110 protein-coding genes and 4 pseudogenes (2 of these 114 only partly in view) are annotated in these 115343 nt (G+C 40.9%); 83 read left to right on the top strand and 31 right to left on the bottom strand.

The window, feature by feature from the left end:
- The 3 genes from NDQ71_RS19750 to NDQ71_RS19760 all read right to left on the bottom strand — a co-directional run.
- Positions 1 to 662: the 5' portion of a PepSY domain-containing protein gene (locus NDQ71_RS19750; RefSeq protein WP_301562996.1), read on the bottom strand. Its footprint begins 418 nt before the window's first position; only the first 662 of its 1080 coding nucleotides appear in the window; the start codon lies at positions 660 to 662; its stop codon lies beyond the left edge, outside the window.
- Between the two features lie 97 nt (positions 663 to 759).
- Positions 760 to 1617 (bottom strand): cation diffusion facilitator family transporter, encoded by an 858-nt coding sequence (locus NDQ71_RS19755; RefSeq protein WP_192542559.1) that lies wholly within the window; start codon positions 1615 to 1617, stop codon positions 760 to 762.
- 81 nt (positions 1618 to 1698) lie between these two features.
- A complete protein-coding gene (locus NDQ71_RS19760; RefSeq protein WP_086959932.1) occupies positions 1699 to 2667 on the bottom strand; it encodes an IS30 family transposase in 969 nt (322 codons plus the stop codon).
- Between the two features lie 200 nt (positions 2668 to 2867).
- Here NDQ71_RS19760 and NDQ71_RS19765 point away from each other — a divergent pair, with 200 nt between their 5' ends.
- From NDQ71_RS19765 to NDQ71_RS19835, 15 genes are all read left to right on the top strand, one after another.
- Positions 2868 to 3248: a hypothetical protein gene (locus NDQ71_RS19765; RefSeq protein ID WP_301562997.1), complete on the top strand. Its 381-nt coding sequence runs from the start codon at positions 2868 to 2870 to the stop codon at positions 3246 to 3248.
- A 52-nt stretch (positions 3249 to 3300) separates the two neighbouring features.
- On the top strand, positions 3301 to 4560 hold the full coding sequence (locus tag NDQ71_RS19770) for a TolC family protein (protein WP_192541207.1): 1260 nt from the start codon (positions 3301 to 3303) through the stop codon (positions 4558 to 4560).
- On the top strand, positions 4557 to 5783 hold the full coding sequence (locus NDQ71_RS19775) for an efflux RND transporter periplasmic adaptor subunit (protein WP_192541208.1): 1227 nt from the start codon (positions 4557 to 4559) through the stop codon (positions 5781 to 5783). The genes NDQ71_RS19770 and NDQ71_RS19775 overlap by 4 nt, the downstream gene beginning before the upstream one ends.
- 11 nt (positions 5784 to 5794) lie before the next feature.
- Positions 5795 to 8935 (top strand): efflux RND transporter permease subunit, encoded by a 3141-nt coding sequence (locus NDQ71_RS19780; protein WP_301562998.1) that lies wholly within the window; start codon positions 5795 to 5797, stop codon positions 8933 to 8935.
- A gap of 119 nt (positions 8936 to 9054) precedes the next feature.
- Positions 9055 to 9399, top strand: a complete 345-nt coding sequence (locus NDQ71_RS19785; RefSeq protein WP_301562999.1) for a hypothetical protein — start codon at positions 9055 to 9057, stop codon at positions 9397 to 9399.
- On the top strand, positions 9393 to 10091 hold the full coding sequence (locus tag NDQ71_RS19790; RefSeq protein ID WP_301563000.1) for a hypothetical protein: 699 nt from the start codon (positions 9393 to 9395) through the stop codon (positions 10089 to 10091). The genes NDQ71_RS19785 and NDQ71_RS19790 overlap by 7 nt, the downstream gene beginning before the upstream one ends.
- Positions 10091 to 10408 (top strand): response regulator, encoded by a 318-nt coding sequence (locus NDQ71_RS19795; protein WP_263973419.1) that lies wholly within the window; start codon positions 10091 to 10093, stop codon positions 10406 to 10408. Before NDQ71_RS19790 ends, NDQ71_RS19795 begins: the two co-directional genes overlap by 1 nt.
- A gap of 22 nt (positions 10409 to 10430) precedes the next feature.
- Positions 10431 to 10913, top strand: coding sequence for a GNAT family N-acetyltransferase (locus tag NDQ71_RS19800; RefSeq protein ID WP_064665129.1), 483 nt, complete (start codon positions 10431 to 10433; stop codon positions 10911 to 10913).
- A 91-nt stretch (positions 10914 to 11004) separates the two neighbouring features.
- Entirely contained in the window at positions 11005 to 11223 is a 219-nt protein-coding gene (locus NDQ71_RS19805; RefSeq protein ID WP_301563001.1) for a hypothetical protein, read from the top strand.
- Positions 11207 to 11512 (top strand): hypothetical protein, encoded by a 306-nt coding sequence (locus tag NDQ71_RS19810; protein WP_301563002.1) that lies wholly within the window; start codon positions 11207 to 11209, stop codon positions 11510 to 11512. The genes NDQ71_RS19805 and NDQ71_RS19810 overlap by 17 nt, the downstream gene beginning before the upstream one ends.
- A 31-nt stretch (positions 11513 to 11543) precedes the next feature.
- A complete protein-coding gene (locus NDQ71_RS19815; protein ID WP_064665127.1) occupies positions 11544 to 12158 on the top strand; it encodes a superoxide dismutase in 615 nt (204 codons plus the stop codon).
- A 78-nt stretch (positions 12159 to 12236) separates the two neighbouring features.
- The gene (locus NDQ71_RS19820; protein ID WP_301563003.1) at positions 12237 to 13598 is read left to right on the top strand and encodes a DNA-3-methyladenine glycosylase 2 family protein; all 1362 of its coding nucleotides are present in this window, start codon (positions 12237 to 12239) and stop codon (positions 13596 to 13598) included.
- On the top strand, positions 13595 to 14068 hold the full coding sequence (locus NDQ71_RS19825; RefSeq protein WP_192541214.1) for a methylated-DNA--[protein]-cysteine S-methyltransferase: 474 nt from the start codon (positions 13595 to 13597) through the stop codon (positions 14066 to 14068). The genes NDQ71_RS19820 and NDQ71_RS19825 overlap by 4 nt, the downstream gene beginning before the upstream one ends.
- A 78-nt stretch (positions 14069 to 14146) precedes the next feature.
- Positions 14147 to 14986 carry a hypothetical protein gene (locus tag NDQ71_RS19830; protein ID WP_064665124.1) on the top strand — a complete coding sequence of 280 codons (840 nt, stop codon included), beginning with the start codon at positions 14147 to 14149 and terminating at the stop codon, positions 14984 to 14986.
- 134 nt (positions 14987 to 15120) lie between these two features.
- A complete protein-coding gene (locus NDQ71_RS19835) occupies positions 15121 to 15711 on the top strand; it encodes a thymidine kinase (protein WP_064665123.1) in 591 nt (196 codons plus the stop codon).
- Here NDQ71_RS19835 and ltaE read toward each other — a convergent pair.
- Positions 15688 to 16701, bottom strand: coding sequence for a low-specificity L-threonine aldolase (gene ltaE, locus NDQ71_RS19840; RefSeq protein ID WP_301563004.1), 1014 nt, complete (start codon positions 16699 to 16701; stop codon positions 15688 to 15690). The genes NDQ71_RS19835 and ltaE overlap by 24 nt on opposite strands.
- A gap of 8 nt (positions 16702 to 16709) precedes the next feature.
- A complete protein-coding gene (rlmF, locus tag NDQ71_RS19845) occupies positions 16710 to 17645 on the bottom strand; it encodes a 23S rRNA (adenine(1618)-N(6))-methyltransferase RlmF (RefSeq protein WP_192541217.1) in 936 nt (311 codons plus the stop codon).
- 123 nt (positions 17646 to 17768) lie between these two features.
- On the opposite strand from rlmF, the gene NDQ71_RS19850 reads away from it, so the two are divergent.
- A complete protein-coding gene (locus tag NDQ71_RS19850; RefSeq protein WP_283709146.1) occupies positions 17769 to 18683 on the top strand; it encodes an alpha/beta hydrolase in 915 nt (304 codons plus the stop codon).
- Here the strand turns inward: NDQ71_RS19850 and NDQ71_RS19855 are convergent.
- The 3 genes from NDQ71_RS19855 to NDQ71_RS19865 form a co-directional block, all read right to left on the bottom strand.
- Positions 18637 to 20091 (bottom strand): tetratricopeptide repeat-containing sulfotransferase family protein, encoded by a 1455-nt coding sequence (locus NDQ71_RS19855; protein WP_301563005.1) that lies wholly within the window; start codon positions 20089 to 20091, stop codon positions 18637 to 18639. The genes NDQ71_RS19850 and NDQ71_RS19855 overlap by 47 nt on opposite strands.
- Before the next feature lie 91 nt (positions 20092 to 20182).
- The gene (locus NDQ71_RS19860; RefSeq protein ID WP_301563006.1) at positions 20183 to 22759 is read right to left on the bottom strand and encodes a TonB-dependent siderophore receptor; all 2577 of its coding nucleotides are present in this window, start codon (positions 22757 to 22759) and stop codon (positions 20183 to 20185) included.
- Positions 22760 to 23074: 315 nt separating this feature from the next.
- On the bottom strand, positions 23075 to 23257 hold the full coding sequence (locus NDQ71_RS19865; protein WP_084447991.1) for an oxidoreductase-like domain-containing protein: 183 nt from the start codon (positions 23255 to 23257) through the stop codon (positions 23075 to 23077).
- A 152-nt stretch (positions 23258 to 23409) separates the two neighbouring features.
- On the opposite strand from NDQ71_RS19865, the gene NDQ71_RS19870 reads away from it, so the two are divergent.
- Both NDQ71_RS19870 and NDQ71_RS19875 read left to right on the top strand, forming a co-directional pair.
- On the top strand, positions 23410 to 23856 hold the full coding sequence (locus NDQ71_RS19870; protein WP_283709149.1) for a hypothetical protein: 447 nt from the start codon (positions 23410 to 23412) through the stop codon (positions 23854 to 23856).
- A 94-nt stretch (positions 23857 to 23950) separates the two neighbouring features.
- The gene (locus NDQ71_RS19875; RefSeq protein ID WP_301563007.1) at positions 23951 to 25312 is read left to right on the top strand and encodes a M17 family metallopeptidase; all 1362 of its coding nucleotides are present in this window, start codon (positions 23951 to 23953) and stop codon (positions 25310 to 25312) included.
- Here the strand turns inward: NDQ71_RS19875 and NDQ71_RS19880 are convergent.
- Positions 25309 to 25695, bottom strand: a complete 387-nt coding sequence (locus NDQ71_RS19880) for a VOC family protein (protein ID WP_301563008.1) — start codon at positions 25693 to 25695, stop codon at positions 25309 to 25311. The two genes, NDQ71_RS19875 and NDQ71_RS19880, sit on opposite strands and share 4 nt — an antisense overlap.
- Before the next feature lie 94 nt (positions 25696 to 25789).
- On the bottom strand, positions 25790 to 26863 hold the full coding sequence (locus NDQ71_RS19885) for a ketoacyl-ACP synthase III (RefSeq protein WP_192541223.1): 1074 nt from the start codon (positions 26861 to 26863) through the stop codon (positions 25790 to 25792).
- A gap of 152 nt (positions 26864 to 27015) precedes the next feature.
- Between NDQ71_RS19885 and NDQ71_RS19890 the strand changes: the two genes are divergently transcribed.
- The 13 genes from NDQ71_RS19890 to NDQ71_RS19950 all read left to right on the top strand — a co-directional run bounded on the left by NDQ71_RS19890 (position 27016) and on the right by NDQ71_RS19950 (position 41334).
- Complete coding sequence (locus tag NDQ71_RS19890; protein ID WP_301563009.1) at positions 27016 to 28326, top strand: amidohydrolase family protein; 1311 nt, start codon at positions 27016 to 27018, stop codon at positions 28324 to 28326.
- A gap of 8 nt (positions 28327 to 28334) precedes the next feature.
- Positions 28335 to 28739 carry a DUF4440 domain-containing protein gene (locus NDQ71_RS19895; RefSeq protein WP_064665112.1) on the top strand — a complete coding sequence of 135 codons (405 nt, stop codon included), beginning with the start codon at positions 28335 to 28337 and terminating at the stop codon, positions 28737 to 28739.
- A gap of 54 nt (positions 28740 to 28793) precedes the next feature.
- The gene (locus NDQ71_RS19900) at positions 28794 to 30035 is read left to right on the top strand and encodes a sensor histidine kinase (protein WP_192541252.1); all 1242 of its coding nucleotides are present in this window, start codon (positions 28794 to 28796) and stop codon (positions 30033 to 30035) included.
- Positions 30032 to 30562: a response regulator transcription factor gene (locus NDQ71_RS19905; RefSeq protein WP_301563010.1), complete on the top strand. Its 531-nt coding sequence runs from the start codon at positions 30032 to 30034 to the stop codon at positions 30560 to 30562. The genes NDQ71_RS19900 and NDQ71_RS19905 overlap by 4 nt, the downstream gene beginning before the upstream one ends.
- A 189-nt stretch (positions 30563 to 30751) precedes the next feature.
- Positions 30752 to 31156: a DUF1761 domain-containing protein gene (locus tag NDQ71_RS19910; RefSeq protein WP_283709154.1), complete on the top strand. Its 405-nt coding sequence runs from the start codon at positions 30752 to 30754 to the stop codon at positions 31154 to 31156.
- Between the two features lie 60 nt (positions 31157 to 31216).
- Complete coding sequence (locus tag NDQ71_RS19915) at positions 31217 to 31468, top strand: hypothetical protein (RefSeq protein WP_192541227.1); 252 nt, start codon at positions 31217 to 31219, stop codon at positions 31466 to 31468.
- Between the two features lie 143 nt (positions 31469 to 31611).
- Positions 31612 to 31875, top strand: a complete 264-nt coding sequence (locus tag NDQ71_RS19920) for a hypothetical protein (protein WP_064665100.1) — start codon at positions 31612 to 31614, stop codon at positions 31873 to 31875.
- Positions 31876 to 31994: 119 nt separating this feature from the next.
- Positions 31995 to 33977 carry a TonB-dependent siderophore receptor gene (locus tag NDQ71_RS19925; protein ID WP_192541228.1) on the top strand — a complete coding sequence of 661 codons (1983 nt, stop codon included), beginning with the start codon at positions 31995 to 31997 and terminating at the stop codon, positions 33975 to 33977.
- Positions 33978 to 34013: 36 nt separating this feature from the next.
- The gene (locus NDQ71_RS19930; protein WP_192541229.1) at positions 34014 to 35750 is read left to right on the top strand and encodes a cache domain-containing protein; all 1737 of its coding nucleotides are present in this window, start codon (positions 34014 to 34016) and stop codon (positions 35748 to 35750) included.
- Positions 35747 to 37114 carry a sigma-54 dependent transcriptional regulator gene (locus NDQ71_RS19935; RefSeq protein ID WP_192541230.1) on the top strand — a complete coding sequence of 456 codons (1368 nt, stop codon included), beginning with the start codon at positions 35747 to 35749 and terminating at the stop codon, positions 37112 to 37114. Before NDQ71_RS19930 ends, NDQ71_RS19935 begins: the two co-directional genes overlap by 4 nt.
- A gap of 189 nt (positions 37115 to 37303) precedes the next feature.
- Positions 37304 to 38275 carry a porin gene (locus NDQ71_RS19940; protein WP_192541231.1) on the top strand — a complete coding sequence of 324 codons (972 nt, stop codon included), beginning with the start codon at positions 37304 to 37306 and terminating at the stop codon, positions 38273 to 38275.
- A 10-nt stretch (positions 38276 to 38285) separates the two neighbouring features.
- Positions 38286 to 39761, top strand: coding sequence for a DASS family sodium-coupled anion symporter (locus NDQ71_RS19945; protein ID WP_192541232.1), 1476 nt, complete (start codon positions 38286 to 38288; stop codon positions 39759 to 39761).
- Positions 39762 to 39948: 187 nt separating this feature from the next.
- Entirely contained in the window at positions 39949 to 41334 is a 1386-nt protein-coding gene (locus NDQ71_RS19950; RefSeq protein WP_301563095.1) for a coniferyl aldehyde dehydrogenase, read from the top strand.
- A gap of 31 nt (positions 41335 to 41365) precedes the next feature.
- On the opposite strand, the gene NDQ71_RS19955 is transcribed toward NDQ71_RS19950, so the two are convergent.
- The gene (locus NDQ71_RS19955) at positions 41366 to 42091 is read right to left on the bottom strand and encodes a tetratricopeptide repeat protein (protein WP_064665094.1); all 726 of its coding nucleotides are present in this window, start codon (positions 42089 to 42091) and stop codon (positions 41366 to 41368) included.
- A 527-nt stretch (positions 42092 to 42618) separates the two neighbouring features.
- Between NDQ71_RS19955 and NDQ71_RS19960 the strand changes: the two genes are divergently transcribed.
- Together NDQ71_RS19960 and NDQ71_RS19965 are read left to right on the top strand one after the other, a co-directional pair.
- Positions 42619 to 43485 (top strand): DUF6279 family lipoprotein, encoded by an 867-nt coding sequence (locus tag NDQ71_RS19960; protein ID WP_064665093.1) that lies wholly within the window; start codon positions 42619 to 42621, stop codon positions 43483 to 43485.
- Positions 43486 to 43787: 302 nt separating this feature from the next.
- The gene (locus tag NDQ71_RS19965; RefSeq protein ID WP_367318023.1) at positions 43788 to 44627 is read left to right on the top strand and encodes a GGDEF domain-containing protein; all 840 of its coding nucleotides are present in this window, start codon (positions 43788 to 43790) and stop codon (positions 44625 to 44627) included.
- On the opposite strand, the gene NDQ71_RS19970 is transcribed toward NDQ71_RS19965, so the two are convergent.
- On the bottom strand, positions 44624 to 45571 hold the full coding sequence (locus NDQ71_RS19970) for a LysR family transcriptional regulator (RefSeq protein ID WP_192541234.1): 948 nt from the start codon (positions 45569 to 45571) through the stop codon (positions 44624 to 44626). The two genes, NDQ71_RS19965 and NDQ71_RS19970, sit on opposite strands and share 4 nt — an antisense overlap.
- 118 nt (positions 45572 to 45689) lie before the next feature.
- On the opposite strand from NDQ71_RS19970, the pseudogene NDQ71_RS19975 reads away from it, so the two are divergent.
- The 6 genes and pseudogenes from NDQ71_RS19975 to NDQ71_RS20000 form a co-directional block, all read left to right on the top strand.
- Positions 45690 to 45950 (top strand): annotated as a pseudogene (locus NDQ71_RS19975) (efflux transporter periplasmic adaptor subunit); the annotation flags it as partial.
- A gap of 4 nt (positions 45951 to 45954) precedes the next feature.
- A pseudogene (locus tag NDQ71_RS19980) lies at positions 45955 to 46203 on the top strand (efflux RND transporter permease subunit); the annotation flags it as partial.
- On the top strand, positions 46196 to 47572 hold the full coding sequence (locus NDQ71_RS19985) for a TolC family protein (RefSeq protein WP_192541235.1): 1377 nt from the start codon (positions 46196 to 46198) through the stop codon (positions 47570 to 47572). The pseudogene NDQ71_RS19980 and the gene NDQ71_RS19985, both read left to right, overlap by 8 nt.
- 17 nt (positions 47573 to 47589) lie before the next feature.
- Complete coding sequence (locus tag NDQ71_RS19990) at positions 47590 to 48615, top strand: zinc-binding dehydrogenase (RefSeq protein ID WP_192541236.1); 1026 nt, start codon at positions 47590 to 47592, stop codon at positions 48613 to 48615.
- An 81-nt stretch (positions 48616 to 48696) separates the two neighbouring features.
- Positions 48697 to 48945, top strand: a pseudogene (locus NDQ71_RS19995) (NUDIX hydrolase); the annotation flags it as partial.
- 60 nt (positions 48946 to 49005) lie between these two features.
- Positions 49006 to 49386 (top strand): annotated as a pseudogene (locus NDQ71_RS20000) (GNAT family N-acetyltransferase); the annotation flags it as partial.
- On the opposite strand, the gene NDQ71_RS20005 reads toward NDQ71_RS20000, so the two are convergent.
- From NDQ71_RS20005 to NDQ71_RS20015, 3 genes are read right to left on the bottom strand one after another with little or no spacing between them, the layout of a single operon-like run.
- Positions 49364 to 49987 (bottom strand): membrane integrity-associated transporter subunit PqiC, encoded by a 624-nt coding sequence (locus NDQ71_RS20005; RefSeq protein ID WP_192541238.1) that lies wholly within the window; start codon positions 49985 to 49987, stop codon positions 49364 to 49366. The pseudogene NDQ71_RS20000 and the gene NDQ71_RS20005 overlap by 23 nt on opposite strands.
- On the bottom strand, positions 49987 to 51642 hold the full coding sequence (gene pqiB / locus NDQ71_RS20010) for an intermembrane transport protein PqiB (RefSeq protein WP_192541239.1): 1656 nt from the start codon (positions 51640 to 51642) through the stop codon (positions 49987 to 49989). The genes NDQ71_RS20005 and pqiB overlap by 1 nt, the downstream gene beginning before the upstream one ends.
- Complete coding sequence (locus NDQ71_RS20015) at positions 51635 to 52876, bottom strand: paraquat-inducible protein A (RefSeq protein ID WP_192541253.1); 1242 nt, start codon at positions 52874 to 52876, stop codon at positions 51635 to 51637. Before NDQ71_RS20015 ends, pqiB begins: the two co-directional genes overlap by 8 nt.
- Before the next feature lie 149 nt (positions 52877 to 53025).
- On the opposite strand from NDQ71_RS20015, the gene NDQ71_RS20020 reads away from it, so the two are divergent.
- Complete coding sequence (locus NDQ71_RS20020) at positions 53026 to 53802, top strand: ABC transporter substrate-binding protein (protein WP_192541240.1); 777 nt, start codon at positions 53026 to 53028, stop codon at positions 53800 to 53802.
- Here NDQ71_RS20020 and NDQ71_RS20025 read toward each other — a convergent pair.
- On the bottom strand, positions 53791 to 54606 hold the full coding sequence (locus tag NDQ71_RS20025; RefSeq protein WP_301563011.1) for a thioesterase family protein: 816 nt from the start codon (positions 54604 to 54606) through the stop codon (positions 53791 to 53793). The genes NDQ71_RS20020 and NDQ71_RS20025 overlap by 12 nt on opposite strands.
- A gap of 246 nt (positions 54607 to 54852) precedes the next feature.
- Here NDQ71_RS20025 and dnaK point away from each other — a divergent pair, with 246 nt between their 5' ends.
- From dnaK to NDQ71_RS20085, 12 genes are all read left to right on the top strand, one after another.
- On the top strand, positions 54853 to 56769 hold the full coding sequence (gene dnaK, locus NDQ71_RS20030) for a molecular chaperone DnaK (protein WP_301563012.1): 1917 nt from the start codon (positions 54853 to 54855) through the stop codon (positions 56767 to 56769).
- A gap of 187 nt (positions 56770 to 56956) precedes the next feature.
- Positions 56957 to 58102, top strand: coding sequence for a molecular chaperone DnaJ (dnaJ, locus tag NDQ71_RS20035; RefSeq protein WP_192541243.1), 1146 nt, complete (start codon positions 56957 to 56959; stop codon positions 58100 to 58102).
- A gap of 385 nt (positions 58103 to 58487) precedes the next feature.
- Positions 58488 to 58721 carry a FeoA family protein gene (locus NDQ71_RS20040; protein ID WP_192541244.1) on the top strand — a complete coding sequence of 78 codons (234 nt, stop codon included), beginning with the start codon at positions 58488 to 58490 and terminating at the stop codon, positions 58719 to 58721.
- Positions 58718 to 61039: a Fe(2+) transporter permease subunit FeoB gene (gene feoB / locus NDQ71_RS20045; RefSeq protein ID WP_192541245.1), complete on the top strand. Its 2322-nt coding sequence runs from the start codon at positions 58718 to 58720 to the stop codon at positions 61037 to 61039. Before NDQ71_RS20040 ends, feoB begins: the two co-directional genes overlap by 4 nt.
- An 89-nt stretch (positions 61040 to 61128) precedes the next feature.
- Entirely contained in the window at positions 61129 to 61590 is a 462-nt protein-coding gene (ybaK, locus tag NDQ71_RS20050) for a Cys-tRNA(Pro) deacylase (RefSeq protein WP_192541246.1), read from the top strand.
- 201 nt (positions 61591 to 61791) lie between these two features.
- Positions 61792 to 64047, top strand: coding sequence for an acyl-CoA dehydrogenase (locus NDQ71_RS20055; protein ID WP_301563013.1), 2256 nt, complete (start codon positions 61792 to 61794; stop codon positions 64045 to 64047).
- A 395-nt stretch (positions 64048 to 64442) separates the two neighbouring features.
- Positions 64443 to 66572, top strand: coding sequence for a TonB-dependent siderophore receptor (locus NDQ71_RS20060; RefSeq protein ID WP_301563014.1), 2130 nt, complete (start codon positions 64443 to 64445; stop codon positions 66570 to 66572).
- Positions 66573 to 66721: 149 nt separating this feature from the next.
- On the top strand, positions 66722 to 67012 hold the full coding sequence (locus tag NDQ71_RS20065; protein ID WP_301563015.1) for a hypothetical protein: 291 nt from the start codon (positions 66722 to 66724) through the stop codon (positions 67010 to 67012).
- The gene (locus tag NDQ71_RS20070) at positions 67009 to 67305 is read left to right on the top strand and encodes a hypothetical protein (RefSeq protein ID WP_301563016.1); all 297 of its coding nucleotides are present in this window, start codon (positions 67009 to 67011) and stop codon (positions 67303 to 67305) included. Before NDQ71_RS20065 ends, NDQ71_RS20070 begins: the two co-directional genes overlap by 4 nt.
- A complete protein-coding gene (locus NDQ71_RS20075; protein WP_301563017.1) occupies positions 67305 to 68873 on the top strand; it encodes a PepSY domain-containing protein in 1569 nt (522 codons plus the stop codon). The genes NDQ71_RS20070 and NDQ71_RS20075 overlap by 1 nt, the downstream gene beginning before the upstream one ends.
- Positions 68874 to 69090: 217 nt before the next feature.
- Positions 69091 to 71193 carry a TonB-dependent siderophore receptor gene (locus NDQ71_RS20080; protein ID WP_192541251.1) on the top strand — a complete coding sequence of 701 codons (2103 nt, stop codon included), beginning with the start codon at positions 69091 to 69093 and terminating at the stop codon, positions 71191 to 71193.
- A gap of 569 nt (positions 71194 to 71762) precedes the next feature.
- Positions 71763 to 72659, top strand: coding sequence for an FMN-binding glutamate synthase family protein (locus NDQ71_RS20085; RefSeq protein WP_301563018.1), 897 nt, complete (start codon positions 71763 to 71765; stop codon positions 72657 to 72659).
- Here the strand turns inward: NDQ71_RS20085 and NDQ71_RS20090 are convergent.
- Complete coding sequence (locus NDQ71_RS20090; protein ID WP_301562640.1) at positions 72553 to 73770, bottom strand: IS4 family transposase; 1218 nt, start codon at positions 73768 to 73770, stop codon at positions 72553 to 72555. The two genes, NDQ71_RS20085 and NDQ71_RS20090, sit on opposite strands and share 107 nt — an antisense overlap.
- A 116-nt stretch (positions 73771 to 73886) precedes the next feature.
- On the opposite strand from NDQ71_RS20090, the gene NDQ71_RS20095 reads away from it, so the two are divergent.
- The 8 genes from NDQ71_RS20095 (at position 73887) to NDQ71_RS20130 (ending at position 84721) form a co-directional block, all read left to right on the top strand.
- A complete protein-coding gene (locus NDQ71_RS20095) occupies positions 73887 to 74597 on the top strand; it encodes a glutamate synthase-related protein (protein ID WP_301563019.1) in 711 nt (236 codons plus the stop codon).
- Positions 74597 to 76309 (top strand): thiamine pyrophosphate-dependent enzyme, encoded by a 1713-nt coding sequence (locus tag NDQ71_RS20100; RefSeq protein WP_192541502.1) that lies wholly within the window; start codon positions 74597 to 74599, stop codon positions 76307 to 76309. Before NDQ71_RS20095 ends, NDQ71_RS20100 begins: the two co-directional genes overlap by 1 nt.
- Positions 76310 to 76368: 59 nt before the next feature.
- Entirely contained in the window at positions 76369 to 77340 is a 972-nt protein-coding gene (locus tag NDQ71_RS20105; protein ID WP_301563020.1) for a Gfo/Idh/MocA family protein, read from the top strand.
- Positions 77341 to 77656: 316 nt separating this feature from the next.
- Complete coding sequence (upp, locus tag NDQ71_RS20110) at positions 77657 to 78286, top strand: uracil phosphoribosyltransferase (protein WP_064665066.1); 630 nt, start codon at positions 77657 to 77659, stop codon at positions 78284 to 78286.
- Positions 78287 to 78336: 50 nt separating this feature from the next.
- Positions 78337 to 79521, top strand: a complete 1185-nt coding sequence (locus tag NDQ71_RS20115; protein WP_225736567.1) for a uracil-xanthine permease family protein — start codon at positions 78337 to 78339, stop codon at positions 79519 to 79521.
- A gap of 409 nt (positions 79522 to 79930) precedes the next feature.
- Positions 79931 to 81673: an HAD-IIB family hydrolase gene (locus NDQ71_RS20120; protein WP_192541505.1), complete on the top strand. Its 1743-nt coding sequence runs from the start codon at positions 79931 to 79933 to the stop codon at positions 81671 to 81673.
- A complete protein-coding gene (locus NDQ71_RS20125; RefSeq protein WP_064665063.1) occupies positions 81666 to 82886 on the top strand; it encodes a hypothetical protein in 1221 nt (406 codons plus the stop codon). The genes NDQ71_RS20120 and NDQ71_RS20125 overlap by 8 nt, the downstream gene beginning before the upstream one ends.
- A 62-nt stretch (positions 82887 to 82948) precedes the next feature.
- Positions 82949 to 84721: a sugar phosphorylase gene (locus NDQ71_RS20130; protein WP_301563021.1), complete on the top strand. Its 1773-nt coding sequence runs from the start codon at positions 82949 to 82951 to the stop codon at positions 84719 to 84721.
- 61 nt (positions 84722 to 84782) lie between these two features.
- Here the strand turns inward: NDQ71_RS20130 and NDQ71_RS20135 are convergent, their stop codons facing one another.
- Both NDQ71_RS20135 and NDQ71_RS20140 read right to left on the bottom strand, forming a co-directional pair.
- Positions 84783 to 85580 carry a substrate-binding domain-containing protein gene (locus NDQ71_RS20135; RefSeq protein ID WP_301563022.1) on the bottom strand — a complete coding sequence of 266 codons (798 nt, stop codon included), beginning with the start codon at positions 85578 to 85580 and terminating at the stop codon, positions 84783 to 84785.
- A gap of 2 nt (positions 85581 to 85582) precedes the next feature.
- The gene (locus NDQ71_RS20140; RefSeq protein WP_301563023.1) at positions 85583 to 85861 is read right to left on the bottom strand and encodes a hypothetical protein; all 279 of its coding nucleotides are present in this window, start codon (positions 85859 to 85861) and stop codon (positions 85583 to 85585) included.
- 148 nt (positions 85862 to 86009) lie between these two features.
- Here NDQ71_RS20140 and NDQ71_RS20145 point away from each other — a divergent pair, with 148 nt between their 5' ends.
- Positions 86010 to 86399: a cytochrome b562 gene (locus NDQ71_RS20145; RefSeq protein WP_192541496.1), complete on the top strand. Its 390-nt coding sequence runs from the start codon at positions 86010 to 86012 to the stop codon at positions 86397 to 86399.
- A 50-nt stretch (positions 86400 to 86449) separates the two neighbouring features.
- Here the strand turns inward: NDQ71_RS20145 and ykgO are convergent, their stop codons facing one another.
- A complete protein-coding gene (gene ykgO, locus NDQ71_RS20150; RefSeq protein WP_016706761.1) occupies positions 86450 to 86590 on the bottom strand; it encodes a type B 50S ribosomal protein L36 in 141 nt (46 codons plus the stop codon).
- A 2-nt stretch (positions 86591 to 86592) separates the two neighbouring features.
- Positions 86593 to 86844 carry a type B 50S ribosomal protein L31 gene (locus NDQ71_RS20155; RefSeq protein ID WP_192541495.1) on the bottom strand — a complete coding sequence of 84 codons (252 nt, stop codon included), beginning with the start codon at positions 86842 to 86844 and terminating at the stop codon, positions 86593 to 86595.
- Positions 86845 to 87067: 223 nt separating this feature from the next.
- On the opposite strand from NDQ71_RS20155, the gene NDQ71_RS20160 reads away from it, so the two are divergent.
- Entirely contained in the window at positions 87068 to 87352 is a 285-nt protein-coding gene (locus NDQ71_RS20160; RefSeq protein WP_192541494.1) for a hypothetical protein, read from the top strand.
- Between the two features lie 192 nt (positions 87353 to 87544).
- On the opposite strand, the gene NDQ71_RS20165 is transcribed toward NDQ71_RS20160, so the two are convergent.
- Entirely contained in the window at positions 87545 to 87757 is a 213-nt protein-coding gene (locus NDQ71_RS20165) for a helix-turn-helix domain-containing protein (RefSeq protein ID WP_192541493.1), read from the bottom strand.
- A gap of 51 nt (positions 87758 to 87808) precedes the next feature.
- On the bottom strand, positions 87809 to 88330 hold the full coding sequence (locus tag NDQ71_RS20170) for an AraC family transcriptional regulator ligand-binding domain-containing protein (RefSeq protein ID WP_192541492.1): 522 nt from the start codon (positions 88328 to 88330) through the stop codon (positions 87809 to 87811).
- A gap of 118 nt (positions 88331 to 88448) precedes the next feature.
- On the opposite strand from NDQ71_RS20170, the gene NDQ71_RS20175 reads away from it, so the two are divergent.
- Positions 88449 to 88871 (top strand): sterol desaturase family protein, encoded by a 423-nt coding sequence (locus NDQ71_RS20175; protein ID WP_192541491.1) that lies wholly within the window; start codon positions 88449 to 88451, stop codon positions 88869 to 88871.
- Positions 88872 to 88937: 66 nt separating this feature from the next.
- Here NDQ71_RS20175 and NDQ71_RS20180 read toward each other — a convergent pair whose 3' ends face one another.
- The 3 genes from NDQ71_RS20180 to NDQ71_RS20190 all read right to left on the bottom strand — a co-directional run bounded on the left by NDQ71_RS20180 (position 88938) and on the right by NDQ71_RS20190 (position 94365).
- Entirely contained in the window at positions 88938 to 90305 is a 1368-nt protein-coding gene (locus NDQ71_RS20180; RefSeq protein WP_192541490.1) for a serine hydrolase, read from the bottom strand.
- Between the two features lie 735 nt (positions 90306 to 91040).
- Positions 91041 to 93200: a TonB-dependent siderophore receptor gene (locus NDQ71_RS20185; protein ID WP_225736565.1), complete on the bottom strand. Its 2160-nt coding sequence runs from the start codon at positions 93198 to 93200 to the stop codon at positions 91041 to 91043.
- Positions 93201 to 93711: 511 nt separating this feature from the next.
- Positions 93712 to 94365: a DUF6058 family natural product biosynthesis protein gene (locus NDQ71_RS20190; RefSeq protein ID WP_064665051.1), complete on the bottom strand. Its 654-nt coding sequence runs from the start codon at positions 94363 to 94365 to the stop codon at positions 93712 to 93714.
- A 170-nt stretch (positions 94366 to 94535) separates the two neighbouring features.
- Here NDQ71_RS20190 and dapA point away from each other — a divergent pair, with 170 nt between their 5' ends.
- Entirely contained in the window at positions 94536 to 95450 is a 915-nt protein-coding gene (gene dapA, locus NDQ71_RS20195; protein ID WP_301563024.1) for a 4-hydroxy-tetrahydrodipicolinate synthase, read from the top strand.
- 83 nt (positions 95451 to 95533) lie between these two features.
- Here dapA and NDQ71_RS20200 read toward each other — a convergent pair whose 3' ends face one another.
- From NDQ71_RS20200 to NDQ71_RS20215, 4 genes are read right to left on the bottom strand one after another with little or no spacing between them, the layout of a single operon-like run.
- On the bottom strand, positions 95534 to 96538 hold the full coding sequence (locus tag NDQ71_RS20200; protein ID WP_301563025.1) for a BtrH N-terminal domain-containing protein: 1005 nt from the start codon (positions 96536 to 96538) through the stop codon (positions 95534 to 95536).
- A 10-nt stretch (positions 96539 to 96548) separates the two neighbouring features.
- Entirely contained in the window at positions 96549 to 96950 is a 402-nt protein-coding gene (locus NDQ71_RS20205) for a hypothetical protein (protein WP_192541487.1), read from the bottom strand.
- Between the two features lie 12 nt (positions 96951 to 96962).
- Positions 96963 to 98117, bottom strand: a complete 1155-nt coding sequence (locus NDQ71_RS20210; RefSeq protein ID WP_192541486.1) for a beta-ketoacyl-ACP synthase III — start codon at positions 98115 to 98117, stop codon at positions 96963 to 96965.
- Between the two features lie 9 nt (positions 98118 to 98126).
- A complete protein-coding gene (locus tag NDQ71_RS20215; protein WP_301563026.1) occupies positions 98127 to 99047 on the bottom strand; it encodes a dialkylrecorsinol condensing enzyme in 921 nt (306 codons plus the stop codon).
- A gap of 83 nt (positions 99048 to 99130) precedes the next feature.
- Between NDQ71_RS20215 and NDQ71_RS20220 the strand changes: the two genes are divergently transcribed.
- On the top strand, positions 99131 to 99574 hold the full coding sequence (locus NDQ71_RS20220) for a DUF2141 domain-containing protein (RefSeq protein WP_192541484.1): 444 nt from the start codon (positions 99131 to 99133) through the stop codon (positions 99572 to 99574).
- A gap of 39 nt (positions 99575 to 99613) precedes the next feature.
- On the opposite strand, the gene NDQ71_RS20225 is transcribed toward NDQ71_RS20220, so the two are convergent.
- The gene (locus tag NDQ71_RS20225) at positions 99614 to 100432 is read right to left on the bottom strand and encodes a HEAT repeat domain-containing protein (RefSeq protein ID WP_192541483.1); all 819 of its coding nucleotides are present in this window, start codon (positions 100430 to 100432) and stop codon (positions 99614 to 99616) included.
- A 277-nt stretch (positions 100433 to 100709) separates the two neighbouring features.
- Between NDQ71_RS20225 and NDQ71_RS20230 the strand changes: the two genes are divergently transcribed.
- From NDQ71_RS20230 to NDQ71_RS20315, 18 genes are all read left to right on the top strand, one after another.
- A complete protein-coding gene (locus tag NDQ71_RS20230) occupies positions 100710 to 102668 on the top strand; it encodes an FAD-dependent oxidoreductase (RefSeq protein ID WP_301563027.1) in 1959 nt (652 codons plus the stop codon).
- A 46-nt stretch (positions 102669 to 102714) separates the two neighbouring features.
- The gene (locus tag NDQ71_RS20235; protein WP_192541481.1) at positions 102715 to 103638 is read left to right on the top strand and encodes an ABC transporter ATP-binding protein; all 924 of its coding nucleotides are present in this window, start codon (positions 102715 to 102717) and stop codon (positions 103636 to 103638) included.
- The gene (locus NDQ71_RS20240; RefSeq protein ID WP_301563028.1) at positions 103632 to 104795 is read left to right on the top strand and encodes an ABC transporter permease; all 1164 of its coding nucleotides are present in this window, start codon (positions 103632 to 103634) and stop codon (positions 104793 to 104795) included. Before NDQ71_RS20235 ends, NDQ71_RS20240 begins: the two co-directional genes overlap by 7 nt.
- Positions 104786 to 105061 carry an acyl carrier protein gene (locus tag NDQ71_RS20245; RefSeq protein WP_192541479.1) on the top strand — a complete coding sequence of 92 codons (276 nt, stop codon included), beginning with the start codon at positions 104786 to 104788 and terminating at the stop codon, positions 105059 to 105061. The genes NDQ71_RS20240 and NDQ71_RS20245 overlap by 10 nt, the downstream gene beginning before the upstream one ends.
- Positions 105058 to 106143: a beta-ketoacyl synthase N-terminal-like domain-containing protein gene (locus tag NDQ71_RS20250; protein ID WP_301563029.1), complete on the top strand. Its 1086-nt coding sequence runs from the start codon at positions 105058 to 105060 to the stop codon at positions 106141 to 106143. The genes NDQ71_RS20245 and NDQ71_RS20250 overlap by 4 nt, the downstream gene beginning before the upstream one ends.
- A 3-nt stretch (positions 106144 to 106146) precedes the next feature.
- Positions 106147 to 106668: a hypothetical protein gene (locus NDQ71_RS20255; protein ID WP_192541477.1), complete on the top strand. Its 522-nt coding sequence runs from the start codon at positions 106147 to 106149 to the stop codon at positions 106666 to 106668.
- A gap of 81 nt (positions 106669 to 106749) precedes the next feature.
- Complete coding sequence (locus NDQ71_RS20260; protein WP_192541476.1) at positions 106750 to 107484, top strand: beta-ketoacyl synthase chain length factor; 735 nt, start codon at positions 106750 to 106752, stop codon at positions 107482 to 107484.
- On the top strand, positions 107481 to 108257 hold the full coding sequence (locus NDQ71_RS20265) for a 1-acyl-sn-glycerol-3-phosphate acyltransferase (protein WP_225736564.1): 777 nt from the start codon (positions 107481 to 107483) through the stop codon (positions 108255 to 108257). Before NDQ71_RS20260 ends, NDQ71_RS20265 begins: the two co-directional genes overlap by 4 nt.
- On the top strand, positions 108250 to 108507 hold the full coding sequence (locus tag NDQ71_RS20270; RefSeq protein ID WP_192541474.1) for a phosphopantetheine-binding protein: 258 nt from the start codon (positions 108250 to 108252) through the stop codon (positions 108505 to 108507). The genes NDQ71_RS20265 and NDQ71_RS20270 overlap by 8 nt, the downstream gene beginning before the upstream one ends.
- 51 nt (positions 108508 to 108558) lie before the next feature.
- A complete protein-coding gene (locus tag NDQ71_RS20275) occupies positions 108559 to 108813 on the top strand; it encodes an acyl carrier protein (RefSeq protein WP_192541503.1) in 255 nt (84 codons plus the stop codon).
- On the top strand, positions 108813 to 109382 hold the full coding sequence (locus tag NDQ71_RS20280) for a hypothetical protein (RefSeq protein WP_192541473.1): 570 nt from the start codon (positions 108813 to 108815) through the stop codon (positions 109380 to 109382). Before NDQ71_RS20275 ends, NDQ71_RS20280 begins: the two co-directional genes overlap by 1 nt.
- A complete protein-coding gene (locus NDQ71_RS20285) occupies positions 109363 to 110703 on the top strand; it encodes an AMP-binding protein (RefSeq protein WP_301563030.1) in 1341 nt (446 codons plus the stop codon). Before NDQ71_RS20280 ends, NDQ71_RS20285 begins: the two co-directional genes overlap by 20 nt.
- Positions 110696 to 111052 carry an acyl-CoA synthetase gene (locus NDQ71_RS20290; RefSeq protein ID WP_192541471.1) on the top strand — a complete coding sequence of 119 codons (357 nt, stop codon included), beginning with the start codon at positions 110696 to 110698 and terminating at the stop codon, positions 111050 to 111052. The genes NDQ71_RS20285 and NDQ71_RS20290 overlap by 8 nt, the downstream gene beginning before the upstream one ends.
- 12 nt (positions 111053 to 111064) lie before the next feature.
- Positions 111065 to 111802 (top strand): glycosyltransferase family 2 protein, encoded by a 738-nt coding sequence (locus tag NDQ71_RS20295; protein ID WP_192541470.1) that lies wholly within the window; start codon positions 111065 to 111067, stop codon positions 111800 to 111802.
- 9 nt (positions 111803 to 111811) lie between these two features.
- Positions 111812 to 112798 (top strand): family 2 glycosyl transferase, encoded by a 987-nt coding sequence (locus NDQ71_RS20300; protein WP_192541469.1) that lies wholly within the window; start codon positions 111812 to 111814, stop codon positions 112796 to 112798.
- Between the two features lie 20 nt (positions 112799 to 112818).
- Positions 112819 to 114372, top strand: a complete 1554-nt coding sequence (gene hutH / locus NDQ71_RS20305; RefSeq protein WP_301563031.1) for a histidine ammonia-lyase — start codon at positions 112819 to 112821, stop codon at positions 114370 to 114372.
- 9 nt (positions 114373 to 114381) lie between these two features.
- Positions 114382 to 114810 carry a thioesterase family protein gene (locus NDQ71_RS20310; protein ID WP_192541467.1) on the top strand — a complete coding sequence of 143 codons (429 nt, stop codon included), beginning with the start codon at positions 114382 to 114384 and terminating at the stop codon, positions 114808 to 114810.
- Positions 114800 to 115343: the 5' portion of an outer membrane lipoprotein carrier protein LolA gene (locus tag NDQ71_RS20315; protein ID WP_192541466.1), read on the top strand. The gene runs 26 nt beyond the window's last position; the window shows 544 of its 570 coding nt (coding positions 1–544); it begins with the start codon at positions 114800 to 114802; its stop codon lies beyond the right edge, outside the window. Before NDQ71_RS20310 ends, NDQ71_RS20315 begins: the two co-directional genes overlap by 11 nt.

Consider the following 115343-nt stretch of genomic DNA (forward strand, 5'->3'; position numbering starts at 1 on the left):
GTAACAAACTCCAGTACTGCTTGGGTTTGTGTTTTCCAATTGAATGCCATGCCTGTGAAAGCAATTAATATCAATGGGATAAATAAGTACATGCCAATTACAGTATGTAGTTGGTAAAGCAAAATACGTAGTTTGGCTTTTGGTTTGATCACTAAACGTTTTAAGCGGTTTTTGGGTTTAAGCCAAATGTAGACGCCAACGAGCATATTAATAATAAAAATAAGTGCACAAACAGACACCCAATTACGCAAGGGCCGCTTACCGTCACCATCTTCGTATAGCAACCAGCGATGCAATGCCATGGTAAAACCATAAATCGTACGGTAATAATCATACTGATGAATAATTGTACCAGTATAGGGATCCACACTTACGTACTGTTTGTTGGCCAGCTGCGCCTGCCATGCGTAATCTGGATTTTGTTCTGGCATTAATAATGTGACGGGTTGCTGAGTGTGTAATGTAATGGTGCTCAATAAAATAGGGTAGGCAATCACATTGTTATTATTGGGATTTTCTACTGTCCAGAGCTGTGGCTGGACAAGCCGCTGGATATCTTTGGCATACACAAGGATTGCGCCAGTAATACTTAAGCAAATCAAAAACAGCCCACTCACTAATGTTAGTATTAAATGAGTACGACGTAGCCACAATTTTAACAACTCACACACCCTGTACTTAAATTATAAAATGCGATGATAAATGAGAACTGTTTTCAATAAAATTCGATTAAGCGCAATGATTATAGTCAAGTTTTTGTTATTCACGGCGCTCAATAATACAGTGTTCAATGGCAAATTCATCATGCAAATAGTTTTTAACGTCAGCAAGCACTAGTTCAGTGGATGGGGTTAGCGCCAGTTCACAGCACGTTTGATTATCATCGAGTTGCCAGACTTTAAGGCTGTGTATTTGCTTAATCGCAAACTGTTTGCACAGCGCAGCGCTTACCTTGTTGCGGTCAAAGTCGTCTGGGGCGGCTTGCATTAAAATTTTACAGCTTGCAATGAGTAACAACACACCGTGATAAATTACATAAGCCGAAATTAAAATTGTCGCTATTAAATCAACAATGTACCACTGATAAAGAATGATCAATGAGCCTGCTACAATTACCACAATAGACGCCATCGCATCTGATATATTATGAACGAATGCGGCGCGAATGTTCATGCTATTTTTAGCACCCGCATTAAAGGTGAGTATCGCCGTAGCAATATCAATGATCAATGCTATTGCAGCCACCCAAACTACAATCCAGCCATCGATTGGGGCGGGATTAAAGTAACTTTCAATTGCTTCGACAATTAAAAAACCACCAATAATGATTAGCGTAGTGCTGTTCAATAGGGTGGCTAAAATTTCAGCTCGTTTATAACCAAAGTGGTAACGTTCATCAGCGGCTTTACTGCCAATTTTACGGGCGATGAGGGCGATAAAAATGGCTGCTGCATCACTTAAGTTATGCAGTGCATCAGCAATTAGCGACAAGCTACCTGAGACTACACCGCCAATAACTTGAGCTATTGTTAGCAGCACATTGATAAACACCGCAAAGCCTAACTGGCGGTTGCTTTGGTTGTCAGTGTCATGACTGTGAGAATGTTGATTTGCCATATTTAGCGCTTCTATGTATTTTTATTATGTTGATTTATATTAAGTGAGCGTTATCTTGAATTCAAGTATTAAGTGCAATCATTATGCAGCCACCAGAACTTCTGATTGCCCCGTAAATAATTCATGAGGGGTTTTATACCCTCTTGTTTTTCTTGGCCGATGGTTGAGCTTATCAACTGCCGCCTGTATCTCTGCTTCACTTAGCGCCATAAAGTCAGTTCCCTTGGGGAAGAAGCGTCTAAGTAAGCCGTTGGTATTCTCATTTATGCCCCGCTCCCATGATGAATAGGGATGAGCGAAATACACATCAGCTTCTAATTTTTGTGCAACATGCTCATGGTGAGCAAACTCTTTTCCATTATCTAACGTCACGGTAATAACCTTACCTTTATATGGTGTCATACACGTGATCAGCGCATCGGCTGTTATTTTCGCATGCTTGCTTTCAATTCTGTGAACGACTGTATATAACGTTTTACGTTCAACCATTGTGACAAGCGCATTTTTACGCCCTTTACCTATCACTGTATCGCCCTCCCAATCACCAATCCTAGACTTTGAATCCACAATACTTGGGCGTTCATCAATGCTGACTCGATTAACTATCTGTCCACGTTTATCATAGCTTCCATAGCGTTTTTTATACTTTTTACATGCACGAGTGAGTGTCTTATGTAGCTTGCCACCACGAGCCTTGTCTCTGTAAATATATTGATAAATTGTTTCATGATGTAAAACGACCTGTTTCTCTAAAGCTAAGCGGCCTGCCACTTGCTCAGGGGAAAGTCCGTCATGCAACAATTTATTAATCCAGTGAGTGACGTCCTCTGTTAACTTACTTGCTTTGAAAGATGACTTACGTCTTTGTTCAGCAAAGTTATTGGCTTGGTTAGGCCGATAGCCTTTAAGTCCTTTATTGCGTTTTAGCTCTCTAGAAATAGATGACGGTGAACGAGTTAGTTCTTCAGCTATCTGCTTTTGGTTATTTCCTGCTTTTATTAACGCGTAAATCTGGTATCTTTCTTCTTGTGTCAGCTGTTTATATTTCATTAAAGCAATTTCCTTTGGCGAGAAAATGGCCGAATTATAACAGCTGGCCATCTAATCTGAGAAATTGCACTTATTATCCGAATTTAGGTATTAAATTAGCCAGTGCTGGCATAATAATTAATAAAACTGTCTTAAATTCTTTGCAGGGCGATTAATATCTGTTAAGGTTATCGGCAATATCGTTTTTATGGAATTATTGCTTGAAGCAATCAGTGTTGTTAGTTTTAGCCATCTTACTACTTCAGCCCGTGCTGGACAGTTTTGACGTGGCTGATCATAACACTGCTATTAACACCACTTCGCAATTATTACACCAGCAAAGCGAACTTGATAAACATTGTATGATTAACAATGATCATGATTCTCACCAATTACAGCATCAACAACTAAGCAAAGCACTTGCGGATAACGCTGATGATGCTCATTGCCACGTCTGTCATATTTCTATTTTATTTACTGAGCCATGGCAGCAGCACGCTAATCTACCAAGTTACGATATTATTAGTTTAAACGATCCTGCGTTTAACTCTCGCTTACTCATTCCTGATCTACGCCCTCCGATCACAACCTTACTAAGTTAATTTTTTAGCTGGCCACTTTTGGCCACCGATTTATTTAGTAAGAGAATACGTTATGAATTTAAACAAACCGTTTCGGTTTGCTTGCCTATGTATGGTTGTATTAACTGCCACAAATACATTGGCTGCGCCAACGCCTAATACTGGCGATTTAAATTGGTTGTTGACGCAATTAAAACAACACCCAAATTTACAAGCTGATTATCAGCAATTACAAAGTGCGGAGGCTTCTGTTCGAGCCGCTGGGCAATCGTTATACAACCCAAACTTTGAATCGAGCCTTGAAAAAGAGGGTGATGCGAATAACTTTAGCCTCGGCTTGAGTCAAACATTTGATATTAATGATCAACAAGGTGCGCAATTAACTGCGGCGCAGCTAATGCTAAATGCACAGCAGCAAGAACTGCAACTGAGCTATCTACAACTTGTTGAACAAACCTTGATTGCGCTGATCAATTGGCGCAGCAGCAAAGCGGCTTTTCAACTTGCACAAGATCAAGAGCAGCAGCTTGAGCGATTAGTAAACGAAATTAAGCGCCGTCGGGTTGCTGGTGAAGTCGGCCTGCTTGATGAACAACTGGCTTTATATTCACTGTCTGAAATTTTGAATCAAACAGCACAACAAGCCAGTGCTTATGCCGATGCTAAATTGGCAGTTCAAGCCTTACTACCGGCATGGCGTGAAGACACTGCGCTCACTCCAGAGCGCTTACTTACTGGTATTAACACCAATACCAACACTGACAATGTGTTGCAGCATCCGCAGCTATTATTGGTTAAGTCACAATGGCAATATCAACGCCAACAAGCACGAGTGATCAAAGCTGAACGCGCTGTTAAACCCACTGTGGGGATTGCGGCGGGGAAAAATGGCGATGATAGTATTGTCTCGTTAAACTTCTCTATGCCTCTGAATATATTGAATGACTTTAGTGATGAATATCAGGCGTCTGAATTGCAGGCAATGTCGAAGGAAGCCGAATATCAAGCTTTACAGCGCACCATGACATTTCAAGCACAAGCGAGTAAAGAAGTGATGCAAGCTTATGCTCAGCGGGTAAAACGTTGGCAATCAATTAACCAAGCCAATGCAGACAGTAGTCTCGAATTGATTGAGCAACAATGGCAAAGCGGCGATATCAGCACAGCTGAATACCTTACGATGCGTCAACAACGTATATCAGGTTTACTTGCTGGCGTTGAGATTGTTCAGCAAAGTCAATTGGCAAGCGTTAATTGGTTAACTAAAAGTGGCCAACTTAGCAATTATATTATCACCTTTACACGTCCTCTCATTGATGGAGCTGCCTTATGAAGCGCTTAAATATTACTTTTTCTGCCCTTGTATTAATGTTTGCCAACTTTGTACCGGCAGCCACATCTACACCGCAAGATGTTGAACATGCCAAATCAGGCCACGAACACAGTGAAGCACAATTACAAGCTATGCATGTGCACGAAGCTGATGAAGCTCCTCACGAGGATGAACAAGCTGTTTCACAGCCGCAGCCAGAGCACGATGAGCAAGCTGGTGGGGTACGCTTAACAGACACCCAAATGCGCTTAGCAAATGTGCAGATCAGCAGGTTAGAAAAACGAGTTTACCAATCACAGCTTTACGCACCAGGTGAGATTAAAGCAAATGGCTATAGCAGCTATGTGCTGTCGCCTCGAGTTGATTCAATCGTGGTAAAACGCCATGCCACGTTAGGGCAGCATATTAAAGCGGGCGCGCCATTGGTCAGCTTATTTAGCGCTGAAGTTGCCAGTGCGCAAACCACTTATCGATTAGCGAAAGCTGAGTGGCAACGAGTGCAAAAAATGGGTAAAGGCACCGTGAGTGAAAAGCGTTTACTGACAGCTAAGGCTGAATACGAAGTAGCGCAGAGTCAGCTGGTGGCATTTGGTTTATCTAGCAAAGCGATTGAGCAAAGTGCAGATATTCCCGCTGAAAAACTCGGTGAATACACACTTTTCGCAGGCACCTCTGGTGCAGTGTTAAGTGATAATTTCGCTCAAGGTCAGCGAGTTGATGCTGGGATTGAGCTTATGCTAATTGCCGATGAGCGCTTACTGTGGGTTGAGGCAAAACTATCGGCAAATCAAACAATTGATATTGATGAAGGGACCACGGCTCAAGTTAAAGTTAATCAGCAAATGTATCCTGCAACGGTGATCCAAGAAGCCCATACGATTGATCAAGCCACACGCTCACGAGTGGTGCGTTTAAGTGTTAAAAACAATCAGCATACGCTGCATCCAGGTATGTTTAGTGACGTATATTTTGAATTTGCTACAGAGCAAAAAGTACTTGCAGTGCCTGAGCAGGCATTACTGAGAAACCCTGATGGGGATTGGGCGGTGTTTGTACAAGATGAAGATGGTGAGCTTATCTCGACAGAAGTTGAATTAGGCCAACGCTTTGCTGGTTTTCGTGAAATTAAAGGATTACCAGAGGGCACGAAAGTGGTGACTGAAGGCGCATTTTTTGTTGCGTCAGAGCAAGCGAAAGGCGGCTTTGATCCGCATAACCACTAGGAGCGACGAATATGTTTAATAAAATAGTTAATGCTGCTATTAGCAATCGATTACTGGTCTTTTTAGCGCTATGTGTATTAGTTGCTATGAGCGCTGTGGTGATCCCTAAATTAAATTTAGATGCGTTTCCAGATGTGACTAATGTGCAAGTGGCGATTAATACCGAAGCACCGGGTTTAGCTGCCGTTGAAGTTGAGCAGCTTATAACCTATCCCATTGAAGCGGTAATGTATGCGTTGCCCGATGTCGATCAAGTTAGGTCGATTTCAAAAACCGGCTTATCTGGCGTAACTGTGGTGTTTAAAGAAGGTGTGGATATTTATTTTGCGCGCCAACTGGTGTTTGAACGCCTACAAGCTGCAAAAGAGCTGATCCCAGAAGGAATTGGCTTGCCAGAAATGGGACCGAACACGTCAGGGCTTGGCCAAGTGTATCAATACTTATTGGCGGCATCTGGTGAGTCTGGTTTGGACAGTATGGCGCTACGTAGCTTAAACGATTGGATTGTAAAACTACTTATTTTACCTGTTGATGGCGTAACAGAAGTACTGTCGTTTGGTGGTGATGTTCGTCAATATCAGGTTAACCTTAATCCAAATAAGTTACTTGCTTATCAATTAGATCAGCAACAAGTTGTGAGCGCACTTGAAGAAAATAACACCAATGTGGGTGGCTGGTATATGAATCGCGGCCAAGAGCAATTGGTGATCCGTGGGACTGGCTGGTTTAATGCGGGTAAACAGGGATTGCAAGAAATTGCGCAAACGCCGCTGAAAACCATTAATGGAACGGTTGTTACTATTGCCGATGTAGCTGATGTGTCATTAGGCAGCGAAATCCGCCAAGGCGCGGCGACCATGAGTAAAAAAGATGCTGATGGTAATATTACATCGCTGGGTGAAGTGGTAACAGGCGTGGTGTTAAAACGTATTGGCGCTAATACTAAACAAACTATCGACGGTATCAGTGCGCGAATTGAGTTAATTAATCAAGCATTACCTGATGGTGTAACATTTGAACCCCTGTATGACCAAGCTGATCTGATCACCAAAGCGGTTGATACTGTGGTTGATGCGTTGTTGTTGGCATTTGTGTTTATTGTGGTGGTGTTAGCATTATTTTTAATGAATCTGCGCGCCACGTTATTGGTTTTATTATCGATCCCAATTTCAATTGGCTTAGCACTTTGCGTGATGGCGTGGTTTGGGCTCTCTGCAAATTTAATGTCATTGGGCGGGATTGCTGTTGCAATTGGTATGTTAGTGGATGGCTCGGTGGTTATGGTAGAAAATATCTTCCGTCATTTAACGCAGCCAAGCACTCAATCACACAGTTATGTTGAGCGTATTAAGCTAGCTGCTCAAGAAGTTGCGCGCCCGGTGTTCTTTGCGGCGTTGATCATCTTAGTAGTATTTATGCCATTGTTTAGTTTTGAAGGCGTTGAAGCTAAGCTGTTTCAGCCTATGGCAATCAGTATAATGTTAGCAATTGTTGCGGCTGTTATTGTGGCGTTGGTGATTGTGCCAGCGCTGGCGGTGTACTTATTTGCCAATGGTGTGACGCTAAGACGCAGTGTGGTGCTAGAGCCATTAGATAAAGCTTATAAGCTGTGTTTGGGCTGGGCAATGAGTGCGCGTAAAACAGTGATTGCCGTAGCTGCTGTATTAGTCGTGGTAGCGGGTGTGTTATTGCCGCAGCTAGGCACAGAGTTTGTGCCAGAGCTTGAAGAGGGCACCATTAACTTACGAGTGACTTTGGCACCTTCTGCTAGTTTAGATACTGCACTGGCAGTTGCACCAAAACTTGAAGCAATATTGCTTGAGTTTCCAGAAGTCGAATATGCCTTGAGTCGTGTTGGTCGCCCAGAAGTAGGCGGCGATCCAGAGCCAGTCAATAACATTGAAATATACTTAGGCTTAAAGCCTGTAAGTGAGTGGCAATCTGCTGATAACCGAGCACAACTGCAAGTGTTAATGGAGACAAAACTAGAGCAGTTCCCTGGTTTATTATTTAACTTTTCACAGCCGATAGCGACACGGGTGGATGAATTACTTTCAGGGGTAAAAGCACAGCTGGCGATCAAGCTGTTTGGTGCTGATTTAGATGTGTTGGTCAGTAAAGGTCAAGCTATTGAACAAGCTGTAAAAGGTGTAGCTGGCGCAAAAGATGTTGCCATGGAGCAAATTGCCGGTGAGGCACAATTGGTGATCAAACCAAACCGATTAGCGCTTTCTCGCTATGGGTTATCGGTGGGTGATTTAATGACCATTGTCCAACATGGCATTGGTGGTACTGCCGCTGGGCAAATAATTAATGCTAATGAGCGTTATGATATTTATGTTCGTATTGGCGCAGAATTTCGTGACAGCCCAGAAGCTATTGCAGACTTACGCTTATCATCACCGACAGGTGCTTTGGTACGCGTAGGAGATGTAGCAACGGTTAATATTGAATCTGGGCCGCCGCAAGTACGCCGTGACGATGTTCAGCGTCGAGTGGTGATCCAAGCCAATGTTCAAGGGCGCGATATGGGCTCTGTGGTTGCTGATATTCGTACTGCCATTAATGAACAAGTAGATTTACCGCCAGGCTATGGCATTAGTATTGGCGGTCAGTTTGAAAACCAGCAACGAGCACAACAGCGGTTATCTATCGTTGTGCCTATCTCACTGGCGTTAATTGCACTGCTGCTCTATTTTGCGTTTGGCTCGATTGGCCAAGCATTGCTGATCTTAGTGAATGTGCCATTAGCTGTGATTGGTGGTGTGGTTGCACTATATGTATCAGGCCAATATTTATCAGTTCCCAGTTCGGTGGGGTTTATTACCTTGTTTGGGGTAGCGGTACTTAATGGTGTGGTTATGGTTGAAAGTATTAATAACCGTGTGAAAAGCGGTGATAGCTTAGATACCGCTGCATTTAATGGTGCATTATCACGGTTACGTCCGGTGCTGATGACGGCATTAACCTCTGCACTAGGTTTGATCCCGATGTTAATTTCAACCGGTATCGGTGCTGAAATTCAAAAGCCATTGGCAACAGTTATTGTAGGCGGCTTGTTTACTGCAACATTTTTGACTTTATTTGTATTGCCTGTGCTTTACGCAAAATTTAGTCAGCAGTTCTACCGGGGTAATAACGACAGTAAATAGGTTTATTGTATAACCTAACACAAGGCGCATAAACTTGCGTCTTGTGTTATTTAGTGCATAAATATACCCAAGTGCTTACGTAAGTGATTAAATATATTAATGTTGATAATGGAAATACGATGCTAAACAGCCTGATAAAGAATAAAGGCCAATCCATACGGACCAAACTGATTGTCACTTTTATTGTAGTTGCGCTTGCGCCTTTATTCTTAATGTCTTGGTTCAGTTTTCAACATGTAAGCAACTCTCTTGAAAAAAGTGCCCATACCGAACTTGGTGAACTAAGTAGTATTGGTAAGCAATTTGCTGATATTTGGTTTGCTGAACATATTAAAGATCTTTATTTATTAAATGATCAACTCAGTCACAGCCAGCTTAATAAACAACTATTGATTGATGAGTTTGTTGCTCGCTATGATTTTGTTAATGAAATTCATATTATTTTGTCGCGTTACCTATGGTAGATAATCAACGCGGTTTACATGCAATAATTATAGTGGATGTTAATTTTCAAGGTCTGCTCGATAATTTAGAGCATATCCATAATAACAATGAAGAACTGACGTTTTTTATCGTCAAAAATGGCGAAATAACGGGGGCTCAATTACATCCCGATTTATTGCCAAAGGCTGACTTTTTTACAAATTCGGCAAATACTGAGCATGTTTTCACTTACCATAAAACAGATAATACCCTGCATTATGCTATTTTGACTGACTTGAATTTTGCCAATGCTACCGGCTGGCAGTTGTTGGTTGAGAAACCCGCAGCCGTGATGTTGCAAAGTGCCAGTGACTATAAGTTTGCAGCCGTACTTGCCAATGGTTTGGCATTTTTAGTGATTTTAATCTTATCGTGGTGGTTTGGACGGCGTTTATCTCGCCCGTTTATTATTCTTGCCAATGCCAGTGCAGAAATCACGAAAGGTGAGCGCAGTAATATTCCTATTTTGGATGATAGCAGTGAATTACATCAGCTTTCGATTGATCTAGAACATTTAGTTAGCAGCAAAGTCCAGCAACAAGAACGGCTTGAACAGCAAAGTGCAGAACTGCAATTGGCTTTGCAACAATTAGCGGAACAAAAAAGTGCTCTCGACGAGCACGCTATCTTTTGGTTGAAGATAACCCCATTAATCAGCAGGTCTCTAAGCTGATGTTAGGCAAGTTAAACTATGAAGTGACCTTAGCGGAAAATGGCCAACACGCGATCGATATTTTAGCCGTAGCACCAGCGGGGCGTTTTCACTTAATTTTGATGGATTGCCAAATGCCGATTATGGATGGTTTTGATGCCACACGTGCTATTCGTGCAGGACAGGCTGGCAGCAAACATCAGCAGCTGACCATTATAGCGTTAACGGCTAATGCAATGGATGAAGATAAACAGCAGTGTTTAGCTTGCGGTATGGATGATTACCTTGCTAAGCCAATCCAATTACAAACGCTCAAAGATAAACTTGAGCAGTATTAACACGCAGTAAAAAAGAGAATTTATGACCGATATTATTTTAAGAGACGCAGTTCCTAGCGATGCTGCAACAATTTTGCACTTTATTACTGAGCTTGCAGTGTATGAAAAAGAACCCGATGCAGTAAAAACAGACGAGCAGGCAATTTTAAAAACCTTGTTCAGTGAAGGGGCCACAGCACACAGCGTTATCTGTTTAGAGGAGGATACCCCCATCGGCTTTGCCGTTTATTTTTATAATTACTCTACCTGGCTTGGTAAAAATGGCCTGTATTTAGAAGATCTTTATGTTAGCCCTGATAGCCGTGGTAAAGGTGCTGGCAAGTTAATAATGCAACATTTGGCACGCCAAGCTATAGCTAAAGACTGCGGGCGTTTTGAATGGGTGGTACTTGATTGGAATCAACCTGCCATCGACTTTTATAACAGTATGGGCGCTGAGCCCCAAAATGAGTGGATTATTTATCGATTAACAGGGCAAGCGTTAATTGATTTTGCAGAGAAATAAAACGCAAAAGAAATATAAATAAAAATCATTTGCGTTTAGTTGTTTTGATGTGTAAATTAAACACATCAATTAATCTGCGCAGGTGATTTTTATGACACAGTTTCAGCGTACTACGGTCGCAGAACTTCCATGTGTTGATCAGGCTCTGAGTCCTTGGCAAGCCAATATTATGGCGGGTAATTACGCTTTTGAACGAGGCGCTTTACTTGAGGCGAGAGATAAATACACAACCGCACACACTTTGGCCTCACATCTTTTAAGCCAATTTAGCCAAGCCACAATATGCACAATCTGTGCTCACTGCGATTGAACATTGCTGCCCTGCGCTGGTTGTTGCGGCGCACAATCTAGCCGACACTTACCGCGCAATGAACCAAACAGAGCAAGCCTGTCAGTGGTTGTGCGATGTACACATCACCTTAAGTCATTTAATTATGCATCCATGCAATACGGTACGTACTGTGGTGGCGCACCATCATCACAAAACTTACCTAGAGCTAGTGCAGTTTGCCAAAGTACATAATCATCAACCTCACTTGATTGACAGAATAAACCAAACATTAAGTTATACACCCGACCAACATATTACATTGCATTGAGCAATCAACCCTATGCCCTTAAGGAGCAATCATGGCATTTACATTACCCGCGTTACCCTATGAATATGATGCATTAGAACCACACTTAGATGCTAAAACCATGGAAATACACCATACTTTGCACCATCAAACGTATATTAATAAAGCCAATGCGGCACTTGAGAGTACCGAGTATGGCGATACGGATGTGCATGAGTTATTAGCAAAGATTGAGGTTTTGCCAACTGAGTTACAAAAAGTGGTGCAAGAGCACGGTGGCGGTCATGCAAATCATTCATTATTTTGGACTGTAATGAGCCCTAGTGGCGGTGGCCAACCAACAGGCGAGTTATTAACCGCCATAAATGCGCAACTTGGCGGCTTTGACAGTTTTAAAGAAGCATTTACTGCGGCGGCGGTGAGCCGTTTTGGCAGTGGCTGGGCCTGGTTAAGTGTCAATAAAAATAACCAGCTTGTGGTGGAAAGTAGCTTAAATCAAGACAGTCCATTAATGCATGGGCATACGCCGATTTTAGGTTTAGATGTGTGGGAGCACGCCTATTACCTTAAATATCAAAATCGTCGTCCTGAATATATTGCCGCTTTTTATAATGTAATAAATTGGGCTGAGGTTGAGCGTCGTTATTTAGCTGCAATCAGCAAATAAAGGTTGAGTGCCGAAAATGGCTAGTAAACTGTGGTTTTTCACGTACTCTATAAGCAGATGTATAGTTAAGAGCACCTTATGGATACTAGCCATTGGCAACTTGCCAGACAAAGCCGTGACCATCGTTTTGATGGACTCTTTTTTATCGCCGTTAAAAGCACCGGTATTTATTGTCGGCCGATTTGTCCTGCCCCTACAGCAAAAGAGCAAAACGTAGAATACTTTCAATATGCACACAATGCTGCGCAGGCTGGGTTTCGTCCGTGCATTCGCTGTCGCCCTGACAGCGCGCCAGGCAGTAGCGCATGGCAAGGTACTAAAACCACAGCGCTGCGCGCTAAACAGTTGATAGACAGTGACTTAACAACGCAGCAAAGCTGTGAGCAATTAGCTGAGCGACTAGGAGTGAGTAGCCGCTATTTAAGGCAGCTTTTTCAGCAACATTTTGGTATTTCAGTCACTCAGTATCGATTATTTAATCAGTGCCATTTTGCAAAAAAATTATTACAAGAAACAACGCTGCCGGTATCCCAAGTGGCATTTGCGGCGGGCTTTAACAGTATTCGTCGTTTTAATGATGCGTTTTTACAGCAGTTGCATATTTGCCCTTCAAAAATGCGTGGCGAGCGCAGCACAACAAGTGCCGTGCTGACCCTTAAATTACCTTTTCGGCCTCCTTATAATTGGGCTGCGCTACAGCAATTTTTAGCCAAGCGGTTAATTTCACCTTTGGAGTGGCTTGGCGAAACACATTATGGTCGTAGTTTTAAAAATCAGCATTGCCAAGGCCAGTTCACGGCTGAATTTGTAGAAGATAAACATCATTTTCTAGTCAGCATTAATATTGACCAGCCGCGTTTTTTACAGCCTGTTTTAAGTGAAATTCGCAGAGTACTCGATTTAGATGCTGATACAGCGCAGATAGAACAGCATTTAGCCACCAAACTAGATGGCGCGTTGCCGTTAACTCAGGGACTGCGGTTGCCGGGCATTTGGTCTGTTTTCGAAGCGGGTATTCGTGCCGTGCTTGGTCAACAGGTCAGTGTCACTGCCGCGCATAACTTAGTGACTCTGCTGGTGACTGAATTGGGGGAACGAGATGGTGAGCGGGTGTATTTTCCAACCCCAGAGGTGGTGGCAAACAGTGAGCTGGCATTTTTTAAAATGCCGCAAGCGCGAAAAAATGCACTGTGTAATTTAGCGCAATTTTGCGCCGATAACCCTGATTGCCAGCAGCTAGATCAATGGCTGGCGCTCAAAGGAATTGGTCCTTGGACTGTTAAATATGCAAAATTACGCGGCCAAAGTCAGCCCGATATTTTATTAGCGGGGGATTTAGGCGTTAAAAAAGCACAGGCGGGGGCAAAACCATTTAATGATGAGCTATGCGCACCATTTCGCTCGTATTTAACCTTTCAGCTATGGCAGCAATTAATATGACCCTGATCCAAACCAGAATACCCAGCCCAATTGATGACATTATTATTCAAGGTAATCAAGATGGCGTAAGTTATGTCGGTTTTTACCCTGTTATAGAGTGCCAAGACACCCCGTTTGCAGAAGTTGAGTTGCCGCATATTTTAAATTGTGCCGCGCAACTTAATGAGTACTTTGCAGGTGAGCGTACAGACTTTGATGTCACTTTAGCGACCCAAGGCACTGTTTTCCAGCAAGCAGTATGGCAGGCGCTAATCGCAGTGCCATTTGGACACACACAAAGTTACTCTGATATTGCTAATGCATTAAGTAACCCCAAAGCTGTGCGGGCGGTGGGTGCTGCCAATGGTAAAAATCCGATCAGCATTATTGTGCCATGTCATCGGATCATTGGCGCCAACGGTAAACTTACTGGTTATGCAGGAGGTTTAGCGCGTAAACAATGGTTACTAGAACACGAAGGGATCATCTAAACTTTTTTATATTATGACTAAACAATTTGTTTTTTCGGTCTACACTTTAGTTATTGATGTCTAAGGGTTACAGATAAAATGAAAGCAAATAAGCGTGTTAAGGAAAACCGATGGGGCGTTGTGTTATTGTTTAGTTGTTGTGTACTGTGGCTAAGTCCCTTGCAAGCAAAAAGCACAGAGCTTATTTTTTGCTATGAAGATAAAACTGCCGCATCGCATTTTTTAAGTGAGGGCAGTGATGTACCACTGAATGCTCCTGATGCTTTGCTAGATGTGATGCAACGTATTGATAATAAACTTGCCGAGGTGTCCATTCGTTATGTACAAAAACCATGGCAAGCTTGTTTATCGGATTTACGCAGTAATAAAGTCAATGCAGTGATAGCGGGGTATCGCGCTGATCGCACTGCATTTGGCCAATACCCACTGACGAAATCGCAGCAACCAGACGCTTCACTGGCTTTAGCCGAATTCAGTAGTTGTTTAATAGGCAGCAGTAAGTTTCATAAGCAGTGGCAAAGCCGCGAAGTATTTCAAACAAAAGCATTTACGCTTGCAATCCCGCAAGGTTATAAATTAAATAAAACCCTTGCTCAAGAACCCTTTTTTATCGAGCATACAGCATCTATCGATAAAGCCATTGAGTTAATAGCGCGTGGGGTCGCTGATGCCAGCATTGAGCTGTGTCAAATTGGCCGCCATAAAGTCACTAGCCGCCGAGATAACTCAACAGTAAAAACCATCTATCCACCGGTTACCACAGCGCAAGGATATTTGTTGTTTTCAAAAACATTTTATCAACAACATCAACCGCTCAGCGAGCGTATTTGGCGTGTTTTAGCAAACCAAGATAGCGCTAAGCTGTTTGTTGAGCATCTTAATCAAACTAATCAAGTGGCCAGTACTGATCGATATTAAGCAGTGTTGATTGCTCTTTTTGGCAACTGTTTAGAGCTTACTAAGCTCACTGGTTAAATATAGGAATGTTAAAAGGTGATGTTCAATCAAGATTAAGGTAGCATTAGCGCACTTTTTTCAGGGCAGGCACTTCCATGGCACAGCTGTATTTTTATTATTCTGCAATGAACGCAGGTAAATCTACCACGTTATTACAATCAGCATTTAATTACCGCGAACGGGGTATGGAGCCGGTTATTTTAACTGCCGCGTTGGATGACCGTGCCGGTGTTGGCAAAGTGTCATCGCGAATAGGTTTACAGGCAGATGCACATATTTTTGATGCAGAAAAAGATGTGTTTGAACTGATCCAACAGCTTAATAGTGAGCAAAAGCGCCACTGTGTGCTGGTGGATGAATGCCAGTTTTTATCTCGCGAGCAAGTCATGCAATTAACCGATGTGGTTGATGAGTTAGGTATTCCCGTATTGTGCTACGGTTTACGTAATGATTTTAGGGGCGAGTTATTTAGCGGCTCGCAATACTTACTCGCTTGGGCAGATAAGTTGATTGAGCTAAAAACAGTTTGTCACTGTGGACGTAAGGCAAACCACGTATTACGTACTGATGAAAATGGTGAGGCAATTGCCGATGGTAACCAAGTAGAAATTGGCGGCAATGATCGCTATGTATCAGTTTGCCGCAAACATTATAAAGCTGCGTTAAACATGCAGCGCAGCAGTTAATTCAGCTATAAATAGTTCTATATCAGCGCGAGTAACACCTAAGTGCATCACTAAACGTAAGGTTTTATTTGGGCTGATCAATATGCCTTTTGCTTTTAGCTGCTGCGCTACTGAATGAATATTTATCTCATCGGCAATATGGGCGTACACCATGTTAGTGGTATCTTTTGCTAAATTGACGTGAACCCCTGCAATTTTTTTGAGCAGCTGCGCTAAGAAACGTGCGTTGGCGTGATCATCTGCAAGTCGGCTAACATTGTGTTCAAGCGCATAGTGCCCCGCAGCAGCGAGCATTCCCGCTTGGCGCATACCGCCGCCAAGGACTTTACGCCAGCGTCTTGCTTTATTGATAAGCTCAATAGAGCCAAGTAATAATGAACCAACCGGTGCGCCTAATCCTTTTGATAAACAAACAGAGACAGAGTCAAAATGACGGGTAATTTCAGTAATATCTACTTGCAGTGCAACAGCGGCGTTATAAACCCGAGCACCGTCTAAGTGTAGCGCTAATTGATGCTGTTGCGTAAATTGGCGGGCTTTAGCTAAGTAACTAATTGGCAGTACTTTTCCGCCTATAGTGTTTTCTAGGCTAAGCAAGCGGGTATTTGCAAAATGAAAGTCATCGGGCTTGATTGCCGCGCGTAGTTTGTCAAAGCACAAGCTGCCATCTGCTTCATTTTCAATTGGCTGTGGTTGAATAGAGCCAAGTACAGCGGCACCGCCGCCTTCGAATTTATAATTATGTGCTGCTTGCCCACACAAGTACTCGTCACCTCGTTCACAGTGCGCCATTAATGCCAATAAATTAGCTTGAGTACCGGAACTACAAAATAAGGCGCTGGCAAAACCGTGACGTTGTGCAGCAAATGCTTCAAGTGCATTAACACTGGGATCATCGCCATACACATCGTCACCTAAAGGTGCGGTGTGCATAACATCACGCATGGCTTTACATGGCAGGGTTACGGTATCTGAACGAAAATCAATCATGGTGCCTCCTAGGCTGTAAATTGTTGGCAGATCTCTGCACGAGTAGCTTGATCAAAATAGCTCCATGCAATAAAGCGGCTTACTTTTTGGCCTTGCGCCATCTCTACTACTTTTACTTCAGCAACTGGCAGTTTCTGTAATTGAGCGTGCAGTGCGGGTAACGTGTCTTTTTTGGATACCAGTGAGGTAAACCACATGCATTGCTCTGCGAACTGCTCACTTTCGATGATCATATTAACAATAAATTGTTGCTCGCCACCTTCACACCATAACTCATTATGTTGGCCACCAAAGTTAAGTACATTGCTTGGGCTTTTACCTAAATTTTTCCATTTACGTTCACTGCCTTTACTGGCCTCTTCTGCACTTGCGTGAAATGGCGGGTTACACAAGGTTAAGTGAAATAGATCTTTACTATTAATAACACCTTTAAAAATCTGCTGTGGATTTTTTTGCTGTTTAATGGTGATTTTACGTTGATTAAATTGTACCAATTGCTTAGCAAGTTTAATTGCAACAGGGTCAATATCACTTGCGGTAAAATGCCAGTTATATTCATGGCTACCAATGAGCGGGTAAACAAGGTTTGCACCGGTGCCAATGTCTAATACTTTTACATGTTTGCCGGTGGGAATTTGCCCGTTATTGTCAGCGGCTAATAAGTCAGCAAGGTAATGAATATAGTCTACACGACCGGGAATAGGTGGGCACAGATAACCCACGGGAAGATCCCAAAATTCAACATTGTAATAAGCTTTTAACAGCGCTTGGTTGAGTATTTTAACTGCTTGCTCATCACTAAAATCAATACTCTCAGTGCCATTTGGGGTGAGCACTATATAGGGTTTTAACGCAGCCACTTGGCTCGTTAGATACGCTAAGTCATAACCTTGATTATGGCGATTGCGAGGATGGAGTTTTGATTTTAATGGCATTGATTTCATAACAGATAATTAGCTTAGCAAACAAAAAAGTTATTTTACCAGAGAAATACATTAGCGTGTGATCTTGTTTAAAATACTGGTAGGATGAGTTACGGTTCAAAACAATGACAACAAGGAACTGAAATGGCGATTGTACAAGAGTCGGTGTTTATTAAACTTACCGAACAACAAACATTACATTTACGCAGAATTGCAGATAACAGTAACGAGGCAGGCCCTGCGGTATTCTTTATGCATGGTGCTGTGGAAAATGGCAAAATATTTTATACCCATTCGAATAAGGGCTTAGCGCCTTTTTTGGCTGAGCAAGGCTACGTGTGCTATGTAGCTGATCTAAGGGGACGGGGTCAGAGCAAACCGGCTATTTCAAAGCATGCTGATTATGGTCAAACAGAAGCCATTATTGAAGATATCCCTGCTTTTATTGCGAAAATTACCGAGCGGGAAGGAAAGCCGCCAGCCTACTGGGTAGCTCATTCATGGGGCGGTGTATTGATGAACAGTGTGTTTGCGCGTTTCCCTCAGTATATTAATGATGTAAAAGCCTGTGCTTACTTTGGCACTAAACGTTCGTTGTACAATCATCATCCGCAAAAATATTTGCAAGGTAATCTGATCTGGTATTTTTTAGCGCCAATACTGGCAAAAAAGCATGGTTATTTACCGGCTAAAAAACTCAAATGGGGCAGTGATGATGAAACTAAAAAGTCGCACTATCAAAGTATGCAATGGGCTAAACGTAAACCCTGGATAGATTCTGACGATGGTTTTGATTATGCACAGACAGTAGCCAGCTTAACATTACCACCGACCTTACATATTGGTGGTGTGAAAGATAAGGCGCTTGCGCAACAAATTGACATTGAAAAATTTATTGCAGAGTCAGGACTCGGCGTGCAAAAGCTGCAAATGTACGGCAAACAGCATGGCCACCAATTTGACTATGATCATATCAATATGTTGACTCATCCTAGTGCTAAACTCGATCAATTTAAGGATTTGCTGGCGTGGTTTGAGCATCATTCAATAGCGTCTTAAGAGGCGCTTCAAAGCGTTTCCAGCGCTCTAGCGCATTGCTATTGAGTGGTTGACGCACTGACGCTTTACTGAGGGTTGTTACCGCATTCTTTGCTTTATAAAAATCCAAACATTGCGCTTCAAATTCAGCCCCTAAAAATGTAAACACGCGTGTTAAAGTGCTGATAGGATCAGCAACGAGTTGCTCATAATGAACGTTTAAAATCGCATCCGGTATTGCCTGTTGCCAATGCGCCATTAACGTTTGGTATAAATCAAAGTAACGGGTAAATTCAGGTAGTGAGCAAAAATACGGTTCATTTTCTGCAAAGTAATTGCTATAAACAGACCAAGCCGTGGCATTAAAGTCGCGTTGTAAGTTAATGAATTTAGCATTTGGAAATAAACAATAAATCAGACCAAGTGATTGATAGTTAGCCGGAAGTTTATTGATCATAAAGGCACGGATCGGCTTCGCTTGTTTTAATCGCGCAGTATAAATAGCACGGGCTTGCTCAATTAATTGCGGGGTGAGTGCATCCATACATTCCGGGTAAGGAAGCTTCGTGTGTTGTTCAATAAATAGCACCACCTGTGAACTAATGCAACGGTCTTCACCTAGGCTTGCAAACTCACTATGTGAAGCTAATATTTGCTCTAATAATGTTGACCCGCTGCGTGGCATACCAATGATAAATACCGGTGTAACCGTGCCGCTAAAGCCAGGTTTGATTGTAGTAAATAAGCTCTTTGGGTTGTAGCGCATAATATTTTGATAAAAGGGCGTTAATTGTTCCGTGCTGAAATTACTCAATTGTAGCTGTAGTTTATTCGCCAATTCATAATAATTAACTGCTTGCTCTATATCATCGAGCTGATCATAACTTTTTGCTAGGGCGTAATAACACACCATTTTTAATCGCAGGTTATTTGTTTGCGTCAGTAAATGATGCAAATTACTGATGTAATTATGCTGTTTGTCAAAGCGACCAAGTTGCACTAACTCAAACAAGATATAGGCAGTTACTGGGTACAACCCGATACTCAAAGCTTGAGCAAAAGTGGTGTGTGCTTTGTCTAATTCGCCATGGGTTAAATAATGTTGTGCTAAATAATAGTGTGGGTCTGGGTTATGGCTGGCAATGCTTTTTGCATATTCAAGTACCGTTAATGCATCGTTTGGTGAATTAACGCCATTAAATGCATCAGCTAACGCGTGCAGCGGCTCCAACAAATTAGGCAGTCGTTCACAGGCTTTTTGTAATAAATAAACCGCTGCGTCATATCGCTCTAATCTAAGGGCTATCCGGCCTAAACCAAACAGTGCTTCGCCATTTTGTGGATCGGTGTTTAGCAAGGTTTTAAAGTGAAACTCTGCTTCTTGAAGTTTATTTTCGGCAAGTAATTGATTGGCTTTTTTCAGTAGCATACGTCACTGCTGTTTGTTTTTTTAGTTACTATAGAATGAAAAAGGCGAAATGTCTTGAGCATTTCGCCTATCTTTTATTGCTTAGCTAGGCTTAAAAAGTATACGTTGCTTTGGCGTAATAAAAACCACCATTAATACCGTATGGCGATGTTTCATAATATTTACCACCCCAGTTATTATTAGGAGCAACGGTAAAATCAAGTTTCTCTGCTTCTTGGTCTAGCAGATTTTGTGCACCAACTGAGAAGCTAATAGAGTCATTGAAAAAGTAAGTGACTTCAGCATCAAGGGTGATCGCTGCATCGGCCATTTTTGCTGTTTCGTCATAATCTACGTGCACACCTTGGTATTCACCAAAATAATTTGCGCGAGTAAACATTGAGAAACTTTCCCACTGTTGTGACCAAGTCAATGTGCCACGGTGATTTGGTAAATCGTTTTCTAAACGGCTTACTTTAAATGCACCAGTGATATCAGTTGAACGAGTTACTTCTGTTTCATTCCAGTTGTACGCTAAACTAAATGTAGAGCTGCCGCCTAATAAATCAGTTGCGTAGTTTGCAACAAAATCAACACCTTGGGTGGTTGTGTCAAAGTCATTAGTAAAGAAGCTAACTTGCGCTAAGCTTTGTACGTTAGGCACACCTGCCTCTTCTAGGGTGTCTTTATCAGCTTGGCTTAGCTCGATTTTTTCAGATTGGCTGATACGATCTTCAACTTGAATGTTGTAGTAATCAATCGTTAAGAATATTTCACCCAGTGTATAAACGGCACCGAATGTATAACTTTTCGATTCTTCCGGTTCAAGCTCTGTACCACCTAATTGCATGGCAATAGGGTTTGTTGGTGGTAATAAAGCAGAATCTACCAGTACGCCACTGCTTAGGTTTGTTTGTACGTTACTTACATTGGCTTGACCAACTGTTGGCGCACGGAAACCAGTACTAATTGAACCACGAATATTTAAATCTTCAGTTAAATGGTATTGACCCATTAACTTATAATTTACGGTAGAGCCAAAGGTATCGTAGTCTTCATAACGCAGCGCTAAGCCCATTAAGAAGTCTTCAGTAAATGGCGCTTCAATATCCACATAAGCTGCATAGTTACGGCGTGTGTATTCACCCGCATCTGACGGTTTAAAGCCAGGGAAACCATTTGAGCCAATACCAAAGCCTTGCTCAGTTAGCGGGCCTGCAATGAAAGAGGCTTCATCACCAGAAGTAACTGTGAAGGTTTCTTCATGCCACTCAAGACCACCGGCTACATTTACATCATACGCTAGACCAAAATCAAAACCTTTTGATAAATCAAAGTTAAAGTTTTTCTCTAACTGGGAGTATTTACCAGGGCTAAAATCACGCGGGCTATCTGGGCCTAACGATGCATTAATTGTGTCATAAATAAAGTAACGAGATTCATTGAAGCCAACAGTACCACTTAAATCGTAGTAGGCGCCTTCAAGCATACCGCCAGTGAATTCGCCTTTAGTACCCATAGTCAATGATGTATCGGTAATGTTACCACCAAAGTTAGGGGTAAAACCGCCAGGTAAAATTTCGTTGAAAGCAAAACAATCTGGGTTATTAGCAACTTGGCTAATGTAGTCAGGGTTATCAAGTACGTTGCCATCAATCATGATGTTAGTAGGGCAGTTACCGCTCATATCGCCAGTAAGATCGCCGACTAGTAATGTTTCACCACCATCATTAGAATATGCACCTGGGCGAGTATGTGGGTTACGATAGTAAAAGCCACCGCGCACATCTCGCTCAGAGTAGTTACCGAACATATAAAATTCAGAGCTATTAGTCAGTTCAAGGCCAACATTACCAAAAATTGAAATATCGTCATTAACTTCTGGTGCCCCCCATACTTGAGTGATTGGTGCAATATCTGGCACGCCAGCTTCAATTAAGTTTGCTGCATCAGCGCGCTGCACTGAACGACTGGTTGCATCCGCTGTTTTGTATTGAAAGCTTAAGTTAGCAAAGCCGCTGTCAGTAAATGGCAGGCCAACGTTACCTGAAATTTGTGTTGTATCGCCGTCGCCTTCAAAATATTGACCATGGCGTACTTCAAATGTCCCGCCTTCAGAGGCGTCTTTTAGTTCAAAGTTGATAACCCCTGCAATAGCATCAGAGCCATACTGCGCGGCAGCACCATCACGTAATACTTCAACTTGCTTTAGAGCAATGCTCGGGATCACTGAAATATCAGCGCCTTGAGCACCATCGTTAATACCACCGCCTAAAAAGGCAATAACAGAAGCACGATGACGACGTTTACCATTGAGTAAGATTAAGGTACTGTCAGATGGTAGGCCACGTAAGTTAGCTGGACGCACTAAAGATGCCGCATCACTAATTGGCATAGAGTGTACGTTTAATGATGGAATGGCACCTTTTAATAACTCCAGCATATCAGTGTTACCTGATTTACTCAGTTCTTCACCACCGATGATATCAATAGGTACGGGTGAATCACCAATAGAGCGTGGTGCCGAGCGGGTACCCACTACAGCAATTTTTTCGACATTTTTATTAACTTTAGTGGTTTCAGTTTGTTCGTCTGCGGCAAGTGCAGTTCCTGAAATAAATAGACCCGCGGTAGTCGCGGTTAGTGCAAGTTTAACTGCATGAGTTAACGCTTTATTTTTCAATTTCATTCTAATTTCCCCAGTTAGAATTGTAATGATTATGTAACCAAATGATTTTTATCAAGACAAATGGTTAGTTGAACTTATACAGATTGTTAAATAAATGTGCAAGGTGTTAAATAAATTGAGTTTTTTTGTATTTTATATAGAGGAAAATTGAAAGTTAGCTACCCATATGAAAAATAATGGTTTTTTTAACTTAAAAATAATGGGTAAGGTAAAAAGTGTAATTGTTAAGCTAAAATAAATGAAAAAATAAATAATTATTTTGGTAAGGCAATTTATTGAGGTTAAATATTGTTCAGTAAAATTAACAAGTGTGTATTATAAATTTTCGCTGTGTTCAAGATTTTGTAGTCGCCAAACTTTTAATTCTTCCTTGTATTCATCCCATACACACGGGCAGCAACTGCCCCCACCACAGCATTCATCTGAAGCGGGCCTGATTGGTTTTGTTATACAACTTTTTGTTGTAACAGCAAGTTTATTTTGTTGTGTTTTTGTCATTATTTACAGTTGCTAAAGAATGAGTGATTTGCTGAACTATTTTATACTTAATAATGAGACTTTGCTAGTAAAGGTACACCGCAGATCCATTTATACCTCATAGCAGCAAATTATGCTTTGTGAAGTGTTACGGCTATGTGAGAATAGCGATTATGCGACTATATAAAGTTATTCATCGTGCCCCAATTAGAGTGGCAAAAATTACTACAAAACGCCAACAATTGCGTTTTAAGCGAGCTATGGTGGCACTTAAAATTGCACTGGCGCAAGAAAAACAAGAAACCAAAGAAATGCTCATTATTTATCGTCGCTACACTCAAGGTGAAGTAAGTAAAGAAGATTTACAAAAAGCCAATGCCCAGTTTGTGGATATTCTCAAAGGCCTCGGGTTAGGGGTTTTTGCGGTTTTACCATTTGCTCCAGTGACCATTCCGTTAGTCGTGAAACTCGGTCAATGGGTGGGGGTGGATGTACTCCCCAGTTCATTCAATATCAGTAAACCACTCAAAGAGATTGATCAAATCATTGCCCAAGAGCAGCAAAAGCAGGCAAGTGAGAAAGCCACAGAGCAAAGTGTAAAATCAAACGTAAAAAAATAATGTCATCCAGCAAAAAGGATAGCCGCTACGCTATACCTTTTACGCTGAGTTATTGATATGCTTGGGCATCCTATTATTTTAAACGAGTCATTTAATGAGTGCATTAATTCGTCATAGTACATCTGGTATTCCATTGTTTTTTGTTGTTAAAAATGACTTAGCTGCATGGCAACAGCAGCAACCTACTTTTTTACAGAATTGGCTCAATAGCTGTGATTTTACCAAACAAGGTTTGGCACTGGTGGTTGATCCACAAACCGGCAAACTCAGTCAGGTATATTGTTTAGTTAATAGCCTTGATGATTTTTGGTTAGCTGGGGATTTAGCGAACAAACTACCCGCAGGACTTTACCAAGTGCAAGCGTGCGAACAACAATTAGAACAGATCGCACTGGGCTTTATGTTGGGCGGTTATGAGTTTAGTGAATATAAAGCGAAAGGAGCTGCTAAAGCGCAATTGGCCATAGCCGATGCGACACTTTTTGCGCGCCTTAATCAGCAAGCAAATGCAATTAACTTAGTTCGAGATTTAGTAAATACACCTGCGGCTGACATGATGCCACAGCACTTATCACAAGTGATGGCTGATCTTGCAGACACTTATGATGGTCGTTTCAGTGAGTGGGTGGGTGATGAGTTGCTTGAACAAAATTACCCAACTATTCATATGGTGGGCCGTGCCAGTGAAAATAAACCACGTTTATTAGATTTACGCTGGGGTGCAGACGATGCTCCGCTTGTTACTTTAGTGGGTAAAGGCGTATGTTTTGATTCAGGTGGCTTAGATTTAAAGCCAAGCTCTGGTATGCGTAACATGAAAAAAGACATGGGCGGTGCAGCGCATGTGATTGGCCTAGCACAGTTGATCATGGCTGCCAAATTACCTGTTCGTTTGCGTGTGCTAGTACCTGCGGTTGAAAATGCGGTATCTCGCAATGCGTTTCGCCCGGGTGATGTGATTAAAACCCGCAAAGGCATTATGGTTGAAATTGATAACACCGATGCTGAAGGGCGCCTAGTATTGTGTGATGCGCTGTCTGAAGCGCAAAATGATGATCCCCAATTACTGATTGATTTTGCTACGTTAACAGGCGCTTGTCGTATCGCCTTAGGAACTGAATTACCAGGGTTTTTCTCAACGGATCGTGATGTTGCTAATGGTATTATTGACGCGGGTATTGCAGTTGCTGATCCTGTTTGGCAGTTACCACTTTTTGAACAATACAAAAGCTTATTAAAAAGTGATGTGGCCGATATGGCAAACTGTGCAAGCACCCCGTTTGGCGGCGCAATTACGGCAGCTTTATATCTTAAAGAGTTTGTAGAGCCAACAACGCCATGGGTACATTTTGATGTAATGGCGTGGAACTTACGTTCATTACCAGGGCGCCCTGTAGGCGGTGAAGCTTTAGGGATCCGCGCTGTATTTAATTATCTAGAAAGCCGTTTTCACTAAGCTTCATAAAGCTCTAGAGGTAAATCATCGGGGTCGGCGAAAAATGTAAAACGCTTCCCGGTGATTTCATCCACTCTTATTTCTTCTACTGCGACTGCATGTTCTTCTAAGTAAGCTTTTGCATGGCTAATATCAGCAACTGCAAACGCAAGATGTCTTAAGCCTTGAGCTTCAGGGTAACTGGGCCTCTTTGGCGCCCCAACAAATGAGAACAATTCTATTTGACTACCATCTGGTAGCGCTAAATCCAACTTATAAGAGTCACGTTCAACACGGTATTGTTCATGAATTATGGGTAACTTAAGTATTTGAGTATAAAAATGTTTAGCACGTTGATAGTCGCTGCAAATGATAGCAACGTGATGAATCGCGAGTAGTTTCATATTGTTCCAATAATACCAATCGAGTTAAATATTTAACCATTCTAGCGAGCTGAATAAAGCGCGAAAGTCGCGCTTTAATAGATACTGTATGTGATTAATCAGTCCCTTTACAGGCTGCAACCGCTGGGGCTACTAATTCTAAACCAGTTTTGTCACACGCAGGCAGTGCTGCATCGCTAACGCTGATTGGCGTGACGCGCTCGCCCCATTTTATGTAACTAGCAGCCCAAGTTAAACCTGCACCAAATGCTGCTGACATAATATTCGCATGAGGTTTAATTAATCCTTGCTCTACAGCTTCACATAATGCGATCGCAATAGTGGCTGCCGATGTATTACCGTATTCACCAATATTAACCATGACTTTTTCATCCGGTACTTTTAAGCGATGTTGAATGGCTTGAATGATACGTAAATTTGCTTGGTGTGGCACAAGTACATCAATATCATCAAGGCTTAAACTTGCTTGTGCGAGTACATCATCACAGGCTTCACTCATACCTTTTACTGCGCGTTTAAATATTTCACGACCTTCAAACAATAGATCAGATGGCCCAATCGGCACATATTTATCTAAGTCGCTGCCAAAATTGGTGATATGCAATATATCACGGTCTTCGCTATCACAGCCTGTTTTTGTCGCGAGTAAACCTGCTGGCGTGTCGGCGGCTTCAAGTACCACGGCACCGGCGCCGTCGCCAAATAACACTGCACTGTCGCGGCGCTCCCAGTTTACATACCAGGTCATGCGCTCAGCAGCAATTACGACGGCTTTTTTTATCATACCAGCTTGAATTTGTGCTGTAGCCGCTTGTATCGCGTATAAAAAGCCAGAACAGGCGGCATTGGTGTCCATAGCGGCTGCACCAACTGCACCAATGTTTTTTTGTACTAATGAAGCGGTGTTTGCCACCATAGTAGAGGGCGTACAGGTTGCGAGTAACACAAGATCGATGTCTTTAGCATCAATGCCTGCACAGGCTATTGCGTGTTTAGCTGCCACAGTGGCAAGTTCTGCGGTACTTACGTGGCTTACTCGGCGGGCTTTGATGCCAGTGCGTGTGGTGATCCATTCATCATTGGTATCAACCAATTGGCTGATTTCGTCATTGCTAATACGCGCAGGTGGAATACATTTACCCCAACCGGTAATGTGTGCGTAAGTCATAGTGTGCTCTCTTTAAGTGGTCAGACATGTGTGATCTATGTTTGATTTATACCAAAAATCCACTTCTAAGACTAGTTTATCGCTGCGTTTATGTCGTAAATAGTGGTAATCAAACGTAATTTAGGCTAATGGTAGTAAAAAAAGAGGTAAACATGAAACAAAAATTAATCACTACTTTAGCTTCTCTTAGCGCTTTGGTTTGTTCGGCGTCGAGTTTTGCAACACAAACACAGGTTATTTACGCAGGTTCACTGTTATCTGGCGCTGAACAAACGCTAGAAAAACAACAAACAATTGTTATAGAAGATGCCATAATCACCCGCATTGAAAAAGGCTATATCAGCATTAGTGAACTTAAATTGCCGGATGCGACAATTATTGATTTAAAAGATCAGTTTGTTATGCCTGGTCTAATTGATATGCACGTGCATGTTACATTTGAGCGTGATGCAAACACAAACCCTCATCAATTGCTTACAGAGTATGAAGCGGACTATGCGCTGCGATCGATTAAATATTTACAGCGTAGTCTTGATGCCGGTTTTACCTCGGTACGTGATTTAGGTAGCAGTTATAAAGTGATATTTCCGCTGCAAAGAGCGGTTGAGCGTGGAGATATTCAAGGGCCACGTATATTTGCAGCAGGCGATACCATTACGCCGACTGGCGGACATGCTGATTTACACGGTTACCGTAAAGATATTAGTGATGTAATAAGTGGTGGCTTAGGTGTGTGCGATGGTGCAGATGATTGCCGTCGTGCTGTACGTGAAGTTATAAAATCAGGTGCGGATGTGATTAAGATCACCGCAACTGGCGGCGTATTAAGTAATACTGCCGCAGGGGTTAGTCAGCAGTTTACAGATCAAGAGCTTGAGGCAATTGTTGATACTGCACATAATCTAGGACGAAGTGTTACCGCACATGCACATGGTACATCAGGCGTAAAAGCCGCATTGCGAGCAGGTGTTGATTCAATCGAGCATGGATCTTACTTAGATCAACAGAGTATCAAACTGTTTAAAAAACATAATGCGTACTTAGTACCTACATTATTAGCTGGGCAGACGGTCAGCAAAGAAGTGCTAAGTAACCCTAATATGCCAGTGGCGATTGCCGACAAAGTGCGCGCTGTAGTGCCACAAGTTGAAGCATCATTTAAACTGGCGTTAAAAAATAATATTAATATAGCTTTTGGCACAGACTCAGGCGTGTCGCGTCACGGCGATAATGCCGATGAGTTTTTATGGTTAGTGAAATACGGCATGACTGAAAAGCAAGCTATTAGGTCGGCGACGATTGATGCCGCCAAGCTGCTTGGTCAACAAGATAAGCTTGGGCAGTTGAGTGTTGGTAAACAAGCAGATATCATCAGTGTTAAGGGTGACCCGCTGGATGATATAACTACATTGAAAAATGTACAGTTTGTGATGAAAGCAGGGCAAGTATATAAACAATTGTAGGAACGACTATGGGCAGCAAAATCAAGGCGTCATTGTTTAATCATTTGATTGATGCTGAGCGCCAATTATTAGATCCAGAGGTTCGTCAATCTGAGCAAGCACTGGATAGTTTACTCGATGATGATTTTATTGAGATTGCAGCCAATGGCACTGTGTTTAATAAATACCAAGTATTAACGCGGTTACCCACAGAAGTGGTGCCGCAGTTTTATAATCAGCATTTTAAAGGCCGGATGCTCAGTGATGACATTGCGCAATTAAGCTATCAAGCGGCATTTCGACGTTCTGCACGGGCGGAATTTAATTATTCACTACGTATGTCGCTTTGGCGCTTAAGCGACGGCCAATGGAAAATGGTGTTTCATCAAGGCACACCGTGCGCGGTATTCAGTATTTCCATGGATGATGATTAATTTAAGCCTTTTTTATTAGGTGTTTTTCTTAGGTATTTATGTATGGCGTTTTTAATGCGCACAGATCCGGCCATCAGTCGCTTACTGAAGTTACGCAGCGGCGCAATCGCTATTCAACTCATCGCAGTTATTAGCGTATATTTTTTATTAGAGCACCAAATCCCCTTAATGCCTTTGCTTGTGGTGATTGCCCTTGAAGCGGTATTTCAAATATTAAGCGTCATTGCTTATCGTAATGTCAATAAAGCGAAAGAACTGGGTATGTTGATGCAGTTGACTGCCGATGTGCTGTTTTTGTCTGTATTGTTATCGCTCAGCGGTGGCGCAACCAACGCTTTTGTATCATTACTTTTGTTACCTATTATGATCGCCGCCGTCAGCGTAAGCGCTAGAGGTTTGGCTTATATTGCAATATTGGCGATAGCCGCATACAGCATTTTATTATTTAAATTGCCGCAGCACAGTATGCATCATATGCAGATGACCAGTCACTTTGTGGGTATGTGGGTAAATTTTGTGATCAGCGCCAGCGTAATTGCGTTGGTTATAGGCACCATGAACCGTGCTTTGCATTCACGAGAGCGAACCATTGCCAGTGTTCGTGAAAAACAACTACGTGCAGAGCAATTAGTGATGCTTGATGGCGCTGCTGCACAAATTACCCACCAATTAGCCAGTCCCATTGCTAATTTACAATTACTGTATGAAGAGCTAATTGAAGAGCAACCGAATAATGAAATTGTCAAAGACATGCAGCAACCGCTTCAGCAATGTGCCCAGCAACTAGACCACTTTCGTGTTTTGTCATCTGAGTTACGCACACAAACCGTTGCTGCAGCGGTGTCATTACCTGAGTTGGCGCAACAAATTACAGATACCATGCTGTTACAATATCCAGAGCAACAGCTTAAGTGGTTAAATGATACGCCAAATTACTCGATCGCTAATGATGTCATGTTACTACCGGCTATTTTAAATTTGTTGCAAAATGCCGCGTTTGCTAATCAGCAAGCACAGCAACAAAACTTAGAATTAAACTGGCAACACAGCACTGAGAGTCCTAAATCGGTGAGTTTAATTATCCGTGACTTTGGAAAAGGTTTTAGCGCAGCGCAATTAGCTGAATTAGGTGGTCAGCTAATGCCCAGTGAAACAGGTATGGGGCTGGCGGTTATGCTGTCTAATGTCACATTTGAGCGCTTACAGGGCTCATTAACACTATTTAACCACCCACAAGGTGGTGCGGTTGCCAAAGTGCAATTAACGCTAAGCGATCAAGTCAGTGAGACAGCATGAAATTATTAATTATTGAAGATGATATTAACCTTGCTAATACCTTAGCGCGGCGCTTAACCAAGCAAGGATTTCAATGTCAGCTTGCCCATACTAAAGAACAAGCGCTGAGCATTGCTACAGAGTATGCACCGAGTCATGTATTGCTCGATATGAAATTAGCGGATGACAATGGTTTGGCACTCATTAAACCACTGCGAACATTATTGGCCGATGCCCATATTGTGTTACTGACTGGGTTTGCCAGTATTGCCACTGCGGTAGAGGCGATGCGCAAGGGCGCAAATGATTATTTAACAAAACCGGTTGATATGCTGACATTGTTACGTGCATTGAATGGCGCAGCAGAACTTAATACTGAATTAGTGGTGACAGATACGCAAACTATGTCTGCCGAGCGCTTGGAATGGGAGCATATTCAACAAGTGTTGCACGCTAACCAAGGTAATATTTCAGCTACTGCCCGCCAGCTTAATATGCACAGGCGTACCTTACAGCGCAAGTTACAAAAAAAGCCTGTGCAGCAATAACCGAGCGTGTTGCAAGACTCAACCCTGAATCTAGTGAAATAGTACTACCTTATAAATTGCTTTTACTATATTAGCCCTAACGGTGAATAACACAATAAGCTATTCATCGTTTCGATGTTGCTGCAATGGCGTTCATTAACTACATTAAAAATATCATTGTATTTTTTGCAATCAGCATAAGCAGTCGCTATGGATTTATCTCAACTAGATTTTACAGCCGTATTATTAGCTGCTATGTCTTCTTTTATGTTAGGCGGCATTTGGTATTCACCGTGGTTATTTCAACGAGCATGGCTTGAGGGCTGTGGTTTAACAGAGCTGGATTTAAAAGCGACCGATCCGAAGTGGGTTTTTGGTGGTGGCTTTATTTTATCGTTATTTATTGCCTTTGGGTTATCACTGTTTTTAGGTCCCAACCCACATTTAGGGGTTGCAGTCGGTGTTGGTTTTGCTATTGGCGTATGTTGGGTAAGCAGTGCCTTGGGAATGAGTTATATTTATGAACAACGGCCACTTAAGCTATTTTTGATCAATAGCGGTTACCATATTTTACAGTTTACCCTAATGGGCTTAATTTTGGGTCTGTGGCCATAAGCTGTTAGTCTATGTCGCTATAGATTATATAAGCGTGTTTGGACTAGAAGTAACAATATAATGGCAAAACCGAATAAAAAAGGCCCCACCAAAACAGTCGATATTTTTTGCAGTCAATGTAAAACCCAGTTATTCAAATACCGCAAAGGTGGCAAAGGCGCTTTAGTGAAATGTTTTATCGAACGTATTAGCCAAGATTTCACCTCGACTCCTTGTATTTGTCCACAATGTGAACGTCTCTTCGCTCGTGAAACAATCATCCGCGGGGCCCCCGCGTATAAAATGATCGGCGGCAAAGTTACGTTTAAGTGAACTCGCGATAGCGGACATTTATCCTGTGGCTATTTTTATACCCTGCTAAACTTACTCGGTTTGCTGTTTCAATGATTGAAAACAACCCTCCCCATGGAATGGGCCAGTGTTTTGGGTATGATTAAAAAGGATAGGGGACACCCGTGATTGCACTTTTATTTGATATTGTTGGTATGACTGGTACGTTTTTAGTGGTTGGTGCATTTTTTATGCTACAACTAGGTAAGGCCACACCAACAGGGCTTTTGTATAACATGATGAATTTGTCAGGTGCTATCTTGTTACTTATAAGTCTTTGTTATAACTTTAATTTAGCAAGTTTTGTGATTGAAATATTTTGGATCGCAGCCTCGTTAATTGGCTTATATAAATATTTAAAAGCGAAGCAAACGACTGCAACAGCTTAAATTTATAAAATTAATAGAGAAAAACGCTCGCGCCGTCTCACATTTGTATTAATATTGTAAATGCTACGTTATTTAAAATGTAGCTTTAATAATAAAAAATATAGGTGTAAAACGGCGTAATGACTTTAAAGCAAACTGCGTGTCTTTTTTTGTGTATTTACACAATCCCTTTATTGGCAACGGAAGCGGCAACCCAAGCAGATGACTTATTTGCCCTGAGCGTTGAAGATTTACTCGAAGTACACGTTGATATCGCCTCAAAAACCTCTGAAACACTCGCCTCAGCTCCTTCAACAATTACTGTATTTAATCGAAAAAAAATTGCGCTACTTGGCGTTAATAATGCCTTTGAACTGATGAATTTTGTCCCTGGCATGCAATCTACTCGTGGTGATTGGGTTGGCGCGGTGCCAAAAGATCATGCCCGTGGTGTCTACCTTGACAGTGGCAACATCTTAGTAATGATCAATGGTGAGCGCTTGAATGAATCTTCATTTGGTAAAGCGTCTGTTTATATGCCGTTTATTCCTGTTGAAGTGATTGATAAAGTTGAATTCATCCGCGGCCCGGGCTCTGCGCTTTATGGCAGTAATGCGTTTTTAGGGGTGATGAACATTGTAACTAAAAGCCATGCTAATGAAATCTCTTTGGCAGTGGGCAATGTTGGTCAAGCAAGCGCTGCATTCTCGCTTAGCCAGCAAGTTAATGAGCAAACACATCTTTTTGCTAATGGTGCTTACAACCGCAAAAGCGGGGAGCGCTACCCGCAAGGGGTGAAAGATCCTTTGCAATCCATTTACCTAGAAGCCGGGCTTGATATTGACAAGCTTGCTGTGAGAGGGCGCTACAATCAAGTTGAGTTGAATGATTTTTTAAACCTGGGCGGCTACTCTGAGGATAATCAGCATCGCAGTGAAAATACTTTTATCTCAGTAGGCTATGATTGGCTTGATACTGATACAAGTACATTTTCGAGTAAAGTTGCCTACACCCACCATCAAATACAAAGTGCGGGGTTAATTGCTACCGCGGATAGTCTGCCACTGGCAAATTATGACTTTTTCGTTGGCCCTGCTTGGCATACCAGTGACTTAACGATTAATTTGGATGCCAGTCATGAGTTTGATAATGGCTGGTTATTTAATTCGGGGCTGGAATATAACCATGCAGAGCAACAAAAAGCGGATCTGCGGAGTAATTATTTTGATGTAAGCAGTGGTGAAATTATTGTTGAGGATCCGTTTTATCAAGGGAGTATTGTTACAATCAGTAATTATGCGCCATTTCAGAGTTTGCAAGCGACCTTTGAAACCCGCAGTATTTATGGGCAAATCAAAGTGCCTTACTCCGAGCAATTTACGCTATTTTTAGGAGCACGTTATGATGACGTTAAAGACTTAGATAGCAACTTGTCACCTCGTATAGCTGCTATCTACCGACCTGCTGAAGCGCATACGTTAAAATTACAGTATGGTGAGTCATTTCGCACCCCGGTAACAAATGAACTGTATTCAAATGATGATGTGACAATAGGTAACCCCAACTTAAAATCGGAATACGTTAAAACCACGGAGCTGGTGTGGCGTTATGAACGGCAAGATTGGCATGTAAATTCGGTATTTTTTTATAACCAATTACACGACTTTATCAATATCGTGCCCTTGTCTGCAGACAATACTCAATTTACTTTTGCAACTCAGCTAGATGATACCAACCGCGGGGTTGAGCTCGATAGTATGCTACGGCTGCCCAACGATTTTTCATTGGAAGCGACTTATACCCAGTATTTTGATACCCCTATGAAGCCCACTTTTAAGCGTTTTGCCAGCGTTATAGCAAACTATGAATATCAACAATGGCTGTTGAGCGTTAATGGTGTATGGCGTGACGAGGTAAATGTACAAACCAGTAACTTTAAACAACCTGCGTATTTGCTGTTAGGCGCTGTTGTTAGCTGGCAATTATCAGCGCGTAGCCAACTTAGCTTCAAAGCACATAACATTTTGGATAAACAATATGATGTGTTTGATCCCAGAATGGCTGACGGTGCTGTCGCTGGTGTCGGCAGTGAATACTCGGTACACTACCAAATCAAATTTTAAATTATTGAGGCGTAGCAATGCGTCTTTTGGTTGAACATGCTGCGTTTTCCCCGAAAAATATTATTCGCTGTTGCTATTTTAATTGTGTTGCTATTGCTTAGCTTTTTATTTGGCCGACACTATGATTTAACACAAGCTAAGCGCCAAGCGCAGCGCCAAGTTAACCAATTATCTCATTACCTTGATACTGAACTTGCTCGCTTTGCTGCGATCCCGCATTTAGTGACTGATAATCAATTACTCACCGCGTTCGTAAGTGATAATAATCAAGCTGTGCAACCAATAAATAATTACCTAGCCGATATACAGCAAGCCAGCGGCGCGTCAGATGTTTATGTGCTCAATAGTAAAGGGGATGTTGTAGCCTCAAGCAACTGGCAGTTGGATTATAGTTATATTGGCAATAACTTTGCGTTTCGGCCGTATTTTTATCAAGCCTTGGCGGGTGAAAAAGTTGCGTATTTTGCTTTGGGGCTGCGCTCAAACGAGCGAGGGATTTATTTTTCAGAGCCTATTTATCATGACAATAATGTGATTGGTGTAGTGGTGTTAAAAGTAAATGTGTCGAAGTTTGAGAGCGATCGACAATTACTAAATACCTCACAGGCGAGCCATTTTTATTTAAGCTTAGCCGATAATATTATTGCTATGTCAGACATTCAATCATGGCGCTTAAATACTATGCAGCAAATAGACGATGCCAAGCAGCAGTCCTTTATCAACAGCCGCCGTTATTTAGATCACATGCCAAAAGTGATCGATGCGCAGCAACAGAGTAGTCATGGCGTTCCTATACTACACATAAGTGAAACTAATAAACGAAGTAAATATGTGCCGGCAACCGCTGCTATTGAGCTTTTAAACGCACAAATGACAGTGCTGGTGGATATGTCGTCAGTGAATATTGCACAACTCCCACGGCTTGTAGGGATAGCGGTTATTTATGCTGGCGCATTACTGATTTTTTATAGTTTAATGGCGCGCTTCGCCGGTTACAAAAAACTGCTTTATTCGCGCCATAGTCTTGAACAAGAAGTGATAGAGCGCACTCACGCACTAGAGAAAGCGCAAACGGCGTTAGTTCAATCTGCAAAACTGGCAACCATAGGTCAGTTGAGCGCCGGTATCAACCATGAAATTAATCAACCATTGAGTGCTATGAGCACCTATTTAGTTAGTGCTAAGCGCTTAATTATCAAAGGTGATGTAACACAAGCCGCTGATAATATAGTCATTGTGCAAGCGCTGATCGAACGCGTACATAAAATTGTTGGCCAATTAAAACACTTTAGTAAGCCTGCGCAAACTCAACTTAGAGAGCAAAGTCTTGCGCAGTTATTAAAAAATGCCATGGTGATCGCCTCTGCCCAGCTCAAGCATGACGATGTTATTGTTAAGCCTGTAGAGATAGCTAACACAATAAAAGTATGGGTTGATGGGGTTAAGTTTGAACAAGTATTAGTCAACGTGATCACCAATGCTAGCCATGCCATGGCACAAAGTCCTAAACGTGAGTTAAGCTTTGAAATAGAGCAATTTGACGGGCGTGTCAAATTGTCTATTTTAGACACCGGTCCAGGCATCGAGCAGCACGCGCTAGGCACAATTTTTGAGCCATTTTATAGTACAAAATCAACCAATGGCCTTGGTTTAGGGTTATCAATTTCAAAGCAAATTATTAACTCGTTTAATGGCTGTTTAACTGCGCATAATCGCCCTGATGGTGGCGCGCAATTTATTATCACCTTAGCAAATACCAAAGGGGCATTATGAATACCTTAGCAGTTGACTGTAAACAGGTCATTGTCATTGACGATGAAGCGATGATCCGCGATTCACTTAACCAATTGCTGAGTTTAGAGGGGTATCAAGTACAGTGCTTTAACGAGCCCGTTAGCGCGCTGTCGAAAATTAATCGTCGTTTTAATGGGGTTATACTCAGTGATATTAATATGCCAAAAATGGATGGCTTGGCTTTTTTAGAGCAAGTTAAAGCATTTGATAGTGAGCTGCCGGTGATTTTTTTAACTGGATTTGCTGATGTAACAGTTGCTGTTAAAGCGATGCAGTTAGGTGCTTACGACTTATTTGAAAAACCACTTACCGAGCAGTTACTTGATTGCATCGCAAGGGCATGTGAAAAACGTGCTTTAGTGATGGAAAACCGAGCATTAAAAATTGCGGTAGAAAAAACCTCTGCGCCAGGTGTACGTATTCTAGGGGAAACAGTGCAAATGCAGCAAATGATGCATTTGCTCAATGCAGTGATCGATACGCCCGCAGATGTTTTGATTGAAGGCGAAACTGGCACTGGTAAAGAATTAGTGGCACGTTATTTACATGATCAGAGCAACCGTTCAAGTAGTAATTTTGTGGCAATTAACTGTGCCGCTGTACCAGATCAACTGATTGAAAGTGAACTGTTTGGCGCTGCAAGTGGGGCATACACAGGGGCAACACAAAGTCGCCAAGGTAAGTTTGAGTTTGCCCAAGGGGGCACGGTTTTTTTAGATGAAATAGAAAGCACGCCAGCCTCATTGCAAGTTAAATTACTGCGGGTGTTAGAAGAGCGTAAAGTGACCCCTGTAGGGGCGAATATCGCTATTGATTTAGATATTCGGATTGTTGCGGCAACGAAAGTTGATTTATTGGCCTTGGTTGAACAAGGGGACTTCCGTGCTGACTTATATTATCGACTCAATTTGGTAAAAGTAAGTATTCCTGCGCTTCGGGATAGAAAAGCTGATATTCCATTGTTATTCAAGCATTTTAGCTCCATTGCAGCAACGCGCTTTCACAAACCACCGGCGCCATTAAGCAGTGATATTTTACAACGGCTATTAAGTTATCAGTGGCCAGGTAATGTTCGAGAGTTAAGAAACCAAGCAGAACGCGCTGTGTTACTCGGTGTTGAATTAGCGTTTCCTAATACCAGTTTAAGTAATGGAAATGATTTATCGCAGGATTTGAGCTTGGCGGAAAAAGTAAGCTTTTATGAGCAATCTTTAATAGAAGAAGCGCTTGAACGCCATCAAGGCAGTATTAAAGATACCATGAATACCTTGCAGATAGCGCGTAAAACCCTGTATGACAAAATGAGTAAATATGCGCTTAACCGCGATATGTTTACTGATTAGTATGGGTGGAATGAGTGACAAAGCTGGTTTTTAAGTGTGTGGATTTCCGCACACATTAATTGAATTTAAAATATAGTTTTAGTTTAACATCATGAATTTTTTAGGTTTATATTTAAATTGATGAGTTGGCAGTAAACTTGCCTTTATTGTTAGGAACAACAAACAATCCTAATAATAAGAGCACACACAATGATAAGAATAGATAAAAAATTAATCTCTGCATCTGTTGCATGCGCCTTGGGTGTTACAGGCTTTACACAAACGGTGCACGCCGTTGAATACGATATTTATGGCAAAGCTGAAGTGCAAATAGCTAAAACAGATAATGGTACTATGCGCTTTGCAAAAGAAGGCACGCAAATTGATGCGCCTTTCTCGCGTATTGGTATCACAGGAAAGCATGGCCTTAGTGATTCGCTTAACGTTGTTTTTAAATATGAAGTGCAAGTAAAAGGCTTTGAGAACGATGACTTAGGAGATCCTTTTCGAGCACGAAACACCTATTTAGGATTATCGGGAAGTTTTGGCGAAGTGGTGGTTGGCCGCAATGATACGCGCTTTAAATACTCTGAAGGTAAAATTGACAACTTTAATGAAACCCAAGCTGATATCGCACAATTATTACCAGGCCAAGCTCGAATTGGCGATACCATTACTTACACCTCTAAATCCTTTGCTGGTGCGCAATTATCATTAACTTATGCGCCCAAAGATGACCGCATTAGTGGCAAGGATGGCTTTGCTGCCACAGTTATGTACGGGGATCGTAATTTAAAAAATGAAAATTATTACCTTGCACTAAGCCATGTTGATTCACTCAATAATATCACCGCTACTCGCATCGCCGCTGCATGGTTACTGAATAACTTGCAATTGGGTGCCATCATTCAGCGCAGCGAAACAGCAGAGCTGGGTGATAAATCGGGTAATGGTTATGTACTAAGTGCCAGTTATAAACTAGATAAATGGCTGCCAAAAGTACAGTTTGTAAGAGATGAATCGGGAATTCATCATATCGGCACTAAGACAGGCCAGCAATGGACTACAGGGGTAGATTATCTTTTTGATAAGCAAACTACGGCCTATTTATTTTATACCGATCTTGATTTAGAAACGAAATCCGATAGCAGCCTTGCGCTTGGCTTAAAGTATAAATTTTAAGGGGTGATGTATGAGTAATTCAATAACCGATAACAACCCAACTAAAAACCGTTTGTTACAAACGTTAATGTTGCTATTGGGCCCAGCGGTCATGCTACTAACTTGTTTAATAGACCCTCCAGCTGGTATGAGTGTCGCGGCATTGCGCACTGCTGGACTCGCATTTTGGATGGCGTCATGGTGGGTCAGTGAAGTAGTGGCAATTCCTGCTACCGCATTATTGCCTTTAGTGTTTTCACCCTTGGCTGATATCGCGGCGATAAAAAGTGTCGCAGCGCCTTATGCACATCCGCTGATCTTTTTGTTTTTAGGTGGTTTTTTAATTTCTATCGCAATGGAGCGTTGGGGATTACATAAACGTATTGCACTACGCACTATGCTGTACGCCGGCTTAAAGCCCAGTTTACAGATTTTGGCGATGATGTTAGTTACCGCATTTTTATCGATGTGGATGTCAAACACTGCAACGGCAGTAATGATGTTGCCGATCGCTTTGTCGATCACCCATTTAGTGCAAAAATCTAACCCTGAAAATAACGGCTTTGGTAAAGCATTATTACTCTCTATTGCCTATGGTGCCAGTATTGGTGGTATCGCTACTTTAATAGGTACGCCACCTAATGCGCTAATGGCTGCTTATTTATCTGATAGCTATCAAATCGAAATTGGCTTTGCCCAGTGGATGATAGTGGGGGTGCCATTGTCACTGACGATGTTGATCATCTGTTGGCTGTGGCTAACTAAGTTTGCTTATAAAGTGGACGAACAAGCTGAAAGCACAGAAAAAGTGGATACCAAATCACTGTTTGGCTCGCAGTTAAAAGAGTTGGGCATTATGCAACGCGCAGAAAAAGGCGTGCTGTGGGTGTTCTTATTCGCTGCAATTTGTTGGATCTTTAGGCCTCTGCTCGCTGATTTTACGGGATTGAAAATATCAGATACCGGTATTGCCATTGCCGCTGCGTTATTACTATTCGTACTACCGGCCAATAAAGGTAGTGACGAGCGTATTCTTGATTGGCAAAGTGCCGCGAGTGTGCCTTGGGGCGTATTGTTATTGTTCGGCGGTGGTTTAACGCTTGCTGCACAAATTAAATCATCGGGCTTGGCTGAATACATTGCGCATATGATTGAAGGCGCTAGTGCGATCCCATTGGTGTTGAGTGTACTTGCAATTGCCACATTAATTACCTTTTTAACAGAGATCACCAGTAACACGGCAACCGCTGCTGGTTTTTTACCACTACTTGGTCCTGTTGCTGAGTCTGTTACGGGTACGCCGTTAGTCTGGGTTATTCCTGCAGCGATTGCGTGTAGCTGTGCATTTATGATGCCTGTTGCAACGCCGCCCAATGCGATTGTATTTGGCTCTGGGCAAATACAAATCCGCGATATGATCAAAGCAGGCTTTGTACTGAACTTAATAGCCATTGTGTTGATCACCTTAGTAACAATGACCTTGGCTGCATCAGTATTTGGTTTTTAATTAAATTGCTATAAATTACCCAACCGGAGCGCTATTAGCCTGTTAATAGCGCTCTTTATGACCAAGTTAGCTAATGCTTAGGGATATTGCCCCTTTTAAGAAACACAGTTATAGTGACTAAATCTTTACTTTGTTTATGAGTATGCTTTTGTCTGACCCTGTTACAGCCGCTAACACACAGTTAAAAATGCAATTTGATGAAATGCAACAGCATTTTAATCAACAGCCATATTTAGCAGTAGCAAAACGGATCCAGTTATTAAAATCCATAAAACGTGAGCTCTTAGCTTTAGAAGATGAATTTGTTGCTGCAAGTTCAAAAGACTTTGGCTTTCGCACCGCATTTGATACCGTATTGGGCGACATTTTGCCGACAACCAGAACGGTTAGTCACACCATTGCACACTTACCTAAGTGGACTAAAGAGTCTCCTCGTAAAGCGGGATTGAGTTTAGCTCCTTCTAAAGTTGCTGTAAGTTATCAACCCAAAGGTGTGGTAGGGGTCATTTCGCCATGGAATTATCCGATTCAGCTAGCAGTTGTGCCAGTGATCACTGCGCTTGCCGCCGGTAATCGGGTATTACTGAAAGTCAGTGAATTTACTCCGCATACTAATCAAGTTATTAAAAAACTATTTAGCGGCGAGCTCAGCGAGCATTGCGCAGTGATCGAAGGTGAAGCGCAATTAAGTCAACAGTTTAGCTGTTTGCCATTCGCACACTTATTTTTTACCGGCTCTACAGCTGTCGGTCGCCATATTATGGCTGCTGCGAGTAAAAACCTCACACCGGTAACGCTTGAATTAGGCGGCAAATCACCGGTCATTATTACTGAACAAGTAGATATAGAAAAGGCTGCCAAAGCAATTTTATTTGGCAAGATGACTAATGCTGGGCAAATTTGCGTCGCGCCAGATTATGTTTTAGTGCCTGACAAGTTACAACATCAATTAGTGAAAAGCCTGTGTGGTTTATATAAAAAGCATTATAAATTAGGCGTTGAGGGTAAAAACTTAACCTCAGTTATTAATGATCATCATTTTACACGCTTAACTACACTATTAACCGATGCGCAGCAACAGGGCGCACAAATAATCAAACCACTGGAAGAGAATCAAAGTGATGCGGCAAAACATCGCTTAGGCTTACATATTGTCACAGACGTAAACGACACGATGAAGTTGATGCAAGAGGAGTTGTTTGGGCCAATCCTCGCCATAGTTCCTTACCAGCAACTCAGTGACGCGATTGATTATATAAATCAGCGGCCTCAGCCACTTGCTTTGTATATTATGGGGCAAAATAAACAAACCAATGCGTATATTCAATACCACACACAAAGTGGTACATTTGCTATTAATGATACTTTAATGCAAGTTACAGCCGATGACGCGCCATTTGGTGGTATAGGTCCATCTGGGATGGGGCATTATCATGGTAAAGAAGGGTTTTTAACTTTTAGCCATGCCCGTAACACCTTAAGAACAGGTAATTTTAATCCTAAACTTGGCATGCTATTGACGCAGAACACACTGTTAATGAAAATATTAAAATGGCTGTACTTACGCCCATAAGGGCGCTAAGTACTGGCTGTAAAGCTGACGATTAAAACATTCTGCCTTCGCCAGCATAAAGACCAGCTAGAATTTTCTCATATAAGGCATCTGCTTTTTCTTTTGCTTCAGTGATTTGCGCAGGCATCAGTTTGCGCTCGTCTAACTTGCGACTGTGGCTTGCATCTAAATTGCCATTGTATTCAGCAACTGTGTTCCATATATATGACTTTTCGATATTTTTTTCGACTCCATGGCCTTCAAAATACATGAGCGCCATATTAAACTGGGCCAGTGTATAGTTATTGCCAGCGGCTTTTTCATACCAGCGCATCGCCTCTTTGTAATCTTGCGCAACGCCATCACCATTGGCATACATAACGCCTAAGTTAAACTGTGCCGCAGGCATGTTTTTCTCAGCTGCTTGTTTAAATAGGGTGACTGACATTTGTTTATCAAGCTTTACACCTTTGCCTTCTTGATAAAGCACTGCTAATGCAAACATTGAGTCAACATGTTGTTGCTTAACGCCTTGTTGGTACAGTTCAGCTGCTTTGTGGTAGTCACGGGTTACGCCATGGCCTCCTTCATAGAGCTGGCCAAGTTCATACATACCAGGTGCATAGCCCTTATCTGCAAGATAACGAAACTCCTTGAGTGCCTCTTCAAATTGTCCTTCGTTAGCAGCGAGGATACCTTCTTCGAGCCCCGCATGCGCAATACCACTGATGCTAAGTGCACCGACCATCAACAATACATTTAACTTAGGCTGCCACATGACAATACCTCCAATCAGTTTGTTACTGTTTAATCTTAGTTCCTACAACCGCAATTGCCCAGCTTCACACTATAAATGACAAAGAATCCACACAAGATACAGATTTTACAGAAAATTTAAAGAAATAAAAAAAGCCCCAGCGGGGCTTTTTGGATTCATATCAACCGTCACCGATATGAGCAATGTAGCAAGTAAATGTGATCTTAAAGTTTTATTACTTGGGTCGAGTAAGTAAAAATACCGAAGCGTCACTCTCTTCATCAACACGTTAATATAAGGTCCAGCTTCCTTACTGGTGATCTTCCCTAGGGCACTGAGGTCGGTACGTTCCCATTCTTTATCATAAGCGAAGGCTTAATGAGTTGGGTTATTCTGTGTTGATGCGAACGATTATTACTTTGATTTAACTCGATGTCAATATTTAAATGATAATTATTTTTATTTGTTTGGTTTTATTTTTATTACTTCATTTACAGCGGTGAGTAAGTTGATTAACGTAGAGCTATTAACTGCTTAAGAAAAATAAAATGCCTAGAATAAATATGATTTTGAAATGCAGGATCGCGGTGATTGGGGCGCTGTTAATAGCGTTATCAGGTTGCTCTGCTTCGTTTACTTACAATAATATAGGGTGGCTATCAGCATTTTGGATTGATGATTATGTCGATTTAACTAAACAACAAAGTAAGCAAGCTAAAGCATTAATTAAGCAAAGCCGAGACTGGCACCGCAAAACTCAGTTGCCATTGTATCGTCAGGATTTATTATCATTACAAAAACTACTGATCAATAACCCCTCAGAGCAGGCCTTACTTTCGCATTTTCAAGGTGCTAAAGTGCATTGGCAGTCGTTAGTGCTGTATGTTAAAGATGACCTGGTAGCATTGGCTATGAGCTTATCAGCACAACAGCGACAAGAGTTTGTTGACGCGATAGCAAAAGATATGGCGGACGATGTTGAACAGTTTAATGAACAAACTGAGTTAGAGCGTAAACAGGAACGTCTTGAGCGGCAATTAGATACCTATAAAGACTGGCTTGGTCCACTTGATGATCAGCAAATCGCTTTGATAAGCCAAGCAAATAGTGAATTCCAGAGTACCTTTTTGTTATGGCAAGCGTATAAGCAAGCGAGGCTCGATAAACTTAAGCAGGTGTTTTTTGATCCACAACTGAGCCGTGAGCAGTTCATTAGCCAATTATCAATGGTGATCACTGAACGTGAAGCGTTTATGAGTGACGAGCTAATCCGTTTAGATGCAAACAATGCAAAGCACTATGTTCAGTTATTGATTAATTTAAGAGCGACTATAACAGCCAAACAGCTTAAGCATGCCAATGCTGAATTTGCTGATATGCTAAAAGATATCGAGCAATTAATTGCAAATGATTAGAGCTATGAATTACTAATATTACGCACTTTAAACGCTTTTTAATAAATAGCGCTTGTACTGTGTAAATTAATCGTTAGACTAAATTTTTTATCTGGATTTAAGCTTCTCGGATGGATATCGCAGCGATTGATAGCGTTAAAGTACTACGTGAAAACCTACTGAAATGGATTTGTTTTGGAGTTTTAGCGAGTATTTTCACCTATTTTAACCTTTTTATTAATGACTTCTATCAATTAGGTATTTTATAAGGGGTTTTTGCTGCTTATTGTTTTTATACTTTTCACTACGCACGTAAGCGCAAAATCCAGTCTTGGCAACCGTTAGTATTATGTTTGTGCATTACCTTATTGATCACTCTTGGTACTTATTTAGCCGCAATGAATAGCGGTTTGTTCGTATGGAACTTTTCGCTACCAGTACTTTATTATCTATTATTAGGGTGTAAGCGAGGGTTTTATTTATCGCTGTTATTAGCATGTTTGCAAACGTGCATATTTATTAGTAAACCTTCTCTTGCGCCATTTGCAGCTCTTAACTTGAGCTTAAATATGAGCTTTAATTATGTGGGGATTTGGGTTATTGCGCATATTTTTGAAGCCAGTAGAGCGCAATTTGCCCAGCGATTAGAGAACTTAGCACTGTTTGATCCGTTGACGAAAACCGGTAATCGTCTTGCAATGAATCATTACTTTGAAGTTGAATTGGTAGATAAAACTAACTTATTTACTATGCTGCTTGATCTTGATTACTTTAAAAAAGTAAATGATCAGTTTGGTCATGATGTAGGTGATCAAGTTTTGATAGCAGTGGCCAATATACTCAAGAAAAAAATTAACAAAGGGCGTGTGTTTCGAATAGGAGGAGAAGAGTTTGCGTTGTTTATTCCTGACTCCAATCAACAACAGAGTTATCAAATCGCTGAAGATATAAGAATGACCTTGCAAGACACAAAGATTAATGTCGGCGATCGGCAGGTTAGTTTAACGGCCAGTATTGGCTTAGCGTCTTATCAGCATGATAATACTTTAAAACAAACACTTAAAACGATAGATAAACAACTTTATCAAGCTAAAAAAGCGGGCCGAAATTACGTCTCGACTGAGCAGATGCATTGCCCAATAAATTTAGAGCAGGTTTCTTAACCGCCTTGATACATTTGTTCAAATGCAGGGATATTACTTTCCCAAAGTGGCGTATCTTTACCTAGATGCTCACGAATAGCATCAAAGAATAACCGTGTTCTCACCGGCAAATCACGATGGGGGTATACCGCGTACATGGCGCTGTATTCTTGTAGTTTAATGTCGGTTAACAACGGCACCAAGCGACCTTGCTTGATTTCATCGCCAATAATAAATGCCGGTGCTAGTACGTAAGTGGTGCCGGAAAGGGTTTTATCTAGCAGCACTTCTGCATCATTGGCTCTGAACACACTTTTGATTTTTTGCTCTTGCGGTAAGCCGTATTGATCCACATAACGAATTCCCTCAACGCGTAACGAGGTGCTTGAGTAACTGGCCGCAGGTAAATCAATTAAATCTTCTATTTTAGTTGGCAATCCATAGGTTTGAATGAACTCAGGTGCAGCCAAAATCAACAGTCTATTACGGGCAATTTTGCGGGCGATCAGCGATGAATCTTTGGGTTCACCAACGCGAAAAGCTAAATCAAATCCTTCAGATACCAAATCAACTAACTTATCATCCAGCCTTAACTCGACTTCAACTTGTGGGAAACGTTTTTGAAAATCGTTAATAACGGGCTGCAAGTAACGTCTGCCGATGATTGTTGATGAGGTTATTTTTAATACCCCTCGCGGCTCTTGGTGGTAGTTCTCTGCTAAACGAACTGTTTCGCTGAGCAATTGGCGTAATTCACTGGCCTTTTTTACCATTTCAGCACCTGCCGCGGTCAGTGAAAATGATCGGGTGGTGCGGTTAAGTAAGCGCACACCTAAATCATCCTCTAGACGGCTGATTTGTTTTGAGATCACCGAACGGTCAATATTGCGGGTTTCTGCGGCTTTGGCAAATGAGCCTCGCTCAACCACTTCTAACAACATTAATAAACGACTTGTGGTATCCATTGATTACTCACCAAAATTTAATTGATGCCATATTGGCATTAATGAATTTAAAAATCTATGGTTTTTGTCCGCATGTTTGTTCCGTACTATGAAAAAATACACCAGCAGGAGCGTCGTCATGAACAAACACTTAATAGCCATTGCAGTTTTAGGGGCATCACTTACCCTTGCCGGTTGTGCTGAAGAGCCAGCCCAACAAAGTAACCAACAACATCTTCAACCAATTGATGTTGCTTCAGTGATCATCAAGCCTGTACAGAACTGGCACACATACACCACGCGTTTAGAAGCGCCAGAAGAAGTTTCACTTATGCCACGTGTGGCTGGGGTTATTGAACATATCGCTTTTAATGAAGGCGATATAGTAAAGCAAGGCGATTTTTGATGCCATTTTAGAGGCATGTCGGATGCGTTTACGTCCTATCCTGATGACTTCAATTGCGTTTACTGCGGGTGTTATACCACTGGTATTAGCAACCGGTGCTGGGGCTGAAATGCGCCATGCAATGGGCAATGCAGTGTTTTCGGGGATGATTGGGGTCACGGTATTTGGCTTATTATTTACACCGGTCTTTTATATTTTGGTAACTAAAACGCGTAAAGTGACTACGCAGGAGCAAATTAATGAGTAAGTATAAATTAACCGCTCTTGTGGTTGCGAGTATTTTAACTGGCTGTGCAAGCAAAATCGATGAGCAGCAGTACCAAAGTCAGCTGCAAGAATTTGTTACGAAAACGCAAATAGCTGAGCAGTTACAAGGTCAAGATGAACTTAACTGGTGGCAGCAATTAAACTCGAGCCAACACAATGATTTAGTAATGAGTGCTCGTACTAATAATCATGATTTACGCACCAGTCAGTTACAGCTGAAAAGTGCCCTTGCCCGTTTAGGTGGCCAAAAAGCTCAGTATTTACCGCAAGGGGGAGTGGCCGTTGACGCCACTCGTACAAGTATTGGTGATGCAAATACACGTCAATCGGCAGCCAATGTAAACCTTGATTGGCAACTGGATTTGTTTGGTAAGATCACTGCGCTTGTTAATGCTGCGAATGCAGGCGCGATGAGCCAAGCAGAGCAGTTACGTGCTTTACAGATTGAAGTGGTCGCGTCTGTGGTCAAAGGCTTTGTGAGCTTGCAAGGTAATAAGCAAAAGCAGCAGATCATTGCATTGCAAATTGAAGCATTACAGCAAAGTATTGCAGTGCTTCGAGCTCGGGTTGAAGAAGGCGTGGCAAATGAACTTGACCTAAATCGAACCTTGGCACAATTAAAGCAACAACAGGCGTTATTGCCAGAGATTGAATACGCTCAGTTTCGTGATTTAGCGACTCTTGCAACATTAACCGGCCAGTTACCAAGTGATTTAAGCGTAGTTGATGAGCAAAGCTTATTTGAGCATGCGTTTACGGTGAGTTTGGCAACCCCTAGTGATGCGATTGCACTGCGTCCTGATATTAGCCAAGCATTATTTGAATTTAGCCAAGCGAATTCATTAAGCGTCGCTGCAAGTAAAGCGTTATTACCTGATATCAGTTTATCGGCATTTGCAGGGGTGGTGAGTTTAGGAAACAATCAACTCTCTGATACTGCACAGCAGTGGCAAGTTTCGCCACGCGTTGAATGGTCACTGTTAAGTTACCCTGCATTACTGGCACAACGTGATGCGCAGCAATATTTGAGTGAAGCGGCTTATAGCCAGTACCAACAAGTGGTGTTGAATGCAATGGCACAAAGTGAACTTTCATTGCAGCTATTAGTCAAACAAAGTCAACAACAAAGCTATGCCGAACAGCGTTATAAATATGCAAATAATGCCTTTTTACAAGCGCAGGCAATGTATCAAGAAGGGCAAATACCCTACTTAGAGTTGTTAGATGCGCGACAGGATGTTTTAATAGCGCAGGAAAATGCAATTGACTCAACGATTTCATCATTACTTGCTAAAGTAAACACTTATCAAGTATTTAATGGCCGTTGGAGTTATGCGTTAGTTAATTAAGCTAAGTTGAGTTTTTAATGCCACATACTGATCTTTTATCAACAATCCCCGCCACAATGCGTGCGATTGCGTTACTTGAACCAAATGAACAGATACATCTGTCTGAGCTTGAACTTGCGGTGCCCGATGTCGTAGACAACGAGCTGCTGATCAAAGTTGAGTATGTTGCATTAAATCCAGTTGATGCGTGTTTTGCAAAGCATGGTTTTTGTAAATGGCAATACCCGCACATACTCGGCCTTGATGCTGTGGGTGTGGTTGTAAAAGCAAGCAAAGGTGTATTTCCAAATGTCGGTGCGCGGGTTATGTGGCATGGCAATATTGGGGAACAAGGTGTGTTATCACAATACGCTAAAGTGCCTAATTTTGCAGTGTCACAGGTGCCTGATGACGTGAGCTTAAAGGATGCTGCTACTTTACCCTGTGCGGGTATGTCGGCATTAATAGCACTTGATAAGCTGCAATTAACCGAAGGCGACTCGATTTTAATTGAAGCGGGCGCAGGAGCGGTAGGCCAATTTGCCATCCAATTTGCAAAACAACGCGGCGCGACAGTATTTACCACTGCGAGTAAACGTAACCACAAGCTAGTTAAGCAATTGGGCGCTGACGTGGTATTTGATTACAACGATAAAAAACTCAGCGACAAAATCCGTAAAGAACTTGGACCGCAAGGTTTTGATGCCGTACTTGATTCTATTGGCGGGGAAACCACGGTGCGCAATGTTGAATTAATGCGTTTTTGTGGTCGTATTGCCTGCTTAAACCCATTGCCTATGTTTGAACAAGAGTTAATGTTCAGACGCGCCCCTCATATCGGTATTGTCTCGTTAGGTGGTGCGTGGTTGTCAAACAGTTTATGTGCTCAGCAAAAAATGAGTTTTATGGGTAATTTATTGCTCGATAATTTAGCTAGTGGCACTATTAAGATCCCGCAGATCACTGACGTTGAATTTAACGCCAGCAGTATTTCACAGGCGCTTAATAAGCAAGTTGCAGGTGGCTTTACTGGTAAGCAGGTAGTGAAAGTTAACCATATTTAGTGATTTATAGTCCAACAATATTAAGCCTCGCAATTGCGGGGCTTTTTGTTATTGTTTAAGGTATCAACTTTGGGAGTAAATATGACATTTACAGACTTTTATCGACTCAGCGCCCATGCGGTGATCACCAATGCCAGCGGGGAGATTTTGCAGTTAAAGGCAAGTTATGGTGAGCAAAGTTGGGGATTACCTGGTGGCGCGTTAGATATGGGTGAAACAGTACACCAAGCACTTATACGCGAATGCCAAGAAGAACTCGGTTGTGAGGTGAAAATTGAACACTTAACGGGTATTTATTACCACAAGGCGTTTAATTCCCATGCATTTATTTTAAGCTTATTAAATCAGCCTAGTTTTTATCGTTATATTGCTGATAAAGGCATTTACACTGAGCAACAAGCTGAGCAGTACATACAAAAAGCATTTATTGATGGTCATCAACAACAAGGCTTTGGGCCGTATATTGTGGCAAATAAACACGGTGATGCCTTGGGTATGGTGGGGTTGTTCCAACGCGATGCATTAGCAGTGCCAGATATTGGTTTTGCATTTTTAGAGCAATATACCGGGAAAGGGTTTGCCTATGAAGCAGCTGCAAAATTATTAAGTGTTTACGAAGGTAAATTTCCACAGATTGCTGCGATTGCTGATGTGGATAATAGCGTGTCCCATGGGTTATTAAATAAACTGGGCTTTACTGTTTGTGGCAAAGCAGTGCTAAATAAAGATGGCACTGCTTTGGTGGTGTTTATTCGTGACTCAGGGCACTGATAGTTGCTGCGACTTGTTTATTAATCGTTTGCCAGTTTAATTCTAAACTTGCGACAAGACCTTCATAGTCATCATCAATTAATGGGCTAACCTCACTAAAATAATGAATTTCTTTTAATGAGCGGCCCTTTTCAAACGATGTGTAATACAGCCGCCACAACCCAGAAATATCGGCATTTCCTTGATTATCACCATTAAAATGATGCAGCTCATATTCCAGCTCATAATAACTTTGCTGATCTTTGTCGGTAATAACTGGTAAACCTTTCACCACCATCCAGTTATCAAGAGCGGTAAAGAGCGCTTGATGTGCGCTGGCGGTGAGCATTTGATCTGGGGCTTCACTCCATAAATGATAATTTGCAGCGTTAACTTGGTTGTTGTCTAGTTTCATGGCGATACCTCGATTATTCAAGGCACCACGCAGGCTGACAGTCGTGACGCGTAATTGAGCTATTGTGTCAGTTGAACTGCGCTGCATTGGCTTTATGGTTTGCTCAAACTGATAATATTCAACCGGTGCATTAAGCGACTGACTACACCCAGATAACAATAGCACCCCGATAACAGCAAAAAATTGTGGTCGTAATAGCGTGCGCATTATTGTTTCCTCGGAGTTGGATCGCTAGGCAATGATTTATCAAAAATAAACATATTCGGTTGCTCATTTAAACCGCGAGTAAGCGGTTGCAACTCTTCACTTAAGCGCTTAAATTCTGACAGCGTTTGTTGTAGCTGCTGATGAAATGAAGAACCTTGTTGGTAACTTGCCATGGTTTTTTCAAACTGTTTCATGGTCACATCAAATTGCTGCATGCTCTTGGTCATTTCAGCAAAATTACGGTTAATATCACCCGGTAAATCTTGGGTATCTTGTTTATTTAATAATGCGCGCATTTCATTTGCTAGCGATTGGTAATCAGCAAATGCGGATTCAATTTGCGCTAAACTATCTTCAATTTTTAAATTATTTACTTTATTTAATACATCTGAAACTTGATCCGCTAACACCGTGATGCCACTGGAAATACTCGGAAAAACTTGGTATTGCGAGAGCGTTTCTAATTGAGCGCTCGGCGCATCATGGTAGATATCAAAATCAACGTACACAGCGCCGGTGAGTAGATTGCCCGGTTTTAAAGAAGCACGTAAGCCATTTTTGATCCAACCATCTACGCTGCTTTGCCAAAACGCTTTGGCTGATTCACTGTCATGATAAATACGGCCATATTCTATTTTTATTAGTGCGGGTACAGCTGTGCTATCAGTTCTAAAATGAGCAGGCTTGCCATCGATGATCACATTTGCAGGGGCTTCAACTACCGTGCCTACTCGCATACCGCGATATTCGACCGGCGCGCCAGCACGCAAGCCTCGAATAGACTGTTCAAACTCAATTAAGTAATAATCAAAATCATAAAAACGCTCTTCTAAGGCATCTTTGTAGCTATTACTAAGGGAGAAGTTATGACCTTCTTGGGCATAATCACCTGGCGACTGTTGATCAGGTAAAGCGACGGAGATACCGCCTTTCAATAGTCTACTTATAGATCCTGTTTTGACATTAATGCCATCGGCCGATAAATCAATTTCAACACCAGAATTAACCCAAAAAATAGAGTTTAAAGTGATCAGGTTTTGATAAGGTTCGTTGATGAAAATACCGTACTTCATCGCTTGGTTTTTCCAATCAAAAGTCGCCGTCTCAACTTGACCAATTTTATAATTTTTAAAAAAGATTCCTGTGCCTACATCCATTACTTCTGCATCGTAACTGAGTAAGGTAAAACGGCCGCCTTTAACATCTTTACCAATCAGTGCCGGCTCATCTTGTAGTTCAAAGTGCTCTTTGGTTTTAGTACTTTCACCTGGGGCAAACTCTAAATAAACCCCTGAAAGCAGAGTACTCATGCCGCTGATCCCGGTTTCATCAATACGTGGCTTAACGACCCAAATGTTGGCATCTTCGGTGAGTAGACTGTCATAGTGTTTATCTATTTGGGCACGGGCGATAACGCTGTTTTTTGTATCGGAAAGACGCACATGGTCAACTTGACCTATTTTTACACTGCGTACTTTTATCTCTGTTTTACCTGCGATAATGCCTTCTGCATGGGGCATTGAAATATAAATAGTGGCGCCTTTATTTGCTTGGTACTGATAAAGCATCCATGCACCAACCAATAAAGCTATTACTGGTATTATCCAAATAGCTGAAATAACAGGTTCTTTTTTTATATTAGCGGTTTCACTCATGCTGTTTCTCTAATTTATGCTTTTTATCATTGCTTGGCGAATCCCATAATAATCGAGGATCAAACGCGTGGGCTGCCAACATTTGACAGATCACCATGATAGTAAAAAATACAGTGCCTAAGCCAGGAGTCACTGACATTAAGTTTCCTAATTGTACTAAGGCTACTAGAATTGCGACAACAAATACATCAATCATGGACCATTTACCAATAAATTCAGTTAATTGATACACTTTGGTATAGCCCTTTGTTTGGCTATTGCCCGGTTTGCTGACCAAGAAACATAAAAAACTTAAAATGAGCGCTTTTGCTAAAGGAACCACCACACTGGCTAGAAAAATAATCACCGCAATTGGGTATGAACCTGCTTGCCATAAGATAATGACGCCACCGATTAATGTTGACGGAGATTCATCCCCTAAACTTGTGGTGTACATGATTGGGAATAGATTGGCAGGAATATAACAGGCAATTGATGTTAACAACCAAGCTGCGGCCTTTTGTACACTGTGAGGATTACGGAGATGGGTTTTACTATTACAGCGCGAGCAATACTCGCCCTCACTAAGTTGATGGCACACATGACAGGCACGAATATCATTATCTATGGCGCGGTGTGATAGTTTTTCTGCTGCTATTTTAGCTTGTGGCTGTATTTGCTCCCATAACCGTGCTCTATTTAAATGAGCTAACGCGCCAATATAAAGTAGTACAAACGCGACATACGCCCAAAAGCTAACGCCAAAGCTAATCTCCGCCAGTGACATTATTTTAACCATACTGACCAACACACCAATAAGAAATATCTCAGACATGATCCACGGCTCCAACGCTAAGGTAAACTTAAGTAAGCGTCTGGCAATTACGTTAGGTAATACTTTTAATACCCCTAAATGCAGTGGAATAAGAATTGCGAGCAACATCATGGGTAAGCCAATGATGCTGACATCGATAAATAGGCCTAATAAATCACTGTCGTAGTTAAATAAAATTCTTGCCGCATCGGGTAAGGTAATAGTCTGTGTTATGCCATTACTGCTAAATGAAATAAATGGGTAAAACATACTACTTAGCAGCATCAGAAGAGCACTGAGGCTAAGCGCTACAATACGACTATCATAATTTACATTTGCTGCGCATAGTTTACTGTGGCAATGTGGGCAGACAGCCATTTGTTTTGCAACGATGCGTGGAATGTCGATTATAAGGTCACAATTAGGGCAAGCAGTTTGCAAATTAGTCGCCATGAAAGAAGTAATTTAATCCAAGTTTGCATTAATTAAGGGCTAAATACAAATGCGAGATTGGATTAACTAGACTAGTCTATTAAGAATGTTGTTATGCAATTTATAATTAGCAAAAAGCATAGATTCAGAGAGATTAAATGAAGTATTTTATAGCGATTTATTTAATATTATACAGTGGGCTTGTCATGAGCTTAACCGCGCCTAAGCCCAGCGATAGGATCACGGTTGCGGTAAGCCCATCGTTACCACCTTATGTATTTAGCGACGACGACACTGGTTTACAATTGCAGATTTTAAAATCAGCGTTTAAAGATCAAGGTGTCACTAATTTGGATATCATTTATATGTCCAATAAGCGAGCAGGGCAGTCGCTGGAACAAATCAGTGTTGATATTGCAATAAATTATGCCGGAGCAACTAATTCTGCGATTTATTCAAGTCAGAGTTTATTGGCTTATCAAAACGTGGCTATTAGTTTAAAGAAGAATAATTTTAAAATTAATAGCGTGTATGACCTTTCTGGCAAGAGTGTGGTTTCTTTTCAAAATGCCACCGAATTTCTGCCTGCGCCATTTAAAGCATTAACGACTAAATTACGCTCTTATGAAGAAGTGGTTTATCAAGCAGCTCAAGTTGATCAGTTAATGAAAGAGTGGGTTGATGTGGTCGTATTGGAAAAGCGGGTATTTTTATATTATTTACAGCAATACAAAGCAACCCATCCAATTCAACCTATCACAATTCACCCAATATTTCCTGAAGCACCTCGTCCGGCTTATTTTACCAGTAAAGTGCTACAAGAGATTTTTGATATGGGGCTGGCCCATATCATTGAAAATGGCGAATACAGTAAAATTATGGCCTTTGATGGTAGTGAATATACTCAGCTTGTTACCCCAAACTCAATCGAATAGGGCAACTGTTTGCCGAGTAAGCGCCAGTAATTCTCCAGATTGCGACCAAATGCAGCCATCTTCTAACCCGTAGCCATCTTTGCAGTGGTGAGTTATTGCCTCAAAACCAAGCCACTCGCCAGCGCTCAACTGAGGTGTTTGCACAAATTCTAAATACCATGACATGCTACTTGCAGGCGCCGGTTGGCTAAACATTTGTAATAACGTTGGTGGCCAAGCATCTGTAAGTGCAATGATATGGGCTTCACTAAGTTGCGCTGGTGATTGTTTTAATTTCATCCAGCCGCCTAAGTGTGATGTTTGCGCGGCAGTAAACGGCATGCTGCCCTGTTGTGGGCATAAATCAACATGTTGAAAAAACTCCGGCATTACCCCAGCTTGAAATGGTAAAGTGTGACGCTCATTAACAGGTTTCAGGCTCATCGTTTTTGTAACTGGTACATTGATAGCTGAATCGCGTGATTTTGCAAAACAGGCTTGTACAACCACACTTACTTGATTATTTTGCACCGCTTTTGCTAATACCTGCGTACTGTTTTTCCCTTCACGTAACACTTCTACTTTAAGTGAGAAATCAGTATCTGCTAATAAAGGCCCGACAAAGTTGGTACTGATAGAAAGCAAACGACGGCTTGGTTCTATTTGTTGGCGCATTGCTTGATAAAGTAGCGAAGCAGATAAACCGCCAAAAGCTGTTCGACCTTGGCACCAGTTGGCTGGAAATTGCATGGTTGCAGTTGCTTGCTCAGGCAATGGTAACTTGCCAATAAGTGCCGCTTGTTGCAGCAATTGATCAAAGTGCATGATGATCCTTATTAAGGTGTTTTTTATTTGTTGTTAATTTTATAGCACATAAAAACTAGTCAGACCAGTTGTTAAAAGCGGGATGGTTGCTGTAAAAAACACCATTACAGACACTTATTCAGGCTTTTTGTAAAATAAATTACAAAAAATCACTTTTTTTTCATTTTTACAGTTGAATTAAGTTTGGCGCATCCCTATTTACTAGTCATCGAATGTATTAACGAATTTTGAAGTTGGAGAAGTTTCATGGGTAGAATTATTGGAATTGATTTAGGTACTACTAACTCTTGTGTTGCAGTACTAGATGGCGGTAAAGCCCGCGTAATTGAAAACGCGGAAGGCGATCGCACTACACCATCAATCATTGCGTATACGCAAGATGGTGAAACATTAGTTGGTCAACCTGCAAAACGTCAAGCAGTGACAAACCCAACCAATACATTATTTGCGATTAAGCGCCTAATTGGTCGTCGTTTTGAAGACGAAGAAGTACAACGCGATATCGGCATCATGCCTTTTAAAATTATCAAAGCTGATAATGGCGATGCATGGGTTGAAGCGGGCGGCGAAAAACGCGCTGCACCACAGATTTCAGCCGAAGTATTGAAGAAAATGAAGAAAACTGCTGAAGACTTCTTAGGTGAAGCAGTAACTGAAGCGGTTATCACTGTTCCTGCATACTTTAATGATTCACAACGTCAAGCAACGAAAGATGCTGGTCGTATCGCGGGTCTTGAAGTTAAGCGTATTATCAATGAGCCGACAGCTGCTGCTCTTGCTTACGGCATGGACAAAAACAAAGGCGAAAACATCGTTGCAGTATATGACTTAGGTGGCGGTACTTTCGATTTATCAATCATTGAGATTGATGAAGTTGAAGGCGAGCACACATTTGAAGTACTTGCGACAAACGGTGACACTCACTTAGGTGGTGAAGATTTCGATAACCGCGTTATCAACTACTTAGTAGCTGAATTCAAGAAAGATCAAGGTTTAGATTTAAAAACTGATCCACTTGCAATGCAACGTGTAAAAGAAGCTGCAGAAAAAGCAAAAATTGAACTTTCATCAGCACAATCTACAGAAGTAAATCTTCCGTATGTAACAGCTGATGCAACAGGTCCTAAGCACATGAACGTGAAACTAACACGTGCGAAGCTTGAATCACTTGTTGAAGACTTAGTACTTAAGTCAATTGAGCCACTTAAACGTGCGCTAGCTGATGCTGACTTATCAGTAAGTGACATCAACGACATTATCCTTGTTGGTGGTCAGACACGTATGCCACTAGTGCAAAAAACAGTATCTGAGTTCTTTGGTAAAGAGCCACGTAAGGACGTTAACCCTGATGAAGCTGTTGCAGTAGGTGCGGCGATCCAAGGTGGTGTACTTGCAGGTGACGTTAAAGATGTACTATTACTAGACGTTTCGCCATTATCTCTAGGTATTGAGACTATGGGTCAAGTAATGACAGCGTTAATTGAGAAAAACACCACGATCCCTACTAAGAAATCGCAAACTTTCTCAACTGCTGAAGATAACCAATCAGCAGTAACTATTCACGTATTACAAGGTGAGCGTAAACGTGCCAGCGATAACAAGTCTCTAGGTCAATTTAACCTTGAAGGTATTCGCCCAGCACAACGTGGTACGCCTCAAATCGAAGTCACATTCGATGTTGATGCTGATGGCATTTTACATGTATCTGCAAAAGATAAAGATACAGGTAAAGAGCAAAAAATCACGATTCAAGCGTCTTCAGGCTTAAGCGATGAAGAAGTTGAAAAAATGGTTCGTGATGCTGAAGCGCACGCAGAGGATGATAAAAAGTTCGAAGAGCTAGTTGCTGCTCGTAACCAAGCAGATGCATTAGTTCACGGTACGCGCAAGCAAGTTGAAGAAGCTGGCGATGCACTACCAAGCGAAGATAAAGAAGCGATTGAAGCTGCTGTTGTAGATTTAGAAGCAGCCATTAAGAGTGACAACAAAGAAGAGATTGAAGCTAAAACTCAAGCTCTTGCTGAAAAATCACAAAAATTGATGGAAATTGCTCAAGCGAAAGCTCAGCAAGGCAGTGATGCGGGCGGTGCTGAGCAGCAATCTGCGAAGCAAGATGATGACGTAGTTGATGCAGAGTTCGAAGAAGTAAAAGACGATAAGTAATTGTCATTAGCGCTTCGCCTAACTGAAAATTCGATGACTGATATCGCGATTTAAGTTAGGATGAACAACTAAGGCGCGCGGGCTCAAGCTTGTCGCGCCTTTTGCATGTAAATTAGATGATAAATCGATATGATTTATCGGTTTATCCGCAGCAATGCTGCAGTAAGAAAAGAGTAGTGTGATAGATATGTCAAAACGCGATTATTATGAAGTCCTTGGGGTGGCAAAAGATGCCAGCGAAAGAGACATTAAAAAGGCGTACAAACGCCTAGCGATGAAATATCATCCAGACCGCACCGCGGGCGATAAAGAACTTGAAACTAAGTTTAAAGAAGTAAAAGAAGCTTACGAAATCCTCACTGATGAGCAAAAACGCCAAATGTATGATCAATACGGGCATGCTGCATTTGAACAAGGTGGCGGCGGTGGTGGTCACGGTGGATTTGGCGGCGGCCAAGGTGACTTTGGCGACATCTTTGGTGATGTATTTGGTGACATTTTTGGTGGTGGGGGCGGTGGTCGTCGTCAATCACGCCAGCAACGTGGATCTGATTTACGTTACAATATGGACTTAAGCTTAGAAGAAGCGGTTCGTGGTAAAGAAGTTGAAATAAAAATACCCACATGGGTGAGCTGTTCACCATGTGATGGCAGCGGTGCAAAACCAGGCTCTAAACCAAAAACATGTACAACGTGTCATGGTGCTGGCCAAGTACAAATGCGCCAAGGTTTCTTTGCCGTACAACAGAGCTGTCCAACGTGTCAGGGTACAGGTCAGATAATTTCTGATCCATGTAATAGTTGTCATGGGCAAGGTCGAGTAGAAAAAACCAAAACACTGTCCGTTAAAATTCCTGCGGGCGTTGATACAGGTGACCGTATTCGCTTATCTGGTGAAGGTGAAGCCGGAGCACATGGTGCACCTGCAGGCGATTTATATGTGCAAGTATCTGTTCGTGAACATCGTATCTTTGAACGAGATGGCAATAATTTATACTGTGAAGTACCTATTGGTTTTACCACTGCAGCTTTAGGCGGCGAAATTGAAGTACCGACATTAGATGGTCGTGCTAAATTAAAGATTCCAGCAGAGAGTCAAACGGGCAAAATGTTCCGTATGCGTGGTAAAGGCGTTAAGTCAGTTCGCAGTGGTGCAGTTGGTGATTTAATCTGTAAAGTTGTTATCGAAACACCGGTCAACTTGAATGAACGCCAACGTGAACTGCTTGAAGAACTTGAAGTAAGTATGGGTAAGGATAGTTCTAAAAACCGTCCAAAAGAAAAAGGCTTTTTTGATGGTGTAAAAAAGTTCTTTGATGACCTAACGAAGTAACGTTTTAGTTATGTTCAAAAAATGGTGCCAATTGGCACCATTTTTTATATTTAGTGCTGTTTTAGTGATCAAAGAACAATGAGTATTGTCAGCTTTGTATGACACAAATATGCTCAAAGTTTCTGAATATACAGATTACTTCTGCTCAGGTTATTTAAAACCTGATACTAATCTTATTAAATGGCAGTGGTGCATTAGCTCAAATATTTCGCTAATTGTTAAACATTTATCAATTTGGCTCTGCGTAATTGTTAATATCAAAGCGAATACTGTGGCTTGGTTATTTTCTTTTACATACTTATCGATATGATAATTAGTCTCACTTGCATGATTGAATAATCGGCGTAAAATCAGTGCCATTGATGTATTTAATAAATGAGATGGCATGTTAACGCTCGACAAATTAGTAATTGGCCAACATGGCTCTGTGGTAAGTATTGATCCCGATGCGAGTTTGTTACGTCAAAAGTTACTTGCTATGGGTTTAACGCCGGGTGCCCCGGTACATGTATTACGCTTTTCTCCTTTTGGCGATCCTATGATTGTTAAAGTTCGTGGCACTGTCCTGAGTCTTCGCAAAGCTGAAGCAAAATCAATTAATTTGGAACTCGCAGTATGAATCCAAACATTGCCGTAATCGGCAACCCCAACTGTGGTAAAACAACACTCTTCAATGCTTTAACTGGTAGCAAACAAAAAGTAGGTAATTGGTCAGGTGTGACTATCGACAAAAAAATTGGTCAATTTAAAGTGGGCGATCAAAGTGTTGATTTAGTGGATTTACCAGGCACTTATTCTTTGGATGTTAATGCACAAACACCTTTAGATGAAAAAATTGCCCGTGATTATGCACTTAGTGGTGAATCACAACTGATCATTAATATTATTGACGCATCAAATCTAGAGCGTAACTTATATCTCACAGCGCAGTTACTGGAGATGAAAGTACCACTGGTAGTCGTATTAAACATGGTAGATGTGGCAAAGCGAAATGGTTTAACAACCGATCCTAAAGCACTTGAAAAACGCCTTGGATGCCCTGTAGTTGCACTCAGTGCGAATAATAAAAAAGACATTAGCGCCTTAAAAGATTGTATTGCGCAAGGCCTAAAATTTAAGAAAATATCATCACAGCAACCTAACTATGATAAAAAAATAACCCAAGCGGTAGATAACATCACTGCCAGCTTAGCAGAGCATAGCGAACCTTTAAATAACGTTGATAGTCAGTGGCTTGCACTGAGGTTACTAGAGCAAGACGAAAGCTGTTTTGGTTATGCTGATCAACATACGTTATTAGTGGCAAAAACAGAGTTTTCACAATTTGCGGATCAACATGAACTCGATGTATTGTTTGCAAATGGCCGTTATGAATTTGCCAACCAACTTGCCGAGTTGACTCAAAACAGCAAAGGGATCGCCAGTGAAACCATTAGCGATAAAATTGATGCTATAGTGATCAACCGCTTTTTAGGCATTCCAATTTTCCTTGGTATTATGTATTTAATGTTCACCATTGCGGTCAATGTTGGTGGTGCGTTTATAGATTTTTTTGATATCGGTGTAGGCGCCATTTTAGTTGACGGCTTTGGCCAGTTATTAACATCATTAGGCTCTCCTGATTGGCTACGCGCCTTACTTGCCGACGGTTTAGGCGGTGGTATTCAACTTGTAGCTACCTTTATTCCTGTTATTGGATTTTTATACTTCTGTTTAGCTTTTATTGAAGACTCAGGCTACATGGCGCGAGCAGCATTTATTATGGATAGGTTAATGCGCGCCATTGGCTTACCGGGTAAAGCGTTTGTGCCTTTAATTGTTGGTTTTGGTTGTAATGTACCGTCAGTAATGGCAACGCGCACCTTAGAAACTCATAAAGACCGTTTACTGACTATTGCTATGTCACCATTTATGTCATGTGGCGCACGTTTGAGCGTGTATGCGTTGTTTGTGGCGGCATTTTTTACAACCAATGGCCAAAACTTAGTATTCGCCTTGTATATCTTGGGTATCGTAATGGCGGTATTAACAGGCTTAGTGCTGAAAAATACTTTGTTTACACCTACTTTAACACCGTTTATTTTAGAGTTACCTGCTTATCATATGCCAACTGCAAAAGGTGTACTCTATAAAGCCTGGGAGCGATTAAAAAGCTTTTGTTTACGCGCGGGTAAAACAATTATTATGGTGTTTGTAATTTTAAAAATATTAAGCTCAATTGGTACCGATTTTACCTTTGGCAATGATAATACAGATAAATCAATGCTCAGCGAAATTTCTAAAATTGCAACGCCCGCTTTTTCGCCAATTGGGGTAGAGCAAGACAACTGGCCTGCAACCGTGGGTATCTTTACGGGTGTATTTGCTAAAGAAGCAGTGGTGGGTACATTAGACAGCTTATATTCAAATCTAGATGGTGCAACCTCTGCGAATAATGAGAAGGTTAATGTACTCAACAAAGTCGGTGAAGCATTTGCTAGTGTGCCTGCTAATCTAACCGATGTGTTTACTAATTTACTTGATCCCCTAGGTTTAAATGTTACTAATGTGAGTGACCAAACTAGTGCTGCGGCTGATCAAGAAGTCAATATTTCTACCTTTACTACCATGGAAAACCTATTTAGTAGTCAGTTGGCTGCCTTTAGTTATTTAGTCTTTGTTCTATTATACACACCGTGCGTGGCGGTAATGGGTGCAATGTACCGTGAAGCAGGGATGAAATGGATGCTATTCGTGGCTACGTGGTCAACAGGCCTTGCTTATATTACCGCTTCAGTGGTTTATCAAGTTGGTAACTTTAAGCAATCACCTATGTTCTCAGCATTTTGGCTACTTGGTTGTGCTGTGGTGGTTGCCTTAGCAATTAGCACAATGCGCATTTATGGCAAAAAAATGGCTGCAAAGAGTCGTTTGATCCCTGTTGTTAATATTATTTAGCGAATACCTTTAATTGTTAAAAAGAGTACTCTGGTACTCTTTTTTTTGCTAGTTTAAAACTGCTAATAATTAATTGGGGAGCGCTAAGTATGACACCGGCAACACAGCTTTTAAAAAAACATCAAGCGAGCTTTGAATTACTCAGCTATGAGCATGACGCCAATGCGAAAAGTTTTGGTTTAGAGGCTGTTGAGAAACTGGATTTGCCCGCAGAGCAAGTGTTTAAAACCTTAGTGCTTGAAACGAACGCGCAGCAGTTAATAGTGGCAGTCATTCCGGTGACAAGGCAAGTTAATATGAAGTTATTAGCAAAAGCGTGCGGCGCTAAGAAAGTACAAATGGCAGCAGCACAAAAAGTAGAAAATAGCACCGGTTATATTCTCGGTGGTGTGAGCCCGCTTGGACAAAAAAAGCGTCTAACGACTTATCTTCATAAAAGTGCGGCAGAATTTACGACAATTTACGTCAGTGCGGGCAAGCGTGGTCTCGAAATATCCTTGCGTCCTACGGATCTCGTTTCGTTGTGTAATGCTAAACTCGCTGAGTTTTAGGCGAAAAAATACCTCTTTAGATTAAATTTCATGCTTTATACGCTAATTCAGCGTACATATGTAATCTTTTTTATTCAATGGCTTAACTATCCCAACAAAAAGTAAATTGAAAAAATGTTAAAAAAACTGGTTGGACCAATTGATCTATTGTTCATTTTATGACGTAATGTAGGTATTATTGTCTGGTCGGATGAGTTGATTATGAGTTTACGTACAAAATTAAAAAAAGTTTTACCAAGTATTTCTATCACTGAACAAGAAGCCCTTGATGCGGGTGATGTGTGGTTAGAAGGCTCTATTTACCAAGGTAAGCCTGATTTCAACGCACTTCGCGCAGTCCCTGCTGCTGTATTAAGCGCAGATGAACAAGCATTTATCGACGGCCCATTACAAGAGCTATTGGGTATGATAGACGAAACTGAAATTCAAAACGGTATTCACTTACCTGAATACATTTTAGATTTTCTGAAAAAAGAACGTTTTTTTTCATTGATTATCCCTAAATCGTTTGGTGGTCTAGAATTTAGCCCATATGCAAATTCAACTATTGTTGGCACAATCGCAACTAAAAGTTCTGCGGTTGCGGTAACTGTAATGGTGCCTAACTCATTAGGTCCGGGTGAGTTACTACTGCACTTTGGTACTAAAGAGCAGCAAGCACATTATTTACCACGCCTAGCCAATGGCCGTGACATTCCATGTTTTGCACTCACTAGCCCAGAAGCAGGCTCTGATGCAGGTGGCATTCCAGATTTAGGCACAGTGACTAAAGGCATGTACAACGGCGAAGAAGTACTTGGTCTTGAGATCACTTGGGACAAGCGTTATATCACCCTTGCGCCAATTGCCACCGTGCTTGGTTTAGCATTTAAAGTGGTGGATCCAAATGGCTTGCTAGGTGGTAAAGAAAACCTCGGTATTACGTGTGCACTTATTCCAAAAGAGCACCCAGGTGTTGAACTTGGTAATCGCCATGATCCAATGGGTATTCGTTTTTACAACGGTACTACGCGTGGCAACAAAGTATTTGTACCAATGGACTTCATTATTGGTGGTCAAAAGAACATCGGTCGTGGCTGGCAAATGCTGGTTAGCTGTTTAGGCGCTGGCCGTGGTATTTCATTACCTGCATTAGGTGTTAGTTCATCGCAAGTGGCATTTAAAAGCGCTGCTGAATATGCAGCAGTTCGTGAACAATTTGGTTTGGCTATAGGTCAGTTTGAAGGTATTCAAGAAAAACTCGCTGATATTGCAGGTAAAACATACCTACAAGAAGCAATGCGTGTACTTACAACCGAAGGTTTAGGCATGGGCTTAAAGCCATCGGTTGTGACTGCAATTGCAAAATATCACATGACTGAAATTGGTCGCGACGTGCTTGACTCAGCAATGGATATTCAAGCTGGTAAAGCAATTCAGAACGGCCCGCAAAATACGTTAGCAAGCGGCTATGTTGCACAGCCAATTGCCATCACCGTTGAAGGTGCCAACATTCTTACACGTAACTTGATGATCTTTGGCCAAGGTGTAATGCGTTGTCACCCGTATTTACAATCGATGGTTGAATCTATCCATAGTGAAGATAAAAATGCGGATAAAGAATTTAACCGTATTTTACGCAAAACAGTCGGTTATAGCGTAGCAAATAGCTTACGCGCATTTCGCTTAGGCGTTCTACCATTTACCGCAGGCGCAGAATCATCATTTCCAGAAGTACGCGAGTATGAAAAAGCAGCACACAAACTATCTGCAAAATTAGCAGTATACGCTGACTTCTCTTTACTGGTACTAGGCGGCAAACTTAAGCAAGCAGAAATGCTATCAGCCCGTTTAGGCGATGTAATGAGCTTTTTATATGCTGCTATGGCATCAATTAAATATTATGAGCAAAAAGTGGCAAGCAGTGAACGCGAGCAAGCCGCGCCGTATTTCCATTACGCAACCCGTTTTGCACTTCAAAGCGCTGAAGAAGCATTACATAAGTTTTTAGATAATTTCCCAGCTAGTGGCACACGTAAGTTTATGCGTTTTATTACTATGAACTACTCAACTAAAATGCCAAAAATTAGCGATGACTTAATTCGCGAATTAGCTACACAAGCGCAACTTGATACGGCATTTAAAAAGCAAATTACCCATTTAGTTAAACCTATTGAGGGGGATGGCCATTACATTAACGAACAAGCATATAAAGCAAAAATGGAGTGTTTAGATTTACTTGCGAAGGTTAAAAAAGCCTTGCGTAGTAAAGCTATCAAACCAGGTGTACGTTTTGCTACTACGCTAGATAATGCTTTGGTTGGTAATATTATTACCGAAAAAGAGTACGCAAAACTAATTGATTACAACAAAAAGCGTGAGCTAGCTATTCGTGTTGATGAGTTTGATTTTGATATGAACTTACTTGACGAAAACGCACAGCCCGTGAATCCACTTAAAAGCGTGGTAAACGAGTAATTCAACAATGCAAGTCCTCAGTCGTTTTAGGACTTTATCCTCGAAAACCCGTGTTTAGCACGGGTTTTTCGGCTTAAAGCTACCGATTCAGGAAGCACATATCATCATAGCTGCTTTGCTTGTAAATTAACTAAGTTATGAAGATTATGATCTTAGCTAAAGGATCTACCAAACTTTACTTTTCCCTTTCTCCTAAAATAGTTTCCAAGCCGCTCAACTCTAAGATAAAAACAGTCATTAAATTTTTTCATATAAAAAATTTAACGATCATACAATTGTACATGACAATAGTTATTATTTGGGTTATCATTTATTTGTTTGATTCTATAAAGGCAATGAAAGTATTTTTACTGAAGTGCTGCTCGCAGTTAATTATGAAATGGAAATTAAATTTAATGAACAATAGTATTTTAACCTCCAAGAAAAAAAAGCTAGCTATGTTATGTGCAGCTGTATCAGTTAGTAGCTGTTCTGTTTGGGGCGCAGAAGATGTTGACAAAGATATTGAAATCATCAGTGTTGTTGGACATAAATTGACGGAACTAAGTGAAAGTAATAATGGGGGCGCTTTAGGTAACCGAACTATTCTTGATACCCCTTTTTCCGTGGATGTCATTTCTTTAGAAGATATGGAGATCCGTCAAGTAAATACGTTAGATAACTTATTTAGTCGTGAAGCTTCGGTATCTGTCGATGGCAGTGCCTATAGTGCGTTTGGTAATACAATTCGTGTACGGGGCCTAGCACTAGATTACACACAAAGCTTTAAAGTTAATGGTATGTCTATTAATAGTTTTAGCGGTGAGTTGCCCTATGAAGCATTTGAGCAAGTAACCTTAATGAAAGGGGCAACAGGTTTTATGTATGGTATGGCGGCACCTGGTGGGGTTGTAAATTATGTAACGAAAAAAGCTAAAAGCGATACAGTCAGTGTAGATGCTGGTGTACGCAGTGATAGTGTACTAAGTACTCACATCGATGCCAGTTCTCGAATGGGTGACGATGATGAATATGGTTTAAGAGTGAATTTAGTTAAAGAAGAAGGCGATACGTATTTAGATGATGGCACCATTGATAGAAATACCGCTTCTGTTGCTTTTGATGCGCAGGTAACCGATTCTTTACTTTGGACTGTCGATTTAATTTATAGTGACCGATTAATTGAGAATTCATGGACTCAGTTTGATAACAAGATGGCCGCGACTGACACGTTACCCAGTACGGTTGATGGCTCTCGTAGTATCGGTGTGGATGGTACCTTTGATGAATATAAAAACTTCATCGCGCTTTCAAGTTTAAGCTGGGCGATTAATGATAATTGGACCGCTAAAATTGATTATGATTACTCTAAAAATGAAACTCAATGGGTAAAAACTTTAGCGAGTCTACTTAATAGTGATGGCGATTTAAGCATTGGACTTTATGAGCAATTTTTTGATGTAGATTATGAGCAAATACAGGCAACGCTTACTGGTACAGTCATGACTGGGGGACTTACCCATAATCTAGTGTTCGGTGTATCAGAACAAGAAGCGACTACGTATCGAAATGATGCAGGTCAGTTTGGTCGCAAAAAAACGAGAGGATATGGCACAGACAACCTCTTTAATCCCGTTGATATTCCAACATATCAAGCTGCGCTTAAAAAAGATGCGCCAATGGCGTGGAAGGATAAGCAAAGCTCATTCTTTGTGAGTGATTTCATTTCTATAACGGATCAATGGCAAGCTTTGCTAGGGGTGAGATCTAACAAGATTGAACATACACCAAGCGAATACTTTGGATCTCATGAAAACTATGAAGACACAGAGATTAGTCCAACGATTGCCTTAATGTTTAAACCAAACTTAAATACGACTATCTATGCAAGTTATGTTGAGTCTTTTGAGGGGCAAACTTCTTCTGTGGGTGTTGAGTACGCAAATGCTGATGAGTTACTCCCTCCGCTCGAAAGTTCGCAGTATGAATTAGGTTTGAAAACCGCAGGTGAAGGATGGTCAGTGACATCTGCTTTGTTCCGCATTGAGCGTGGTGCAACATTGGTTACTAATGATAATTTTTTAATTCAAGATGGAGTTACCCTATATCAAGGACTTGAATTTAGTGGGGCGTTAGAAGTAACAGAGCAGTTTTCACTCTATGGTGATGTTATGTTACTCAATGCTGAATATGATAAAACCAGTACTGATGTTCAAGGTAACGATGTGGGAGGAACACCAAACTATCAAATGAGTTTACAGACAAATTATAATGTGATGTCTGTTCCTGGGTTGACCCTTAACCTGGGTGCTAAATACCATGGAAAAACGACGCTAGATGCCAATAACACATGGGAACTGCCTTCTTACTCGGTGTTTTACGGTGGCGTTAGTTATGAAACTAATATTGATCAACATACAGTCACTTTAATTGGCACGGTAGATAATTTGTTTGATAAACAATATTGGGCGGCGGCTGATTCATACGGCGGAATGCGCATTGGCGAGCCTAGTAGTTATGCTTTAAAAGTAAAAGTAGATTTCTAATATTCGTTTATGCAAGCCCATAGGCCAATAAAGGGCGTTTTATTGGCCGTTCTTCACTTACGAATAAATCAATTCTAATGTTCAGTATTTTCTGAATAAATATAGCTTATTTGTACGTGAGATTTATTACAAAAAGGAACGTTTCTCATATGTGGCTAATATTAGCTCTTAGCTTTAGTGTGCTTGGTGTCATCATTATTTATCTCACTAATAAGAATCAAGGCTTTAAAAAAAAGCCACTACCGAAAAAATGGCGGATTGTGGGTGGCCTCTTTTGGTTGTTAGCATTGCTTGCATGGTTACAAGTTTATGCTCTGTCGGCTGCATTTTTTATATGGCTGTTTATTATATCTATCATGTTAATTTGCACACCGCTGATGACTTTACCGTTAGTTTTTAATAAAAAAAGTAAGCCTACCAATAAAAGGAATAAAGTGTGAGTCGATTAACTGCTGAACAAAAAATTCAGCCTCACTGGTGGGTTAAAACCATTGCAGGCGTCATATTGGGCTTAACATTGAGTTACGCTTTTGTCGCAATATTCGCATGGTTTGGTCCAGGAGGCTTAACAGCTACGGCTAAAGTGCAATTTAATATGTGGATCATAGCGCCCATTTGGCTATTAATCTTGTCTTTGACTTACTTATTTAAAACTGGTGCAAAGGCCTTTATCTACTTGTTATTCGCTAATCTCATTAGCTACGGTGTGTTTTTTATTTTGAGGTGGTTGTGATGAAAATACGCAGTGATATCCTCAGAACGTATCAATCGTTACATACGTGGACAGGCATTGTTGCTGGTTTAGTTCTATTTATTGGCTTTTATGCTGGCTCACTGAGTATGTTTGAAGACGAAATCAGCTACTGGGCTACTCCTCCCGTTCATCATCTACCGCCTATTGAAGGAGACCTATATGATGAATTAATTGCAAAAGCGTTGGCTCAATCACCCAAAGTAGAGCAACAATTTAAAATTAATTTTGATCAAGATTTCTCTCCGATGACTTGGTATGAAAAAGGTGGAGGGCGAGGGTTAACTTTAAACGATGTATTGATGCATGCGACTTTGTCACCACAAGGAGAGTTAGTTACCCATGCAGAGCCTAGTAATGAGCTAGGTAATTTAATTGATATGCTCCATCGAACTGCAGGTATTGTGGGTAAAGTAGGTCATGAAGATTTGGGAGTACTGGTGCTGGGCGTGGCTTGTGTGCTTTATTTTTTAGCTCTTGTGTCGGGCATTATTTTTCTATTGCCGACCTTGGTTAAAAGCTTTTTTGCATTACGTAAAGGTAAAGGTGCAAACCGGCTGTGGTTAGACACCCACAACTTAGTTGGTGTTATCAGTTTACCTTTTCATTTCATAATCGCATGGAGTGTCATTGTATTTGCATTTCATGATGTGTTGTACGATGGGCTAAGCCTTGTGTATAGCGACCAACCTATGTTTAATCGTGGTGCAAACTCTGCAGTAGAATACAAGCTAGATCAACTGCCTTCTGTCCAGTCACACCTTAATAAAATAGAGCAACTGGCTGATGGTTATCGGGTTGAATCCATTGAATATTCAGGCTTAACATCTTCACGTCCTTCATTGGGTGTAACCCTAATGAACGAACATACCATGATGCGTAATAATTCAGGTGATTATATATACATGAACCCCTATACATTTGAAGTAAGGGCCAGCAGCTTAGCAATGAACGACGAGCAGTATTATGTGCCTTATGTTGCTAGTTTTTTCTCCTTGCATTTTGGCGGCATTGGAGGCGATTTAGGTCGCTGGATTTATTTTATAATGGGTTTGTTAGGAGCGTTTTTATTTTATAGTGGTAATTTACTCTGGCTAGAAAAAAGAAGACAGAAACAAGGAGAGCAAACTAAAGCAAATAAATTCATGGCAAACCTAACTGTTGGAGTCTGTTTAGGGTCTATCTTTGGTGTTGTGGTGGCTATTTTATCCAGTAAATGGCTATATCTTATTAATATATCAATTAACGAGAGTTACCTGACGTGTTATTACATCGTTTTTTTTGGTTCGCTAATTTATAGTTTTGTGCGAGGTGCAGCTAAAAGTGCCATTGACTTACAAAAAGCATTATTTGCAGCTTGTATATGTATTCCTGTCACATCTTTACTGTTGTTAGTAATACCGAACGAACAAGATTGGGCTTACCGTCACTTTAGCAATTTTAGCTTAGACATTGTTGCATTTATATTTGCAATGATTTTTTTATTCGGCGCAGTTAAAACTAAACACCGTGCTTATTTTGGGGAGCGAAATAGTATCTGGGCATTATAAGTCAGTTATAGCATACGCAAAATAATTGTTGCAATCTCAACTTTTATAGGGGGTTATGTTAAATAACCCCTTCTTCGGGCATTTGTTATGAGACTACTTAAGCTATTTTTAAATATAGCTATTAATTAAAACAATAGGTTGTGGCGATTTGTAGTTGCACTTAAAGAAGTGAAGTGTTAATCTAAGTGCAAATTGTTTTTATTTAACTTGAGAGTCCATGTTTAATCCAACCATTTCAAGCATATCTATTGCGATTACATTAGCAATATCAAATGTAACGTATGCAAGTGAGCAAGACGCAGAAGAAGCAAATATCGAAAAAATTTCGGTGTTAGGGCAACGATTAGAATACAACACCAGCGCTACAGGCTTAATGCTTTCAGTGCAACAAACTCCTCAGTCTATCTCTGTAATTGATGCGCAAGCAATTCAAGACTTTGCACTAGATAATGTTGCAGATGTCGTGGGAATGGCTGCGGGGATCAATGTTCAAAAAGCAGAAACCAGCCGTTTTTTCTTTAGCGCACGTGGTAATCCCGTTACCAATTTTCAGTATGATGGCTTACCGGTTTTTTACAATAGTTTCTTTTCAGAAGCAGTATCTGATTCCATTCTTTTTGAGCGTGTGGAAGTAGTTAGAGGCGCCACTGGCTTACTATCTGGAGCAGGTGAACCTTCAGCGGCAATCAATTTGATCCGTAAAAAAGCGGGTTTTGAACAACAAGGTTACGTTACTGCGAAAGTTGGTTCATGGCAAAATGTTAGACTTGAAGGTGATTTTAACACGCCACTCAATAGCGATGGCAGTATTCGTGGCCGTGTTGCTGCGAGTATTGATCAAGGTAAAAGCCATGTTGATTTAGCTGAAAAAGATAATCTTCAACTTTATACAACGGTGGGTTTTGATTTAGGCGCGAATACTGAGATGAACATCGGAATAGAGCATGCGAAACGTAGACCTAAAGGCTCTACATGGGGAGCATTGCCTTTATTTTATGCTGATGGCTCATCTGCTGATGATTTAGCTATATCAAGTACAACGGCAGCAAACTGGACCTATTGGGATCGCGATAATACCAGTGCCTTTGTTAATTTAGCGCATAGCTTTACAAATGGGTGGCAGTTGAGAGCTGAATATGAGCGCCGAGATGATAAAATGGATGGCAAACTATTATACTTAAGCGGGCATCCTGATCGAGACACCGGGCTTGGTATGAGTGGTTCGTCAATGATTTATCAAAGTGATCGTACTTTGGATAGTGCGCGCATATACGCCGATGGTCCTTTTGAGTTGTTCTCTCGTCAGCACCGCTTGATTGTTGGGGCTAATTTAAGTGATCAGCATGTCACTTCTGATTCATTTTATGCTATCAGTGGTGATCCCGTTGGAAACTTTTTACAGTGGGATGGCAGTGTATCTGAACCTACTTATGCAGATACGGCTATTACCGGAAAAAATAACGAAGAGCAGGTTGGGGCGTATATTGCTACACAACTGAGTGTAACGGATAAGCTAACCCTTGTTCTAGGGAACCGCTTTAGTCGCTATGATTATGAAAATGAGGTAGACAGTGCTGATAATTACAAACAAACCGGCATTAACACTCCTTATGCCGGGCTTGTGTTCTCACCTGTACCTGCGGTATCAATTTATACAAGCTACACAGAAATATTCCAGCCACAAAATGCAAAAGATAAAAATGATCAACGTCTTGATCCAGTTGAAGGCAGTAATTTAGAAGCTGGGGTAAAAAGTACCTGGCTTGACGAGAGACTACTTGTTACTGCTGCCGTATTCAAAGTCGAAAAAGATAATGTAGCAGTACTTGATCCTTCGTTCACAGAACCATTGCCTGACGGTAGTTTCCCATATATTGGGAAAGAAGGGACGCAGAGTAAAGGTTTTGAAGTGGAAATTTCGGGGCAAGTAACTGATTCATTTAACGCTAATTTCAGTTATGCACACACTAAATCTGAAGATGAAAATGGTGATGATTTTGCAACCCATAACCCTGAACACTTAGTTAAGCTCTCAGGTATGTATGATTATAATGAAGCGTTTAAATTTGGTGTTAATGCACATTGGCAAAATGAAATCTACAATGAAAATGTAGGTCCTAATAATGCTCACCGTGCAGAGCAAGCAAGTTATTGGCTGGTTAATATGATGGTACGTTACAAGTTTACAGAGCAGTTTAGCGGCCAAATGAATATCAATAACGTGTTTGATAAAAAATATTACTCCAGTATTGATTTTTATAACCAAGGCTTCTTTGGCGCACCACGTAATATTGAAGCTTCAGTAAGGTATCAGTTTTAACCACTCTCTATTTATCATAGCTTACCCGCAAGTTAAAGCGGGTAAGCTATCTAAAAAAGAAGATAATGACGAGAAGTCACTTTTATGACGGTAAAATATGACTGTGCTATAGTGCCGTTTAATACCAATCCCAGATAAAACCATTTTGTTATAAGTTACAACCCCAACCAGACGCATTTAATATTATGTAAAGGCGACCGATTAAGTAGATTGCCCGTTTAAATTCTGTTTTTATTTATCCAACTTAAACAACGAAAATTATTCCTTAGTTTGTTTAAGTTTTTGTTCAGTCAATGAAGAATATAGTTGATAAGTTATTTAATAACCAAATTGGATAGCGTGTTTACTTTTATTTCTGAAATTAGATAAAGGATAATAGTCTCATGAAGCAAGTCATGTCTTTTTTTCATTTAGTACTACGATCTTTTCTACCTATTTGCGCGGCAATAACAGCCTTGTTTCTAATCATTTTTGACTCATATAATTATTGGACACTCAGTTTAATTATTATACTTGCACTTTTATCCTTTCTTGGCGTTAGAGACCGTTTTCAAAAGAGTAATACACTTTTGAGAAATTACCCTGTGATTGCATGGGTACGGCATATTTTTTATGATTTGCGTCCATTTTTGCGTCAATACATTGTAGAAGATGATTTAGAAGGGACGCCATATAGTTTTGCTGCGCGTAATCTTATTTACAATCGGGCTCAGGGTAAAAGTGATACACAGCCGCTAGGCACTGAGCGAAATGTCCGTGAAGATGGTTATACATGGGTGTGCCACTCAATGGCCCCAAGCGCAGAGCCTGATAAGAAACCACGTGTCACAATAGGTAATGAGCAGTCTAGCCAACCCTATAACGCATCTTTATTAAACATCTCGGCCATGAGCTTCGGTGCTTTATCTGGGCGAGCCGTAGAAGCTTTAAATAAGGGCGCTTCTATCGGTGGTTTTTACCATGACACTGGTGAAGGGGGGCTTAGTAAATATCATAGAAAACACGGTGGCGATATTGCATGGGAACTAGGCACTGGCTATTTTGGTTGTCGTGATAAACAGGGGCGGTTTGACCCTAGTCAGTTTGCTGACCAAGCGCAAATCGAACAAGTAAAAATGACTGAAATTAAGCTAAGCCAAGGTGCAAAGCCGGGTCATGGTGGTATGTTGCCAGGCTCTAAAGTAACCCAAGAAATAGCCAACGCGCGACAAGTGCCTATTCATCAAGATTGCTTGTCTCCCTCAGGGCATTCTGCATTTTCAACCCCGATTGAGCTTCTGGAATTTGCGCAAAATATGCGTCAGTTATCAGGCAATAAACCCGTAGGTCTGAAGCCTAAGGGATCCCCAGAAATAATCATTAAGTTTCAATTACATCACTCACATCCATATTTTTCCAATCGAGTTGCACTACCACCTGTACGAAATAGGCTAGTCCTGCCAAATAATCTCGCCGTCGCAGTTTAATGGACTGTTTTTTGAAGTATCGCAGCCCAACAAATGCCCATGACACTACTCGTCTTTTTTTGGTTGAATTAGCTTGAAAAGCGCCTGTCTTTCCTGCTTTGTCTATCACTGCACCCAGCATCATTGAGAACCAATGAGCCAGTGTGGCAAGCAGCAACAGTATGTCTAATCGATAGAGTTTGTTTGTCCTGTGCAGATCTGAGCCTAAGCCGAACCTAACACTTTTTTGATCTCGAAATCCTGCTTCTATCTGCATTCTCATACCATATAATTTGAGTACTTTTTCGAGAAAGTGGTGCCTCTTTGGAAGAGAAGAAACGAGTAGCCAAGGCTCCTTATAACCACGTTTTTTATCTCTTTTTAATAACTTATGTCCCTTGCCAACCAGCACTGCATGAGTTTGATATTTTGCACTTTTGGTCAACTCGGTCGCGCCAAGATACTGGCTCTTACGTTGATTGCTCTTGAATAGTGACTGGCATGGAACAAACTCATCGCTGCCCTGCGTTTTCAAATGTGCCGTACCTCGAACACGGCTAATATAATGCCAGCCATTGTTTCGCACGGCTTTGAGCCAAGGAACTTTAAAGCCCGCATCCGTCACAATTACGGGCCGGCAGTCACCCGGCAAAATCAGTTTGAGCATCTTTAAGAACCGTTTTTGAACTTTTGGGCAATGATACTGAAAACTGAATGCACTTTCCTGATACAGGGTCAAAGAACGACCTTCACTGGCAATGCTGGCACGCAGAATACAGTATTTGGTTTGTGTATCTGCATGACTCCAATCAACCAAAATGACGGGATGCTTTTCAGTGACCACAAAACGGCTTAAGCGAACATAAACCGATGTCGACTCACGCAAAAGCTCGTGGTTATTGAGTAGTCGATCAATACGTTTAATATCATGTTTTTCAGTTGTTTTTGAATCCAAATTGCGACCAATAGATGTCAAGGTGCATTGCTGACAGTGCAAAAGAGATTTAACGGCAGCGACTAGAGTATTAAATCTGGCTTTATGAATAGAGTTAGGGGTGACAGCGCGGAGCATATTGTGCAAAATAGTAGACGCATTCATGGTGTTTAGTTCTGTTGTTTTTAAGCGATTCATAAGATCACAAAACACCATGAATGTTCCCTCACTACCCATATTTTTTAACACTATTAGTTCATTGATATATAAAGGCTAATTTTGGGGATACTTTAGGTCTGAAGCTCTGTGTTGGCATGCCTCATGAAGTGATGGCATTAGGCAAAGCCATGTTAAGTACAGGGATTTATCCTGATTTTATCGTTGTAGATGGCGCCGAAGGCGGTACCGGTGCAGCTCCTAGTGAACTGTCTGATTGGGTTGGTATGCCTTTAGAAGATGGCCTCGTAATGATGCAAAATATGTTAGTGGGCACAGGGCTCAGAAAACATATTAAGTTAGGTGCCAGCGGTAAAATTTATAATGGTATGGGAATGGCAAAGCACATTGCTTTAGGAGCTGACTGGTGCAATGCGGCTCGTGCATTTATGTTTTCGATTGGTTGTGTTCAGGCGCGGCGTTGTGACAAGGGAACCTGTCCTACAGGCATTGCAACACAAGATCCGCAGCGTCAACGCTCCTTAGATATTGATATACAATCTGAACGCGCTGCTCGCTTTCATGCCAAAACTCTCTCTGCACTGGCTGAAATTGTAGGCTCAAGTGGTGTTATTCACCCAAGCGAGCTTAACCCGCATCAAATTATTACCCGTGTTAACGCTGCTCAATCTAAGTCGATTATTGATATTCACCCGCTTTTGCCTGCAAATAGCTTACTTGACGCACCTAAAGATACAGCCTATGGCGATTGGTGGGAGGCGGCTTCACCGGATACATTCAAACCCATTAGAGACATAACACAAGCGATGGGAAAAACTTTATCAGCACATAATAGAGGGCATTATTAATGAGTATTACAGTTTCCGAAGTAATTGCTGACACGCTAATCAAAGCGGGTGCAAAACGTTGTTATGGTATTGTGGGTGATACAATTAACCACTTTACTAATGCAATCAGTAAAACGTCTCTAGAGTGGATCAATGTTCGCCATGAAGAAGTGGGGGCATTCGCTGCTGGCGGTGAAGCATATATGACTAGGCAATTAGCTGTGTGTGCCGGCACCTGTGGTCCTGGTAGCTTGCATTTTGTTAATGGTATTTTTGAAAGCCATCGTAACGGATCGCCAGTAGTACTCATTGCTTCAAATGTAGATAGCTCTGAAGAAGGCATGGGGTTTCCACAGGAATTAGACCAAACTAAGATATACGATCAGTGTTCCGTTTTTTGCCAGCGTATTAATCATCCTAGTCAAGCAAGACGAATCGTTGCCCAAGCGGCCCAAGCTGCGTTAACTCATCAAGGTGTCGCGGTGGTTGTAGTGAATGGCGATATATTTAAAAATAAAATTGAAGATGATATCGCTTGGTCGGTACATCAACCACAACCGGTAATTCGTCCAAATGATGCAGATTTAAACGCCTTGGCGGGTATGATCCATAGTGCAAAGCGGATCACGATTTATGCGGGGATTGGCGCACGTGAAGCACATGACCAACTAATTGCGCTTGCTGATAAAATAAAAGCACCTATTGCACACAGCTCTCGTTCAAAAGAGTTTGTTGAACCTAATAACCCGTTTAATGTTGGTATGACGGGTATACTAGGTAATTTGGCCGGTATGCAAGCAATGGATGAATGTGATCTATTGCTATGTTTAGGCTCTGACTTCGCCTATACCCAGTTTTATCCGAAAAATGCACAAATTGTTCAAGTTGATACACAGGCGAAACATTTAGGAAGACGTACACCTATCAATTTGGGGTTGGTGGGCGATGTAGCTGATACAATTGAGGCATTACTGCCTTTACTTGAACAGCGCTGTGATGACTCTCATCTAAATAATGCACTAGAGCAGTGGCACAAAGACAAAAAAGAGTATGAAGGAAAAGCAAGGCATGAGAGTGAGCTAATTCACCCTCAGTACCTAGCGCAATTACTCAGTGATAAAGCCGATAGAAATGCTATATTTACCGCTGATGGTGGGAGTCCGATGGTTTGGTTACTACGCCATTTAGAGGCTACAGGCGAGCGCCGATTCTTAACAAGCCTACTGCATGGCACAATGGCAAATGCGTATCCCCAAGCTTTGGGTATTGCAAATGCATACCCACAGCGTCAAGTGATTGCGATGTGTGGTGATGGTGGTTTAACAATGCTATTGGGAGATTTACTGACACTAGTACAAGAGCAAATCCCAGTGAAATTATTGGTTTTCAATAATGAATCTCTTGGATTTGTTGAAATGGAACAACGAGTTGAAGGTCTACTAGATAACTTTACGAGTCTGCATAACCCAAATTTTGCTTTATTAGCTGAACAAATTGGTTTGCAGGGGTGGCAAGTAGATACGCCAGAGCGACTCCCAGATACGATGCAAGCTTGGTTAGATCATAAAGGACCTGCATTATTGGAAGTTAAAGTGAATCGTATGGAATTAGTAATGCCTCCTAAAATAGAGGCTAACCAAGTTGCTTCTACTGCCTTATTTGGCATAAAAGCTGTTCTTAATGGTCGCTCAAATGAAGTGATTTCCTTAATTAGAGATAATTTTATTAAATAACAAAAACCAAGAGTGGTATGCTCAATCGCTATCAATCAATACAGACGCAGGAGCAAAAAATGGAGAAGCAAGTCCGCTGGGGAATGATTGGTTGTGGTGCGGTCACTGAAGTGAAAAGTGGCCCTGCATATCAACAAACAGAAGGCTTTGTGCTACAAGGCGTTACTCGACGAGATATCGCACTTGCTGAGGATTACGCAAAACGCCATAACGTGCCTATGGTATTTAAAACGGCCGATGAATTGATCGCAAGTTCTGAGATTGATGCTGTGTATATAGCCACACCACCAGATAGTCACTTGGAACTGGCGCTAAAAGTGGCGGCTGCGGGCAAGCCGTGCTGTATTGAAAAACCACTGGCACCCACTTTAGCGCAAAGTGAAACTATTTTAGAGGCGTTTAATTGTAAAAATATTCCTTTGTATGTGGCGTATTATCGTCGCTCTTTACCGCGTTTTAATAAAATAAAGAGTCTTATAGATTCTGGCGAAATCGGCCAAGTACGTCATGTTAATTGGCACTTGAGTAAGGCGGCCAGCGAGCAAGATAGATCAGGTGACTATAATTGGCGCACAGATAAAGCCATAGCGCCTGGAGGCTATTTTGATGATTTAGCCAGCCATGGCTTGGATTTATTTGGCTATTTATTTGGTGATTATGAACATGTAAAAGGCTTAGCTGGTAATCAACAAAATTTATATAACGCGTTTGATGCAATCACGGCTTGTTGGCAGCATAAAAATGGCATTACTGGCTCTGGCAGCTGGAATTTTGGTGGTTTTTCACGTTTCGATGTTGTGACTGTTTATGGTGAAAAGGGCGAAATAAGCTTTAGTGTCTTTGATGAACAAGCCATTACGGTTGTTACCGATGAAGGTGAAACACAGTACAACATAGAAAACCCAGTTCATATTCAGCAGCATCATGTTGAAAATTTAGCTGCAGCACTTTTAAATAGCATTGAACACCCATCAACGGGCAACTCTGCAACGCATACCAGTTGGGTGATGGAGCAAATTTTACAGCAGTGATCAGTGTTCAGCTATTGCTACGCCAAAAGCATGTTGTAATGCGCGTAGCATAGCCAGCGATGGTGGAAGTTTATTAAAGTTGTTTGCTGGACTTTACTTTGTTCTGGATGCTTATAGAGCACTAAGCGGTTAGTGAGAAAAGCGATTAGCGTAGTGCCGTTACTTAAAATATAACAATTATTGCGCTAAGTAAGACAATTTACTGCATCAGAGCAATTAAATGAACCTTTTTATTGCACGGATCATGCTTTTTTGCAGTCTGATGGAATCTTTTAAGCTAAAATAAGCGCAATTTATTTTTCTTTTAGGCGCTATTATGACTATTCATGTAATTAATCACCCACTTGTACAACATAAACTTGGCCTTATGCGAGAATATGGCATTAGTACTAAGAGCTTTCGTGAGCTTTCATCTGAAGTGGGTACATTACTAACCTATGAAGCGACTAAGAACTTACCACTGGAAAAAGTAGCAATCACTAGCTGGGATGGCAAGCAATTAGATGTTGAACACATCAAAGGTAAAAAAATCACGGTAGTGCCAATTTTACGCGCAGGCCTTGGTATGATGGATGGCGTAATGCAATTACTACCTGCCGCTAAAGTTAGTGTGGTTGGTTTACAGCGCAATGAAGAAACCTTAGAGCCAATCCCGTATTTTGAAAAACTAGTTGGCAAGATTGACGAGCGCTTAAGCTTAGTGATCGACCCTATGCTCGCCACCGGTGGTTCAATGATCGCTACTATCGACATGCTTAAAAAAGCCGGCTGTAAAGAAATTAAAGTGATTGTTTTAGTTGCGGCGCCTGAAGGGGTGGAAAAAACCCTTGCTGCTCACCCTGATGTGGAAATTTTCACCGCCTCACTAGACAGCCACCTAAATGAAAAAGGCTATATCATTCCTGGTCTTGGTGATGCGGGCGATAAAATTTTTGGTACAGTGTAAACGTGGATAACTCGACCTTCTCAATTAAAACAATTCTAACTGGGGCGCAAATGCTGTTTGTTGCATTTGGCGCTTTGGTTTTGGTGCCACTGCTTACTGGTTTAGATCCCAATGTTGCGTTATTTACCGCAGGTATTGGCACATTACTATTTCATATTGTTACTAAAGGCCAAGTGCCAATATTTTTAGCATCATCTTTTGCATTTATCGCACCTATTATTGCTTGTGTACAAATGTGGGGAGTACCTGCAACCATGGGTGGCTTAATGGCGGCGGGTGGTGCATATATGCTGTTAAGTATTTTAGTTAAACTAAAAGGCGTTGTGGCACTGCATAAAATTTTACCGCCGGTAGTTGTTGGCCCGGTGATCATGGTTATTGGCTTAGCGCTAGCGCCCGTTGCCGTGAACATGGCAATGGGTAAAAGTGGCGATGGTGCAATACAGCTTATCCCCTATGAGCAAGCCATTTGGGTGGCGGCATTTTCGCTTCTAGTTACTTTAATCTTTGCAGTGTGGGGCAAGGGCGTCTTTAAATTAATTCCTATTCTAGCAGGTGTTGTAGCAGGGTATAGCGTGTCTTTAGTGATGGGGATTGTTCAATTTGATGCGGTCACAAATGCACAGTGGTTGGCCATGCCCGCGTTTACTTGGCCAGAGTTTAAATGGCAGGCGATACTGTTTATGGTGCCTGTTGCTATTGCACCTGCTATTGAGCATATTGGCGATATGATGGCGATTAGCCAAGTAACCAATAAAGACTATTTGAAAAAGCCAGGCCTACATCGCACCTTGTTTGGTGATGGCTTAGCGACTACTGCAGCATCACTTTTTGGAGGCCCGCCTAACACCACTTATTCAGAAGTGACCGGTGCGGTAATGTTAACTCGCAACTTTAATCCAAAGGTGATGATGTGGACGGCTATTATCGCCATCATTTTAGCGTTTGTGGCTAAAATGGGCGCTGGCTTACAAACCATCCCAGTGCCTGTGATGGGCGGTATTATGATCTTGCTGTTTGGCTCAATTGCGGTGGTGGGTTTAAATTCATTAATGAAATCGGGCGAAGATCTCACTGCACCGCGCAATTTAACTATTGTGGCACTAATTTTAGTGTGTGGTATTGGCGGTATGCACATCGGTGGTAGTGAATTTAGCCTGCAAGGTGTTAGTTTGTGCGCAATTTTAGGTATTGTACTTAATTTAGTGTTACCAAAGGCTGAAAAGCCTGCTTAATAACTGCCCAAACAGTCATTGTATTGCACCATAATAGCGCATTTTAAATGCGCTATTTTTTTAACCCATTAAAAGTAAAGGTATTTAAATAGTGGTCTACTAACTGCATTTATCCTATTAACAGTGTCATACTGAATAGGAGCAGATACCCAAACCGCCTCATTATGCAGAATTCAGCGTTTCACAGGGGCTTAATATCAAGGCGTTACTTTGTAAGAATGGCAGTCCCTTTTAAGAAGTAACAACGATGAGAGTAAGTGCCTGTGAAACGCCCATTGGGTTGGTTTAAAAGCGATTTATACTGCGTTATTGATTTGAATAATAGAACCACTATTACTTGCAATCAATGCCTTGCCTAAATCGCTTTTAATTCCAACGACGCTCGCATCTTGAGGTGGTTTGGGTATTTATACAAGAGGCCAATATTGTGGATATTACCCCGTTTTTAGCAAAGCATCAGCTACCCCTTAAATATCAATATTTAAGTGAGCAGTATTTTGCTCCGTTAGCTGAAGATATTCTTCGTTTGAAATCAACAGAGCGGCCCATGCTGGTGGCCATAAATGGTTGTCAAGGTTCAGGAAAATCTACCTTAGCTGACTTTTTAGTTACCTGGTTTAATTGTAATACTACGTTTAACAGTGTTGCAGTATCGATAGATGATTTTTATCACAGCCGCGACCATCGCTTACAACTAGCGAAAGATGTTCATCCCTTGTTTGCAACGCGTGGTGTGCCAGGTACACACGATACAGCCTTAATGAAACACACTTTTAGTGAATTATTACAAGGTAAAGCCGGTGTTTCGCTGCCTCAATTTGATAAGCAAACAGATGATCCGATTGAAAAATCATTATGGCCGGTCACCGATCAGCCTATAGACATCATCATTTTTGAAGGCTGGTGTGTAGGCAGCGAAGCGCAGCAGCCGTATCAATTACATCAACCCGTGAATGAATTAGAAGAAAAAGAGGACAGTGACGGGATTTGGCGCCGTTGCGTGAATAGCTGTTTAGCTAACGAATACCAAGAAGTATTCGCCATGATTGATTACACAGTGATGCTAAAAGCGCCATCGTTTGCAGATGTCTATGGCTGGCGGTTAGAGCAAGAACAAAAGTTATTAAATAAAAAAGGAGCGGGTAAAGGCACCTTTGATGAGCAGCAATTAGTACGCTTTATCTCTCACTTTGAACGTATTACCAGAGAAAACCTCATTCATTTACCAGATCATGCAGATGCATTACTAACGTTAGATAAATCACGTGATATTGCGTCAATGAAATTACGCGCCGATGACACATCGATGCCGCTTATTTTTACTGATTTAGATGGTACATTACTTGATCATAATGATTACCACTGTGATGAAATTAAACCGTTTTTAACTGAACTAACCAGTGCGGGTATTACCGTGGTGTTTAATACCAGTAAAACCTTTGCTGAGGTAAACGCATTACAAAAATCATTAGGGCATAACCAACCTTTTATAATTGAAAACGGCGCCGCAGTTTACATTCCTAAGTTTTACTTTGACCTTAAACCAATAGGGTGTGACGAACTTGATGAGCATTGGCGTTATGCATTATCACCTAGCAGCAAACAATTACAGCACGAGCTACAAACGCACGCTCACGAGTTTAGTGCTTATTATCGTTTATTTAGTCAGTTATCTGTGCAAGAAGTGAGTCAAATCACCGGCTTGAGTGTTGAACAAAGTGAACTTGCGCGTATTCGTGAATATTCTGATCCATTGTTCTGGCAAGGGACAGAGCAGCAATTACTTGATTTTTTAGAAGCAATAAAGCCACTTGGGTATGAAGTATTGATTGGCGGGCGTTTTATCCACCTTAACCGTGGAACTAATAAAGGCATAGCTCAAAATTGGCTACTTAATCAATTTAAGCAGCATTATCGCTATTCGTTTACCACCATTGCATTGGGAGATAGTCAAAACGATATGGCGATGCTTGATGAAGCCGACATTGCAATTTTAATCAATAACCCAGCAAGTAAAGCAAAAGCCAAGTTAGCGCAAAAACCTTGGTTACTCAGTGAACATCCCGCACCGCAAGGGTGGATCGACGAAGTATCAGATTTAAGTGTTATCAAAGCGCAACTAGCGTCCAAACAGGAGCAATCACATGGCTGATTTTTACCAAAATGGCATCATAACCACATTACATAATATTGCTGATCGACCGCTTGAAGATCTAGAAGCTGAACTGCTTAGTTTTTCAAAGCAGCGGCCAATGGGTTTGATCTTACCCTCACTTTACAGTGAGCTTGAAGGCTCAGCGCTACAAAATATCGTTAAAGAACTAAAACATGTGCCTTATTTATCACAAATTACAATTGGGTTAGATAGAGCCGATGAAAGCCAGTATCGCCATGCGTTGCAATTTTTTGCTGAGCTTGGCCAACATCACCGCGTTTTATGGAATGAAGGGCCGCGTTTGCAAGCGCTTGATAAAGAATTGCAAACGCTAGGCGTTGCACCACGAGAGCTTGGTAAAGGGCGCAATGTTTGGTATTGCATGGGTTATAAATTAGCGACCGCAAAAGTTGAGTCTATCGCCTTGCATGATTGTGATATTTTAACGTATGACCGCAGTTTATTAGCACGGTTAATTTACCCTGTTGCTCACCCACGTTTTAACTATGAGTTTTGCAAAGGGTTTTACCCGCGTACGGCGGACGGTAAAATTAATGGCCGCGTTTCACGCTTATTAGTAACACCGCTTTTACGCTCCTTTAAAACCATTTTAGGCAGCACTGATTACTTAGAATACATGGATTCGTTTAGATACCCATTGGCAGGTGAGTTTTCGTTTCGCCGTGATGTATTAAACGATATTCGCATTCCCAGTGATTGGGGCTTAGAAATTGGCGTATTGTCTGAAATGTATCGCAACTACTCACATAACCGCCTCTGCCAAGTTGATATAGCGGATAACTACGATCATAAACACCAAGCACTGTCACTGGATAATCAAGCGGCTGGCTTATCAAAAATGTCGATTGATATCACTAAAGCGCTGTTTCGTAAATTAGCCACGCAAGGGGTAACGTTTACCACGGAAACTATTCGCTCACTTAAAGCAACCTATTATCGTATCGCGCTGGATTTTATCGAAACCTATCATAACGATGCCATGATGAATGGCTTAAAACTTGATATTCACCAAGAAGAAAAAGCAGTCGAAATGTTTGCGCAAAACATCATGAATGCTGGGCAGCACTTTTTACAGCACCCAATGGAAGCGCCGTTTGTGCCAAGTTGGAACCGTGTTGCATCAGCAATGCCAGATGTTTTTGCGCGCTTAGAAGAAGCGGTAGAGCTGGATAATAAAGAATTTTCATAACGATATTAGAGCAGAAAAGACGGATAAATAATAAAAACTTTTATAAACAACGGGGTAGGGTAATGAGTAAGGCGTTATTTGAGCAGCGGGTTGAACAACACCTAACCAGTATATATGAGGGGGTTGACTTATGTATGAGTATCGATGCGCTCGCAAGTATGTTGATCACTACTATGTTAAGGGATGACCCAGTGCGCGACCCAACGCCCCATAAAAATCGTTGGGATCAGCAAGATGTTATTTTGATTGCTTATGGCGATTCAATTATGCGCTATCGCGATGCTGATCAGGCGGTTGCCGTGCCGAGTGAACCGCCGTTACATACTCTGCATCGATTTATGAAAAACCAATGCGCAGGAACGATTAACGCGCTGCATATTTTACCATTTTACCCCTATAGCTCCGATGAGGGGTTTTCGGTAATGAACTACGTGCAGGTGAATGAATCTCTAGGCAGTTGGGATGATATTCAAGGTATTGCTCAAGATGTTAAGCTAATGGCTGATTTAGTGATCAATCATTGCTCTAGTCGCAGCCGTTGGTTTGAAAACTTCATTCAAGGCAAAGAGCCTGGGCTCAGCTACTTTAAAACAGCGAGTCTAAATGACGATCTATCCCAGGTAGTTAGACCAAGAACATCGCCGTTACTTAATACAGTGCAAACGGCGCTAGGGGAACGCCATGTTTGGTGCACATTTAGCCCAGATCAAGTCGATTTAGACTTTGCCAATCCATTAGTACTTAATGAGTTTGTCGGTATTATTCGTCATTATCTTGATAATGGCGTAAAGATATTCCGTCTTGACGCAGTGGCATTTTTGTGGAAAGAGCTGAATACCTCATGCATTAACTTAGCGCAAACACATGAAGTGATCAGATTGCTACGAACGTTAATAGAGCATATAGAGCCAAGTGCAATAATAATTACTGAAACAAACATTCCAAATCGTGAAAATTTATCTTACTTTGGCAATGCCAATGAAGCCCATTGTATTTATAACTTTTCATTGCCTCCTTTGTTATTACATACCTTACTCAGTGGAGACAGTAAAGCACTCAAGCATTGGATGATGAGTATGCCGCCAGCGCAAAATGGTACTGCCTACTTTAATTTTATTGCTTCTCACGATGGAATTGGCCTTCGTCCTGCTGAAGGGCTACTCGACGAGGATGAATTGGGGGAAATGGTTAATACGGTTAGTCGCTTTGGCGGAAAAGTGTCAATGCGCACTGCCAATAATGGCACCAGCTCACCCTATGAACTTAATATTGCGCTATTTGATGCTTTACAAGGCACACACAAAGGCGTGGATAAGTGGGGGTTACAGCGTTTCACCTGTGCTCACGCTATTATGTTTGCTCTTGAAGGTATTCCAGGACTTTATATTCACAGCTTACTGGGTACCACCAATGATTATGATCGCTTTGAAAATAGCCTGCATAACCGCTGTATTAATCGTCATCGTTGGCAAGAGTCCGCATTGTTAGAAAAGCTTGCTGATCAATCAAGTCATCATTATCACGTGTTTACTCAAATTAATAACTTACTAGCTATTCGTAAACAGCAAGACGCCTTTCACCCAAATGCCACGCAATTTACCTTACATTTAACTGGCGCCTTATTTGGTTTTTGGCGTCAAAGCATAGACCGTAGGCAGAGTGTTTTTTGTGTTTATAACATTAGTGATGAACCGCAGACTTTGCTGTTCGCGGATCTGAATTTAATTGATACCGAGCAGTGGTTTGAACTTATTTCTGCACAGGAAATTAATCAGGGGCAACAAAGTATTGAGCTTGCGCCTTATCAGCCGCTGTGGTTATCGAATAGAAAATAGTTAGCGAGTTTAGTGAAAGCGGCACAGTTACTGTAAAGGGCTGTAAATCCCCTTTACAGTGTTATTTATTAAGGGCTTTGGCGAGGTTATCTACTGTAAATGGCTGCGGATCTGTGGCCATTCTACTAAATTGAGCAAAATCAATGTTAGCTAAATCAGTTTCATTTATGTGCTTTACAAGTGATACAATTTCAGCATTAAGGTTATTGAAGATGGCCAACGATGAATGATTTAGTGAAGTTTGAGTTTTTCCATTATGATGATCAGCGATATTAATGAGTGCATAGGCGCCTAATAACACATGGCCACCCAATGTTATATCCAACGCTTCGATACCTTTTGGTGCAGAGTCCCAATTCATCCCACCAACAATGACCTTATGTGCACTATTGTGCGCTTGTAATGCCCTTTTTGCACCAAACCCAATAGCATCATTGGCGCACCAGATAATATTGATCTCAGGAGCAAACTCCATAAACGCTAACGTTTTTACATAGCTTTCTTGTTCAGACCAATTGGCAACCTCTTTTCCAATAAAGTTTATATCTTCATGTTGCTCAACAAATTCAGTTAGGCCTGCAGCACGTTCTACCGATGCAGGCGTTGTATAATCACCGATAAGAGCGAGTATATTAGCTGGTTGAGTCGATGTTGTTGTGTGTTCTATAAGCAACTGTTGTGCTAGAGTTTTGCCTGCAGAATAATTATCTGGTATGACACTGCCAATAATATTAACGCCTTCACGTTTTAACGATATAAATTTTCCGATAGCAGGTCGGCTATATAAAAAATAAATAGGGATATTTCTAGTATTTAATTTTGCTAAGTATTTACTGACAACGCTTTTTTCATCGACCACAATTAAATAGTCGGCTTGTCTTTAATTGCCTGGCTAATAAGTTCTTTCATTAAGATATGATTACGATTCGCGTATTTTATGTGCAAGTTTATATCTAAGTCATCCGCCGCATTGCGCATAATCTTAGATACTTTGAACCAAAAGTTACCAGTTGTATTTATTTCATCAGATGAATCTGCAAACCCCGGATTTACAAAGGTAATGTTTAATTTGGCAAAGCTAGAAGGGCTAATTATTAAACACAACAAGAAAATCAGAAATTGTTTTTTTAATCTTCGCATTCGTTCTAAACCCAAAACACTTCACATCATCAAAAGCGAATTCTAACACAAAATTAATTTTAACCACACTTGGGGTAAGGTTATATTCATAGCTGCTGGAGTGTATAATGATTTTTCATCTTTTTGAGCTGTAACTATTAGGATTATTATGAAAGTATTTTTGTGCCTTGTGGCACTGTTTTGCGCCCCGAGTATATTGGCTAGCGACGATTTTGACCTTGAAGCTCATATGAAAAACATGGGACTTGCTTATAAACACAGTGTAGAAGCAACTCAACTACCTGAATTTAATACTGCGATCGATGAGTTTATTACCTTGGTTAAACGTAGCAAATCCGCGACGTTTCACAAACAAGCCGAGCAGTCACTGCAAGGTTTAGATAAAGTGATTGCAAAAGCGGAATTAGCTAAAAAATTGGCTAATGAAAAAGGCTTGGCAGCAGCTAAAGGGCCATTGAAAGCCATTGATGGTTTACGTAAGCAATATCATAAACTGCATGAGCCACCAGGTTTTTGGGAATTGCTATTCAGTAAGTAAAGTACTGTGTGCGCCTTAAGATAGGCGCACACAGTTGTATCAGAGATCTATTAACGACCTTTCTTTTTCATACCTTGCACTGCTTTAAAACGTGGATTGTCTTTACAGATCACAAACACACGTCCTTTGCGCTTAACAATTTGACAACCAGGACGGTTTTTCGCACTTTTCAATGAACTTAAGACCTTCATACTTATTTGCTCCCTAAGTTTTTAAAGCGACGGTTGAATGCGGCCACACGGCCATCAGTGGTTACAGATTTTTGCTTGCCGGTATAAAATGGGTGCGAATCACTTGACACATCAATAGGGACGTATGGGTAAGTTTTCCCATTAAGCTCAATGGTGCGTTCCGTTTTAATTGTTGAACCAATAAGAAAGTAACTATCGGCAGCCGTGTCATGAAAGGCAACGGTTTGGTAATCAGGGTGAATATTAGGTTTCATAAAAAGCCTTTTACTAAAAAGTTTATGTTATGTGATAGTATAACGGTAATTTATAGTAAATAGGAATCCTTTGCAAATACTATTTTAAGCAGGCAAAAAAGTAGCGAAATGATGCTAATTTGGCCAACTTAACTAAAAAATAAGCAGTCAGATCAAAAAAACTAGCTATTGATAATTAGCCTGTTATAAATAATATGTAACCGCGTTAAGGAAGCAAATAATAATGAATGAACCTACTCAAGAACACCCTACTGAGCAATGCCAAGAAATCGATCAAGGTGTGATGGAAACATTGCGCTCGCGAGACCACAGTGTATTGGCGCAACAAATAGATCCGTTAAGTTGTACGCATAACGATATTGTGGAATTACTTGCGCAATATTTAGCATTAAGTGAGCAAGATGATGATGAAATTTTTGATGCGTGGTTTGATGGCTTAAATAAAGCGCAGCATACCGTATTGAAGGTTTTTGAAGTATATCGCGGCCAGTTTGAACATCAAGAGTAACTTTTACATATTGGATAAATTGCCTCTGAGTTAATCTTTATCAGGCAATTTGTATTCCTTGCTATTATTACCGATCCAAATGCTGCACTTTTAGCTGTTATTGAACAGCTGGGAGTAATGAAACTCATTGAAATCGCGTTGTCAGTGGCCACTGGTTATTTGTTTGAAATTTAAATTTAGCCTGGTTTAAATTTAATTGTCGGCATCATTAAGTTTAAATTTTTTAGGCGCACACCCATACCAGCGTTTGAAAGCTCGATTAAAAGAGCTTTGTTCATTAAAGCCAAGTATAGCTGCAATTGCCCCCAAACTGTGACCTTCAACCAATAACTCATAACGTCGTTTTCGTTCTTGATCGCGCAGCTGTGCAAACGTACAGTTTTCATTTTTTAACCTTCGCTGCAATGTCCTTGGGGTTAAATTTAATGCATTGGCAATGCGTTGTTGGTCAACCCCTTATAAGTCTTGTTTGCTCATTAAAATATTTAATACACGTTGTGATACCAATTGCACGGCTTGAATATCGGCTAATTGCTCTTGCGATAGTTGCACTAAGGCGTGGTGCATTAGTGGGTTATCACTGGAAAATTTAAACTGCAAATAATCATGTGGGAAATCAATCTTATTGACAGTCATGCCGCCTTTAACGTCACAACCAAACCAATCACTTAATTGCTGTAACTGTTGCTGAGTAAACGAGTGCTCTAAGTGTAAACAGCTCGGGGCAAGATGCGGATCTAATAGATGTCGTACCACAGCGACCCAAGCTGTCATATTGCGAAGAACCACCTGCTCTGAACACTGTTGATTGGGTGTCCAACATATTGTTGCAACCTCAGTATTGTGGCTAAATTTGGCTGTGCCAATATCCGCAACTAGGGTGTCGTAGTGTAATAAAGAATCAATAGCAGCAGCTAAATCACGGCTAGATTTAATTAAATAGCTGAAGTTGTACCCATGAGTGTCGCCTAAAGACAAAAACTTGTCACTTTACCACAAGTCTGCCAGCAATATTCCCGTTATGTTAGTGCTAATAATTGGTTAAAGGTGTCAGTTAGTTTATGTGATTAACTGTGATGCTAAATTTTGGCCGCCTATGATCATTATTGGTTTTGAACCAACATTTTTGCTCATGATAGTTGCGATTAACTTAGCCTTTCAGTTTTTTGTACATACTCAGATAGTTGGTAAGTTAGGATGGCTTGAGCATATTTTTAATACGCCTTCACATCATCGCGTGCATCACGCCATCAACAAAGGTTATATAGATAAGAACTTTGCCGGGGTATTAATCGTGTGGGATAAACTCTTTGGCACCTTCGCAGCAGAGCGCGACAAAGAACAAAACCAGTACGGCATCATAGGCCATTGCGACAGCGTAAACCCTTGGACGATAAGCGTGATGCAATGGCGGATAATGCTAAAACAACTACAAGCAGCAACAAATTTTAGCGAAAAGAGCAGGGTGTTATTCGGTTACCCGAGCCATCGAATAAAACCCAGTGAAAATGACGAATAGCTCTATATTTATGAAAGGCTGAAAAGTGCCATGAGTAGCCGTTGATAACCCCTGAGCCTATTTTCATCATTGCAATTTAACAAGTGCTTCTTGTTCACCTTGATATAAATACACTGGGACGATTTCATGTTTCCCATTGTTTTCTCTAAGCTGAAAGTAATTTTCAGTACACTCATAAGAGTACGAGTTGTTTTCCCGAGGGATGATTTTTAGTTTATCTTCACCTTCATATTGCGAATAAAGTGTACCTTTTTCAAATGAAATTTTTAAAATTTTTGAATCGGAAGATCGATAACTTCCAACTAAAGATGCTGCTATAACCTTTGCTTTTTGACTATTTACTGGCCTAGGGGATAAATTTAATTGTAGTGCTATCATGTCTAATAAAGCGGGACCAGGGTGTTTTGTGTCAATGTTGGTTAACGCTGTAGCGGTTAAATCTTCATTTGGGAAATAGATATGCCAAGCAAAAAAACCGGGAACCTGACCTTGGTGGCTAAAGCTATCTAATCCATTTATTTGGTATATATCTAAGCCATATCCATAATTTACATGCGCATTATTATCTAATAATGCATTGGAAGTCATTAGTTTATAGCTTTCTTTTGAAATTACATGCCCTGACTTTAATGCATTTTGCCAAAGGTGCATATCACTAAGTGTCGAAGCAATAGCGCCCGCAGAATAGATCCAACTACGATCAACATTCCATCGCCTTTCAGTTGACTCTTGCGGATTAAGATACTTTTTAGGTTCATTACGACTAGTCGTGTAGCCGTTTACTTTCCCGGCTGATGTTCCTCTAGTAATAACAAAAGTATTATCCATTTTCAGAGGGTTAAAAAATGTGTTGAACATGAACTGGTCATATGGAGTACCAGAAGCAATTTCAATGACTTTTCCCAATAAGACGTAACCCAAATTTGAATAACTATATTCTTTACCAGGCTCTGAGTTAAGAGGTTGTTTACTTATACTTTGTATAACTTGATCAATAGAAGCATATTTATCATAAACTTTACTAACTGAAGGGTCTCCTAAGTAATCTGGTAGACCAGAAGTATGGCTTAAAATTCTATCGATCGTTAAATACTTATATTCAGGGTTAATATCAGGAATAAATTTCGCTAATGTATCTTGTAACGATAGTTTTTTTTCTTCCGATAGTTTCAAGATAGCTACAGCAGTAAATGTTTTCGTGACAGAGCCTATTTGAAATATATCATCTACATTGAGAGGTTTCTCAGTGCCAATATTTGCCAAACCAACTGCACCACTATAAATATGTTTACCTGACTGTTCTAACCTAACAACCATGCCAGGGGCTTCTGAAGAGTTATGGCACTGCATTAATTCAGCAAAGTTGTGTTGTTGTGCAACAGCTTTTATTCCATACATTCCTACACAAAGACAAAAAAATATATTTTTTTTCATAAATTATGTTCCCTTAATCATCTAAAAAACCTGCAAATAAAAAACACGAATAGATTACAGGTGTAATCATTACTATTGCATGTATAATAGCTGTTTGCAATTTAATAAATAAAAATAATATTATTCAATGGTTTACTTGAATTTTAATGACTGTACATTTGATCAAAATGGCCAAGAGAATGTAACAGCTTTATCAGAGGTCACTTTTTCTATCTTCACGTGGTGGTGTTCTTATTTTAGTATTTTCTATTAATAGTAAAAGGGTAAGTTATTGCTAATTATAAGTATTATTAGAAGTGGAGGTTGTTTTTTATATAAAAACTTCCTTTATCGTATAACTTAGGTGGTACGAGGTAAATTAACTAGCCACTCAATGTCTGTTTTCGCTCGCTGCCGACTATCAGCAGAGTGCCATTTTCGGTCATTGAAAAAGAAAGTGGCAAAAGGCAAGACGTGATATTGCGCGATTTCATGATTTCTTCTTGTAGAGTCAATGAGCCTCGTGTTTCCAGTTACACTTGGCTTGGTTGAAAATTTATAATCTTGCAGGTCGACTACTCCTAACCTTCAAGCAACCTATTACTGTTGTTTATCAATTGAATACTAATTAGTTAAAAGGTAGACAGAAATCGGTTCTAATAACGATAAGAACCGATTGTGATGATTAGTAAGAGTCGGCTAGTTATGGAATTGATTGATAGTTAGCCCGCAAACTTTACCTTTTAGCATGACTACTTAATATTGCCATTTAACTGTGAAACTAATGTTTTGAGGTTCGCCATAATTCGCGTAATCAATATTAGCCCAGTAAGTTTCGTCAGTTGCATTTGTTATGCTGAGTGTAGAATTCCATGATTTATTAAAACGCCAGCTGGCATAAAGGTTAATTAGCATATAGGCATCTTGCTGGTAATTAACTCCTTCAGCTTCCTGAGGGTGGCTAACACCATAACCGATAGTTTCACTTTGCCAATTAACGCCACCACCGATATTTAAATTATTTAGCGAACCAGTAAACTGATAATGCGTTGATAATTGTACTGAGTGCTCAGGCAAATTGGTCCAAATACGATCGTTTTCATTACGTGTGGTATCGACGTAAGTGTAGCCAGCATTTATCACCCAGCCATCACTAAGGTGGCCGCTTAAGCTCATTTCTATCCCTTTACTTTCAGTTCCATCGATACCTTTATACGCTGAACTTCCATCTGGTAGAGAATAATCAGGTTGGGTTAAATCCCTGACAGCATAATTATTTTGCTTAGTATTAAATACTGCGACTGTTGCCAATAGTTGACCGTCAAAAAGATCACTTTTGATGCCTGCTTCAAGATTGCTGCCAAGCACTGGTGATAGTAAATTGTTATTTTTGTCTTTGTAATTCTGCGGCGTAAAAATATCTGTATAGCTGGTGTACAGGCTAACTGCTGGTGTTAGTTCATAAACAACACCAAGGTAAGGAGTCACTTCATTAGTAACTTTATAGTCGCCGGTTGTAGCTGTATAACTAGCGTTAGTATCGTAATTATCAGTGCCAGTTTCCCAATTACTGATACGGGCTCCTCCGATCAATGATAAGCTATCGGTTACCCGAAAACGCGTTGCCGCGTAAAAACCGAATTGATCTGTTTGACTGATTCGATAAGCACCTGTTGGAGAATAACTCGGGATCGGTGCTTCACCATCGTAATTCCAAGCATCCGTTACTGGGTAAGACCAATTAGATAGTGAGGTATAGCTCAGACTTGTTGATTCTACACGGCTGATGTTAGTGCCGAACATTACATCATGCTCACGACCAAAAATATCGTAACTACCTGTTAAGTAAAGGTCTAAGCTGTCACGAGTGTCTTCACTTGAACCTGCAGCAGCTCTGAGTATGACGCCTTCGCCAGTAACACGATCAGGAAAACCAGAAGCATAGACGCGTAAATTATCAACGTCACCCTCAGTGCGATTAAGTGCGCCGCGCAGTGTCCAGTAGTCGTTAAAATGATGTTTAAGGTCTGCAAATAAGGTCGATGACTCACGTTGCCACTTAGTCCATTTTGGAGCGTAACTGGTTGTTACCGGTAATTTTGCCTCTGTGCCATCAGCTGCAAAGATAGGGATGGTTCCCCATGTGGTTCCTACTGGGTTGTTATCTTGGTTTTGATAGCCAACGGATACTGTGGTATTACGGGTTATGTCTGCTTCTATGATACCCATCATAGCCGTTTTATCTTCTTGGTAACGGTCTAGATAATTATCTGAGTCTTGGTAAGCGACAACAAACCGGCTTCGAACACTTCCATCTTTGCTAAGTGGTACAGAAACATCTGCCACACCACGGCGTCGATCCCATGAACCAATACTAGCTGATAATGAGGCATCAAACTCTCGCTCGGGTCTTTTACGGATCATATTGACGGTAGCGGATGGGGAGCCAACACCACTTAACAGGCCATTAGCCCCGCGAACAACTTCGACTTGTTGATATAAAGATGTATCGTACTCTTGATTGGTTGAGCCACTGAAAGTGGGTATTCCGTCCACTTGAAAATCAGTAATTTGAAAACCGCGTGCAAAATACAGCGGACGTTGGCTATCATAGAGGGTAACATTGACTCCTGTTACACTCAGCATAACATCGTTAATATCAGTAATACCGCTTAAGTCCATCATTTCACGTGAGATAGTACTAACAGATTGTGGTAATTCTTTAACAGTCAAAGGAATACGTGTTGGGTTTTGACTGCTTAATTGTGCTACTTTTACCTCTATCACTTCGATATCTTCGTTCGCAAACACTTGAGTCGTCAATGTTTGGCCTGTTAACACCATGGTAATTGCTAATGATAATGGCCTAAGGTTGTAATGGGTTTTCACTAAGTCTTTTTTAAGCTTGGTGCTCATGTTGAATGACATATACATCTATTTATTTAATTCCGTTTTAAGTAATTGCTAATGGTAATTGTTTTTATTTACAGCACTATACTTGAGTCTGGTATTTTGAGTCAAGCGAGGGAGGGAATAATTCAACTTGAGGCAAGGTTCAGCACTTTTAATAGGGATTTATGTTTATAGATCTTAGTGTGTGGCAGTGGCTACTTGACTGGTATTATTTAAATAACCGGTTTAGAAAAGCGAGTCTACAACGCTGCGGTTAATGATATTATGTAAACAATGTTGTAGATAGATCACAAAATAACGTCATTCTGCTATGGCATCATTGGGATGATTCTATATGGTTGTAATTTAATAAGAAAAAATAATAGGCACGATTTGTTTCATATGCGTGTTTTAATTTGCTCTTCTTCAAAACACATATTCAGAGTTCTTGGTTACACTGTTATTAACCTTCCTATTGCGGTTAGGTTGACCGAAGGTGCCATGCCTAGCACCTTTCTTCTCGCACCTGTTATTTTCACTTAACCGACAAATCATATTTAAGCACCAGTGCATCAATATAGCGGCTGCGCAGGGTGTGCTGTTTTTCATGCTCTGCGCCGTGGCTTAGTGCGCGATTTAATAGCTTCATGGCGGGGTGCAGTTTAGTGCGCTCTTGCTGATTGAGCCCCGCTTTAGTGCGCAACTCTGTGATGTCGTCAACGATTAGGCGGCCAATATCAACAGCGACTATTTCGTCAATTAGGCCGTTTTGCGTTAATGAACCGTATTTGCTGCATAAAAATTGTTGCCACACTTGTTGCAGGTGTTCTTCTATTTCACAGCCAAATAATTCATCACTAAACTCAAAACCTTGCTGAGCAAGTTTACTCAGTGCGGTCATGTATTGTTGGGCAAAATAATCAAAGGCGTGACTCGACGAGGTGATTTTTTGTTTGGCCAGCCCTTGCCCCCAGTTTACACAGCCTCGAGGGTAGTAATCGTCGTATTCTTCACATTCATACAGGCCAGAAAATGAGCTGCAACTTAATTGATTTTTAATGCAATAGCTGGGTTTAGGGAATAAGCCACTGTCTTGCCAATGCATTAATGTATCTTCATCAATTGCTAGAGCCTGACACAACTCTTCGCTGTGATAAAAGTGGGTTGCTAAAAATCGTGATAAACGCATAAAAGTGCACTCAAAGTTAAAAAATAAAGATACTGTTTATTTATACAGTTATTTATTTTGGACTAAGCCACTTAACAACACAAGTAATTTAATTAATTAATCATGCAAGGCTCGGAAAACGGCTACTTTTATGTTACAACTACGGCAAGTTTTTTTAAGAATAATTTTTTATGCGCAGTCTAGAACAAATTAAACAAGCAAGCCTTATTACCGCGATCAAAACACCATATTTAACCAGTGGTGAAATTGACTTAACTACCTATGATTTTTTAGTTGAACAACAAATTGCCGCGGGTGTTGATGGTATTGTTGTTGGTGGTACCACAGGTGAAGGCCAGTTAATGAACTGGGAAGAGCATTTAATGCTGATTGCGCACAGCGTTAATAAGTATTCAGATAAGTTAATCATTGTCGGTAATACGGGTAGCAATAACACCCGTGAAGCAATCAAGGCCACTGAATACGGTTTTGCCAGCGGTATGGATGCAGCACTGCAAATTAATCCCTATTATGGTCGTACTTCTATTGCGGGTGTGAAAGAGCACTTCAAACGCGTACTGGCAATTGGTCCTGCATTTATTTACAACGTAGCAGGGCGCACAGGTCAAGATTTAACCCCTGATATTATTGAGCCGTTGGCACAACATGAAAACTTTATTGGCGTAAAAGAGTGCGGTGGGAATGAGCGTATTAATCACTACGAACAACAAGGGATTGCCTGTTGGTCTGGTAATGACGACGAAGCACACGATGCCCGTCATACGTATAAAGCACATGGTGTGATCTCGGTGACGTCTAATTTAATTCCGGGTTTGTTCCGCGAACTAATGGATCAACCTAACGCACAATTGAATGAGTCATTACAGCCATTAATGAAGTGGTTATTCTGTGAGCCAAACCCAATTGCAATCAACACTGCCTTGATGATGACAGGCGCTGTTAAGCCAGTATTCCGCTTACCCTATGTACCGCTTAATACAGAGCAACAAATCCAAGGGGTTGAGCTAATTAACGCATTGTCGGTTACTGACTTTGTGGGTTCCACAGCAAAATCATTGCAACAAGATGAATTAGTAATAGGCTAATTCACCTTGTTGCTATAAATAAAAAAGTCACCTTTGGGTGACTTTTTTGTTTTTATTCAAGGTTCATAATAAGTTACGTTGTATTAAGCTAGCGCATTTTGCATCATTTGACTTAATTTTTTCTCTTGCTCAGCTACCTGCTCAAGCTTTATGGCTATATCCTCAAGGCTAATATCACTGCGTTTTTTACAGTATTTTACTGCCAGCATGGCAAATTCACGCCATGAATCACCGACTTGCGTTGTGTACTGGGCACATTCTTTTAAGGCGGGTGTGTTGGTTTGCTCGCTTGCTTGTTCTAAAAAGCTGGCATACATAAATCTGAAGCCCGCACCACCTGTGCCAATTTCTTCTTGCATGCGAACAATATGCGCTAAGTAAAGTCGTGCATGTTTAGTCGGTTTTTTATCCAACTGACGTATTTGTTTTGCCATGTGGCGAATGCCTTTTAAGCCGAAATAAGGCAACACTAGACCATTCATCATTTTAGCTGTTTTTTTAATAGCGGGCTTTATAACAGGGGTTAGATCGATTTGTGATGGTACTGAACGAATAACATACATTAAGCCTTTGGCTGCGAGTGCACCTTTCGCGAATCGTGCATTCTTTAAGTCATCAAAGGCACACGTAACAGGGTGCTCAAATACGGGATCGCTAATTAAATATTCACCTTGCTCAGTCTTGCCATACACAATAAGGTTATGAGCATTAAAGTGAAAACGCATGTCTTCAGGAAAGTAAGGTAACCAATATACAGAGCTCTGTAGGCCCACTAAATTACCTTTAGCTAACTCGTCATCAAGGGCTTGCATACCAGCCTCTGGGTTAGAGAATTTACGACTTTCAAGTGCAATATTAAGCTTATTACAAACCTTTTTGATGATGGTTTTTGGTGGCATGCGATAAGCAATTAATGGCATGCCGCTTATTTTTACAAAGGGTAAATAAGCAAAGGTAAGCGCAGAGGCAAGACCGAATGCCATAGGCTCAGTCATTGCTATGCCTTTACTTTGTAACAGGGTTGCAACGACGCCTGTTTCGCAGTGCGAAGATTGCTGGTGGTTTATAGGTAATATAATGTCGGGCATGAAGGGTTCATTATTCTGATGGCAATGAAAACAATACGTCACGGCTAACTTTTAGCGTGTCGCAATAGCGATTAATTTTTTTTGCTGGTAGACGAGCAAAAATAGCGGGGCGTAAATGACGTTTAACTTGCCATTGAAAAAAACCTGATGCAGCACTAAGGCTCGCTATATCAAAACGTCTGGCGAGCATGTGATAAGCTAAAGGTGATACTTCACCACGACGAGCTTGCGCAAGTGCTTGTGCTGTTTGCTCATTTAAATCATCAACAGCAAGTTGGGTGGCAAAACTTTCGACTTCCCAACCTGAAGATTTTACGCCTTGATAATGACCACTTTCATCAACGGCATAAAGCAATTTATTTTGGCCTTGGTAGCTTTTGCTGTTGTCCTGAGGTACTTCATCTTTTTTCATGGTGTTTGCAACCTAGTTACTAACAACGGTTAATTGCATAAAGGCACTTGAAAAACGGCCACTTTCTGGCACATAACATAGTAATTTTTGGTTGCTAGTTAATTGCCCTGACTTAAATAGCTCATCCAGCATTATAAAAATGGATGCCGAACCCGTATTGCCTTTCTCGGTTAAATTAGTGAACCACTTTTCATAAGGAATTTGAAAATCGATGTTATTTAACCCATCGAATAATCGTTCACGAAAATAGCCAGAAGAGTAGTGCGGTAAGAAAAAATCGTACTCGGTGGCTTTAATGCCACGTTTTTTTACTATTTTGCTCAGTGCATCTTCTACCGTGTATTTTACAATGTTTTCATTAAGCAGTTTAACGTCTTGTTTAACAGATAAAATCGATTGCTGTTCTCGCTCTTGAGAGTCGTAACGTGTCCAGCTTTTAAGTTCACCATCTACTTTTTCAGCGCCAGCGTACATGCAGGCTTCGAGTTGGTCGGCGTAAGAAACAATATCAATCCAATCAATTTTTAATGATAGGCCAACTTTGTTTGCTTTATTACTGAGTAACGCAGCCCCGGCACCATCAGATAACATCCAACGTAAAAAATCTTTCTCAAAGGCAATTTCAGGCTTTTGATTAAGCATCTCGACTTTGTAGTCACTTTCGGCGCTGAAATTGCGAGAATGCATAACATTAGAGGCTAATTCACTAGCAACAACTGCGCTGTGCTCACTTTCCCCCGCTTTTACATTGAGATAGGCATATTTAAGCGCTGTCATTCCGCATAAACAAATACCCGCAGTAGAGACGACTTCAAGGCTTGGGTTTTTAAGTTCGCCATGCACCATCACACCGTGATTAGGCATTATTTGATCTGCCATTGAAGTGCTAGCAACTAAGCAATCTAATTGTTCAAGCTTAGTGCTGTTATTTGTAAATAAGCCACGAACAGCAGCCGCTGCTAATGATGCATTGGTGTAATTATATTCACCCGTGATAGGGTCAATCGCGTAAAATCGATTTTTTATTTGGTTACTACGAAGAATAACCGGTTTGGCACGTGAACGTTGCCCGCCAACCTCACCTAATACGACTTCCATTTCTTTATTACTTACTGGTTCATTAGGCAGCACAGCATGTAAGTTGTTTATGTATACAGCATTTTCCATAACGTACAACTACTCTCCTGATGGCTCGGCAAAATAGGCTTTTTGCTCGGCAATTCTTTTTCTAGTTAAGGGGGAAATTAATTTTTTTATTGACGCTGTGATAGGGACTACAGTGATAATTAAAGTCAGCAAAAATAGCACATAGATCAACAGCCCACAACTGCGGCGGGTTGAGTGCATTGGGCCTAGTGTACTGAGGATTTTACTCCAAATCTTAAAGCTATGCTGTCCAACGCGCTCACTGGCGATAAATCTTTCATTTACTTTTACAGCCCCCAACCCTTTAAGAACAGGTTGCTGCAATGTTTGTTCAGCGGATAATGCGTTCAATGCATTTTTAATAGCAATACCAAAGCGACTAGCGGCTTTGATTTCATGTTCAGCTACACCTGCTGCAGGTACCCATGATACCGATTTCTTTTTACCACTGAACATCCAAAGAGGAGTGGCTAAAAAGCTAAAACCCGAACCGCACTCGTCACTCAATACTACGTTATCGATTAATTTTGCGTTTACAGCTTTAAGTAATTGCTTCATTTTTTCTTGTGCGCTGAGCCACATACCTCGACAACCAATAACAGTAATAACGGGTTTATCATTTAGTAGTTTAACCGCTTGTTCAGATTGCATGAAGGATGATATTGGCAGTGAAGGCGACAGAAACCACACTTGATATGTCAAAATGATTAAATCGTAATCATCATGAGCAGGTTCAACTATATCCATTGGTTGTGGGGTCATTTTCACACATTCAGGAAATATATGGAAAAAGGTTAAAAACGGCCACGGAAACGGGAAAGGGGTACTCGGTTTTAAGTTGAGATAATCAACGGTAATTTCACCATCCGCTTGCAGAGGCGCTACAATAGAGTCTGCAATTTGAGTGAGCTGGCCCGTTTGAGAATAATGAATAACGAGGACTTTACGCATCCTTTTACCTTTTCTAACTTCCTAAAAGTCCGCTATTATACCTACATCTGGGTATGCAAACCATAGAAAGGAAGGTTTAGATTATGAAAAAGTGCATCATTTTAGTGACAGTTTGTTTGTTTTATTGCCACACCGGGGTCGCTAACAGTCAGCAATCTTTAGTAATGTCATTCGCTAAATTTAAACAAGTCACTGGTACTTTACATTACCAAGTACTTGATTGCAGTGATACTAGTTTAGAGTGGGATGAATTACCCAGTGTCGTAACCGATGAACTTGCTATCACTGACCAGTTACATGAACAGATAGTTGAGCTAAATTCAGGCACTTACTGTGTGCGTTTTTTCCAAGACTTAAATAGTAATGAAAAATTAGATTTAGCAGCAAGCTCTATACCTAAAGAGCCTGTCGGGTTTTCAAATAATCCTAATTTAATGTTTGGCCAACCTTCACCAAGCGATAGCGCATTTTCGTTAACCACAGATCTGCACTTAAACATTAAAGTTAATAACAAAAAACGCCGCTAATTTAATACTTGCGGCGTTTTTAAATTTAAGTGATACGGTTTATTGTAGCTTGCTTGCAATGCTAGTTAAATCAATCGTTCCTGCTTGATAGTATGGACCCTTGCCGTCAATATCATCAGGGCAATGTTTTCGTACAGCACGGATAGGGCTGTTTTCTTCGGCATCTTCAATTAAGGTTTTATAACGTCCATTTTTATCTGTCGCTAAACCTTTACAAATCCACGCGAGTGTATCGTATTGGTGCTGTTGGCCTGTTTTGTAATATTGTGCGAAATACTCAGCCAACGTATCGCCTACTTTTTGCGAAGGAATGCCTGTTGCGGTATATTTTTGAGCAAGCATTTTAATTTCTATTAAGTTGCCACTGGCAATATCAAATAATGTTTTATCTTCGCCTGTCAGCGAAGAACCAACTGTTTTTGGGGTTGTTCGAATACTTGCTAAATCAATAGTTCCGGCTACGTATTGAGTTACTTGCGTCGAGGGGAGGATTCTTAAAGACTTTTTAGCGTATTTACGTACTTTTTTATGGGCATCACTTTCAACTATCGCTGACAGCAAATCACGGTAACGTGGATTGCCTGTTTCGCCAAGAGCACGGCATGCCCAGGCAATGGTGTCTAATTGATATTCTGGCGCATTAAGGTAGTTTTGTGCAACGAACTCAGCAAGCACATCGAGTACTTCAGGGTTAGCATTATTATTTGCCACAATTGATTGTGCGGCTTGTTTAATTTCGGTCAAATCACCCGACGCTAATCGGTCATAATCACGTTGCTCGCTCGTTGTTAAAGCGAAAGCAGAACTTGATAAAGTAACTAAACTTAGGCCAATCAATAGTGGCTTTAATGAAAACATAACGGTTCCTTGTATAAAATATAATGTGAATAAAAACAGAGTCTATTACCTCCATCATAATCTTGGCATTGCTATTCAACAAGGCATAATTAATAACTTTTGCATATTAATCACGCTGATATGTAAAAATCCGCGGTAATTTTTGCAGTCATAATTAAAGCTTGTTATTCTGGCGCGGTTTTCCCATTGTTGTGTTGTTTGTATGTTATACCGCCGTTTATTTACACCTTTTCAGCTAGGCTCAACTACATTAAAAAATCGTGTGGTTATGGGCTCTATGCATACAAATTTAGAAGAGCTCCCGCAGGGGTTTGAACGCTTAGCGGCGTTTTATGGTGAACGTGCAAAAGGGCAGGTTGGTTTAATCATTACCGGCGGGATCTCCCCTAACCCAGAAGGTATACTTGCGCCAAATAGAAGCGTACTTGACTCTCAAAGTGGTGTTGCGCAGCATCAGCTCATTACCGAAGCGGTAAAACAGCACGGTACAAAAATTTGTATGCAAATATTGCACGCAGGCCGTTATGGTTATCAGCCACAACAGGTTGCCCCTTCAGCAATTCAAGCACCTATTAGCCCCTATACACCAAAAGAGTTAACAACCACTGAAATTGAAAAGCAAATTACTGATTTTGTTAATTGTGCAAAACTCGCCAAACAAGCAGGTTATGATGGTGTTGAGATCATGGGCTCTGAAGGTTATTTAATTAACCAGTTTATTGTTAAAGCAACCAACAAGCGTACAGATGAATGGGGCGGCAGTTACCAAAATCGTATACGTTTTGCTATTGAAATAGTAAAACGAGTACGCGAGGCGCTAGGTGCCGAGTTTATTTTAATATTTAGATTATCCCTTGTTGATTTAGTTACTGATGGCAGTACTTTTGATGAAGTGCTAGAGCTTGCTCATGCGCTTGAAGGTGCAGGCGTGGATATGCTCAATTCAGGAATAGGCTGGCATGAGTCACGTATTCCTACAATTGTAACCAGTGTTCCAAGAGCCTTATTTTCATCACTAAGCCAACGCTTAAAAGCGGCAGTATCAGTACCCGTTATAACGAGTAATCGTATAAATACGCCTGAAGTTGCTGAGCAACTGCTACAAGATGAACATGCTGATTTTATCTCAATGGCGCGGCCGTTTTTAGCTGATAGCCAATTTGTAGCCAAAGCAAAAGTTAATAATAGTGAACAAATAAATACTTGTATTGCCTGCAATCAAGCCTGTTTAGACAATATTTTTGTCAATTTGCCCGCCTCTTGTATCGTTAATCCTCGCGCCTGCAATGAAACGTTAATGCCTATAATAAAGGCAGTTCTAAGTAAGCAGATAGCCATTGTGGGAGGTGGAGCTGCAGGCATGGCGTGTGCTATTTATGCGGCAGAGCGAGGCCATCAAGTAAGTTTGTTTGAAAGTAGTAGTGAACTGGGGGGGCAGCTTATATTAGCTGCCAATGTGCCCGGCAAAGAAGAATTTAAAGAAACATTACGGTATTTTAAAAGCCGTTTAATGAGCCTCAACATAGAGGTTAAAATGAATGTTCAAACAGATGTTGCCACTCTATCACAGTATGATCACTGTGTGATTGCTACGGGTGTGAAAGGGTATACGCCCAGTATTGTAGGGGTAAATCATCCTTGTGTTGTTGGCTATCAAGCTGTATTAGACGGTACAGCGTCTATCGATGGTCGCGTTGCTATTATTGGTGCTGGTGGCATTGGTTTTGATGTTGCAAGCTATATAACAGGTGCAAAATTACAAAAAAACACTCAACCAGCTGATCTCGTTTTTTCCAAGCAGTGGGGTATTGATTTAACGGTTACCTCACCTGGTGGTGTGATCAGTAAGCAGATGAAGAAAAGTGCCGTAGATGAGCTCCCTCAAGTGTATCTACTTCAGCGTAAGTTGCGTAAACATGGGGCCGATCTTGGTAAAACAACAGGATGGATCCATCGTGAGCATTTGAAACATCAAGGTGTAAAAATGTTGGCTGCGCTAAGCTACGAAAAAATTGACGAGCAAGGGTTACACATTAGTGTACGCAACCGAGAGCGGCTGTTAGCGGTTGACCACATTATAATTTGTAGTGGTCAGGAGTCTGTATTGCCGCCTTACCATAAACTACTGGATGAATTAACCATACCAGTAAGTTATATTGGTGGCGCATTAACCGCTGAAAAGTTAGATTTACAACGTGCTATTGGCGAAGCATTTAACCTTGCGCAACGATTATAATTAAAATAAAAAGACACGGAAAGTATTACATGGTACAGGATACTCAATGGCAGCATTAACTCCCACAATGTTGGAATTACAGCAACTTAGTTTTGGCTACAGTGCTTCAACTCGCTTAACTGTTGATGGCGTTTCGCTGCAATTAAAACAAGGCACCTGTACTGCTATTTTAGGACCAAATGGCGCAGGGAAATCAACTCTTATCTCGTTAATGACTGGGTTGTTAGAACCTCAAGCAGGGCATATAGAATACCCTGCTTACGCGCAGTTATCACTCAAGCAGGCGATAGCAAAAAAAGTAGCATTAGTGCCACAAGACTTTGCTTTTTATGATGAGTTAAGTGTGTACGATAACCTCGCTTTTTTTGTCTCGATAAGTGAAAAAAATCGCCGCCTTCATCGCCAATACATTGAGTCTGCAATCGCTGACTGTGGGCTAGAGAATGTTGCTACTAAACGAGCAAGTACTTTATCCGGTGGCTATAAACGTCGTTTGAATATTGCGATAGCGCTGAGTAAACAACCTGATATCATTTTTTTAGATGAACCCACGGTAGGCATTGATCCATTGTCGCGAGATGCCATCATTGCCTTATTACTTGACTTAAAAAGCCAAGGTAAAACGTTAGTCTATACATCGCACTTATTGTATGAAGTAGCTCAATTATGTGACGATGTTTTATTTTTACGTAATGGTAAAATTGTTGCTAGCCAAGCAATTAACAGTGCTCCATTAACACTTAACTTTACCACAGTAAGCCGTTTATCTGAGCAACATATAGCGTTACTTGCAGAGCAATTAACAGCACTTGGCAATAATCATTATCAATTGTTGATTAATGATACGAGTGATCTTAGTCGTGTGTTTACTGCGCTTGGCCAATTGAGCCATGAAATAAAGTCGCTTAATTTTTCTGATAACCAAGTCGAGCAGCTTTATCGGGCTTTATTTACGGAGCCGGTATGTTAATCCACACACTAAAAAAAGAAGCACGGTTAATTGTTAATGACCTACATAGCTTAGCTGTGTTGTTGCTGATGCCAGTGATGTTCATGGTTATCATGACCATGGCAAGCAGTCAGTCGCAGCAAAACATACAACAGAATTTATTGCTTAGCGTTGAAGGTAAAAGTAATAGTCAGCACAATTTGGTGATGATTAAATTACTGCAAGCGCAAGGTTTTAATACTGATCATGATTTGCAAGCAGCTAAACTTGTAAGTCAATTGAGTATCGCCCCTAAATTTGATCAGCAAATTTTAATGCGCCAAGGTAGTAGCCAATTACAGCTGAGTATTAGTGACCATCTTGCACCACAAACACGTTTGCTGATGCGTGAAAAAGTGAAAGCCAGCTTAGCGCAACTAAAACTGTACCTATATATGTTAGACACTGGTGATTTAGATGCCGACGAAACCATTGATAAGCAAATAGAAATGGTAATAGCTGCATCAGATGTAAACTATTTAATAGCTGAAACCCCAGAGCAAGCATTACATAACCCCGCATTAAATAGTATTCCAGCATGGTGGGTGTTTGGTGTCTATTTTATCGTACTACCTATTTCGCTGACCTTTATAAATGAACGCAATAATGGCACTTTGGTACGTTTAAAAACATACCCAATCAGTATGGCGCGGTACTTTTATAATAAAGCGTGTGCGTATACGTTAGTAAGTTTAGTGCAAACCTTATTACTAGCTTTAATTGGCTGTGTGGTGATCCCGTATTGCTTAGGCCTGCCATTATTGGTATTAAACAGTGTTCTAGTTAGTTTACTGGCTTTCGTAACACTAAGCGTTGCTGCTATTTCATTTGCTTTGTTATTAGCAAGTGTAGTCTCAAGTTATGAACAAGCTATCGTCGTGGGTGGAGGAGTTAATATTATTTTGGCGGCTTTGAGTGGCTTTATGGTGCCGCTCGAAATAATGCCGGCTGATTTAGCTGCATTTGCAAACGCATCTCCTATGTATTGGTCTGCGCAATTACTTAGGCAATTAATGGGCGGGGCTATAGAGCCTAGTTTTTGGCAATACAGCGTATTACTTTGGAGTTTTTCATTATTATGCTTTATGACCGCACTATGGATATTTAATAAAAAAATGAGGAATTTGACATGGAATTAGCCGAACTAAAATTACAATTAAAGCAGCTGATCATTACTGAATGCGATAAAGAAGACGATTTTGCCCCTGAAGATATTATCGATTCAGAGCCTTTATTTGGCAGTAAATCAAGAATAAACTTAGATTCTTTAGACGCATTGCAGTTATCTTTAGTTCTGAAACAGCATTTTGGGATCAAAGTAGAAGGCTCTAAAGAAACCCGTAAACATCTACAGTCTATTGATACCATTGCTGATTTTATTGTTAGCGTGCGTGCGACAAAATGACGTTACGCAGTGTCTATCTAAATGCCAGCGAAGTTATGTGTGCAGCAATAGGCGCTGAAGCAAATAATTACGTGGTGACCAATGAGAAAGAAACCGTTGCATTCAAATCATTCACAGATGAAGTAACAAGTCGTGATTTTGATACTATTTTAGCTCACTTTGATCAACTTTTATTACCGTTATTTACAAGGCTTGCACTAAGTAGCGATGAGCTTGCTAACACATCACTCTTTTTGGGCTCCACGTCTTTGGATATTAGCGCTGTTAATGTAGGCGCCAATGATGAACTATGGCTTTCAACAACTAATAAAATTAATACAGCTTTAGTTGCCCGTTATGGCTTACACGAACTAGAGTTTACGTTTAGCACCGCGTGCACCGCGAGTGCGAATGCGTGCTTATATGCAACACGTTTAATCGCACAAAATAAAATCGATAATGCTTTGGTAATTGGCTGTGAATTTTATAACCCGCTGACTGTCGAAGGCTTCACGTCTTTGGATTTAATTAGCCAAACTGGTTTAGCCACATTTGCAACAGGACGCTCGGGTCTTGTACTTGGAGAGGGGCTAGCTGCGTTGTATTTATCAGCATCTGCCAGTAAGCAATGTCAGTTCAAACTGTTAGGCGGTGCATCCGCATGCGATACTTATAGTTTAACGATGACACAAGAAGATGGCAGCCATATCGCTCAAGTAATTACCGATGCATTAGAGCAAACTGATTTAATTGCCACGGATATTGATGCAATAAAAGTGCACGGTACTGCAACTCTTGGTAACGATGAAGCAGAATGTAATGCGCTGACAAAAATTTTCACTGAAAATAAACCTCCAATCATCGCATTTAAACCTTTTACAGGGCATACCCTTGGTGCATGCGGTGTAATTGAAATCGCCTTATACGCTCATTGCCAGCAGCAAAAAAATTATACACTTGCGGACTATGCCAAGCAGGGAAATGATTTAATGTGGCCGTTTTATCAAAATAATGATTTTTCACCTATCAATACTGTACTGCTTAACTACTTTGGTTTTGGTGGCAATAACGCGGCTTTAGTCATGCAAAGGTATAAGGCTTAATTAATGAAAGAACTCGCAAGTACGGTTGTCAGCTTAGATAAATCAACCGACATAAAAACTCTACGCCAGCAAATAAAACAAGAAACTGGTTTAGCAGTACGGCGTATGGATGCCTTTACTTTAATTGCCTTATTAGCTGTTTATAGAGCTACAGGGGAAGTTACCCTTAATACACGAAGCGGCCTTTACAGTTGTGCTGATTATTTTTCGAGTGATTTAATGCAATCAATGCTGCTTGATTTAAATAATCAGCACGCAATCAAGCCACTTAGTTTTGTTGCAAGCGTTGGCAATGCTGCAAATTATTACCTTGCGAGTGCCTTTGCAGTAACGGGACCCAATATATTTCTAGGTAGTGATAATCAAGGCTTTGTTAAGAGTCAACTTCTTGCAGAAGCTGATATGCAATTAGGGGTTATCGATACCGCTATCATTGTTGTATGGCAAGAAGATGAAAAAGAACGACAATGTTGGGTAAAAATAATAGAAAACGATGGTTTTTTCAGCGAACGTGTACACAAGTGAGGGTTTTCCTTGAATCAGCACAAGCACGTCTGTAGAATTTAGCCTCTTTTTACTTCCACCTTTGTAATAAGGATTGTTACGTTGAATTTTGCTATAAAAAAATGCATAGCCTGGGGCGATGGTAAAACCTGCGATTCAGATTGGCAGGCATTTGCAAACTCTGCTAGTTTAGATGCGCAAACGTTAACACTTCCTGAACTGAAAATGATACCGGCAATGCAGCGCAGACGCCTTAGTGGCTTTGCTAAAATAACATTGCACTGTGCTCTTGAAGTCAGCGGTGAATATCAACATGGTATCGCAAGTGTATTTTCTTCACGTCATGGTGATTTACATAAAACCAGTAAATTGATCAGTGATGTGGCAAGTAAAGATGCTCTTTCTCCTACCCACTTTGGTTTATCTGTACATAACGCTGTTGGCGGTTTATTTAGTATTTTTACGGGCAACAAAGCACCACTGAGTGCGGTTTCGGCAGGGGAAGATAGTTTTTTTATGGGATTAGTCGATGCAGTTGCTAAGTTGCATCATCATGGTTATCAACGAATATTATATGTTTACAGTGACCAAGCAGTGCCCGCTATATATCAAGATTATGTGCAACAACAGCCAGATAATGCTGCTATAGGGTTGTTAATTGAGCCTGCAAATAACACTGACAACAGTTTCACTCTGACGTGTACGAGCCATGATCAACAAAAGGTTACCGAGAATTCACAGCTACAGGCCCTTGATTTTTTAAAGTTTTATTTTACGAACCAGAATACACTCACCGTAGAGTCGAAATACTATCAATGGCAGTTAAGCCGGTTATGAAATCACAATTGGTAAAAGTATATCGCGTAATTGCCACCGGTAGTGCCTTTGCTTTGTTTAGTGGCGGCGGTTTAGTTTTATCTATTTTGGTCTTTTCGATTCAGCGTTTAGTGTATCGCGATATAAATCAACGAAACCAAGCCGCACGAACGGCAGTGCATTTTTCGTTTAAGTTTTTCGTAGGTTACATGCGTTTAGTAGGCATACTACGTTTAGATATAGATAAACTTAATACAATAAAACAGGCGAAAGGCCAGTTGATCATAGCTAATCATCCTTCATTGATTGATGTGGTGGTTCTGATCTCAATTGTACGTAACGCTGATTGTGTTGTTAAAGCTGACTTATGGAAAAATCCATTTCTAAAAGGAGTGGTCAAAGCGACAGGTTACATTAACAACGATGCCGATCCCGATCATTTCTTAAAACAATGCCAGCAAAGTTTTGCCCGTGGTAACAACCTTATCGTTTTTCCCGAAGGTACACGAAGTGTACCCGGTAAACCTTGGCAGTTTAAACGAGGTGCAGCTAATATCGCCCTTCGCACCGCAGTCAATATGCTCCCAGTGCTAATCGATGTTACCCCAGTTACACTAACCAAGGGTCAAAAGTGGTATCAGGTGACTGATCGTCGCTTTACCTTTAAAATGCGTGTTTTACCCCCTTATTTAATTGCTCCTTATTTACAAAGTGAGCAACTAACAAATACAGTAAGAGAATTAACGCGCGACTTACAAGCTTATTTTAACGAGGAAAAATTAAAACATGAGTGATTTAAGCACTGAAGTAAAACAATTGATTATTGAAACTCTAGATCTTGAAGATATTGAAGCATCAGATATCAATGACGAAGAAGCATTATTTGTAGATGGTTTAGGACTTGATTCAATTGATGCATTAGAGCTGGGTGTGGCGATTAAGAAAGCCTACGATGTAAAAATTGACGGTAATACTGACGACAGTAAAAAACATTTTTACTCGGTGAAAACCTTGTGTGATTTTATTGCCTCTACGCGGGCATAATATACAGCAGTAAAACTGCATTGTTTGGAAGTAACTATGAGTAATGAAAACATGAATAACGGTGATAAAATTTTTGCAATGCTAAGCGAAATCCTAGAACAGGATTTTGAAATTGATGCAGATGACATTACCCGTACCGCAAATCTCTATGAAGACCTTGATTTAGACAGTATCGATGCCGTTGATCTTGTGGTTAAATTGCGTGAACAAACGGGTAAAAAGATTGAACCCAATGATTTTAAACAAGTACGCACAGTTCAAGATGTTATTGATGCTGTTGAAAAGCTAATGACAGCAGACGCTTAATGAAAAAAGCTTTGCTAGCTGGACTGCTTTTTTTATATCCGCTAGCAGTGTATTTTGGCTTGCAATTTAGTGAGCCGGCGTTAGTCGCAGCACTCTTTATTGTTGTGCTTTTAGCTCGCTACTGGCTGATAAAAGACAGTAAAGCTCATTTCACGCACATGAAAATAATTACCGTTACTGGTATGTGTTTATTAGCGTTTGCAACCCTTGCTAACTCTGAGCTGGCACTCAAATTTTATCCTGTTGTGATCAATAGCTGCTTTTTAGCCGTGTTTGCATATTCATTGTATAACCCGCCAAGTTTTGTCGAAGTGATAGCCAGCAAGTTTGAAACGCTTGATGAACAAGGCAAACGTTATACGCGCACAGTAACAAAAGTGTGGTGTGTATTTTTTGTGATCAATGGATTAATTGCCACTGCAACAGTGTTTCATCCTGATCCCAAAGTATGGTTAACCTATAACGGCTTTATCTCGTATTTATTGATGGGGTTGTTGATGGCAATTGAACTGATAATAAGAAAATGGCAAAAGGCAAAAAATAAATCTAATGAAATGGCCGATCAATAATAATTTTTTTTACTGTGAGCAACAGAGTTTTGTAATATGGCAGCAGCAAGTTATTGCCCATGCTGAGTTATTTGCAGAGCAACCGGCGCAAACCTGGTTACTCTTTGATGCTGATAGCTATCGATTCAGTGTGTTATTTTTTGCTTTATTAGTAGCCAAAAAATCAGTAATTCTACCGCAGAATGGCCAGCCTGAACAGCTTGCACAATGTCTTGAGTACGCAGATGAGTTTACTGGCGATACCGATTTATTACCTACTAAGGTTTTGTTTTCACATGATTTAACATGTAACAGCTTACAAGCACTTGATATTGATGAACACAGCATTATTCGCTTTTTTACTTCAGGCTCAACTGGCGCACCTAAAGCAATAGATAAAACCTTTAAGCAACTAGTACAAGAGATACAGGTGCTAGAAGCACAATTTGGTGCCAACTTAAACAGTTCTCTGTTTGTAGCGACTGTGTCGCACCAGCATATTTATGGGCTGTTGTTTAAATTATTATGGCCATTATATTCAGGGTACGATGTTTGCTTGCAAAGCTTTGAATACCCAGAACATTTATTACACTTTATAGACAACAGTACAGCACAAGCAGGAAAGGCTGGTTTCACGTTGATCAGCAGTCCTGCTTATTATCATCGTTTAGTGCAGGATAACGTATTAGCGCCGGTTAAAAATAAATTCCGTGGTTGCTTTTCATCGGGTGGACCTTTACAAGCTATTGCGGCGAAGTTATTGACTGAACAGTTAGCAATGTCACCTATAGAGGTGCTTGGCAGTACTGAAACGGGTGGTATCGCATGGCGTCAACAAAGTCACAGCAGCTCGTGGCAAGCTTTTAAGCCTATTAAAATTAAGCTCGATGATACACAACATTTGATTATTTCGTCACCGTATGTCGTTGAGGCTAATTGGTATCGCACTGACGATAGAGCACAATTACTTGAAAGTGGTCAATTTACCTTATTAGGTCGTGCTGACCGTATTGTTAAAATTGAAGAAAAACGCTGCTCATTAGATGAAATTAGCCAACGGATAATTGAACATTCTTGGGTTGACGAATGCTACGTATTACTGCTTGAAAGTCAGCAACAACATAAACGCAATGAGATTGCGGCAGTACTGGTGTTAACTCCTGCTGGTGAAATAGCTGTAACTGAGCTGGGTAAGTTTAAATTTTCGCAGACACTGAAGAGCCATTTAAAAGCCTTTTTTGAGCCACTAGTGATACCTCGCAAATTTCGTTATTTACCAGCCTTACCATATAACCGTCAGGGCAAGCTTGAAAAAGCGCAATTGGAGAAGATGTTTGACTAATTTCGTATATAAACCAACCTGTGATGTACTTGAACAAAGCCCTGAACAGGTGCTATTGCGTTTAACTATTCCTGAAAACTTATATTATTTTCAAGGCCACTTTCCTCAAGCTGCAATTTTACCTGGAGTCGCACAGCTTGATTGGGTGATGCATTATTTAACACAATACTTAAATGTTGATTGCCAAAAAGTAGTGTCGGTAGATGCTTTAAAGTTTCAAATTATTGTGCAACCGAATTACCAAGTTAATTTATTATTAAAAAAAATTAAAGACACGAAATATAGCTTTAGTTATAGCTCAGAGCATGGTCAACATGCATCGGGCAAAGTGGTTCTTACTGATGAATAAGAGTAATCGCTCATGACGAGTCAATATGGGTTTGTGATCCCTAATTATAATCACCATTTAGTGATCCTCGACACGATAGCTGCTTTAGTGGCATTTGAGTTGCCAATATTGTTAGTTGATGACGGTAGTAACGAACAAACTCAAGATGTGCTTGCCGAAATTGATACTCAATTTGCTCTAGTAACTTTGGTGCGCCGTGATCAAAACGGTGGTAAAGGTGCAGCGGTGCAAACTGGATTAGAGTATGCCCATCGCGCAGGATGGAGCCATGCAATTCAAGTTGATGCTGATGGACAGCATGATCTCAACGATGTGCAGCAACTTATTGACCGCTCTAAATTTGCGCCAACTGCGCTTGTTAGCGGGCGACCTATATATGATGAGTCTATTTCAAAAGGGCGTTATTACGGGCGTTTTATTACTCATTTTTGGGTTTATATCGAAACTGTATCTTTTGCATTAAAAGATACCATGTGCGGTTTTCGTGTTTATCCTTTAGCCGCGTACAGTCAACTTATTAAGCGCACAAAGTTAGGCTATAAAATGGATTTTGATATAGAGGTGATGGTTAAACTCTTTTGGCAAGGTACGCCTGTTGAGTTTATTAAAACAAAAGTACATTATCCTGAAAATGGCGTATCACATTTTAATGTGTGGGAAGATAACGTATTAATTTCAAAAATGCATGCACGCTTAGTGTTTGGTATGTTGTGCCGTTTGCCGCGCTTAATTGCTGCTAAATTTAAATAAGGATACAACGTGCCAGAAGAAAAAACAGGCAATAATGAAACAGTAAAAGCATTTCATTGGTCACAACTCAAAGAACGTGGCTCGATGTTTGGTATCGAAGTGCTGGTGTTTATTTACAAGATCTTTGGTAAGTGGTTATTTAAAATTGTTTTAACACCGGTGATGTTTTACTTCTACGTTACAGGAAGTTTATCCCGCCACGCTATTTGGCATTATTTTGATAACTTAAATACCAGTATGGGTGAACCAAAACGCACCGGTTGGGCACGTTTTAAACAAGGTTTTAAGCTATATTTTTCATTCGGTATGGCGATATTAGATAAGTTTGATGCGTGGCTAGGTAAAGTAAATATTAAAGATATTGAAATTGCGACCCCCGAAGGTTACCAAGAATTAGTACAAGCTAAAGGGGCGGTAATTTTTAGTGCGCATTTAGGTAATATGGAAATATGCAGGGCCATTTTTAGTATGGGTGATAATAAACGCCCACTTAATGTTATTACTTATAATGAGCATACCCCGTCATTCAATAATTTTTTGAAGAAAGTTAACCAAGACGCGGCAATTAATTTTATCCATATTAATAACTTTGGCCCTGATGATACAATCAAGCTAAAGCAAAAAATAGACGATGGTGAAGCAGTTGTTATTTTTGCTGATCGTACGTCAGTGAATAACCCAACTAGCGTTCACCAAGCTCCATTTTTAGGTGAAGATGCACCATTTGCTGTCGGCCCGTTCGCGCTTGCTAATATAATGGAATGCCCAGTGTTTTTAATGTTCTGTATTAACGAACAAGGGCGTTATAGAACCTATATTGAGAAATTTGCCGATCCAATCAAAGTAAAGCGTAAAGAGCGCCAAGTGCACTTTCAAGCCATGGCAACTAAGTTTGCCCAAAGGCTTGAGTTTCATTGTAAGAAAGCGCCTTATCAATGGTACAATTTTTTTAACTTTTGGCAAAAAGCCACAGACAAAGATTCAAAGCCTAGCTAAATATCTGGAGAAAGCAGTAAATGGAAAATAATAATTTAAACCACCTATTATTTGGCGCAGGCCGTTTAACTATCGAAGACATTATTAGTGTTGTTAAAGACGACCGTGCAGTTGCATTATCGGGTGATAGTCATTTCGCTGAAAAAATTGATAGCGCAGTGATGTTTTTAGACAAATTGCTTGCTGAAGAAGGTCATATTTATGGCGTAACTACGGGCTATGGCGATTCTTGTACTGTTGAGATCCCACTGTCGTTAGTGCATGAGTTGCCTATGCATTTAACGCGTTTTCATGGTTGTGGACTTGGGGACTTTTTTACCCCAGAGCAAGGCAAGTTGATTTTAGCGGCTCGTTTAGCGTCGCTATCGCAAGGTTATTCAGGCGTAAGTTGGGATTTATTAAAGTTATTGGTTGAGATGATCAACCGCGATATCATCCCGGTGATCCCCCAAGAAGGCTCAGTAGGCGCAAGTGGCGATTTAACGCCACTTTCGTATGTGGCTGGTAGCTTAATAGGTGAGCGCGATACCTATTATAAAGGCCACGTTATTAACTCGTTAGAGGCATTTAAAGCGGAAGGTTTACAACCTATTACGCTACGCCCAAAAGAAGGGCTTGCCATTATGAATGGCACAGCAGTGATGACGGCGCTTGCTTGTCAAGCTTATGATAGGGCTGAATACGCCAGTCGTTTGATGACTCGAATTACAGCATTATCAAGTATAGCGCTGAAAGGAAACAGTAATCATTTTGATGATATTTTATTCAGTGTTAAACCGCATCCAGGCCAGCAGAATGTTGCCAGCCGTATTCAACATGATTTAAACCATGTTGAACACCCACGAAATTCACATCGCTTACAAGATCGTTATTCAATCCGTTGTGCGCCGCATGTGATTGGTGTGCTTGAAGACAGCCTACCATGGCTGCGTAGTATGATTGAAAATGAACTTAACAGTGCTAATGATAATCCTATTATCGATGGTATTGGTGAGCACGTGCTCCATGGGGGGCATTTTTATGGCGGTCATATTGCGATGGCAATGGATTCAATGAAAAATTGTGTGGCAAATTTAGCTGATCTTGCTGATCGTCAAATTGCGACCTTAGTTGATGTAAAAATGAATCACGGTTTACCCTCTAATTTAAGTGCGGCATCAAGTGAACGTCGTTTTATTAATCATGGTTTTAAAGCGATTCAAATTGGTTGCTCAGCATGGACGGCTGAAGCGCTTAAATTGACGATGCCGGCGAGTGTTTTTTCTCGTTCAACTGAATGTCATAACCAAGATAAAGTTAGTATGGGTACAATCGCAGCGCGTGATTGTTTGCGTATTTTACAATTAACAGAGCAAGTACTCGCTGCTACTTTATTGGCTGCGGTACAAGGTGTGCGTATTCGTATTTTAAATAATGAAATCGATGCCGCAGCACTTAACCCAGAGATCACTGCTATGGTTGATGATGTTGCCAGCTTTTTTGAATTGTTAGAAGAAGATCGCCCAACTGATAAGTTACTGCGTCAAACGATTGAGTATATTCAAACTCAACGTTGGACCCTGTACCAGAAGTAAAGGTATATAATGAAAAAATCCAACGCAATTGTATGTGCCTTTGTAGACATGACAGTGCCGTTTTATGATATTGATCCAATGCGTATTGTCTGGCATGGTAACTATGTAAAATACATAGAAGAGGCTCGTTGTGCGCTACTTGATAAAATTGGTTACAATTACAATGTGATGGAAGAGTCAGGCTATATGTGGCCGATTGTTGATATGCGTTTGAAGTATGTGGCATCGGCTAAATTTGGTTCGCGTATTCGTATTTATGCCAACTTGGTTGAGTATGAAACACGGCTCAAAATTGATTATCGAATTGAATGTTTGGATACACATAAAGTGCTTACTAAAGCATATACAATACAAGTTGCTCTTGATTTAGAAAACCAAGAGCTACAATTTGAATCACCCGTGGTATTTACCGATAAAGTGGCCGTTTATGTGGCATAAAATGATGATTGTTTTACTTGTGCTGACCCTGCTATTAAGTAGCCAAGCAAGCGCACATGACTTTAGTCGCTTTAAAGTTGTCCAAGCTAAAGGGCAATTTAGCCAAGCTAAACAGTTCACTTTTTTAAAGCGAGCGATAAAATCACAAGGTGAGTTTGTGATTTACGGTCAACATGTATACTGGCATACCTTAACACCTGTCAGCAGTGAAATGTTATTATTACCGACTGGTATTTATAGTCGTTTACAAAGTCAGCAGCAATATCAAATAGTAACGCAAGAGAAACAATTCAATCAACTGTTGGCTAAACTGCTCAGTGGGAATATTGATAACAGCGACTGGCAGATTTCATTATTAGATCCTCAGTGTTATCAGTTGATCCCAGTACTCCCAGAAATCGCTAATTTATTTACCAAAGTAAAATTATGTGCAAGTGATGACAGCCAGCGCAATATAGTGATAACCGATCAGCAGAATAATCAAACAGAAATTACGATGCAGATCACAAGCAAGGAGCTTAACCAAGGTGACA

This window comes from Pseudoalteromonas sp. KG3 (genome assembly GCF_030436385.1).
Classification (GTDB): Bacteria; Pseudomonadota; Gammaproteobacteria; order Enterobacterales; family Alteromonadaceae; genus Pseudoalteromonas; species Pseudoalteromonas prydzensis.

Coding starts and splice junctions, on each gene's coding strand:
- NDQ71_RS20205 (WP_192541487.1), bottom strand. CDS start 96,950: ATGAAAAAAGATGAAGTACCTCAGGACAACAGCAAAAGCTACCAAGGC.
- NDQ71_RS19880 (WP_301563008.1), bottom strand. CDS start 25,695: ATGAAACTACTCGCGATTCATCACGTTGCTATCATTTGCAGCGACTAT.
- NDQ71_RS19955 (WP_064665094.1), bottom strand. CDS start 42,091: ATGTGGCAGCCTAAGTTAAATGTATTGTTGATGGTCGGTGCACTTAGC.
- dapA (WP_301563024.1), top strand. CDS start 94,536: ATGCGCAGTCTAGAACAAATTAAACAAGCAAGCCTTATTACCGCGATC.
- NDQ71_RS20220 (WP_192541484.1), top strand. CDS start 99,131: ATGAAAAAGTGCATCATTTTAGTGACAGTTTGTTTGTTTTATTGCCAC.
- NDQ71_RS20095 (WP_301563019.1), top strand. CDS start 73,887: ATGCCTCATGAAGTGATGGCATTAGGCAAAGCCATGTTAAGTACAGGG.
- NDQ71_RS19780 (WP_301562998.1), top strand. CDS start 5,795: ATGTTTAATAAAATAGTTAATGCTGCTATTAGCAATCGATTACTGGTC.
- NDQ71_RS20275 (WP_192541503.1), top strand. CDS start 108,559: ATGAATAACGGTGATAAAATTTTTGCAATGCTAAGCGAAATCCTAGAA.
- NDQ71_RS19835 (WP_064665123.1), top strand. CDS start 15,121: ATGGCACAGCTGTATTTTTATTATTCTGCAATGAACGCAGGTAAATCT.
- NDQ71_RS19790 (WP_301563000.1), top strand. CDS start 9,393: ATGGTAGATAATCAACGCGGTTTACATGCAATAATTATAGTGGATGTT.
- NDQ71_RS20075 (WP_301563017.1), top strand. CDS start 67,305: ATGAAAATACGCAGTGATATCCTCAGAACGTATCAATCGTTACATACG.
- pqiB (WP_192541239.1), bottom strand. CDS start 51,642: ATGAGTGAAACCGCTAATATAAAAAAAGAACCTGTTATTTCAGCTATT.
- NDQ71_RS20310 (WP_192541467.1), top strand. CDS start 114,382: ATGAAAAAATCCAACGCAATTGTATGTGCCTTTGTAGACATGACAGTG.
- NDQ71_RS20145 (WP_192541496.1), top strand. CDS start 86,010: ATGAAAGTATTTTTGTGCCTTGTGGCACTGTTTTGCGCCCCGAGTATA.
- NDQ71_RS20225 (WP_192541483.1), bottom strand. CDS start 100,432: ATGTTTTCATTAAAGCCACTATTGATTGGCCTAAGTTTAGTTACTTTA.
- NDQ71_RS19940 (WP_192541231.1), top strand. CDS start 37,304: ATGATAAGAATAGATAAAAAATTAATCTCTGCATCTGTTGCATGCGCC.
- NDQ71_RS19820 (WP_301563003.1), top strand. CDS start 12,237: ATGGATACTAGCCATTGGCAACTTGCCAGACAAAGCCGTGACCATCGT.
- NDQ71_RS20090 (WP_301562640.1), bottom strand. CDS start 73,770: ATGAATCGCTTAAAAACAACAGAACTAAACACCATGAATGCGTCTACT.
- NDQ71_RS19800 (WP_064665129.1), top strand. CDS start 10,431: ATGACCGATATTATTTTAAGAGACGCAGTTCCTAGCGATGCTGCAACA.
- NDQ71_RS19795 (WP_263973419.1), top strand. CDS start 10,091: ATGTTAGGCAAGTTAAACTATGAAGTGACCTTAGCGGAAAATGGCCAA.
- NDQ71_RS19890 (WP_301563009.1), top strand. CDS start 27,016: ATGAAACAAAAATTAATCACTACTTTAGCTTCTCTTAGCGCTTTGGTT.
- NDQ71_RS19830 (WP_064665124.1), top strand. CDS start 14,147: ATGAAAGCAAATAAGCGTGTTAAGGAAAACCGATGGGGCGTTGTGTTA.
- dnaJ (WP_192541243.1), top strand. CDS start 56,957: ATGTCAAAACGCGATTATTATGAAGTCCTTGGGGTGGCAAAAGATGCC.
- NDQ71_RS19925 (WP_192541228.1), top strand. CDS start 31,995: ATGACTTTAAAGCAAACTGCGTGTCTTTTTTTGTGTATTTACACAATC.
- NDQ71_RS19870 (WP_283709149.1), top strand. CDS start 23,410: ATGCGACTATATAAAGTTATTCATCGTGCCCCAATTAGAGTGGCAAAA.
- NDQ71_RS19950 (WP_301563095.1), top strand. CDS start 39,949: ATGCAATTTGATGAAATGCAACAGCATTTTAATCAACAGCCATATTTA.
- upp (WP_064665066.1), top strand. CDS start 77,657: ATGACTATTCATGTAATTAATCACCCACTTGTACAACATAAACTTGGC.
- NDQ71_RS20185 (WP_225736565.1), bottom strand. CDS start 93,200: ATGAGCACCAAGCTTAAAAAAGACTTAGTGAAAACCCATTACAACCTT.
- NDQ71_RS20160 (WP_192541494.1), top strand. CDS start 87,068: ATGAATGAACCTACTCAAGAACACCCTACTGAGCAATGCCAAGAAATC.
- NDQ71_RS19905 (WP_301563010.1), top strand. CDS start 30,032: ATGAAATTATTAATTATTGAAGATGATATTAACCTTGCTAATACCTTA.
- NDQ71_RS20125 (WP_064665063.1), top strand. CDS start 81,666: ATGGCTGATTTTTACCAAAATGGCATCATAACCACATTACATAATATT.
- NDQ71_RS19915 (WP_192541227.1), top strand. CDS start 31,217: ATGGCAAAACCGAATAAAAAAGGCCCCACCAAAACAGTCGATATTTTT.
- NDQ71_RS20175 (WP_192541491.1), top strand. CDS start 88,449: ATGATCATTATTGGTTTTGAACCAACATTTTTGCTCATGATAGTTGCG.
- NDQ71_RS20080 (WP_192541251.1), top strand. CDS start 69,091: ATGTTTAATCCAACCATTTCAAGCATATCTATTGCGATTACATTAGCA.
- dnaK (WP_301563012.1), top strand. CDS start 54,853: ATGGGTAGAATTATTGGAATTGATTTAGGTACTACTAACTCTTGTGTT.
- NDQ71_RS20285 (WP_301563030.1), top strand. CDS start 109,363: ATGAAATGGCCGATCAATAATAATTTTTTTTACTGTGAGCAACAGAGT.
- NDQ71_RS20190 (WP_064665051.1), bottom strand. CDS start 94,365: ATGCGTTTATCACGATTTTTAGCAACCCACTTTTATCACAGCGAAGAG.
- NDQ71_RS20210 (WP_192541486.1), bottom strand. CDS start 98,117: ATGGAAAATGCTGTATACATAAACAACTTACATGCTGTGCTGCCTAAT.
- ltaE (WP_301563004.1), bottom strand. CDS start 16,701: ATGATTGATTTTCGTTCAGATACCGTAACCCTGCCATGTAAAGCCATG.
- NDQ71_RS19960 (WP_064665093.1), top strand. CDS start 42,619: ATGCCTAGAATAAATATGATTTTGAAATGCAGGATCGCGGTGATTGGG.
- NDQ71_RS20255 (WP_192541477.1), top strand. CDS start 106,147: ATGAAAGAACTCGCAAGTACGGTTGTCAGCTTAGATAAATCAACCGAC.
- NDQ71_RS20245 (WP_192541479.1), top strand. CDS start 104,786: ATGGAATTAGCCGAACTAAAATTACAATTAAAGCAGCTGATCATTACT.
- NDQ71_RS20055 (WP_301563013.1), top strand. CDS start 61,792: ATGAGTTTACGTACAAAATTAAAAAAAGTTTTACCAAGTATTTCTATC.
- NDQ71_RS19970 (WP_192541234.1), bottom strand. CDS start 45,571: ATGGATACCACAAGTCGTTTATTAATGTTGTTAGAAGTGGTTGAGCGA.
- NDQ71_RS19945 (WP_192541232.1), top strand. CDS start 38,286: ATGAGTAATTCAATAACCGATAACAACCCAACTAAAAACCGTTTGTTA.
- NDQ71_RS20060 (WP_301563014.1), top strand. CDS start 64,443: ATGAACAATAGTATTTTAACCTCCAAGAAAAAAAAGCTAGCTATGTTA.
- NDQ71_RS20295 (WP_192541470.1), top strand. CDS start 111,065: ATGACGAGTCAATATGGGTTTGTGATCCCTAATTATAATCACCATTTA.
- NDQ71_RS19865 (WP_084447991.1), bottom strand. CDS start 23,257: ATGACAAAAACACAACAAAATAAACTTGCTGTTACAACAAAAAGTTGT.
- NDQ71_RS19875 (WP_301563007.1), top strand. CDS start 23,951: ATGAGTGCATTAATTCGTCATAGTACATCTGGTATTCCATTGTTTTTT.
- rlmF (WP_192541217.1), bottom strand. CDS start 17,645: ATGAAATCAATGCCATTAAAATCAAAACTCCATCCTCGCAATCGCCAT.
- NDQ71_RS20105 (WP_301563020.1), top strand. CDS start 76,369: ATGGAGAAGCAAGTCCGCTGGGGAATGATTGGTTGTGGTGCGGTCACT.
- NDQ71_RS20005 (WP_192541238.1), bottom strand. CDS start 49,987: ATGCGCACGCTATTACGACCACAATTTTTTGCTGTTATCGGGGTGCTA.
- NDQ71_RS19775 (WP_192541208.1), top strand. CDS start 4,557: ATGAAGCGCTTAAATATTACTTTTTCTGCCCTTGTATTAATGTTTGCC.
- NDQ71_RS20140 (WP_301563023.1), bottom strand. CDS start 85,861: ATGCGAAGATTAAAAAAACAATTTCTGATTTTCTTGTTGTGTTTAATA.
- NDQ71_RS20155 (WP_192541495.1), bottom strand. CDS start 86,844: ATGAAACCTAATATTCACCCTGATTACCAAACCGTTGCCTTTCATGAC.
- NDQ71_RS20240 (WP_301563028.1), top strand. CDS start 103,632: ATGTTAATCCACACACTAAAAAAAGAAGCACGGTTAATTGTTAATGAC.
- NDQ71_RS20280 (WP_192541473.1), top strand. CDS start 108,813: ATGAAAAAAGCTTTGCTAGCTGGACTGCTTTTTTTATATCCGCTAGCA.
- NDQ71_RS19930 (WP_192541229.1), top strand. CDS start 34,014: ATGCTGCGTTTTCCCCGAAAAATATTATTCGCTGTTGCTATTTTAATT.
- NDQ71_RS20265 (WP_225736564.1), top strand. CDS start 107,481: ATGAAATCACAATTGGTAAAAGTATATCGCGTAATTGCCACCGGTAGT.
- NDQ71_RS19860 (WP_301563006.1), bottom strand. CDS start 22,759: ATGAAATTGAAAAATAAAGCGTTAACTCATGCAGTTAAACTTGCACTA.
- NDQ71_RS20020 (WP_192541240.1), top strand. CDS start 53,026: ATGAAGTATTTTATAGCGATTTATTTAATATTATACAGTGGGCTTGTC.
- NDQ71_RS20065 (WP_301563015.1), top strand. CDS start 66,722: ATGTGGCTAATATTAGCTCTTAGCTTTAGTGTGCTTGGTGTCATCATT.
- NDQ71_RS20180 (WP_192541490.1), bottom strand. CDS start 90,305: ATGAAAAAAAATATATTTTTTTGTCTTTGTGTAGGAATGTATGGAATA.
- NDQ71_RS20040 (WP_192541244.1), top strand. CDS start 58,488: ATGTTAACGCTCGACAAATTAGTAATTGGCCAACATGGCTCTGTGGTA.
- NDQ71_RS19825 (WP_192541214.1), top strand. CDS start 13,595: ATGACCCTGATCCAAACCAGAATACCCAGCCCAATTGATGACATTATT.
- NDQ71_RS19815 (WP_064665127.1), top strand. CDS start 11,544: ATGGCATTTACATTACCCGCGTTACCCTATGAATATGATGCATTAGAA.
- NDQ71_RS19785 (WP_301562999.1), top strand. CDS start 9,055: ATGCTAAACAGCCTGATAAAGAATAAAGGCCAATCCATACGGACCAAA.
- NDQ71_RS20270 (WP_192541474.1), top strand. CDS start 108,250: ATGAGTGATTTAAGCACTGAAGTAAAACAATTGATTATTGAAACTCTA.
- feoB (WP_192541245.1), top strand. CDS start 58,718: ATGAATCCAAACATTGCCGTAATCGGCAACCCCAACTGTGGTAAAACA.
- NDQ71_RS19935 (WP_192541230.1), top strand. CDS start 35,747: ATGAATACCTTAGCAGTTGACTGTAAACAGGTCATTGTCATTGACGAT.
- NDQ71_RS19885 (WP_192541223.1), bottom strand. CDS start 26,863: ATGACTTACGCACACATTACCGGTTGGGGTAAATGTATTCCACCTGCG.
- NDQ71_RS19895 (WP_064665112.1), top strand. CDS start 28,335: ATGGGCAGCAAAATCAAGGCGTCATTGTTTAATCATTTGATTGATGCT.
- NDQ71_RS19900 (WP_192541252.1), top strand. CDS start 28,794: ATGCGCACAGATCCGGCCATCAGTCGCTTACTGAAGTTACGCAGCGGC.
- NDQ71_RS19990 (WP_192541236.1), top strand. CDS start 47,590: ATGCCACATACTGATCTTTTATCAACAATCCCCGCCACAATGCGTGCG.
- NDQ71_RS19755 (WP_192542559.1), bottom strand. CDS start 1,617: ATGGCAAATCAACATTCTCACAGTCATGACACTGACAACCAAAGCAAC.
- NDQ71_RS19770 (WP_192541207.1), top strand. CDS start 3,301: ATGAATTTAAACAAACCGTTTCGGTTTGCTTGCCTATGTATGGTTGTA.
- NDQ71_RS20100 (WP_192541502.1), top strand. CDS start 74,597: ATGAGTATTACAGTTTCCGAAGTAATTGCTGACACGCTAATCAAAGCG.
- NDQ71_RS20215 (WP_301563026.1), bottom strand. CDS start 99,047: ATGCGTAAAGTCCTCGTTATTCATTATTCTCAAACGGGCCAGCTCACT.
- NDQ71_RS20230 (WP_301563027.1), top strand. CDS start 100,710: ATGCATACAAATTTAGAAGAGCTCCCGCAGGGGTTTGAACGCTTAGCG.
- NDQ71_RS20025 (WP_301563011.1), bottom strand. CDS start 54,606: ATGCACTTTGATCAATTGCTGCAACAAGCGGCACTTATTGGCAAGTTA.
- NDQ71_RS19760 (WP_086959932.1), bottom strand. CDS start 2,667: ATGAAATATAAACAGCTGACACAAGAAGAAAGATACCAGATTTACGCG.
- NDQ71_RS19910 (WP_283709154.1), top strand. CDS start 30,752: ATGGATTTATCTCAACTAGATTTTACAGCCGTATTATTAGCTGCTATG.
- NDQ71_RS19855 (WP_301563005.1), bottom strand. CDS start 20,091: ATGCTACTGAAAAAAGCCAATCAATTACTTGCCGAAAATAAACTTCAA.
- ykgO (WP_016706761.1), bottom strand. CDS start 86,590: ATGAAGGTCTTAAGTTCATTGAAAAGTGCGAAAAACCGTCCTGGTTGT.
- NDQ71_RS19850 (WP_283709146.1), top strand. CDS start 17,769: ATGGCGATTGTACAAGAGTCGGTGTTTATTAAACTTACCGAACAACAA.
- hutH (WP_301563031.1), top strand. CDS start 112,819: ATGGAAAATAATAATTTAAACCACCTATTATTTGGCGCAGGCCGTTTA.
- NDQ71_RS20250 (WP_301563029.1), top strand. CDS start 105,058: ATGACGTTACGCAGTGTCTATCTAAATGCCAGCGAAGTTATGTGTGCA.
- ybaK (WP_192541246.1), top strand. CDS start 61,129: ATGACACCGGCAACACAGCTTTTAAAAAAACATCAAGCGAGCTTTGAA.
- NDQ71_RS19985 (WP_192541235.1), top strand. CDS start 46,196: ATGAGTAAGTATAAATTAACCGCTCTTGTGGTTGCGAGTATTTTAACT.
- NDQ71_RS20130 (WP_301563021.1), top strand. CDS start 82,949: ATGAGTAAGGCGTTATTTGAGCAGCGGGTTGAACAACACCTAACCAGT.
- NDQ71_RS20200 (WP_301563025.1), bottom strand. CDS start 96,538: ATGCCCGACATTATATTACCTATAAACCACCAGCAATCTTCGCACTGC.
- NDQ71_RS19805 (WP_301563001.1), top strand. CDS start 11,005: ATGACACAGTTTCAGCGTACTACGGTCGCAGAACTTCCATGTGTTGAT.
- NDQ71_RS20115 (WP_225736567.1), top strand. CDS start 78,337: ATGCTGTTTGTTGCATTTGGCGCTTTGGTTTTGGTGCCACTGCTTACT.
- NDQ71_RS20235 (WP_192541481.1), top strand. CDS start 102,715: ATGGCAGCATTAACTCCCACAATGTTGGAATTACAGCAACTTAGTTTT.